Annotated in this window: 106 protein-coding genes, 1 tRNA gene, 1 pseudogene and 3 riboswitches (2 of these 111 cut by a window edge); of the genes and pseudogenes, 70 read left to right on the top strand and 38 right to left on the bottom strand. The window is 63.6% G+C overall.

Annotation, left to right across the window (positions count from 1 at the left end; genetic code table 11):
* The 21 genes from NCR93_RS13635 to NCR93_RS13535 form a co-directional block, all read left to right on the top strand.
* A protein-coding gene (locus NCR93_RS13635; RefSeq protein WP_250532248.1) for an ABC transporter substrate-binding protein crosses the window boundary here: on the top strand, window positions 1-503 show its 3' end. Its footprint begins 664 nt before the window's first position; 503 of the gene's 1,167 nt are visible here — the last part of the coding sequence; its start codon lies off the left edge, out of view; its stop codon occupies window positions 501-503.
* A 237-nt stretch (window positions 504-740) separates the two neighbouring features.
* Complete coding sequence (locus tag NCR93_RS13630) at window positions 741-1,913, top strand: ABC transporter substrate-binding protein (RefSeq protein ID WP_008352435.1); 1,173 nt, start codon at window positions 741-743, stop codon at window positions 1,911-1,913.
* Window positions 1,914-2,040: 127 nt separating this feature from the next.
* Window positions 2,041-3,096, top strand: coding sequence for a branched-chain amino acid ABC transporter permease (locus NCR93_RS13625; protein WP_250457084.1), 1,056 nt, complete (start codon window positions 2,041-2,043; stop codon window positions 3,094-3,096).
* A gap of 4 nt (window positions 3,097-3,100) precedes the next feature.
* Entirely contained in the window at window positions 3,101-4,873 is a 1,773-nt protein-coding gene (locus NCR93_RS13620; protein ID WP_008352439.1) for a branched-chain amino acid ABC transporter ATP-binding protein/permease, read from the top strand.
* A complete protein-coding gene (locus NCR93_RS13615) occupies window positions 4,873-5,619 on the top strand; it encodes an ABC transporter ATP-binding protein (RefSeq protein ID WP_175979665.1) in 747 nt (248 codons plus the stop codon). The genes NCR93_RS13620 and NCR93_RS13615 overlap by 1 nt, the downstream gene beginning before the upstream one ends.
* A 157-nt stretch (window positions 5,620-5,776) precedes the next feature.
* Window positions 5,777-7,741 (top strand): tRNA uridine-5-carboxymethylaminomethyl(34) synthesis enzyme MnmG, encoded by a 1,965-nt coding sequence (gene mnmG, locus NCR93_RS13610; RefSeq protein WP_250519815.1) that lies wholly within the window; start codon window positions 5,777-5,779, stop codon window positions 7,739-7,741.
* The gene (gene rsmG, locus NCR93_RS13605) at window positions 7,738-8,403 is read left to right on the top strand and encodes a 16S rRNA (guanine(527)-N(7))-methyltransferase RsmG (RefSeq protein ID WP_250480760.1); all 666 of its coding nucleotides are present in this window, start codon (window positions 7,738-7,740) and stop codon (window positions 8,401-8,403) included. Before mnmG ends, rsmG begins: the two co-directional genes overlap by 4 nt.
* A gap of 76 nt (window positions 8,404-8,479) precedes the next feature.
* Window positions 8,480-9,259 (top strand): ParA family protein, encoded by a 780-nt coding sequence (locus NCR93_RS13600; protein WP_008352447.1) that lies wholly within the window; start codon window positions 8,480-8,482, stop codon window positions 9,257-9,259.
* A 44-nt stretch (window positions 9,260-9,303) separates the two neighbouring features.
* Window positions 9,304-10,206 carry a ParB/RepB/Spo0J family partition protein gene (locus NCR93_RS13595; protein ID WP_008352449.1) on the top strand — a complete coding sequence of 301 codons (903 nt, stop codon included), beginning with the start codon at window positions 9,304-9,306 and terminating at the stop codon, window positions 10,204-10,206.
* A gap of 12 nt (window positions 10,207-10,218) precedes the next feature.
* Window positions 10,219-11,355, top strand: a complete 1,137-nt coding sequence (locus tag NCR93_RS13590; protein WP_250440312.1) for an SLC13 family permease — start codon at window positions 10,219-10,221, stop codon at window positions 11,353-11,355.
* A 211-nt stretch (window positions 11,356-11,566) separates the two neighbouring features.
* Window positions 11,567-12,112, top strand: a complete 546-nt coding sequence (locus NCR93_RS13585) for an ATP synthase subunit I (RefSeq protein ID WP_081851863.1) — start codon at window positions 11,567-11,569, stop codon at window positions 12,110-12,112.
* Window positions 12,113-12,289: 177 nt separating this feature from the next.
* On the top strand, window positions 12,290-13,141 hold the full coding sequence (atpB, locus tag NCR93_RS13580; protein WP_008352455.1) for a F0F1 ATP synthase subunit A: 852 nt from the start codon (window positions 12,290-12,292) through the stop codon (window positions 13,139-13,141).
* 89 nt (window positions 13,142-13,230) lie between these two features.
* On the top strand, window positions 13,231-13,500 hold the full coding sequence (atpE, locus tag NCR93_RS13575; protein WP_007180033.1) for a F0F1 ATP synthase subunit C: 270 nt from the start codon (window positions 13,231-13,233) through the stop codon (window positions 13,498-13,500).
* Between the two features lie 133 nt (window positions 13,501-13,633).
* Window positions 13,634-14,104 (top strand): F0F1 ATP synthase subunit B, encoded by a 471-nt coding sequence (locus tag NCR93_RS13570; RefSeq protein ID WP_008352476.1) that lies wholly within the window; start codon window positions 13,634-13,636, stop codon window positions 14,102-14,104.
* Window positions 14,105-14,106: 2 nt separating this feature from the next.
* Complete coding sequence (locus NCR93_RS13565) at window positions 14,107-14,649, top strand: F0F1 ATP synthase subunit delta (protein ID WP_034472325.1); 543 nt, start codon at window positions 14,107-14,109, stop codon at window positions 14,647-14,649.
* Between the two features lie 70 nt (window positions 14,650-14,719).
* A complete protein-coding gene (gene atpA / locus NCR93_RS13560; protein ID WP_008352478.1) occupies window positions 14,720-16,261 on the top strand; it encodes a F0F1 ATP synthase subunit alpha in 1,542 nt (513 codons plus the stop codon).
* A 64-nt stretch (window positions 16,262-16,325) separates the two neighbouring features.
* Window positions 16,326-17,210, top strand: a complete 885-nt coding sequence (atpG, locus tag NCR93_RS13555; RefSeq protein ID WP_175979661.1) for a F0F1 ATP synthase subunit gamma — start codon at window positions 16,326-16,328, stop codon at window positions 17,208-17,210.
* 38 nt (window positions 17,211-17,248) lie between these two features.
* Entirely contained in the window at window positions 17,249-18,643 is a 1,395-nt protein-coding gene (atpD, locus tag NCR93_RS13550) for a F0F1 ATP synthase subunit beta (protein ID WP_033536458.1), read from the top strand.
* A gap of 77 nt (window positions 18,644-18,720) precedes the next feature.
* Window positions 18,721-19,146 carry a F0F1 ATP synthase subunit epsilon gene (locus tag NCR93_RS13545; protein ID WP_008352481.1) on the top strand — a complete coding sequence of 142 codons (426 nt, stop codon included), beginning with the start codon at window positions 18,721-18,723 and terminating at the stop codon, window positions 19,144-19,146.
* Between the two features lie 279 nt (window positions 19,147-19,425).
* Window positions 19,426-21,156 (top strand): AMP-binding protein, encoded by a 1,731-nt coding sequence (locus tag NCR93_RS13540; protein ID WP_008352482.1) that lies wholly within the window; start codon window positions 19,426-19,428, stop codon window positions 21,154-21,156.
* Window positions 21,157-21,772: 616 nt separating this feature from the next.
* Window positions 21,773-22,720, top strand: coding sequence for an alpha/beta hydrolase (locus tag NCR93_RS13535; RefSeq protein WP_250480758.1), 948 nt, complete (start codon window positions 21,773-21,775; stop codon window positions 22,718-22,720).
* Between the two features lie 3 nt (window positions 22,721-22,723).
* Here the strand turns inward: NCR93_RS13535 and NCR93_RS13530 are convergent, their stop codons facing one another.
* On the bottom strand, window positions 22,724-23,569 hold the full coding sequence (locus NCR93_RS13530; protein ID WP_250532247.1) for a transporter substrate-binding domain-containing protein: 846 nt from the start codon (window positions 23,567-23,569) through the stop codon (window positions 22,724-22,726).
* Between the two features lie 182 nt (window positions 23,570-23,751).
* Between NCR93_RS13530 and hemE the strand changes: the two genes are divergently transcribed.
* Both hemE and NCR93_RS13520 read left to right on the top strand, forming a co-directional pair.
* Window positions 23,752-24,849: a uroporphyrinogen decarboxylase gene (gene hemE / locus NCR93_RS13525; protein ID WP_175979658.1), complete on the top strand. Its 1,098-nt coding sequence runs from the start codon at window positions 23,752-23,754 to the stop codon at window positions 24,847-24,849.
* A gap of 461 nt (window positions 24,850-25,310) precedes the next feature.
* On the top strand, window positions 25,311-27,557 hold the full coding sequence (locus tag NCR93_RS13520; RefSeq protein ID WP_250532246.1) for a primosomal protein N': 2,247 nt from the start codon (window positions 25,311-25,313) through the stop codon (window positions 27,555-27,557).
* Window position 27,558: 1 nt separating this feature from the next.
* Here NCR93_RS13520 and NCR93_RS13515 read toward each other — a convergent pair whose 3' ends face one another.
* The gene (locus tag NCR93_RS13515) at window positions 27,559-27,714 is read right to left on the bottom strand and encodes a hypothetical protein (protein ID WP_160172900.1); all 156 of its coding nucleotides are present in this window, start codon (window positions 27,712-27,714) and stop codon (window positions 27,559-27,561) included.
* 314 nt (window positions 27,715-28,028) lie between these two features.
* Here NCR93_RS13515 and putA point away from each other — a divergent pair, with 314 nt between their 5' ends.
* Window positions 28,029-31,955 (top strand): trifunctional transcriptional regulator/proline dehydrogenase/L-glutamate gamma-semialdehyde dehydrogenase, encoded by a 3,927-nt coding sequence (gene putA / locus NCR93_RS13510; RefSeq protein WP_250532245.1) that lies wholly within the window; start codon window positions 28,029-28,031, stop codon window positions 31,953-31,955.
* Between the two features lie 112 nt (window positions 31,956-32,067).
* On the top strand, window positions 32,068-33,213 hold the full coding sequence (locus NCR93_RS13505) for a branched-chain amino acid ABC transporter substrate-binding protein (protein ID WP_008352495.1): 1,146 nt from the start codon (window positions 32,068-32,070) through the stop codon (window positions 33,211-33,213).
* 61 nt (window positions 33,214-33,274) lie between these two features.
* On the opposite strand, the gene NCR93_RS13500 is transcribed toward NCR93_RS13505, so the two are convergent.
* The 4 genes from NCR93_RS13500 to NCR93_RS13485 form a co-directional block, all read right to left on the bottom strand.
* On the bottom strand, window positions 33,275-34,177 hold the full coding sequence (locus NCR93_RS13500) for an NYN domain-containing protein (RefSeq protein WP_250532244.1): 903 nt from the start codon (window positions 34,175-34,177) through the stop codon (window positions 33,275-33,277).
* Window positions 34,178-34,304: 127 nt separating this feature from the next.
* The gene (locus tag NCR93_RS13495; RefSeq protein WP_250457094.1) at window positions 34,305-34,820 is read right to left on the bottom strand and encodes a cytochrome b/b6 domain-containing protein; all 516 of its coding nucleotides are present in this window, start codon (window positions 34,818-34,820) and stop codon (window positions 34,305-34,307) included.
* A 10-nt stretch (window positions 34,821-34,830) separates the two neighbouring features.
* Complete coding sequence (locus NCR93_RS13490; protein ID WP_008352500.1) at window positions 34,831-35,094, bottom strand: PepSY domain-containing protein; 264 nt, start codon at window positions 35,092-35,094, stop codon at window positions 34,831-34,833.
* A 78-nt stretch (window positions 35,095-35,172) separates the two neighbouring features.
* Window positions 35,173-36,864, bottom strand: coding sequence for a thiamine pyrophosphate-binding protein (locus NCR93_RS13485; protein ID WP_250532243.1), 1,692 nt, complete (start codon window positions 36,862-36,864; stop codon window positions 35,173-35,175).
* 296 nt (window positions 36,865-37,160) lie between these two features.
* Between NCR93_RS13485 and flhF the strand changes: the two genes are divergently transcribed.
* The 3 genes from flhF to NCR93_RS13470 are packed head-to-tail and all read left to right on the top strand — an operon-like array spanning window position 37,161 to window position 40,593.
* A complete protein-coding gene (gene flhF / locus NCR93_RS13480) occupies window positions 37,161-38,933 on the top strand; it encodes a flagellar biosynthesis GTPase FlhF (protein ID WP_250532242.1) in 1,773 nt (590 codons plus the stop codon).
* Window positions 38,926-39,843, top strand: a complete 918-nt coding sequence (locus NCR93_RS13475; RefSeq protein ID WP_008352506.1) for a MinD/ParA family ATP-binding protein — start codon at window positions 38,926-38,928, stop codon at window positions 39,841-39,843. The genes flhF and NCR93_RS13475 overlap by 8 nt, the downstream gene beginning before the upstream one ends.
* 18 nt (window positions 39,844-39,861) lie before the next feature.
* Window positions 39,862-40,593, top strand: coding sequence for an RNA polymerase sigma factor FliA (locus tag NCR93_RS13470; protein WP_008352509.1), 732 nt, complete (start codon window positions 39,862-39,864; stop codon window positions 40,591-40,593).
* A 6-nt stretch (window positions 40,594-40,599) separates the two neighbouring features.
* Here NCR93_RS13470 and NCR93_RS13465 read toward each other — a convergent pair whose 3' ends face one another.
* Window positions 40,600-41,694, bottom strand: a complete 1,095-nt coding sequence (locus NCR93_RS13465) for a GGDEF domain-containing protein (RefSeq protein WP_008352510.1) — start codon at window positions 41,692-41,694, stop codon at window positions 40,600-40,602.
* 212 nt (window positions 41,695-41,906) lie between these two features.
* Here NCR93_RS13465 and NCR93_RS13460 point away from each other — a divergent pair, with 212 nt between their 5' ends.
* A complete protein-coding gene (locus tag NCR93_RS13460) occupies window positions 41,907-42,896 on the top strand; it encodes a Rieske 2Fe-2S domain-containing protein (RefSeq protein ID WP_239295431.1) in 990 nt (329 codons plus the stop codon).
* A 33-nt stretch (window positions 42,897-42,929) separates the two neighbouring features.
* Here NCR93_RS13460 and NCR93_RS13455 read toward each other — a convergent pair.
* Window positions 42,930-43,005 (bottom strand) — tRNA-Arg (locus NCR93_RS13455).
* A gap of 312 nt (window positions 43,006-43,317) precedes the next feature.
* Between NCR93_RS13455 and NCR93_RS13450 the strand changes: the two genes are divergently transcribed.
* Window positions 43,318-44,205 (top strand): c-type cytochrome, encoded by an 888-nt coding sequence (locus tag NCR93_RS13450; protein ID WP_239295432.1) that lies wholly within the window; start codon window positions 43,318-43,320, stop codon window positions 44,203-44,205.
* Window positions 44,206-44,271: 66 nt separating this feature from the next.
* Here NCR93_RS13450 and NCR93_RS13445 read toward each other — a convergent pair whose 3' ends face one another.
* Window positions 44,272-46,359, bottom strand: coding sequence for a UvrD-helicase domain-containing protein (locus tag NCR93_RS13445; RefSeq protein WP_008352515.1), 2,088 nt, complete (start codon window positions 46,357-46,359; stop codon window positions 44,272-44,274).
* A 144-nt stretch (window positions 46,360-46,503) separates the two neighbouring features.
* Here NCR93_RS13445 and NCR93_RS13440 point away from each other — a divergent pair, with 144 nt between their 5' ends.
* Window positions 46,504-47,547, top strand: coding sequence for an oxidoreductase (locus tag NCR93_RS13440; RefSeq protein ID WP_175979653.1), 1,044 nt, complete (start codon window positions 46,504-46,506; stop codon window positions 47,545-47,547).
* Window positions 47,548-47,550: 3 nt separating this feature from the next.
* On the opposite strand, the gene NCR93_RS13435 is transcribed toward NCR93_RS13440, so the two are convergent.
* A complete protein-coding gene (locus NCR93_RS13435; protein ID WP_008352517.1) occupies window positions 47,551-47,877 on the bottom strand; it encodes a hypothetical protein in 327 nt (108 codons plus the stop codon).
* 197 nt (window positions 47,878-48,074) lie between these two features.
* Window positions 48,075-48,180: riboswitch (glycine riboswitch) on the top strand.
* Between the two features lie 9 nt (window positions 48,181-48,189).
* Window positions 48,190-48,321: riboswitch (glycine riboswitch) on the top strand.
* A 116-nt stretch (window positions 48,322-48,437) separates the two neighbouring features.
* Here NCR93_RS13435 and gcvT point away from each other — a divergent pair.
* The 7 genes from gcvT (at window position 48,438) to NCR93_RS13400 (ending at window position 57,019) form a co-directional block, all read left to right on the top strand.
* Window positions 48,438-49,562 (top strand): glycine cleavage system aminomethyltransferase GcvT, encoded by a 1,125-nt coding sequence (gcvT, locus tag NCR93_RS13430; RefSeq protein WP_250532241.1) that lies wholly within the window; start codon window positions 48,438-48,440, stop codon window positions 49,560-49,562.
* A 62-nt stretch (window positions 49,563-49,624) separates the two neighbouring features.
* Window positions 49,625-50,005 (top strand): glycine cleavage system protein GcvH, encoded by a 381-nt coding sequence (gcvH, locus tag NCR93_RS13425; protein WP_250440302.1) that lies wholly within the window; start codon window positions 49,625-49,627, stop codon window positions 50,003-50,005.
* Between the two features lie 62 nt (window positions 50,006-50,067).
* The gene (gene gcvP, locus NCR93_RS13420; RefSeq protein ID WP_175979651.1) at window positions 50,068-52,998 is read left to right on the top strand and encodes an aminomethyl-transferring glycine dehydrogenase; all 2,931 of its coding nucleotides are present in this window, start codon (window positions 50,068-50,070) and stop codon (window positions 52,996-52,998) included.
* 124 nt (window positions 52,999-53,122) lie between these two features.
* A complete protein-coding gene (locus NCR93_RS13415) occupies window positions 53,123-54,226 on the top strand; it encodes an alginate lyase family protein (protein ID WP_502799852.1) in 1,104 nt (367 codons plus the stop codon).
* A 21-nt stretch (window positions 54,227-54,247) separates the two neighbouring features.
* A complete protein-coding gene (locus tag NCR93_RS13410) occupies window positions 54,248-55,636 on the top strand; it encodes an L-serine ammonia-lyase (protein ID WP_034472306.1) in 1,389 nt (462 codons plus the stop codon).
* 139 nt (window positions 55,637-55,775) lie between these two features.
* Window positions 55,776-56,273, top strand: coding sequence for a hypothetical protein (locus NCR93_RS13405; RefSeq protein WP_034472304.1), 498 nt, complete (start codon window positions 55,776-55,778; stop codon window positions 56,271-56,273).
* Window positions 56,267-57,019 carry a hypothetical protein gene (locus NCR93_RS13400; protein WP_034472301.1) on the top strand — a complete coding sequence of 251 codons (753 nt, stop codon included), beginning with the start codon at window positions 56,267-56,269 and terminating at the stop codon, window positions 57,017-57,019. Before NCR93_RS13405 ends, NCR93_RS13400 begins: the two co-directional genes overlap by 7 nt.
* A gap of 9 nt (window positions 57,020-57,028) precedes the next feature.
* Here the strand turns inward: NCR93_RS13400 and flhA are convergent, their stop codons facing one another.
* From flhA to flgA, 5 genes are all read right to left on the bottom strand, one after another.
* Window positions 57,029-59,134, bottom strand: coding sequence for a flagellar biosynthesis protein FlhA (flhA, locus tag NCR93_RS13395; protein ID WP_250478916.1), 2,106 nt, complete (start codon window positions 59,132-59,134; stop codon window positions 57,029-57,031).
* Window positions 59,131-60,339: a flagellar biosynthesis protein FlhB gene (gene flhB, locus NCR93_RS13390; protein WP_034474481.1), complete on the bottom strand. Its 1,209-nt coding sequence runs from the start codon at window positions 60,337-60,339 to the stop codon at window positions 59,131-59,133. Before flhB ends, flhA begins: the two co-directional genes overlap by 4 nt.
* A gap of 219 nt (window positions 60,340-60,558) precedes the next feature.
* Window positions 60,559-60,993, bottom strand: coding sequence for a flagella synthesis protein FlgN (locus NCR93_RS13385; protein WP_008352534.1), 435 nt, complete (start codon window positions 60,991-60,993; stop codon window positions 60,559-60,561).
* A gap of 80 nt (window positions 60,994-61,073) precedes the next feature.
* Window positions 61,074-61,415 (bottom strand): flagellar biosynthesis anti-sigma factor FlgM, encoded by a 342-nt coding sequence (gene flgM, locus NCR93_RS13380; protein WP_081851935.1) that lies wholly within the window; start codon window positions 61,413-61,415, stop codon window positions 61,074-61,076.
* Window positions 61,416-61,585: 170 nt separating this feature from the next.
* Entirely contained in the window at window positions 61,586-62,872 is a 1,287-nt protein-coding gene (gene flgA, locus NCR93_RS13375) for a flagellar basal body P-ring formation chaperone FlgA (RefSeq protein WP_034474487.1), read from the bottom strand.
* Window positions 62,873-63,112: 240 nt separating this feature from the next.
* On the opposite strand from flgA, the gene flgB reads away from it, so the two are divergent.
* From flgB to NCR93_RS13325, 10 genes are all read left to right on the top strand, one after another.
* Complete coding sequence (gene flgB, locus NCR93_RS13370; protein WP_008352539.1) at window positions 63,113-63,592, top strand: flagellar basal body rod protein FlgB; 480 nt, start codon at window positions 63,113-63,115, stop codon at window positions 63,590-63,592.
* 18 nt (window positions 63,593-63,610) lie between these two features.
* Complete coding sequence (gene flgC, locus NCR93_RS13365; RefSeq protein ID WP_008352540.1) at window positions 63,611-64,036, top strand: flagellar basal body rod protein FlgC; 426 nt, start codon at window positions 63,611-63,613, stop codon at window positions 64,034-64,036.
* 23 nt (window positions 64,037-64,059) lie between these two features.
* Window positions 64,060-64,782 carry a flagellar hook assembly protein FlgD gene (locus NCR93_RS13360; protein ID WP_008352541.1) on the top strand — a complete coding sequence of 241 codons (723 nt, stop codon included), beginning with the start codon at window positions 64,060-64,062 and terminating at the stop codon, window positions 64,780-64,782.
* Window positions 64,783-64,827: 45 nt separating this feature from the next.
* The gene (gene flgE / locus NCR93_RS13355; RefSeq protein ID WP_008352542.1) at window positions 64,828-66,075 is read left to right on the top strand and encodes a flagellar hook protein FlgE; all 1,248 of its coding nucleotides are present in this window, start codon (window positions 64,828-64,830) and stop codon (window positions 66,073-66,075) included.
* A 49-nt stretch (window positions 66,076-66,124) separates the two neighbouring features.
* Window positions 66,125-66,877 (top strand): flagellar basal-body rod protein FlgF, encoded by a 753-nt coding sequence (gene flgF, locus NCR93_RS13350; protein ID WP_008352543.1) that lies wholly within the window; start codon window positions 66,125-66,127, stop codon window positions 66,875-66,877.
* 57 nt (window positions 66,878-66,934) lie between these two features.
* Window positions 66,935-67,723 carry a flagellar basal-body rod protein FlgG gene (gene flgG / locus NCR93_RS13345; protein ID WP_008352544.1) on the top strand — a complete coding sequence of 263 codons (789 nt, stop codon included), beginning with the start codon at window positions 66,935-66,937 and terminating at the stop codon, window positions 67,721-67,723.
* A 78-nt stretch (window positions 67,724-67,801) separates the two neighbouring features.
* Entirely contained in the window at window positions 67,802-68,485 is a 684-nt protein-coding gene (locus NCR93_RS13340) for a flagellar basal body L-ring protein FlgH (RefSeq protein ID WP_008352545.1), read from the top strand.
* Between the two features lie 2 nt (window positions 68,486-68,487).
* Window positions 68,488-69,615, top strand: coding sequence for a flagellar basal body P-ring protein FlgI (locus tag NCR93_RS13335; RefSeq protein WP_008352546.1), 1,128 nt, complete (start codon window positions 68,488-68,490; stop codon window positions 69,613-69,615).
* A 15-nt stretch (window positions 69,616-69,630) separates the two neighbouring features.
* A complete protein-coding gene (flgJ, locus tag NCR93_RS13330) occupies window positions 69,631-70,692 on the top strand; it encodes a flagellar assembly peptidoglycan hydrolase FlgJ (protein ID WP_051996850.1) in 1,062 nt (353 codons plus the stop codon).
* 269 nt (window positions 70,693-70,961) lie between these two features.
* A complete protein-coding gene (locus NCR93_RS13325) occupies window positions 70,962-71,714 on the top strand; it encodes a flagellar brake protein (RefSeq protein WP_008352549.1) in 753 nt (250 codons plus the stop codon).
* A 632-nt stretch (window positions 71,715-72,346) separates the two neighbouring features.
* On the opposite strand, the gene NCR93_RS13320 is transcribed toward NCR93_RS13325, so the two are convergent.
* A complete protein-coding gene (locus tag NCR93_RS13320) occupies window positions 72,347-72,604 on the bottom strand; it encodes a hypothetical protein (protein WP_034473279.1) in 258 nt (85 codons plus the stop codon).
* Window positions 72,605-72,646: 42 nt separating this feature from the next.
* Here NCR93_RS13320 and flgK point away from each other — a divergent pair, with 42 nt between their 5' ends.
* The 3 genes and pseudogenes from flgK to NCR93_RS32125 form a co-directional block, all read left to right on the top strand.
* Complete coding sequence (flgK, locus tag NCR93_RS13315; RefSeq protein WP_008352554.1) at window positions 72,647-74,590, top strand: flagellar hook-associated protein FlgK; 1,944 nt, start codon at window positions 72,647-72,649, stop codon at window positions 74,588-74,590.
* A gap of 11 nt (window positions 74,591-74,601) precedes the next feature.
* Window positions 74,602-75,837, top strand: coding sequence for a flagellar hook-associated protein FlgL (gene flgL, locus NCR93_RS13310; protein ID WP_034473278.1), 1,236 nt, complete (start codon window positions 74,602-74,604; stop codon window positions 75,835-75,837).
* A gap of 357 nt (window positions 75,838-76,194) precedes the next feature.
* Window positions 76,195-76,413, top strand: a pseudogene (locus tag NCR93_RS32125) (LAPAL motif-containing putative phage structural protein); the annotation flags it as partial.
* A 3-nt stretch (window positions 76,414-76,416) separates the two neighbouring features.
* Here the strand turns inward: NCR93_RS32125 and fliR are convergent.
* The 9 genes from fliR to NCR93_RS13260 all read right to left on the bottom strand — a co-directional run bounded on the left by fliR (window position 76,417) and on the right by NCR93_RS13260 (window position 83,621).
* Window positions 76,417-77,208 carry a flagellar biosynthetic protein FliR gene (gene fliR / locus NCR93_RS13305; protein WP_008352560.1) on the bottom strand — a complete coding sequence of 264 codons (792 nt, stop codon included), beginning with the start codon at window positions 77,206-77,208 and terminating at the stop codon, window positions 76,417-76,419.
* Window positions 77,209-77,218: 10 nt separating this feature from the next.
* The gene (fliQ, locus tag NCR93_RS13300; RefSeq protein ID WP_008352562.1) at window positions 77,219-77,488 is read right to left on the bottom strand and encodes a flagellar biosynthesis protein FliQ; all 270 of its coding nucleotides are present in this window, start codon (window positions 77,486-77,488) and stop codon (window positions 77,219-77,221) included.
* 17 nt (window positions 77,489-77,505) lie between these two features.
* The gene (gene fliP / locus NCR93_RS13295) at window positions 77,506-78,276 is read right to left on the bottom strand and encodes a flagellar type III secretion system pore protein FliP (RefSeq protein WP_034473277.1); all 771 of its coding nucleotides are present in this window, start codon (window positions 78,274-78,276) and stop codon (window positions 77,506-77,508) included.
* Window positions 78,277-78,521: 245 nt separating this feature from the next.
* Window positions 78,522-79,031, bottom strand: a complete 510-nt coding sequence (gene fliO / locus NCR93_RS13290) for a flagellar biosynthetic protein FliO (RefSeq protein WP_008352567.1) — start codon at window positions 79,029-79,031, stop codon at window positions 78,522-78,524.
* Window positions 79,028-79,459 (bottom strand): flagellar motor switch protein FliN, encoded by a 432-nt coding sequence (gene fliN / locus NCR93_RS13285; protein WP_008352569.1) that lies wholly within the window; start codon window positions 79,457-79,459, stop codon window positions 79,028-79,030. The genes fliO and fliN overlap by 4 nt, the downstream gene beginning before the upstream one ends.
* A complete protein-coding gene (gene fliM / locus NCR93_RS13280) occupies window positions 79,452-80,450 on the bottom strand; it encodes a flagellar motor switch protein FliM (RefSeq protein ID WP_008352571.1) in 999 nt (332 codons plus the stop codon). The genes fliN and fliM overlap by 8 nt, the downstream gene beginning before the upstream one ends.
* A 24-nt stretch (window positions 80,451-80,474) precedes the next feature.
* Window positions 80,475-80,963 (bottom strand): flagellar basal body-associated protein FliL, encoded by a 489-nt coding sequence (fliL, locus tag NCR93_RS13275; protein ID WP_034473275.1) that lies wholly within the window; start codon window positions 80,961-80,963, stop codon window positions 80,475-80,477.
* Between the two features lie 439 nt (window positions 80,964-81,402).
* The gene (locus NCR93_RS32035; protein ID WP_338152089.1) at window positions 81,403-83,283 is read right to left on the bottom strand and encodes an AMP-binding protein; all 1,881 of its coding nucleotides are present in this window, start codon (window positions 83,281-83,283) and stop codon (window positions 81,403-81,405) included.
* Window positions 83,280-83,621, bottom strand: a complete 342-nt coding sequence (locus NCR93_RS13260) for a patatin-like phospholipase family protein (protein WP_034473270.1) — start codon at window positions 83,619-83,621, stop codon at window positions 83,280-83,282. Before NCR93_RS13260 ends, NCR93_RS32035 begins: the two co-directional genes overlap by 4 nt.
* A gap of 191 nt (window positions 83,622-83,812) precedes the next feature.
* Between NCR93_RS13260 and NCR93_RS13255 the strand changes: the two genes are divergently transcribed.
* Window positions 83,813-84,373: a hypothetical protein gene (locus tag NCR93_RS13255; RefSeq protein ID WP_250478908.1), complete on the top strand. Its 561-nt coding sequence runs from the start codon at window positions 83,813-83,815 to the stop codon at window positions 84,371-84,373.
* Here the strand turns inward: NCR93_RS13255 and NCR93_RS13250 are convergent.
* The 6 genes from NCR93_RS13250 to fliF form a co-directional block, all read right to left on the bottom strand.
* The gene (locus NCR93_RS13250; protein ID WP_250478907.1) at window positions 84,324-85,685 is read right to left on the bottom strand and encodes a flagellar hook-length control protein FliK; all 1,362 of its coding nucleotides are present in this window, start codon (window positions 85,683-85,685) and stop codon (window positions 84,324-84,326) included. The two genes, NCR93_RS13255 and NCR93_RS13250, sit on opposite strands and share 50 nt — an antisense overlap.
* A 30-nt stretch (window positions 85,686-85,715) precedes the next feature.
* Window positions 85,716-86,171, bottom strand: coding sequence for a flagellar export protein FliJ (fliJ, locus tag NCR93_RS13245; RefSeq protein WP_034473263.1), 456 nt, complete (start codon window positions 86,169-86,171; stop codon window positions 85,716-85,718).
* A 65-nt stretch (window positions 86,172-86,236) separates the two neighbouring features.
* Window positions 86,237-87,760, bottom strand: coding sequence for a flagellar protein export ATPase FliI (gene fliI, locus NCR93_RS13240; RefSeq protein WP_250532240.1), 1,524 nt, complete (start codon window positions 87,758-87,760; stop codon window positions 86,237-86,239).
* Window positions 87,754-88,428 carry a flagellar assembly protein FliH gene (gene fliH, locus NCR93_RS13235; protein WP_008352582.1) on the bottom strand — a complete coding sequence of 225 codons (675 nt, stop codon included), beginning with the start codon at window positions 88,426-88,428 and terminating at the stop codon, window positions 87,754-87,756. The genes fliI and fliH overlap by 7 nt, the downstream gene beginning before the upstream one ends.
* Complete coding sequence (gene fliG / locus NCR93_RS13230) at window positions 88,421-89,416, bottom strand: flagellar motor switch protein FliG (protein ID WP_008352584.1); 996 nt, start codon at window positions 89,414-89,416, stop codon at window positions 88,421-88,423. The genes fliH and fliG overlap by 8 nt, the downstream gene beginning before the upstream one ends.
* Window positions 89,406-91,202, bottom strand: coding sequence for a flagellar basal-body MS-ring/collar protein FliF (gene fliF, locus NCR93_RS13225; RefSeq protein ID WP_008352586.1), 1,797 nt, complete (start codon window positions 91,200-91,202; stop codon window positions 89,406-89,408). The genes fliG and fliF overlap by 11 nt, the downstream gene beginning before the upstream one ends.
* 271 nt (window positions 91,203-91,473) lie before the next feature.
* Between fliF and fliE the strand changes: the two genes are divergently transcribed.
* The 5 genes from fliE (at window position 91,474) to NCR93_RS13200 (ending at window position 94,550) form a co-directional block, all read left to right on the top strand.
* Entirely contained in the window at window positions 91,474-91,848 is a 375-nt protein-coding gene (fliE, locus tag NCR93_RS13220) for a flagellar hook-basal body complex protein FliE (protein ID WP_008352588.1), read from the top strand.
* A gap of 242 nt (window positions 91,849-92,090) precedes the next feature.
* Complete coding sequence (gene fliS / locus NCR93_RS13215; RefSeq protein ID WP_033536660.1) at window positions 92,091-92,510, top strand: flagellar export chaperone FliS; 420 nt, start codon at window positions 92,091-92,093, stop codon at window positions 92,508-92,510.
* 29 nt (window positions 92,511-92,539) lie between these two features.
* On the top strand, window positions 92,540-92,869 hold the full coding sequence (locus NCR93_RS13210) for a flagellar protein FliT (protein WP_033536661.1): 330 nt from the start codon (window positions 92,540-92,542) through the stop codon (window positions 92,867-92,869).
* Window positions 92,870-92,922: 53 nt separating this feature from the next.
* The gene (fliK, locus tag NCR93_RS13205) at window positions 92,923-94,239 is read left to right on the top strand and encodes a flagellar hook-length control protein FliK (RefSeq protein ID WP_008352594.1); all 1,317 of its coding nucleotides are present in this window, start codon (window positions 92,923-92,925) and stop codon (window positions 94,237-94,239) included.
* Window positions 94,236-94,550, top strand: a complete 315-nt coding sequence (locus NCR93_RS13200) for an EscU/YscU/HrcU family type III secretion system export apparatus switch protein (RefSeq protein WP_008352596.1) — start codon at window positions 94,236-94,238, stop codon at window positions 94,548-94,550. The genes fliK and NCR93_RS13200 overlap by 4 nt, the downstream gene beginning before the upstream one ends.
* Window positions 94,551-94,557: 7 nt before the next feature.
* On the opposite strand, the gene NCR93_RS13195 is transcribed toward NCR93_RS13200, so the two are convergent.
* Window positions 94,558-96,264 carry an isovaleryl-CoA dehydrogenase gene (locus NCR93_RS13195; protein WP_008352599.1) on the bottom strand — a complete coding sequence of 569 codons (1,707 nt, stop codon included), beginning with the start codon at window positions 96,262-96,264 and terminating at the stop codon, window positions 94,558-94,560.
* Window positions 96,265-96,564: 300 nt separating this feature from the next.
* Between NCR93_RS13195 and NCR93_RS32120 the strand changes: the two genes are divergently transcribed.
* Window positions 96,565-98,247, top strand: a complete 1,683-nt coding sequence (locus NCR93_RS32120; RefSeq protein ID WP_008352601.1) for a DUF937 domain-containing protein — start codon at window positions 96,565-96,567, stop codon at window positions 98,245-98,247.
* A 51-nt stretch (window positions 98,248-98,298) separates the two neighbouring features.
* Here the strand turns inward: NCR93_RS32120 and NCR93_RS13185 are convergent, their stop codons facing one another.
* Window positions 98,299-99,225 (bottom strand): LysR family transcriptional regulator, encoded by a 927-nt coding sequence (locus tag NCR93_RS13185; RefSeq protein WP_008352602.1) that lies wholly within the window; start codon window positions 99,223-99,225, stop codon window positions 98,299-98,301.
* Between the two features lie 128 nt (window positions 99,226-99,353).
* On the opposite strand from NCR93_RS13185, the gene NCR93_RS13180 reads away from it, so the two are divergent.
* The 11 genes from NCR93_RS13180 (at window position 99,354) to NCR93_RS13130 (ending at window position 110,745) form a co-directional block, all read left to right on the top strand.
* Entirely contained in the window at window positions 99,354-99,797 is a 444-nt protein-coding gene (locus tag NCR93_RS13180; protein WP_008352603.1) for a CidA/LrgA family protein, read from the top strand.
* A gap of 10 nt (window positions 99,798-99,807) precedes the next feature.
* Window positions 99,808-100,530, top strand: a complete 723-nt coding sequence (locus NCR93_RS13175) for an LrgB family protein (RefSeq protein ID WP_008352604.1) — start codon at window positions 99,808-99,810, stop codon at window positions 100,528-100,530.
* Between the two features lie 82 nt (window positions 100,531-100,612).
* Window positions 100,613-100,748, top strand: a riboswitch (S-adenosyl-L-homocysteine riboswitch).
* A 32-nt stretch (window positions 100,749-100,780) separates the two neighbouring features.
* The gene (gene ahcY / locus NCR93_RS13170) at window positions 100,781-102,202 is read left to right on the top strand and encodes an adenosylhomocysteinase (RefSeq protein ID WP_008352605.1); all 1,422 of its coding nucleotides are present in this window, start codon (window positions 100,781-100,783) and stop codon (window positions 102,200-102,202) included.
* A 78-nt stretch (window positions 102,203-102,280) separates the two neighbouring features.
* Window positions 102,281-102,634, top strand: coding sequence for a phage holin family protein (locus tag NCR93_RS13165; protein WP_008352606.1), 354 nt, complete (start codon window positions 102,281-102,283; stop codon window positions 102,632-102,634).
* A gap of 36 nt (window positions 102,635-102,670) precedes the next feature.
* Complete coding sequence (gene metF / locus NCR93_RS13160) at window positions 102,671-103,510, top strand: methylenetetrahydrofolate reductase [NAD(P)H] (protein ID WP_250478906.1); 840 nt, start codon at window positions 102,671-102,673, stop codon at window positions 103,508-103,510.
* 324 nt (window positions 103,511-103,834) lie between these two features.
* Window positions 103,835-105,469 carry an ABC transporter substrate-binding protein gene (locus NCR93_RS13155; protein WP_008352609.1) on the top strand — a complete coding sequence of 545 codons (1,635 nt, stop codon included), beginning with the start codon at window positions 103,835-103,837 and terminating at the stop codon, window positions 105,467-105,469.
* Window positions 105,470-105,594: 125 nt separating this feature from the next.
* A complete protein-coding gene (locus NCR93_RS13150; RefSeq protein ID WP_008352611.1) occupies window positions 105,595-106,605 on the top strand; it encodes an ABC transporter permease subunit in 1,011 nt (336 codons plus the stop codon).
* Between the two features lie 91 nt (window positions 106,606-106,696).
* Complete coding sequence (locus tag NCR93_RS13145) at window positions 106,697-107,614, top strand: ABC transporter permease subunit (protein ID WP_008352613.1); 918 nt, start codon at window positions 106,697-106,699, stop codon at window positions 107,612-107,614.
* A gap of 1 nt (window position 107,615) precedes the next feature.
* Complete coding sequence (locus NCR93_RS13140) at window positions 107,616-108,608, top strand: ABC transporter ATP-binding protein (RefSeq protein WP_008352615.1); 993 nt, start codon at window positions 107,616-107,618, stop codon at window positions 108,606-108,608.
* Complete coding sequence (locus NCR93_RS13135; RefSeq protein ID WP_008352617.1) at window positions 108,605-109,609, top strand: peptide ABC transporter ATP-binding protein; 1,005 nt, start codon at window positions 108,605-108,607, stop codon at window positions 109,607-109,609. Before NCR93_RS13140 ends, NCR93_RS13135 begins: the two co-directional genes overlap by 4 nt.
* Window positions 109,610-109,653: 44 nt before the next feature.
* Complete coding sequence (locus tag NCR93_RS13130; protein WP_008352620.1) at window positions 109,654-110,745, top strand: TraB/GumN family protein; 1,092 nt, start codon at window positions 109,654-109,656, stop codon at window positions 110,743-110,745.
* A gap of 32 nt (window positions 110,746-110,777) precedes the next feature.
* Here NCR93_RS13130 and NCR93_RS13125 read toward each other — a convergent pair whose 3' ends face one another.
* The 5 genes from NCR93_RS13125 to pxpB form a co-directional block, all read right to left on the bottom strand.
* On the bottom strand, window positions 110,778-111,734 hold the full coding sequence (locus NCR93_RS13125; protein WP_008352621.1) for a DUF979 domain-containing protein: 957 nt from the start codon (window positions 111,732-111,734) through the stop codon (window positions 110,778-110,780).
* On the bottom strand, window positions 111,731-112,450 hold the full coding sequence (locus NCR93_RS13120) for a DUF969 domain-containing protein (RefSeq protein ID WP_008352624.1): 720 nt from the start codon (window positions 112,448-112,450) through the stop codon (window positions 111,731-111,733). The genes NCR93_RS13125 and NCR93_RS13120 overlap by 4 nt, the downstream gene beginning before the upstream one ends.
* Window positions 112,451-112,560: 110 nt before the next feature.
* Window positions 112,561-113,310 carry a 5-oxoprolinase subunit PxpA gene (gene pxpA / locus NCR93_RS13115; protein ID WP_008352625.1) on the bottom strand — a complete coding sequence of 250 codons (750 nt, stop codon included), beginning with the start codon at window positions 113,308-113,310 and terminating at the stop codon, window positions 112,561-112,563.
* A 72-nt stretch (window positions 113,311-113,382) separates the two neighbouring features.
* Window positions 113,383-114,423: a 5-oxoprolinase subunit C family protein gene (locus NCR93_RS13110; protein ID WP_008352628.1), complete on the bottom strand. Its 1,041-nt coding sequence runs from the start codon at window positions 114,421-114,423 to the stop codon at window positions 113,383-113,385.
* Window positions 114,420-115,073 carry a 5-oxoprolinase subunit PxpB gene (pxpB, locus tag NCR93_RS13105; RefSeq protein ID WP_008352630.1) on the bottom strand — a complete coding sequence of 218 codons (654 nt, stop codon included), beginning with the start codon at window positions 115,071-115,073 and terminating at the stop codon, window positions 114,420-114,422. Before pxpB ends, NCR93_RS13110 begins: the two co-directional genes overlap by 4 nt.
* Window positions 115,074-115,255: 182 nt before the next feature.
* Between pxpB and NCR93_RS13100 the strand changes: the two genes are divergently transcribed.
* A protein-coding gene (locus tag NCR93_RS13100; RefSeq protein ID WP_008352632.1) for a winged helix DNA-binding protein crosses the window boundary here: on the top strand, window positions 115,256-115,343 show its beginning. Its footprint extends 425 nt past the window's final position; only the first 88 of its 513 coding nucleotides appear in the window; it begins with the start codon at window positions 115,256-115,258; the stop codon falls past the right edge of the window.

Here is a 115,343-nt window from a genome sequence, read left to right as displayed (position 1 = left end):
CGGGCGCGGGCACGCCGGCCGCGCTGCCGCAGAAGACGCTCAAGGAGCGCGGCTACAAGGGCAAGATCTATCAGACGCACGGCGTCGCCAATAACGACTTCCTGCGCGTGTGCGGCAAGGATTGCGAAGGCACGTTCCTGCCCGCCGGACCGCTGCTCGTCGCGGAGCAGTTGCCCGACAGCAATCCCGTGAAGCAGGCCGCGCTCACGTACAAGAAAGCGTATGAAGGCGCCTACGGCGCGGGTTCGGTGTCGACCTTCGGCGGTCACGCGTGGGACGCGGGCCTCATTCTGCAGCGCGCGATTCCCATTGCGCTGAAGAAGGGCCAGCCCGGCACGCCGGCGTTCCGCGAAGCGCTGCGCGCGGCCATCGAAGAGACGAAGAATCTGCCTGCATCGCACGGCATCTTCAACATGAGCCCCAACGATCACTCCGGACTGGACCAGCGCGCCCGCGTGATGGTGGAGATCGTAGGCGGCAAGTGGAAGCTCTCGGGCAACTGACGCAATCGCATGTGAACTGATTCGAGGAAAAAAGGCGCGTCGTTTCGAACGCGCCTTTTTTCTGCGCTGTGCAACGAAAGCCCCGACGAAGAAGAGGGCGCAACGGTCAGGGAAAACGAGCCTTGGCACGCAGTATCGCGGTAAATAGATTGGGGCGGCTCTTTGATTGGCCTCGAAAGTCGCATCGATAACAACTCGCAGCAACGCACCGCCAGTGTGCGCGTTTGGAGACAAGCAATGAAAACGAAGAAGGCATGGATCAAGACCGGCATCGCGCTCGCCATCGCGGGCAGCGTGTTCGCGGGCGCGGGCGCGGCGCTCGCGCAAGTGAAGATCGGCGTGACGCTCTCGGCGACGGGACCGGCGGCATCGCTCGGGATTCCCGAGAAAAATACCGTCGCGCTGTTGCCCAAGGAAATCGGCGGGAAGTCGGTCGAATGGATCGTGCTCGACGACGGTTCCGACACGAGCCGAGCCGTGCAGAACACGCGCAAGCTGATCGACGAAGATCACGTCGATGCGATCGTCGGCTCGACCGTGACGCCAAACTCGCTCGCGATGATCGACCCGGCCGCCGCGGGCAAGACGCCGATGATCTCGATGGCCGCCTCGGCCGCGATCATCTCGCCGATGGACGCGAAGAAAGCGTGGGTCTTCAAGACGCCGCAGAACGACGCGCTCATGGCCGACGCGATCGCGAGCTACATGGAGAAGCACGGCGTGAAGACCGTGGGCTTCATCGGCTTCGCCGATGCCTACGGCGACGGCTGGTACAACGTGTTCAACACGGCGGCCACGGCGCACAAGCTGAAGATCGTCACGAACGAGCGCTTCAACCGCACGGACACGTCCGTGACCGGCCAGGTGCTGAAGACGATGGGCGCGAACCCCGACGCGGTGCTGATCGCGGGTGCGGGCACGCCGTCCGCGCTGCCGGCGAAGGCGCTGAAGGAGCGCGGCTACAAGGGCAAGGTCTATCAGACGCACGGCGTCGCCAACAACGACTTCCTGCGCGTGTGCGGCAAGGATTGCGAGGGCGAGATCCTGCCCGCCGGTCCGGTGCTCGTCACCGAGCAATTGCCGGAGAGCAATCCGGTTAAGAAGTCGTCGGCGGCGTACAAGGACGCGTACGAGAAGGCCTACGGCGCGGGTTCGCTGTCGACGTTCGGCGGCCACGCTTGGGACGCCGGGCAGATGCTTCAGCGCGCGATTCCCGAAGCGCTGAAGAAGGGCCAGCCGGGCACGCCGGAGTTCCGCGAAGCGCTGCGCGCGGCGCTCGAAAACCTCAAGGATCTGCCGGTGTCGCACGGCATCATGAACATGACGCCGACCGATCACAACGGCTTCGACAATCGCGCGCGCGTGATGGTGCAGATCGTCGACGGCAAGTGGAAGCTGCTGAACGACTGATGTCGTGGAACGCGCCTTACCCGCGCGTTCCTGTTTCTTAAATTCGAGATGATCTCGTAGAACAAGCGGCGCACCGGCAACGGCGCGCCGCTTGACCATGTTTCACAAGAAGCTCCAAAGAGGAAGTATGGACTTATCGATTGCGGCGATCCTCGCGCAGGACGGGATCACCACGGGCGCGATCTACGCGTTGCTCGCGCTCGCGCTGGTGCTCGTGTTCTCCGTGACACGCGTCATTTTCATTCCGCAGGGCGAGTTCGTCGCGTATGGCGCGCTCACGCTGGCCGCGCTGCAGACGCAGAAGCTGCCCGCCACCTGCTATTTGCTCATCGCGATGGGCGTCGGGTGCTTTATCGCCGAACTCGCTGGCATCGTTCGGCATCCTTCGCGATATCACCAGATCGGACGCTTGCTCGCCGTCCTGGCCGGCAAGTATCTGCTGTTTCCCGTTGCGGTTTGGGGCATTACGCAAGCCGCTTTTGCGCAGCCTTTGCCGATGTTGGCCCAGATCGCGCTGACGCTTCTCATCGTCGTGCCGATGGGGCCGTTCGTCTATCGCCTCGCCTATGAGCCGATCGCGGAGGCGAGCACGCTGTTGCTGCTGATCGTCGCGGTCGCCGTGCACTTCGCGATGGTCGGCCTCGGGCTCGTGATGTTCGGCGCCGAAGGATCGCGCACGACGGCATTCTCCGACGCCAACTTCAATCTCGGCAGCGTATCGATCTCCGGGCAAAGCCTGTGGGTCGTGGGGACGGCTGTCGTGTTGATCGTCGCGCTGTACTTCTACTTCGATCGCTCGATTTCCGGCAAGGCGTTGCGCGCGACGTCGGTGAATCGTCTGGGCGCGCGGCTCGTGGGCATCGGCACGACACAGGCGGGTCGCCTCGCGTTCACGCTCGCGGCCGGGCTCGGCGCGCTCTGCGGCGTGCTCGTCGCGCCCATCACGACGATCTACTACGACTCGGGCTTTCTGATCGGCCTGAAGGGTTTCGTGGGCGCGATCGTCGGCGGTCTGGTGAGCTATCCGCTCGCGGCGGCGGGGTCGCTGCTCGTGGGTCTGCTCGAATCGTATTCGTCGTTCTGGGCGAGCGCGTACAAGGAGGTGATCGTCTTCACGCTGATTATTCCGGTGCTGCTGTGGCGAAGCCTGGCGAGCCCGCATTCGGATGAGGACGAGGAGTGAGCCGATGAAATTCCGTTCTTTCTGGATCTTTCTGCTGATCGTTTTCGCGTTGCCGATTCTGCCCGGGCCGGTCGCCGTGCCCGAGTACTGGATCACGCTGCTGAACTACATCGGCCTCTATTCGATCGTCGCGATCGGCCTCGTTCTGCTGACGGGCATCGGCGGGATGACGAGCTTCGGCCAGGCTGCGTTTGTCGGCGTGGGCGCATACGCGACGGCCTTCCTGACGACGCGCTATGGCGTCTCGCCGTGGCTCGCGCTCATCGCAGGCGTCGTGCTGACGGCATTTATCGCGCTGCTGCTCGGTCTTATCACCATGCGTCTGTCCGGGCACTTTCTGCCGCTCGGGACGATCGCGTGGGGCCTCTCGCTGTTCTATCTGTTCGGCAACATGGAACTGCTCGGCAAGTACGACGGCATCAATGGGATTCCGGTGCTCAACGTGTTCGGCTGGCAGCTCGAATCGGGGCGCAGCATCTACTACCTGATCTGGGTCGTCGTGCTGCTCGCGGTGATATCTGTTCAGAATCTGCTTAATAGTCGGCCCGGCCGCGCGATTCGCGCATTGCGCGGAGGCGGCACGATGGCCGAGGCGATGGGCGTCAATACTGCGTGGATGCGCGTGGTCATCTTCATTTATGCAGCAGTTCTGGCGGCCATTTCCGGCTTCCTGTACGCGCACTTGCAGCGTGCGGTGAATCCGACGCCGTTCGGGCTGAATCACGGCATCGAGTTCCTGTTCATGGCGGTGGTCGGCGGCGTGTCGCACGTCTGGGGTGCGATTCTCGGTGCGACGATCCTCACCGTTCTGCAGGATTATCTGCAGACGCTTCTGCCCAAGCTGATCGGCGCCAACGGCAATTTTGAGATCATCGTTTTCGGCGTCGTGATGGTTCTGCTGTTGCAATACGCGAGACAGGGCGTATGGCCGTTCGTCGCGCGCATCTTTCCTCGTGGTCCTCGCGCTCAGGTTCCAGATCACGGCGACGCCCTGCCGCAGCGCAGCAAACCCACGGCGGGCGAGCGCTTGCTGGTTGTCGACAAGGCGCGCAAGCAGTTCGGTGGGCTCGTCGCGGTGAATGATGTCAGTTTCGAGGTGAAGGCCGGCGAGATCATCGGTTTGATCGGACCAAACGGCGCAGGCAAATCCACGACGTTCAATCTCGTCACAGGCGTGCTTCAAGCGACGAGCGGCGCGATCAGTTTTCACGGCGAACGCATCGAGAAGCTGACTTCGCGCGAGATCGTCAAACGTGGCATCGGGCGGACGTTTCAACACGTCAAGATGCTGCCGGGGATGACCGTTCTGGAGAACGTCGCGATCGGAGCGCATCTGCGTGGCAATACGGGCGTCTGGCGCAGCGTCGTCCGTCTGAATGCGGCGGAGGAAGCGCGGCTGATGGCGGAGGCCGCGAAGCAGATCAAGCGCGTCGGGCTGGAGAAGCATATTTATAGCGAAGCGGGGAGTCTCGCGCTGGGTCAGCAGCGGATTCTGGAAATCGCTCGCGCGCTGTGCTGCGATCCGACTCTGTTGCTCTTGGACGAACCTGCCGCCGGCTTGCGGTATCAGGAAAAGCTACAACTGGCTGACTTGCTGCGAAAACTTCGCGCCGAAGGGATGAGCATTCTTCTGGTCGAACACGACATGGACTTCGTGATGAATCTGACGGATCGGCTTGTGGTGATGGAGTTCGGCACCAAGATCGCCGAAGGATTGCCGACAGAAGTCCAGAAGGATCCTGCGGTGCTCGAAGCATATTTGGGTGGGGTGGAGTGATGGCAGATCCGATTCTTCAAGTGGACGGCTTGTCGGTACGCTACGGCAAGGTCGAGGCGTTGCACGACGGCAAGCTCACCGTCGGCGCGGGGCAGATCGTTTCCGTCATCGGGCCGAACGGCGCGGGAAAGTCGACGCTGCTTAACGCGATCATGGGTGCGCTGCCGCAGACGGGGCATTCGAAGGGCGTTGTGCGGTATCTTGGAGAAGATATCTCTGCGTTACCGATCGAGCGTCGTGTCGCACGTGGAATGTGCCTGGTGCCGGAAAAACGCGAGCTATTCGCGACGATGGCGGTAGAGGACAACCTCGTGCTCGGCGCTTATCGGCGTAAGAAGGCAGGCGAACGGAATTACCTTGATCAGCTCGATCATGTATTTCAGCTTTTCCCGCGACTGAAGGAACGGCGGAAGCAAGCGGCCGGAACCTTGTCGGGTGGAGAGCGGCAGATGCTAGCGGTGGGTCGCGCGCTGATGGGTAAGCCGCAACTTCTCATGCTCGACGAGCCGAGCCTCGGGCTGGCGCCGCTGATCGTCAAGGAGATTTTCCATATCATCAGCGCTCTGCGTCAGACGGGCGTTGCCACGCTGCTGATTGAACAAAATGCACGCGCGGCGCTGCAAATCTCCGACTACGGCTATGTTCTCGAAACGGGTGAGTTTGCCCTCGAAGGGAACGCCGATGCGCTTCAACACAATCCCCAAGTTATCGAGACTTATCTTGGCCTGACGAAAAAAGTGGCTTAGACGCCACAACGGCGGTGCCCACCGATGGCGTGTTTCACGTGAAACACGCCATTTTTTTCGTCTCTGCCCGTTTGACCGAATTCGAGGGCGGGAAGAAACCGTTATAATTCAAAGCTATTCTCTCTTCAGGTTCGTGTCGTTCGCACACGATATCCCAATGCTTTATCCCACAGAATTTGATGTGATCGTCGTCGGAGGCGGTCACGCGGGCACTGAGGCGGCGCTCGCCTCCGCGCGTATGGGCTGCAAAACGCTGCTTTTGACCCATAACATCGAGACCCTCGGTCAGATGAGCTGTAATCCGTCCATCGGCGGGATTGGCAAAGGCCATCTCGTCAAGGAGGTCGACGCGCTCGGTGGCGCCATGGCTGCGGCGACGGACGAGTCCGGCATTCAGTTCCGCATTCTCAATTCGTCGAAGGGGCCGGCGGTGCGGGCGACGCGCGCCCAAGCTGATCGCCTTCTGTACAAGCAGGCGATCCGCCACCGGCTGGAAAATCAACCGAATCTCTGGCTGTTCCAGCAAGCGGTCGATGATTTGATGGTCGAGGGCGATCGCGTCGTCGGTGCTGTGACCCAGGTGGGTCTGCGTTTTCGCGCGCGCGCCGTCGTACTGACCGCAGGGACGTTCCTCAATGGGAAGATCCACGTTGGTCTGAATAACTATGTCGGCGGTCGCGCGGGCGATCCCGCTGCGGTGTCGCTTTCCGCGCGTCTGAAGGAATTGAAGCTGCCTCAGGGCCGTCTCAAAACGGGCACGCCGCCGCGCATCGATGGCCGCACGATAGATTTCTCTCAGCTCGAAGAGCAACCGGGCGACCTCGATCCGATCCCGGTGTTCTCGTTTCTGGGTCGAGTAGAGCAGCATCCGCGTCAATTGCCGTGCTGGGTCACGCACACGAATGCGCGGACGCATGACATCATCCGCTCCGGACTCGATCGATCGCCGATGTATACGGGCGTTATTGAAGGCGTCGGACCGCGCTATTGCCCGTCGATCGAGGACAAGATCCACCGCTTCGCTTCGAAAGAAGCGCACCAGATCTTCTTGGAGCCGGAAGGACTGACCACGAACGAGTTCTATCCAAACGGCATCTCCACGAGTCTGCCGTTCGACGTGCAACTCGAGCTCGTGCGCTCGATGCGGGGCCTGGAGCACGCGCACATCCTTCGTCCTGGCTATGCGATCGAATACGACTACTTCGATCCGCGGGCGCTGAAGGCGTCGTTGGAAACGAAGGCGATCAACGGCTTGTTCTTCGCCGGACAGATCAACGGTACGACCGGCTACGAAGAGGCAGCTGCGCAAGGCTTGCTTGCGGGAATCAACGCCGGACGCCAAGTCCAAGGTAAAGAGGCGTGGTCGCCGCGTCGAGATCAGGCGTATCTGGGCGTGCTCGTAGACGATCTCGTGACGCGGGGCGTATCTGAGCCGTACCGCATGTTCACGAGCCGCGCGGAGTACCGTCTGTCGCTCCGCGAGGACAACGCGGATATGCGTCTCACGGAAATTGGCCGCGAGCTCGGTGTCATCGACGATATTCGCTGGGACGCGTTCAGCCGCAAGCGCGACGCTGTTTCACGTGAAACACAGCGTCTTCGCTCGACATGGGTCAACCCGAAGACGCTGCCGGCCGAAGAGGCGACCGCGTTCCTCGGCAAGCCGATCGACCATGAGTACAGCTTGGCGGATCTGCTGCGCCGGCCGGGTGTTTCGTACGACGGCATCTGCGCGCTGCGCGACGGAGCGTGTGGCCCGGACGCGCCGTTAGCGGAGGATTCGGTTCTTCTCAGCCAGATCAAGGAGCAAATCGAAATCGGCGTGAAGTACCAAGGTTACATCGACAGGCAAGCGGACGAAATCGTGCGGAACGGCGCGCAGGAAAATACGCGCCTGCCCGAAGGTCTCGACTACAACGAAGTCCGCGGCCTGTCGTTTGAAGCTCGCCAGAAACTGATTCAGCACCGGCCCGAGACCATCGGTCAGGCATCGCGAATCTCGGGCATTACGCCGGCCGCGATCTCGCTGCTGATGGTGCATCTGAAGCGCGGCGCGGGACGTCGCGGCCGCAACTCGCCTAGCGACGATTCGGCAAGCGGTAATACGACGGCGGTTCAATGACGGAGCGCAACCAAACTCTGGCGACGACGCTCGAAAAGGGCGTCGCCGCGCTCGGCCTCGCGCTGTCGTCTTCGCAAAGCCAGAAATTACTCGATTATGTCGCGCTGCTCGCCAAGTGGAACTCCGTCTATAACTTGACGGCAATCCGCGACCCGCAGCAGATGCTGATCCAGCACATTCTGGATTCGCTCGCGATCGTCCCGGCTGTATCCGCGCGAAATCCGTCGACTCTGCTGGACGTCGGTTCGGGCGGCGGTTTGCCCGGCGTCGTGCTGGCGATCGCGCAGCCAGATGTGCGTGTGACGTTGAATGACATCGTCCACAAGAAAACAGCTTTTCAGTCGCAGGCGAAGGCCCAGTTAGGTCTGAACAATCTGTCTGTCGTAACCGGGCGCGTCGAAAGTTTACGTCCAGGCATCGAAGTACCGGAAAAATTCGATGTAATCGTGTCGCGCGCATTCGCAGAGCTCTCCGATTTCGTTACACTTTCGCGTCATCTGGTTGCGGACAACGGGCGGATTCTGGCGATGAAAGGGGTGAAGCCAGATGCCGAAGCCGCGCGAGTGCCGGCGGGCGCCACGGTGCTCGGCATCGAGCGCTTGAATGTGCCGATGCTCGACGCCGAACGGCATCTCGTCGAGATTGCCGTCGAGCCGGTATGACGGTTCGTTGAAGGTTTTCATCCGCCATTCCAGGCACGCTGATCTTCTGACAGCGAAGAAACGAGGACACTAAACGATGGCAAAAATCTTCTGCGTCGCAAATCAGAAGGGCGGCGTTGGAAAGACCACGACAGCGGTCAATCTCGCGGCGAGCCTCGCGGGGCTGGGTCAGCGCGTGTTGCTGATCGACCTGGACCCGCAGGGCAACGCGACCATGGGTAGCGGCATCGACAAGGCCGCGTGCGAGAACACGGTTTACGAAGTGCTCGTCGATGGCGTCACGCTGCGCGAAGCGCGTACCCGTCCGGAGGCCGTTGGTTACGACGTGCTGCCGGCCAATCGCGAACTCGCTGGCGCGGAAGTCGAACTCGTGGACATGGAAAACCGCGAGCGCATTCTTCGCGTCGCGATCGAAGAAGTAGTCGATGACTATGACTTCGTGCTGATCGATTGCCCCCCGGCGCTTTCGCTGCTGACGCTCAACGCGTTGTGCGCGGCGCACGGCGTCGTGATTCCGATGCAGTGCGAATACTTCGCGCTGGAAGGGCTGTCCGACCTCGTGAACACGATCAAGCAGGTTCACGCCAATCTGAACCGCGACCTGAAGGTCATCGGCTTGCTGCGCGTGATGTTCGATCCCCGGATCACGCTGCAACAACAAGTGTCGGATCAATTGAAAGAGCATTTCGGCAGCAAGCTGTTCGACGTCGTGATCCCGCGCAATGTGCGTCTTGCCGAGGCGCCGAGCTACGGGCTGCCGGGTGTCGTGTTCGACAAATCGTCGCGCGGCGCGCAGGCGTACATCCAGTTCGGCACGGAAATGATCGAGCGCGTGCGTGCGCTCGACCTCAACTAAGCAAACCCATTCGATGCGGCAGTCACGCCGATGGAGGAACCGAAATGAGCGCTGTGATGAAAAAGAAGGGTTTGGGCCGAGGCCTGGATGCATTGCTCGGCGGCAGCGTCGACATTACGGAAGCCGTGCGCGGTGAAGGCACGCCGTCGGTGTTGCCGCTCGACAAGCTGCAGGCCGGGAAGTATCAGCCGCGCACGCGCATGGACGAGGGCGCGCTTCAGGAGCTCGCGGCGAGTATCCGCGCGCAAGGGCTGATGCAACCGATCCTCGTGCGCTCCGTCGGCGACGATCACTATGAAATCATCGCGGGCGAGCGGCGTTTTCGCGCCGCGCGCCTGGCGGGGCTCGATGAAGTACCCGTGTTGGTAAAAAACGTGCCAGATCAGGCTGCCGCAGCGATGGCGCTGATCGAAAACATCCAGCGCGAGGATTTGAATCCGCTGGAAGAGGCGCAGGGCATCCAGCGCCTGCTCGATGAGTTCAGCTTCACGCACGAACAGGCTGCCGAGTCGGTCGGCCGCTCGCGCAGCGCCGTCTCTAATCTGTTGCGTCTTTTGAACCTGGCGACGCCCGTTCAGACGATGCTCCTCGCCGGCGACCTCGACATGGGCCACGCGCGCGCGCTGCTCGCCGTCGACGCAGCGACGCAAATTCAACTTGCCAATCACGTCGTCAATCGCCGCTTGTCGGTGCGTGAAACGGAGCGCCTCGTCGCGGCGACGACCAAGGAAGCGCCTGCGACAAAAGCACGCGCCGCAAACGACGGCGGACGTGATACGCGTCGGCTCGAAGAAGAGTTGTCGGATCTGCTATCGGCCAACGTGAAGATCAAGCTGGGCGGAAGAGGGCGCGGAAAAGTCACGATCGATTTCGGCACGCTCGACTCGCTCGAAGGCATTCTGACGAAGCTGCGCGGCAGCATCGAAGCGACGACTCCCACAGCCTGACCCGCGCACATCTTGTCCGAATTCGACGTCAACCGTACACGTTCCGACTTTCTTGCGCGCATCTGGCGGGCCGTCTCGAAAGAGCCGGTTCTCGCCATTTTGGTATTCGCGCTCGTCGTGTTGCAGATCGCCCACCCACGTCCGTGGATGTCCCTGCCGGGTCTCGTCGACTGGCAGACGGTGCTTACACTCGCGGGCCTGCTGGTGCTGACCAAGGCCATCGAATTATCAGGATTCCTGATGTGGGCCGCGCATCGCCTCGTGCATCACATTCATGGCGAGCGTACATTGGCGCTGCTGCTCGTGGCGCTCGCCGCGGGCCTGTCCACGGTGCTGACCAACGACGTTGCGCTCTTCGCCGTCGTGCCGCTCGCCTTGTCGTTGCACAAGCTCGCGCCGCTGCCGATCAAACGGCTCGTCATCGTCATTGCGCTGTCGGTCAACGCAGGCTCGATTCTCACGCCGCTCGGCAATCCCCAGAACCTTTTCCTGTGGCAGACGAGCGGCGTCGGCTTCCCGGCGTTCGTCTGGGCGATGCTGCCGCTGTGCGCCGCGTTGATGGCGCTGCTCGGCATCGTCACGTTCGCGATGTTCCGCGCGGAGCCGCTGGATCTTTCCGGCGATGTCGAGGAACATCGCGTCGATCGCGTGCTGTGCGGTGTCAGCGTGCTCGCGTTTGCGGCGTTCGTCGCGCTCGCCGATGCGCATCACGCCGGCCCGGCGCTGGCCGTTCTGGCGGCCGTCTTCCTGTTGTGGCGACGTGAAGTCGTGTTGAAGATCGACTGGCTGCTGCTCCTCATCTTCGTGATGATGTTCATCGTGCTGCGCAGCGCGGCCGCCTTGCCGTCGATTCACGCAGGCATCGGCCATATAGGCATCGATACGCCGATGCGAGCGTATGCGGCGGGCGCGGTGCTGTCGCAGGCCATCAGCAACGTGCCGGCGGCCATCGTGCTCGCGGAGTTCTCGAAGGACTGGCGCGCGCTCGCATTTGGCGTGAGCGTCGGTGGATTCGGTATCGCAATCGGTTCGCTCGCGAATCTCATCGCCGTGCGCTTGTCGGGTGAAAAAGGCATGTGGATGCCATTTCACATGGTGTCGATCCCGTTCTGGATCGTGGCAATCGTCATCGGCTGGGCGCTCGTTTGATGCTCGGCGCAGGCTCCTCCATCGAATGAAAATCTCCTTGCAATTGCAAGGAAAGTCTCGCTTTTGAGACCGTTTTTTAAGGTTCGTCTGCTTGGTTTTTGACGCGCCTAAACTATTGAATCCGTGACAACAATCGCTTACAATCGCCCGGATTTATCAGCTAGGCCACCTCGAAAGCGCAGCGAAAGCGCAGGGTGATTTTCCCGGACTTTTGGTTGAAGGTTGGAAGACGGTGCGAGAGGAAAATCGAGCGCCGGACGCTCACGCAACCGGCGATGAAAACGCCTCCGGAAATCAGCCGCGCAGTTCGTCGAGCGACTCGTGGGATGCCGAAGCGCAAGAAAATAATATCGTTCCGCTCACGCGGGATCAGGCACAGAAGCTGTTTGGGCCCGAGGTGAGTCGTCCATCGCGTGTCACGCCGTTTAAGGTCGTGGCAGCGCAAATGGTTTTGTCCCTGGGTGCGACGCTGTTGTGGTGGCTGTTCTACAAGCCGCCGGGCGATGCTGCGCTGTCCGCATTTCTGGGGGGAGCGATCTGCTGGGTGCCGAGCGCTCTGTTCGCCGCGCGCCTGCGGGCGAAGAGCGGCGCGGAGACGATCATGAGCTGGATGATCGGCGAAGCGCTCAAGATGGGAGCGACGATCGCCATGTTCGTGGCGGTCGCGTACTGGTACAAGAGCGCGTTGTGGTTGCCGCTGCTCGTTACGTACATCGTCGCTCTGAAGACTTACTGGGTTGCAATGGCGCTTCGGTGACGATTCTTGACGTCCCAGGTAAGTGCCCGCAGCACGGATTGTAAGTAGCATCACGTATGAACAAGTGCGGACGTTGTGCCGCACTCGGGCCTCTCGACCCGGAGCCGCGCCGCGAAGCGGCGGCTCGGAAGCGACAGGCGGCGAAAGATTTTTGACAATTTGGGTGGCTTTAACGATATGGCAGCTAGCGAAGGAACGCACGCTCTGGATCCGTCCGAGTACATTGCGCACCACTTGCAGAATCTTTCCACGCACGCACAGACGTCGATCTTCGACATCCACGTCTGGAATCTCGACACGCTGTTCTGGTCGATCGTGTGCGGTGTCATCACCATCGTCATTCTCGGTCTTGCTGCACGCAAGGCGACGTCCGGTGTTCCCGGCCGTTTCCAGTGCGCCATCGAGATGCTGGTCGAAATGGTCGAAGACCAGTCGAAGTCGATGATCCACGGCAGCCGCCGCTTCATCGCTCCGCTCGCGCTGACCGTATTCGTCTGGGTCGCCCTGATGAACTCGCTCGACTTCATCCCCGTGGATCTGCCGCCGCGCATCATCGGCTGGCTCGGTCTCGAAAACGTCCTTCCGCATCATCGCATCGTTCCGACGGCTGACCTCAACGGCACCATCGGTATCGCGCTCGGCGTGTTCGTGCTGATGATCTACTACAACTTCAAGATCAAGGGCGCTGGCGGCTTCGTGCACGAACTGCTGTCGGCTCCGTTCGGCGCGCATCCGCTGCTGTGGATTCCGAACCTCGCGCTGAACATCATCGAGTTCGTCGCCAAGACGGTGTCGCTCGGCATGCGGCTGTTCGGCAACATGTACGCCGGCGAACTGCTGTTCCTGCTGATCGCCCTTCTGGGCAGCATGTGGACGTTCGGTGCGGACGCTTCCGTGCTCGGCTTCATCGGCCACGTGGTCGCGGGCACGGTTTGGGCGATCTTCCACATTCTGATCGTGCTGTTGCAGGCGTTCATTTTCATGATGCTGACGCTGGTGTACATCGGCCAGGCGCATGACTCACACTGACGCGTTGCGGCACGTTCCGGAATCGTTCAGGTTTTAGGTTTTCGTTTTTTATAAATCCAGTTCCAAAGTCTTTAATCAAAGGAGTGATCATGCAAGCTTTCATCGCCAACATCCAAGGTCTGACCGCCATCGGTATCGGCATCATCATCGGCCTGGGTGCAATCGGCGCCTGTATCGGTATCGGTCTGATGGGCGGCAAGTACATCGAAGCATGCGCCCGCCAGCCGGAACTGATGAACCCGCTGCAGACCAAGATGTTCCTGCTGGCTGGTCTGATCGACGCGGCGTTCCTGATCGGCGTTGGTGTGGCAATGCTGTTTGCGTTCGCGAACCCGCTGCTCTCGAAGCTCGCAGGCTGAGGTTCCTCGGAAGTGTGCGTCTGACTTTTTAAAGACGCTGAACGGAACGGGTGAGGCGCTGATCGAGCTCAACAAGCCGATGAGCGCCTTTTAACCGTTTCACCTCCGATCAAGCAACGTTTAAGGAAACACCGTGAATCTCAACGCAACCCTGTTTGCGCAAATGGTCGTGTTTCTGATCCTCGCGTGGTTCACGATGAAGTTCGTGTGGCCGCCGTTGATCAACGCCCTCGACGAGCGCTCGAAGAAGATTGCCGACGGCCTCGCCGCCGCCGACAAGGGCAAAGCGGAACTCGAAGCTGCGCACAAGCGCGTCGACCAGGAACTCGCGCAAGCGCGCAACGACGGCCAGCAACGCATCGCCGACGCTGAAAAGCGCGCTGCCGCAGTCGCAGAAGAAATCAAGGCCAACGCTCAAGCCGAAGCCGCGCGTATCGTTGCGCAAGCCAAGGCCGACGCCGACCAGCAAATCGTGAAGGCTCGCGAAGCGCTGCGTGGCGAAGTCGCTGCGCTGGCTGTGAAAGGCGCTGAGCAGATTCTGAAGCGCGAAGTCGATCAGAAGGCACACGCCGATCTGCTGAATCAACTCAAAACCGAGCTCTGATCATGGCCGAACTTGCAACCATCGCTCGTCCTTACGCAGAAGCGCTGTTCCGCGTGGCCGAAACCGGCGATCTCGCGGGCTGGTCCACCTTCGTTGAGGAGCTGGCACAGGTTGCGCGTCTGCCCGAAGTGGAGACGGTCGCTTCGAGCCCGAAGGTGAGCCGCCAGCAAATCGTCGATCTCCTGCTCGCCGCAGTGAAGTCGCCGTTGGCCCAAAGCCAGCCTCAAGCGAAGAACTTCGTCGGCATGCTGGTCGAGAACCATCGCCTGCCGCTGCTGCCGGAAATCGCCGTCCAGTTCGACGAGCTGAAGAACGCCCGTGAAGGTGCTGCCGATGCTCACATCGTGAGCGCGTTCCCCCTCGAAGGCGAACAGTTGAACGACCTCGTTGCAAGCCTCGAACGCAAGTTCCAGCGCAAGCTGAAACCGACCGTCGAAATCGATCAGTCGCTGATCGGCGGCGTTCGCGTGACGGTTGGCGACGAAGTGCTCGATACCTCGGTCCGCGCGCGCCTCGCCAGCATGCAGACGGCTCTGACCGCTTAATTTGCGAATTAATGCGATCAACCGAGTCTGATGACTGGCACGCAACAGAATTGACTATCAGGAGCGAATAATGCAACTCAATCCCTCTGAGATCAGCGAGCTGATCAAGAGCCGGATCCAGGGCCTTGAAGCGAGCGCGGACGTTCGCAACCAGGGCACCGTGATCTCCGTGACCGACGGTATCGTGCGTATCCACGGCCTGTCGGACGTGATGCAGGGCGAAATGCTCGAATTCCCGGGCAACACCTTCGGCCTCGCGCTGAACCTCGAACGTGACTCGGTCGGCGCCGTTATTCTCGGCGAGTACGAGCACATCTCGGAAGGCGACATCGTCAAGACGACGGGCCGCATTCTCGAAGTGCCGGTCGGTCCGGAACTCGTCGGCCGTGTGGTCGACGCGCTCGGCAACCCGATCGACGGTAAAGGCCCGATCAACGCGAAGGCAACGGACGCAATCGAAAAGATCGCCCCGGGCGTGATTTGGCGTAAGTCGGTGTCGCAGCCGGTGCAGACGGGTCTGAAGTCGATCGACTCGATGGTGCCGATCGGCCGTGGCCAGCGCGAGCTGATCATCGGCGACCGTCAGTGCGGCAAGACCGCGGTGGCCGTCGACGCGATCATCAACCAGAAGGGCAAGGATCTCATCTGTATCTACGTCGCGATCGGCCAGAAGGCTTCGTCGATCATGAACGTGGTGCGCAAGCTCGAGGAAACCGGCGCGATGGCTTACACCATCGTCGTGGCGGCTTCGGCTTCGGAATCGGCCGCGATGCAGTACCTCGCGCCGTACGCCGGCTGCACGATGGGCGAATACTTCCGCGATCGCGGCCAAGATGCGCTGATCGTCTATGACGACTTGACCAAGCAGGCGTGGGCGTATCGCCAGATTTCGCTGCTGCTGCGCCGCCCGCCGGGCCGCGAAGCGTATCCGGGCGATGTGTTCTATCTGCACTCGCGTCTGCTCGAGCGTGCGGCTCGGGTCTCGGAAGAGTACGTCGAGAAGTTCACGAACGGCGAAGTGAAAGGCAAGAGCGGTTCGCTGACGGCACTGCCGGTCATCGAAACGCAAGCCGGCGACGTGACCGCATTCGTTCCGACGAACGTGATCTCGATTACCGACGGCCAGATCTTCCTGGAAACCGACCTGTTCAACGCCGGTATCCGCCCTGCTATCAACGCGGGCGTGTCGGTGTCGCGCGTCGGCGGTGCGGCTCAGACGAAGGTCATCAAGAAGCTGTCGGGCGGTATCCGTACCGACCTCGCGCAGTATCGTGAGCTCGCCGCGTTCGCGCAGTTCGCATCGGACCTCGACGAAGCCACCCGCAAGCAGCTCGAGCGCGGCCGCCGCGTGACGGAACTGCTGAAGCAGCCGCAGTATCAGCCGCTGCAAGTGTGGGAACTGGCCGTCGCGCTGTTCGCAGCCAACAACGGCTATCTGGACGATCTCGAAGTTTCGCAAGTGCTCGCATTCGAAAAGGGCATGCGCGAATTCCTGAAGACCAGCCACGGCGATCTGATTAAGCGCATCGAAGACAATAAAGACTTGTCGAAGGACGACGAAGGCGCACTGCATGCCGCGCTGAAGGACTTCAAGAAGTCGGGCGCTTATTGATCGGGATAGAGGAGCAACGCGCGATGTCACCGGACGTCGCGCGGCTTCGATCAAGGAGTAAGCAATGGCTGGAATGAAGGAAATTCGCGGCAAGATCAAGAGCGTGCAGAACACGCGCAAGATCACGAAAGCGATGGAAATGGTCGCCGCATCGAAGATGCGCCGCGCCCAGGAGCGCATGCGTTCCGCCCGTCCGTATGCCGACAAGGTCCGTTCGATCGCATCGCACATGAGCCGTGCGAACCCCGAGTATCGCCATCCGTTCATGGTCGAGAACAAGGGCGCAAAGACGGCCGGCCTGATCCTCGTCACGACCGACAAGGGTCTGTGCGGCGGCATGAACACGAACATCCTGCGTGCGTCGCTGAACAAGATCAAGGAACTCGATCAAAGCGGTGTCCAGATCGAAGCTTCGGCGATCGGCGGCAAGGGACTCGGCTTCCTGAATCGCCTGAAGGCGAAGGTCGTGTCGCAAGTCACGCAACTGGGCGACACGCCGCATCTGGAAAAGCTGATCGGCGCGATCAAGGTGCAGCTCGACCTGTATTCGGAAGGCAAGATCAACGCGGTGTACCTCGCGTACACGCGCTTCATCAACACGATGAAGCAGGAAGCGGTGATCGAGCAACTGCTGCCGTTGTCGGTGGACGACCTGGACGCGAAGGACGAAGACGGCGTCACGCCGAAGACCTCGTGGGACTACATCTACGAGCCGGACGCGCAAACCGTGGTGGACGAGCTTCTCGTGCGCTACGTCGAAGCGCTCGTCTATCAGGCGGTCGCGGAAAACATGGCGTCGGAGCAATCCGCGCGCATGGTCGCGATGAAGGCCGCGTCGGACAACGCGAAGACCGTGATCAACGAACTGCAGCTCGTCTACAACAAGAGCCGCCAGGCCGCGATTACGAAAGAATTGTCGGAAATCGTCGGCGGCGCCGCAGCGGTCTGACGGCCGCGTGAAAGAACACAGTATCTAAAGGAAATGCGATGAGTACTACTGCTTTGGTAGAAGGCAAGATCGTACAGTGCATCGGCGCCGTTATCGACGTGGAATTTCCGCGTGCGCAAATGCCGAAGATTTACGACGCGCTCATTCTGGAAGGCACCGAACTGACGCTCGAAGTCCAGCAGCAGCTGGGCGACGGCGTGGTTCGCACCATCTGTCTGGGTGCATCCGACGGCCTGCGCCGCGGCACGATGGTCAAGAACACGGGCAAGCCCATCAGCGTGCCGGTCGGCAAGCCGACGCTCGGCCGCATCATGGACGTGCTCGGCCGTCCGATCGACGAAGCGGGTCCGATCGAATCGGAAACGACGCGTTCGATCCACCAGAACGCACCTTCGTTCGACGAGCTGTCGCCGTCGACGGAACTGCTCGAAACCGGCATCAAGGTTATCGACCTGATCTGCCCGTTCGCGAAGGGCGGCAAGGTCGGTCTGTTCGGCGGTGCAGGCGTGGGCAAGACCGTGAACATGATGGAACTCATCAACAACATCGCGAAGGAGCACGGCGGTTACTCCGTGTTCGCGGGCGTTGGCGAGCGTACCCGTGAAGGGAACGACTTCTATCACGAAATGAAGGACTCGAACGTTCTCGACAAGGTCGCGCTGGTCTACGGCCAGATGAACGAGCCGCCGGGCAACCGTCTGCGCGTCGCGCTGACCGGTCTGACGATGGCCGAGCACTTCCGTGACGAAGGCCTCGACGTGCTGTTCTTCGTCGACAACATCTATCGTTTCACGCTGGCGGGTACGGAAGTGTCCGCACTGCTCGGCCGTATGCCTTCGGCAGTGGGCTATCAGCCGACGCTGGCTGAAGAAATGGGCAAGCTGCAAGAGCGCATCACGTCGACGAAGACCGGCTCGATCACGTCCGTTCAGGCCGTGTATGTCCCTGCGGATGACTTGACCGACCCGTCGCCGGCTACGACCTTCGGCCACCTGGATGCAACCGTCGTGTTGTCGCGTGACATCGCTTCGCTGGGTATCTATCCGGCAGTGGACCCGCTCGATTCGACCTCGCGTCAGATCGACCCGAACGTGATTGGCGAAGAGCACTACACGATCACGCGCGGCGTGCAGCAGACGCTGCAGCGCTACAAGGAACTGCGCGACATCATCGCGATTCTGGGCATGGACGAACTGTCGCCGGAAGACAAGCTGTCGGTTGCGCGCGCTCGTAAGATCCAGCGTTTCCTGTCGCAGCCGTTCCACGTTGCTGAAGTGTTCACGGGCTCGCCGGGCAAGTACGTGCCGCTGAAGGAAACCATCCGCGGCTTCAAGATGATCGTCGAAGGTGAGTGCGATCATCTGCCGGAGCAGGCGTTCTACATGGTCGGCACGATCGACGAAGCCTTCGAAAAGGCCAAGAAGATCCAGTAAGAGTCGGGTGTTTTTCAGGCGGACGTCCGCGCAGCGCGGGCGTCCACTCATGACACCGACGACAGGAGTCGACATACATGGCAACCATCAAGGTAGACGTCGTCAGCGCGGAAGAGCAGATCTTCTCGGGCCAGGCGAAGTTCGTCGCGCTGCCGGGCGAAGCGGGTGAACTCGGCATTCTGCCGGGTCATACGCCGCTCATCACGCGCATTCGTCCCGGTGCGGTGCGTATCGAGGCGGAAGACGGTACGGAAGAGTTCGTGTTCGTTGCCGGCGGGATTCTCGAAATCCAGCCGGGCATCGTGACCGTGCTCGCCGATACGGCCATCCGCGGCGCGGATCTCGACGAAGCGAAGGCAGAGCAGGCGAAGAAGCGCGCCGAGGAAGCGATTCAAAACAACACCTCGGAGCTCGAGTACGCGACCGCGCAAGCGGAACTCGCTTACGCGACGGCTCAACTCGCGGCGATTCAACGTCTGCGCAAGGCGCACGCAAAGCACTAAGCGCACGACGCATCGAGCAGCAGCGATCAGCAGGTCAAGAAAGCAGCCTTCGGGCTGCTTTTTTTATGCTCCTAATCGGCAAATCGCGCACGCAAATCTGCATAACGGTTATGTGGCGCTCACTCCGATTCACGTAAGCGATTGATTCAGCGCATCTTTCGCCGATCGCACGAAAGCGGCATTGCGGGAAACACTCAATGCCCGCGCTCGTCCTCGCGATGCACAATGGCCTCCAATTAGCCTTCACCGGGCGGCGATTCACATTGGCGGAGACCATCGATGACAACTGAACCGACCCACGCCGGCGCGCAGATCGAACCGCGCGACGGCATTTCCTATGTTCGCGGCGCGACCGACATCCCATTGAGCGACGCGACCGTTGCGCGCTTCCTTCTCGAAACCGCTGGGAGATTCCCCGATCGCCCGGCCGTCGTGTTCCGCGAGCAGAACATCCGCTGGACGTGGCGCGAGTTCGCAAATCAGATCGACGTGCTCGCGAGCGGACTGCTCGCGCTCGGCATCGAGGCGGGTGATCGCGTCGGCATCTGGTCGCCCAACCGCATCGAATGGCTGCTCACGCAGTTCGCCACCGCGCGCATGGGCGCCACGCTCGTCAACATCAATCCGGCGTACCGGCTGGCCGAGCTCGAATATGCGCTGAACAAGGTCGGCTGCAAGGCGATCATCGCGGCCGAGCAGTTCAAGTCATCGAAATATCTGGAGATGCTGCAGACGCTCGCGCCCGAACTCGCGCATGCCGAGCCGAACGCGCTTCACGCCGCGAATCTGCCGGAATTGCGCGCCGTGATCCGCATGGGCGAGAGCAAGACGCCCGGCATGCTCAATTTCGAGGACGTGATGCGTACCGGTCGCGAACGGCTCGACGCGACGCCGCTCGACGCAGTCGAGGCGAAGCTGAAGCCGGACGATCCGATCAACATCCAGTTCACGAGCGGCACCACGGGCAATCCGAAGGGCGCGACGCTCACACATCGGAACATCGTCAACAACGCGCGCTATATCGCAATGGCGATGCGCCTGACCGAGCAGGATTCGCTGTGCATTCCGGTGCCGCTGTATCACTGCTTCGGCATGGTCCTGGCCGTGCTCGCGTGCGTATCGACGGGCTGCACGATGGTGTTTCCCGGCGAAGCCTTCGACCCCGCCGCGACGCTCGCTGCCGTGCACGAAGAAAAATGCACGGCGCTGCATGGCGTGCCGACGATGTTCATCGCCGAACTCGATCACCCGGACTTCGGGAAGTACGATCTGAGCCGGCTGCGCACGGGCATCATGGCGGGTTCGCCGTGTCCGATCGAGACGATGAAGCGCGTCGTGTCGAAGATGCATCTCAGCGAGATCACGATCGCGTACGGCATGACTGAGACAAGCCCCGTGTCCTTCCAGAGCTCGACGACCGATCCGCTCGACAAGCGCACGACGACCGTCGGACGCATTCAGCCGCATCTGGAAGTGAAGATCGTCGATCCGCTGGGCAATATCGTGCCGGTCGGCGAAACCGGCGAGCTGTGCACGCGCGGCTATTCGGTGATGAAAGGCTACTGGGGCGACGACGCCAAGACGCGCGAGGCGATCGTCGACGGATGGATGCACACCGGCGACCTCGCGACCATCGACGCGGAAGGTTACTGCAACATCGTCGGCCGCCTGAAGGACATGCTGATTCGGGGCGGCGAGAACGTCTATCCGCGCGAAATCGAGGAATTCCTGTTCCGTCATCCGAAGGTGCAGTCGGTGCAGGTCTTCGGCGTGCCCGATCAGAAATACGGTGAGGAAGTATGCGCGTGGATCGTCGTGCGTCCCGGCGAGCAGGCGAGCGAGGAGGAAATTCGCGAGTTTTGCCAAGGACAGATCGCGCACTACAAGATTCCGCGCTACATCCGCTTCGTCGACGAACTGCCGATGACCGTCACCGGCAAGGCGCAGAAATTCGTGATGCGCGCCCGCATGATCGACGAACTGAAAATCGCCGAGGCCAAAACGGCCTGAACTTCGGCGCTGCTTCGCGGTGAAAAGACAAAGGGAGCGCTGCGGCGCTCCCTTCTGTCATTGGACGAAACGTTCGGGTGTTGAAATCCCAAAACGCAAACGTTTGTCCGGGCGAAAAAAAAGCGGGCCTGGAGCCCGCTAAAAACCACACGCTACGGGGTTAGCGCGAGGAGACCAAACGTGGGATGTGTCGAATGCCTTGCATTCGAATAACGATCCCAACACCGATGCCCCAAATGTGAGTGCTTCGGCCACAGCCTGCCATCGGATCACGTTGTTTTCGCACGACGCGACCCAATACATCCGTGTTGAAACCGTTTCAACAGATTGTGGGCGAATTGAATCCGAGTCGCCGTAACAAAGTGTTTCAGGTTGTAACCCGCGCCCGATAAGGCTCGGAGGAAATTTTCGAGCGCGATTGTCCAGATTTCGACCGATATATTGTCTGTTATTCGGACGATTAATCCGTTCGGGATGACTTGACGCGCGATTGCAGATTTTCAAACTCGTGCGATTATTCTATTTTTTTCGCGGAAATCGAACGCCCGGACGCATGAAATCGATGCGCAAAGCAGGCCGCGCGCGCATAACGACGCGAAAACCTATGGAGATACGCATGAGCATTGATGCAGCCCTGCTTCGCTATTACGGCGCCGTCGAGGACGCTTTTCCGGCTTTGCCGCCCGACGCGGACGCGCTGGCGATCCGTGAGCGCTTCAGCAAGGTCGCTCGAGCCTACGCCGGAGAGCGCGACGATGCCGTAACGGCGGAAAATATTCAGCTCGATCTCGAAGGCCGCACGCTCGCCGCCCGCATCTACAAGCCGAAAGAGGCCCGCGGCCCGCTGCCGCTGATCGTGTACTTTCACGGCGGCGGCTGGGTCGTCGGCGATATCGACACGCACGATGGCCTCGTCGCACGGCTCTCGCGCGACTCGCAATGCGCGGTGGCGAGCGTCGACTACCGGCTCGCGCCCGAGCATCCGTTTCCCGCGCCGTGCGAAGACGCGCTCGACGCGCTGCTCTGGCTCGCGGAGCACCGGTCGCGGCTCGGCTTCGCGACCGACCGGCTGGCCGTCGGCGGCGACAGCGCGGGCGCGCATCTGGCGGTTGTCGCGGCCCGCGGCGCGAACGAGCGCGTCGCGGGCATCGTCGGCTTGCAACTGCTGCTTTACCCGGTCATGCGTCGTCAGTTCGAGAGCCCGAGTTGCATCGCCAATGCGAACGGTCCGGGTCTCACGAACGATGAGATGAAGTGGTACTGGACCCAGTTCCTTTCGGGTGAAACACCGCAGGCGCACGATGTGCGCGCCTTTCCGCTCTCCGAGCCGTTCGAGCGCACGCCGGCGCCCGCGATCGTCGTCGCGGCGGCGTACGATCCGCTCTATGACGACGCCGTCGAACTCGAACGCTTCCTGCAAGCGAACGGCGGCCGTGTCGAGCTGATCGACGCGCGCGACATGACGCACGGATTCGGCCGCATGCATTCACAGTCCGACGCGGCGCTCGGCTGGCTGCGCAAGATCGGCGAGCGCACCGGCGAACTCTTGCGCGCCGCGCGCTGACCGCTACTTCAGCCACTTGTCATAGACAGCCTGGAACTCGCCCGACGAACGGGCGAGATGCAGCCACTGATCGACATACTGCTGGAACGGCACGTCGCCGCGCGGCAGCAGATACGCCTTTTCGCCAAACTGGAACGGCTTGTCCGGATGCACCGAGCACAGCCCCGGATTGAGCTTCTGCTGAAGCAGCGTTTCGGATGCGTCCGTGACCATGACGTCGGCCTTGCCGTCGAGAATCTGCTTGAAGATGGTCACGTTGTCCGGATACTCGATCAGTTGCGAGTGCGCAAAGAACTGCTTCGCGAAGCGTTCGTTCGTACCGCCCGGATTCACGATCGTCCGCACGTTCGGCTGATCGATCTGCGCGACGGTCTGATACTTCTCGACATCGTCGCAACGCACGATCGGCGTCTTGCCGTCTTCCATGTACGGCGCGGTGAAAAACGCGCGCTTCTGCCGTTCGAGCGTCGTCGAGACGCCGCCCACGGCGATATCGCATTTCGCGATGAAGTCGTTCATCAGATTCGACCACGACGTCTTCACATACTCGGCCTTCGCGCCGAGCGACTTCGCGAGACTTTCCGCGAGATCGATGTCGATGCCCTCGAACTGCCCGTCCGGACGCAGGAACGAGTACGGTTTGTAATCGCCGGTCGTGCAGACGCGCAGCGTGTGGCGTGCGAGGATGTCGTCGAGGCGAGAGGGCGCGGCAACCGACGAAGGCGCGGGCGCGGCGGACTTTGCTCCGGCGACGGTGCCGGCCTGAATCGTCTGCGCGTGCACGGCGTTCAAAAGCGAGAGCGACACCGCGAAGGCAGCGGCTGCGAGACTGACGGACGTGCGTTGCATCGATTCTCCTGGTTCTAGTTGTGTAAGCACACTGATCATAACGAGGGCTTCGCTTGCCCGAAATCCGGCCAAACGACATAGGCCGCGCGGCATGAGCCGTTCCGAATTGCCGGGCTCAGCCGGCGTAAACGTTCGACCGCTCCGGTAGAATGGACGATTCTCTGCCTTGAGCATCGAGCGACGTGGCACACACTCTTCTGAACGACACCTTCCTGCGCGCGCTCTTGCGCCAGCCGACCGACTACACGCCGATCTGGCTGATGCGCCAGGCAGGGCGCTATCTGCCGGAATACAACGCGACGCGTGCTCGCGCGGGCAGTTTTCTCGGTCTCGCGAAGAATCCGGATTACGCGACCGAAGTCACGCTTCAGCCGCTCGAACGCTTTCCGCTCGACGCCGCGATTCTCTTCTCGGACATCCTGACCGTCCCCGACGCAATGGGGCTCGGTCTGAACTTCGTGCAGGGCGAGGGGCCGCGTTTCGAGCGCACGGTGCGTACCGAAGACGATGTGAAGCGCCTTGCCGTGCCGGACATCGGCGCGACGCTTTCCTACGTCACCGACGCCGTAAGCCAGATTCGCCGCGCGCTCACCGACGCGCAAGGCCGCCAGAAGGTCCCGCTGATCGGCTTCTCCGGTAGTCCGTGGACGCTCGCGTGCTACATGGTCGAAGGCGGTGGCTCGGACGACCATCGCACGGTCAAGTCGATGGCGTATTCGCGGCCGGACCTGATGCATCGCATTCTCGAGGTCAACGCGCAAGCCGTCACCGCTTACCTGAACGCGCAGATCGAAGCGGGCGCGCAGGCCGTGATGATCTTCGATACATGGGGCGGCGCACTCGCGGATGGCGCGTATCAGCGCTTCTCGCTCGAATACATCGCGAAGGTGGTTGCCGGCCTGAAGCGCGAGCACGATGGCGCGCGCGTCCCGGTCATCACGTTCACGAAGGGCGGCGGACTCTGGATCGAGGAAATCGCGGCGACGGGCGTCGATGCGGTCGGTCTCGACTGGACCATGAATCTCGGCCGGGCGCGCGAAAAGGTCGGCTCGCGTGTGGCGCTGCAGGGGAACATCGATCCGAGCGTGTTGTTCGCGCCGCCCGCGTCGATCCGCACCGAAGCGCGCGCCGTGCTCGAAAGCTTCGGCAATTTTCCGGGCCACGTCTTCAACCTGGGCCACGGCATCTCGCAGTTCACGCCGCCGGAAAATGTCGCGGAGCTGGTCGACGAGGTTCATCGACATAGCCGCGCCATGCGCGCCGGCCAAGCCGCCCGGTAAAAGGCGTACGAAAGCCTGCGTTGCGGACGCGTGCTGCAGTGCAATATCGGTGATTCGGGGCAAGTGATCAGGAGCTGGAGGGTTCTGTCCGGATCGCCCGCCTCAGGCGGCGCTCCCCGATGTCAAGACTGAACTTATGCACAATTTGTTCGCTGCGGCGCGCCATCAGACGTATGGCTTACAGCAACCAATAAGATGTCGCTATATGTGCTTCAAGCCAATGATTTTTAACGCATTTCGACGGCTTCGCCCGAAATGTGGGTTAGCGCACATAAGGGATTCGTGACATTGTTTGCGGCGATCAGGGACGCACTTCTCAACAAAGTTATCCACAGGGCTGTGGAAAGCATCGGAAATCCAAAAATAATCGGCGGTTTACAGACGATTCTGATGTTTCACTTTAACTTCTGCCGCCTCGGGCGCTTGGTTCTGTCGAACCGTCTTGCGCGGGGTCCCGCGCGGTGACTGATCTATTCGTCCGCGTCGCCGTCGATCAGCCCATGCCCGTGCTGTTCGACTACCGCTATGCGCTGCCGGCCGAGCCTGTCGTCGGCATGCTGGTGCAGGTGCCGTTCGGGCGACGCGAAGTCGTCGGGTTGATCTGCGAAATCGCCCATTCAAGCGACGTGCCCGCTGCCAAACTGCGCGACATCACTTCGATTTGCGAAGGCTGCGCGCCGCTGTCGGAAAAGTGGATCGCGCTTGTCAGCTTCGCCGCCGACTACTATCAGCGCGGGCTGGGCGAAGTCGCGCTGCCGGCGCTTCCGCAGGCGTTGCGCGACGCCTCGCGCTGGGATCGCCTTTTTGCCGTCGAGCCGCGCTTTCGCATTCTCCCCGAAGGGCGCGCGCAACTCCCCGATGCTTTGCCCGCCCGCGCCAGCGCCCTCCGGCGTCTCGCCGATGCGCTCGCGGAACAGCCGTCGCTGACGTTGTCCGACGCGCGTGCGTTGCATCCGAAAGCGGGCGCGACCTTCGACGACTGGATCGCGCGCGGATGGATCGAAACGGTGACAGCGCAGATCGCCGAACCCGACGCGAGCGCGCCGATGCTGCCGACCGGCGCGGTGCCGCTGCCCTTGCTGACCGATGAACAACGCGAAGCCGTCGATGCAATTTCCGGCGCGCAAGGGTTCGCCCCGCTCCTGCTGCACGGCGTGACGGGCAGTGGCAAGACCGAGGTGTATCTGCACGCGCTCGCCGCGTTGCTCGCCGACCGGCCTGACGCGCAGGCGCTCGTCCTCGTTCCCGAAATCAATCTGACGCCGCAGTTCGAAGCGGCGTTTCGCGCGCGTTTCGCGGCGCTCGCGGACGGCTCGATCGTCACGATGCACAGCGGACTCGCCGAAGGCGAACGCGCGCGCAACTGGCTCGCGGCGCATACGGGCAGCGCGCGCATCGTGCTCGGCACGCGCCTCGCGATTCTCGCGTCGATGCCGAAGCTCGCGATCATCGTCGTCGATGAGGAACACGATCCCGCGTACAAGCAACAGGAAGGCTTGCGCTACTCCGCGCGCGATCTCGCCATCTACCGCGCGAAGCAACTGGATATTCCCGTCGTGCTCGGATCGGCGACGCCATCGCTCGAAACCTGGTGGCAGGCCGAGCAGGGCCGCTACACGCGACTCACGCTCACGCGCCGCGCCGTCGCCGAAGCGGTGCTGCCGAGCGTCCGGCTCATCGATCTGGAAGAGGAAAGACGGCGAGGCCGCGCCTCGGTCGAGGGGCTCGCGGGGCCGCTGATCGCGGCGCTGAAGACACGCGTCGAGCGCGGCGAGCAAAGCCTCGTATTCCTGAACCGGCGCGGCTATGCGCCGATCCTGTCCTGCGATGCCTGCGGCTGGGTCGCCGGTTGTCCGCGTTGCAGCGCGTATGCCGTGCTGCATAAGCCTGAGCGCGCGCTGCGTTGTCATCACTGCGGCTGGGAATCGCGCATTCCGAAGTCGTGTCCGGAATGCGGCAACATCGATATCGCGCCGATGGGCCGCGGCACGCAGCGCGTCGAGGAAACGCTCGCGAGCGTGGTGCCGGGTGCTCGCGTGCTGCGCATCGACGCCGACAGCACGCGCCGCAAAGGCAGCGCGCAGGCGCTTTTCTCCGATGTCCACGCGGGCGAAGTCGACATTCTCGTTGGCACGCAGATGATCGCGAAGGGCCATGATTTCCGGCGCGTGACGCTCGTCGGCGTGCTGAACGCGGACACCGCGCTTTTCTCCCACGACTTTCGCGCGAGCGAGCGGCTCTTCGCGCAACTGACGCAGGTGAGCGGGCGCGCCGGACGCGCGGGCTTGCCCGGCGAAGTGATGATCCAGACGCGCTATCCGCGTCACGCGCTGTATCAGGCGCTTTCGCGACAAGACTACGTGGGTTTCGCCAATTCGACGCTCGCCGAACGCCGCGACGCGCGTCTGCCGCCGTTCGTCTACCAGGCGATGCTGCGCGCCGAAGGCCGCACGCTCGATGCGGCGCTGAAATTCCTCGAAGAAGCGGCGGCGGCGTTCGGACCTCTGCCCGGCGCTGAGCGCGTGACGGTCTACGACGCGGTTCCGCTCACCATCGTGAAAGTGTTCAATGTCCACCGTGCGCAACTGCTGCTCGAAAGCGCGTCGCGGGCCGCGCTGCAGGCGTCGCTGCGCGCGTGGCAGCCGGTGCTGCGCTCCCTCAAGGGCGTGCTGCGCTGGAACGTGGAAGTCGATCCGCTGGACGTCTGATTCAGATTTCGGCGCGTGGAACGTCGCTGACCGCGCGGTCGCCTTGGCCGGAAGCGTCATCGGACCGATGAACGTGCGGCGACGCGCCCCGCACGAACAACACGACGCAGACCGCGAACATCGCCCAAACGCCGGCCACCACCATCCAAGTGCTCATGCTCGTTGCTCTCCCCGAAATCGCGGAATATCGACCGCTGAAGGCGTCGCCATCGACGGCGCATGGCGTTTATAACGGCGGTGTCCGAGGATTTACTTAGGGGCCGTCTCAAAAATTCCGGATTAGGGAAACTACTAGGCACCGAGCGCCGCGCGCCATCCGGCGGTGCACCGCTCAAAGCCTTGTGCCACAAGGGTTTCATTGTGGTGCAACCCTAGCAAAAATCTCGGTTGCACCTTTTAAATCAGCGGGGTACGATTCGCCAACTTTTCAGGTCTCTGGCCGGCTGAGCACGACCGGCAAACGAAGGAAATATGGCGAGCACAACCCTAGGCGTCAAAGTCGACGATCTGCTGCGTTCCCGGCTCAAAGATGCCGCGACGCGCCTCGAACGCACTCCCCACTGGCTTATCAAGCAGGCGATCTTCGCTTATCTGGAGCGCATCGAGCATGGCCAGCTTCCGCCCGAACTGACGGGTGCGAACGGCTCGTCGGAAATGGCGGATGCACCTTCCGTCGATGGCGACGAAGACGGCGCGCCGCATCCGTTCCTCGATTTCGCGCAGAACGTGCAGCCGCAATCGGTGCTGCGCGCGGCGATCACGGCGGCGTATCGCCGGCCGGAGCCGGAGTGCGTGCCGTTCCTGATCGGTCAGGCGCGACTGCCTTCGAACGTCGCGGCCGAAACCGAAAAGCTCGCGACGAAGCTCGTCGAAGCGCTGCGCGCGAAAAGCTCGGGCGGCGGCGTCGAAGGTTTGATCCACGAATTCTCGCTGTCGAGCCAGGAAGGCGTCGCGCTGATGTGCCTCGCCGAAGCGCTCCTGCGCATTCCCGACCGCGCCACGCGCGACGCGCTGATTCGCGACAAGATCAGCAAGGGCGACTGGAAATCGCACATGGGCCAGGCGCCGTCGCTGTTCGTGAACGCGGCGACGTGGGGTTTGATGATCACCGGCAAGCTCGTCACGACGAACAGCGAAGCGGGCTTGTCGTCGGCGCTGACGCGTCTGATCGGCAAGGGCGGCGAGCCGCTGATCCGCAAGGGCGTCGACATGGCGATGCGCCTGATGGGCGAGCAGTTCGTCACCGGCGAGACGATTTCCGAAGCGCTCGCGAACAGCCGCAAGTACGAAGCGCGCGGGTTCCGCTACTCGTACGACATGCTCGGCGAGGCCGCGACGACGGAAGAAGACGCGCAGCGCTACTACGCGTCCTACGAGCAGGCGATCCACGCGATCGGCAAGGCGGCGGGCGGGCGAGGCATCTACGAAGGCCCGGGCATTTCGATCAAGCTCTCCGCGCTGCATCCGCGTTATTCGCGCTCGCAGCAGGAACGCACGATGAACGAGCTGCTGCCGCGCGTGCGCTCGCTCGCGCAACTGGCGCGCCGTTATGACATCGGCCTGAACATCGACGCCGAGGAAGCCGATCGTCTCGAAATCTCGCTCGATCTGCTCGAAGCGCTCTGTTTCGATCCGGAGCTCGCGGGCTGGAACGGCATCGGTTTCGTGGTGCAGGGTTATCAGAAGCGCTGCCCGTTCGTGATCGACTATCTGATCGATCTCGCGCGCCGCAGCCGTCATCGCCTGATGATTCGCCTCGTGAAGGGCGCGTACTGGGACACGGAAATCAAGCGCGCGCAAGTCGATGGACTCGAGGGCTATCCGGTCTATACGCGCAAGATCTACACGGACATCTCGTATCTCGCGTGCGCGAAGAAGCTGCTCGGCGCGCCGGATGCCGTCTATCCGCAATTCGCGACGCACAACGCGTTCACGCTCTCCGCGATCTATCACCTCGCCGGACAGAACTACTATCCCGGCCAGTACGAGTTCCAGTGCCTGCACGGCATGGGCGAGCCGCTCTACGAAGAAGTCACGGGCCGCGACAAGCTGAACCGTCCGTGCCGCGTGTATGCGCCGGTCGGCACGCACGAAACGCTGCTCGCGTATCTCGTGCGCCGTCTGCTGGAAAACGGCGCGAACACGTCGTTCGTGAACCGCATCGCCGATGAATCGATTCCGGTGAAGGAACTCGTGCGCGATCCGATCGACGAAGCGCAGGCGATCACGCCCCTCGGCGCGCCGCACGCGAAGATTCCGCTGCCGCGTCAGCTTTACGGCAACGAGCGCTCCAATTCGATGGGCCTCGATCTGTCGAACGAGCATCGGCTGGCTTCGCTGTCGTCGGCGTTGCTGGCGAGCGCGCATCATCCGTGGCGCGCGGAACCGATGCTCGAAGGCGGTGACATCGGCAACGGCGTCGCGCGCGATGTGCGCAATCCGTCGGATTTGCGCGATCTCGTCGGCACGGTCGTGGAAGCGTCGCCGGAACAGGTGAGCGCCGCGATCGCCAACGCGGTCGCCGCCGCGCCGATCTGGCAGGCGACGCCCGTCGAAGACCGCGCCGATTGCCTCGCGCGCGCCGCCGATCTGCTCGAAGCGCAAATGCACACGCTGATGGGCCTCGTCGTGCGCGAAGCGGGCAAGTCGCTGCCGAACGCGATCGCGGAGATTCGCGAAGCCATCGATTTCCTGCGCTACTACGCGTCGCAGATTCGCGCCGAGTTTTCGAACGATACGCATCGCCCGCTCGGTCCGGTCGTGTGTATCAGCCCGTGGAACTTCCCGCTCGCGATCTTCATGGGCCAGGTCGCCGCTGCGTTGGCCGCGGGCAACCCGGTGCTCGCGAAGCCCGCTGAACAGACGCCGCTGATCGCCGCGCAAGCCGTTCGCCTCCTGCGCGAAGCGGGCGTGCCGGCGGGCGCGGTGCAACTGCTGCCGGGCAATGGCGAGACGGTCGGCGCGGCGCTCGTCGCCGATCCGCGCACGCGCGCCGTCATGTTCACCGGTTCGACGGAAGTCGCGCGCCTCATCAACAAGACGCTGTCCGAGCGCCTCGATCCGGATGGCCGCCCAATTCCGCTGATCGCCGAAACCGGCGGCCAGAACGCGATGATCGTCGATTCGTCGGCGCTCGCGGAGCAGGTCGTCGCGGACGTGCTGCAGTCGTCGTTCGATTCGGCTGGCCAGCGCTGCTCGGCGCTGCGCGTGCTGTGCCTGCAGGACGACGTCGCGGATCGCACGCTCGAGATGCTGACCGGCGCGATGAGCCAGCTCGCGGTCGGCAATCCGGATCGTCTGTCGACGGATGTCGGTCCCGTCATCGACGCCGACGCGAAACGCGGCATCGACGCGCATATCGCCGGGATGCGCGACAAGGGCCGCAACGTCACGCAACTGCCGCTGCCCGACACCTGCGCGCAAGGCACGTTCGTGCCGCCGACGCTGATCGAGCTCGATAGCATCGACGAACTCAAGCGCGAAGTATTCGGCCCGGTGCTGCATGTGGTGCGTTATCGCCGTTCGAACCTTGATAAACTCCTCGACCAAATTCGCTCGACGGGTTATGGCCTCACGCTCGGCATCCATACGCGTATCGACGAAACCATCGCGCACGTGATCTCGCGGGCGCATGTCGGCAACATCTATGTGAACCGCAATGTGATCGGCGCCGTGGTCGGCGTGCAGCCGTTCGGCGGCGAAGGGCTGTCGGGCACGGGTCCGAAGGCGGGCGGCGCGCTGTATCTGCAGCGTCTGCTCGCGAAGCGCCCGACCGGTCTGCCGAAATCGCTGGCGAGCACGCTCGTCGTCGATCAGGTGGCGTCGAAGGACACGCCGACGGCCGCGCTCACCGCATTGCGCGACTGGGCGATCGGCGAACGCGATCCGCAGACGGCCGCGCGTTGCGACGGTTATCTGCAGCATGTGATGGCGGGCGCGACGGCCGTGTTGAGCGGACCGACCGGCGAACGCAACACGTACACGCTCGGCGCGCGCGGCACGGTGCTGTGCGTGGCGGCGACGGCGAGCGGCGCGCGCGCGCAACTGGCCGCCGTGCTGGCGACGGGCAACAAGGCGTTGTTCTCCGGCTCGGCGGGCGAGCAACTGGCGGCGTCGTTGCCTTCTGCGCTCAAGCCGTTCGCGATGGTCAGGAAAGCGGCGGAAGACTTCGACGCCGTCTTGTTCGAAGGCGACAGCGATGAACTGCTGTCGCTCGTGAAGGAAGTCGCGAAGCGTCCGGGACCGATCGTATCGGTGCAGGGCGTGGCTGCGGGAGCGTTCGCCGACGCTGGCCACGACGGTGAAGACTACGCGCTCGAACGTCTGCTGACGGAACGCTCGGTGAGCGTGAACACGGCGGCGGCGGGTGGCAATGCGAATTTGATGACGATCGGTTGAGACACCCCTCGAACGCTCGGTTCAAACGAATTCAAACAATCGGCAGCAGGCACGGCGTAACGGAGACACGCGCGGCACAGGCTGCCATCCACACTGGAACACAGGAGAAGCTATGAAGCACACGATGACCAAGCTGGCGGCAGCCATGACGCTCGCCGGCCTGTTCGCGGGGACCGCAGCTGCACAGCAGGCAGAAGACGTGAAGGTTGGCTACGCCGGCCCGCTGACAGGTGCGCAGGCGCACTACGGCAAGGACATGCAGAACGGCATCACGCTCGCCGTCGAAGACTTCAACGCCACGAAGCCGGTGATCGGCGGCAAGCCGGTTCGCATCGTGCTGAACTCGGCGGACGACCAGGCCGACCCGCGCACGGGCACGACCGTGGCGCAACGCCTCGTCGACGATGGCATCAAGGGCATGCTCGGCCACTTCAATTCGGGCACGACGATCCCGGCATCGCGCATCTACGCGAACGCGGGCATCCCCGAAATCGCGATGGCGACGGCGCCCGAGTACACGACGCAAGGCTTCAAGACCGCCTTCCGCATGATGACCTCCGACACGCAGCAAGGCTCGGTCGCGGGCGAGTTCGCGGTGAAGACGCTGAAGGTCAAGAAGATCGCGATCGTCGATGACCGCACGGCGTACGGCCAGGGTCTTGCCGACCAGTTCGAGAAGGCGGCGAAGGCGGCGGGCGGCACGATCGTCGACCGTGAATTCACGAACGACAAGGCTGTCGACTTCAAGGCGATTCTGACGAAGATCAAGTCGACGAATCCGGACCTCGTGTACTACGGCGGCGCGGATTCGCAAGCCGGCCCGATGGTCAAGCAGATGAAGACGCTCGGCTTCCGCGCGCCGCTGATGGCGGGCGAAATGGTGAAGACCGACACGTTCCTGAAGATCGCGGGCGACGCGGCTGACGGCACGGTGGCATCGCTCGCCGGCCTGCCGATGGACGAAATGCCGGGCGGCGCGGACTACTCGGCGAAGTACAAGAAGCGCTTCAACGAAGACGTGCAGACGTACTCGCCGTATGCCTACGACGGGGCGATGGCCATGTTCACCGCGATGAAGGCTGCGAACTCGACGGATCCGGCAAAGTACCTGCCGTTCCTCGCGAAGACCGACATGCAGGGCGTGACGGCGAAGCACCTGTCGTACGACTCGAAGGGCGATTTGAAGAACGGCGGGATTACGCTCTATAAGGTCGTCGGCGGGAAGTGGACGACGTTGCAGAGCGTGGGCGGGAAGTAAGGGCTTGTCGCAGTGTTCGAACGGCCCGGTCGCGAAAGCGGCTGGGCCGTTTTGTTTTCTTCTAGCTGCTGACCGTTCGAACCTTTCTCGCGAACAGACCTTTCTGTCCCATGCCCTCGAGATAGCTCACTTCCATGCCTACCTCGAGTTCATCGGAATCCGCGTCGGACAGTGCGGAGTAGTAAAAGTAGAGTCTCTTGAGGCCGTGTTCCGGCCTGATGTAGCCATATTTTTCCGTCAGACTTTCAATTGTTCCCATCTTCCGGTCGGCCTTTGGCGTACCGGAATTAGGTTGTCGGTCGCGGCGTCGTTGGAACAGGTCGCTCAAGACATCGCGCTCGTCTCCTCGCGTCTCATCCATCTTGTCGATGACTTCGGACATCGAGATGCGATAGCTCACTTCCTTTAGCAACATTGTGCTTGGTCGTTCAGGCTTGGCGTCGCCATTACTGACTGACTGCGTGAAGGTCCAGGTGACGATCATGACGCGGATTCCCAGAGTCTTGAGTTTGCGGACCAGTGGGACATAGTCGCTGTCGCTTGCAATCAACACGACGACGTCAAAGTGCTTGTGGATCGAAAGGTCGAAGGCTTCGAGCGCAAGCCATACGTCGATCCCTTTTTCCTTTCCGGCGAAGTTCATCGGCAGATAATGCGCAGTGACATTCTCGCGCATCAACATGTCATCAACGACGCGATCGTAGTAGAACGCATCACCGCCTTTCTCTTTGCTCTTTTGCGCCGAGAAGCGTCCCCTGAAATAATGAGCGTCGATTACTTGACAGTTGCCAATGTCGACAGCTTCCTCGTCGGCAACCTTATAGCGGATGTACTCATGCAGCCCGGGAATCGAAATCCAGGCCTTCTTCTCATGCTGATGGTTGTAGTACTTGCTGACGCGATCGAAATAATTGCCATCGTAAAAAACGCCGATCTTGGTCAGTTGCCTCGCTGCGTGAGACATCGTGCAGTCGCTCCTTTATCGTTTATCGAGGTCGGCTCTCTGAATCGAGAACGTGGATCCGATTATCCGAAGCTGCCAGATGTCTTCGATAGTGCAGGATGCTGAATTTAAGTTGCCCAGAAGCAGTTCAGTCGGACGCTTTCTTGATTCGCTTATTCCCCGTCACCATCGCCCGAACCAAATTCTCCCGCGTCCACACGCTCATCAGCACGGCCGCGGCGACGTGCACGCAGACACAAACCTCGACCGCGATGGCGAGCCACGCATGAATCTCCTGCGGCCAGTCCTCGCCCCAGAACGCATCGAGCCGCATGATCCACCCGGACAGCGCGAGCGCGAGAATCAGGAACCAAAGAAAGAGCGCCATCAACCCGCCAAGCGGATTGTGCGAAACGTGATGGATCGGCCTGGCCCTGGCAAGCGACCTCAGATAGTCGACGAGATGCGAGCGCGTCGGCCACCACGCCGAAAACCGCGCATGACGCGAGCCGACGAAACCCCAAACGATACGCGCAACGACAAGCCCGGCCGCGACATACCCGAGCACGCGATGCGTGGAATCCGTCGGTCCGAACAGATTCCACAAGACGATGCCCGCGACGGCCCAATGCGTCAGCCGGACGAAGCCGTCCCAGACTTTCACGGCGCGAGCGTCACTCGACTTCCGACTTCACGACCGCCAGCGTCTTCGTGTCGTAATAGATCTCTACCTTCTTGCCGTTCTTGTCGTGACCGTAGATTTCGTAGCAGTTGCCATCGACCTTGAACTTGCGGATCTTGTAGCCTTGCGCTTCAAGCTGCGCCTTGGCATCCGATTCCTTCATCCATTCGCTCTTCGGATGCGCCGTGCAATCCGCCTTCGCGAATGCCGCACCCGAAAAGCCCAACGCCAACGACAAAGCCAGAACCTTAAGCATCGCTAACTCCCGGTGTTTTCGAACTGGCTACTCTACTGCCACCGGAAGCGCGCTGCAAGCAGCTTGAAAGTTTGTCCGCTAGCGCTTGCCTTGCTGGCGAATTTGTTCGAGTGTCGCGCCCGGCGTGCTCTGGTCCCGCGGAATGCGAATCTCGATCACCGCGGGCAAGCCGGATTCCCGCGCGCGCTCGAACGCGGGCATGAACTGCTCCGTCGATTCGACCAGCTCGCCATGCGCGCCGAACGCGCGCGCATACGCCGCGAAATCCGGATTCGTGAGCTCCGTCCCGTGCACGCGATTCGGATAATGCCGCTCCTGATGCATGCGGATCGTGCCGTACTGCGCGTTGTTCACGACGATGAAAATCACCGGCAGCCGATACTGCATCGCCGTCGCGAGTTCGTTGCTCGACATCATGAAGCAGCCGTCGCCCGCAAACGCGATCACCGTGCGGTCCGGATACAGCGACTTCGCGGCGATCGCGGCGGGCACGCCGTAGCCCATCGCACCGCTCGTCGGCGCGCACTGCGACCGGAAATGCCGATACGAATAATGCCGATGCAGCCACGTCGCGTAATTGCCCGCGCCGTTCGTCAGGATCGAATCGGCGGGAATCGTCTCGGCGAGCTGACGCATGATTTCGCCGAGCTGCACATCGCCCAACATCGGGCGCGGCTTGCGCCACTCGAGATACGCGGCGTGCGCGGCTTCGGCGCTGCCATCCCATGCAACGCTGGCGGGCGCTTCCAGCGAAGCCAGAAGAGACGCGATCTCCGGCATGCCCGACACGATGGGCAATTCCGCGCTATACACGCGCCCGAGTTCCTCCGCGCCCTGATGCACGTGGATGAGCGTCTGCTTCGTCTTCGGGATATCGAGCAGCGTGTAGCCGCCCGTCGTCGATTCGCCCATGCGCGGGCCGAGCACGAAGAGCACGTCGGCATCGCGCACGCGCGCGGCGAGCGCCGGATTGATCCCGAGGCCGACATCGCCCGCGTAGTTCGGATGGTCGTTGGAGAGCGTGTCCTGAAAGCGGAACGCGCAGCCGACCGGCAGTTTCCACGCTTCCACGAAGCGCGCGAAGTCCTGCGTCGCCTCGGCGGTCCAGCCGCTTCCGCCCGCGATCACGAACGGCTTCTTCGCGTTCGCGAGCAGTTCGCGCAGGCGCTCCATCTGCGCCTTCGACGGCGACGCCGCCACGCGCTGATATCGCGGCGCGGGCGGCACGGCATCGACGGTTTCGGTCAGCATGTCTTCCGGCAGCGCGAGCACGACCGGACCCGGACGGCCGGACATCGCCGTGTGAAACGCGTGGCTCATGTATTCAGGCACGCGGCGCGGATCGTCGATCTGCGCGACCCACTTCGCCATCTGCCCGAACATCCGCCGATAGTCGATTTCCTGAAACGCCTCGCGATCCATGTGATCGCGAGCGCATTGGCCGATGAGCAGGATCATCGGCGTCGAGTCCTGAAACGCGGTGTGCACGCCGATCGACGCGTGCGTCGCGCCCGGCCCGCGCGTCACGATCGCGACGCCCGGCTTGCCGGTGAGCTTGCCGACCGCCTCGGCCATGTTCGCCGCGCCCGCCTCGTGGCGGCAGACGATCGTCTGAATCTGCTCGGTCTCGTCGTGCAGGGAATCGAGCACGGCGAGAAAGCTCTCGCCGGGCACGCAGAACACGCGCTCGACGCCGTGATGGACGAGCGCATCGACGAGCATTCGCGCGCCGGTGGTTTGATCCTGTGAGGAAGGGACAGCGGACGTCATGCGAAGAAGTCTCCTTTGATTGTCCGGCGCGGCTTCGATGCGCGCGGAGCCTAAAGCTTACGCCGCCGCGCCCGCGCGCGGAAACGGGCGAAGCGGAATCTTTTTCCGGGCAAACGCCCGCCCTTGCGATGCACGGCGCGCTTCCATCAGCCGAAATACCCCTTTTTCTCACCCCTTATCCAGCGATGGACAAAGACTCAAGTTCGCAATAATGGCTTCACTGAAAAGCGGACACGCCAACGAGCCAAGTGGGTCCGCTTGCTAAAGATCGCAGTTTCACCTCATCGGGGGCAAGTTTGAACATTCGTAAATTCATCGGCGCGAACAGCCGCGACGCACTGCGCCAGGTTCGTGAAGCGCTCGGCCCCGATGCCATCGTGTTGTCCAATCGCACGCTCGATGACGGCTCGGTCGAGATCGTCGGCGTCGCGGACAGCGACATCGCGTCGATCTCGCCCGCCGCGAAGGAACAGGCAGCACGTTCGGCGGGCACGTCGCGCGCCGCGCTGGCCGCCGCTGCAGCCGCGATGCCGGCGAAGCAGCCGGCCGCGAATCCGTACGCGAGCGGCGATGTGTTCTCGTCCGTCTTCGGCGCGAACACCGATGCGGACGATGAATTTCACGCCGAGCCGGAAGCTGGCGCAGAAGACGACACGCCGCCGACGATGGCCGATTCCAATCCGTGGCTGATCGAGCATGCGAAGCGCATCGCGCAGCAGGCGTCGATGCCGTCGAACCGTCCGCTGACCGCGTCGGCTGCGATCGCACGCGGCATGGGCGTGCCGGTCCCGGTGACTGCGCAAGAGACGCGCGTCGAAAAGACGGCGGACTCGGCCCGCTACGCCATGCGTCAGCAAACGAAGCGCGCGGAAGCCGCCGTCGAGCCGAAGGTCCAAACGCCCGACTGGGCACGCGAAGCCGCGCAAATCGCCGCGCGCCGCGCCGCGCAGAAGATCAACGCGAGCGCGCCGCACGCCGAAGCAGCCGAGGCGAACGCCGCGCCGGCATCGAAGGAACACGCATTCGATGGCTTGCCCGCGAACGCGGCGGCCGTCGTCACCGAAGCGATCCGCACGCGCATGGAGCAGGTCGTCAACGAAACGGTGATGAACGAGCTTTCGTCGATGCGCTCGATGATGGAAGAGCACTTCTCCGGTCTCATGTGGGGCGAGCGCCAGCGCCGCAACCCGACGGGCGGCGCGCTCACGAAGCGTTTGTTCGCCGCCGGTTTCTCGGCGCAGCTCGTCCGCATGATGGTGGACAACATGCCGGAACTCGAGAGCGTCGAAGGCGCGCTCGAGTGGGTGCAGCAGGTGCTCGAATCGAACATTCCGGTGATGGACAGCGAAGACGCGCTGATGGAACGCGGCGGCGTGTTCGCACTGATGGGCCCGACTGGCGTCGGCAAGACGACCACGACGGCCAAGCTCGCCGCGCGCTGCGTGATGCGCTTCGGCGCAAGCAAGGTCGCGCTGCTCACGACCGACAGCTACCGTATCGGCGCGCACGAGCAACTGCGCATTTTCGGCAAGATTCTCGGTGTGTCGGTTCACGCGGTGAAAGACGGCGCGGACCTGCAACTCGCGCTTTCGGAACTCCGCAACAAACATATCGTGCTGATCGACACGATCGGCATGAGCCAGCGCGATCGCATGGTCTCGGATCAGATCGCGATGCTGTGCGGCGCGGGTCATCCGGTGCAGCGCATCCTGCTGCTCAACGCGACGAGCCACGGCGACACGCTCAACGAAGTCGTGCAGGCCTACAAGAGCGCGGCGGACCAGCCGCCGCTCGCGGGCTGCATCCTGACCAAGCTCGACGAAGCGACGAATCTCGGCGGCGTGCTCGATACGGTCATCCGCTACAAGCTGCCGGTGCATTACGTGTCGACCGGTCAGAAAGTGCCGGAGAACCTGTACGTCGCGACCAAGCGGTTTCTCATCAAGAGCGCGTTCTGCATCCCGCGCGACAACTCGCCCTTCGTGCCGCAAGACGAAGAAACGCCTGCGCTGCTGTCCGCGTTGTCCGCGCGCGCCACGACCGAACTGCATGAGGTGCACTTTGGATAAGTTCGTGCTCGACCAGGCGGAAGGCCTGCGACGGCTCCTTACGCGCGCCGGTTCGCGCGTGGTGGCGGTCGCGGGCGGACCGGCGGGCATCGGATGCACGTCGGCGGTGGTGAATCTCGGCGCGGCGCTTTCCATCCACGGCAAGGACGTGCTCGTGATCGACGAGCACCGCAACGCGGGATCGGTGAGCCGTCTCGTGGGCACCGAAGACGCGGGCGCGCTCGCCTCGGTGATGTCGGGCCGGCGCATGCTCGGCGATGCCGTCGAGCGCACGCCGTTCGGCTTCTCGCTGATGGCCGCGCCGCGCGACGAACGCATCGTTCACGATGCCGCGCAATGCCGCGCGCTGCTCGACGGTCCGGCGGACATCGTGCTGATCGATGCGCAACTCGATCGCCACGGCGCGCTGTCGACGCTCGCGGCGCAGGCGCATGACTTTCTTATTGTGACGCGGGTAGCCGCGTCGGCGATCACCGAGGCGTATGCGTGCATGAAACGACTGCACTACGCCCATGCGATCGGCCAGTTCCGCGTGCTCGTCAATCACGTGCAGAACCCGGCCGACGCGGCGGTCGCGTTCGACAACCTGTCGGGCGTCGCGAGCCGGTATCTGGCCGTGTCGCTCGTGCAGGCGGGATATGTGTCCGAGGATGCGCGCGTCGCTCGGGCGATGGAACTCTCACGCTGCGCAGTCGAAGCGTTCCCGGCCACGGCCGCGGCGCGCGACTACCGCGCAATCGCGGCGGAGCTCCTGCACTGGCCGATGCGCCCCGCGCCTTATATGCGCGATGCGGGCGGCCAGGCCGACGCGCGAAATCCGGTTAGCGACTCTGTACAGGGCGCGCGGGAGGCGTCGCATCGTGCGGCTGCGCTTCACGACTTTGCATTGAGCAGCACGGCGTCGATGTGATCAAGATAGGTGACCAAGATGTATAACGCCCAAGGCAAACTCTCACAGTCGGAAGTGCTGACGAAATACGCACCGCTCGTTCGACGGCTGGGGCTTCAACTCGTCGCCAAGATGCCGGCGAGCGTCGATCTCGACGATCTCATTCAGGCCGGCATGATCGGCCTGCTGGACGCGGCGAGCCGCTACAAGGAAGATCAGGGCGCGCAGTTCGAAACATATGCGAGCCAGCGCATCCGCGGCGCGATGCTGGATGAGCTCCGCGCGAACGACTGGCTGCCGCGCAGCATGCGCAAGACGTCGCGCGAAGTGGAATCGGCGGTGCACAAGGTCGAGCAGAACCTCGGCCGCGCGGCGAGCGAGCAGGAAATCGCCGAGCACATGAAGATGCCGCTCGACGAATATCAGTCGATGCTTCAGGACTTGCACGGCAGCCAGCTGATCTATTACGAAGACTTCGATCGCTCCGCCGACGACGAGCCGTTCCTCGACCGCTATTGCGTCGATCGTTCGGATCCGCTGTCCGCGCTGCTCGACGACAGCCTTCGCGGCGCGCTGATCGAAGCCATCGACAAGCTGCCCGAGCGCGAGAAGCTCCTGATGAGCCTCTATTACGAACGCGGCCTGAACCTGCGCGAAATCGGCGCGGTGATGGAAGTGAGCGAGTCGCGCGTGTGTCAGTTGCACAGCCAAGCGGTCGCGCGTCTGCGCACGAAGCTGCGCGAGCAGGCGTGGACGAGCGTCGAGGCCTGACGTTCCCTAGCTGATCTCGAAGTCCCGCGTCTCGGCGAAGACCGTTTTCCCTTCGCCGAGACTTTTCGCGCGGTACATCGCGCGGTCGGCGGCGCGCAGCACGGCGGTCATGCCGGTTTGATGCGCGGACGCCGCGCTCGAAAGCAGGCATGCGCCGATGCTCGCCGATACCGACACCGGCCGCTCCTGCACCGACGTAATTTCGCCGAGCGCCGAATGGATGTTGTCGGCCACCGACAACACGGCGTCGCGGTCGCGCATCTGATGCGCGAGCACGACGAACTCGTCGCCGCCCAGACGCGCGATGGTGTCCGACTTGCGCATGCGCTTCGCGAGCGAGTCCGCGAAGGCTTGCAGCAGCAGATCGCCGACGGCGTGACCGTAGGTATCGTTCACTTCCTTGAAGCCGTCGAGATCGATCAGAAGGAGCGCGGTGGCGTGATCGCCATTGGCTTCGGGCGCGTTCATCGCGCGATCGACGACTCTTTCCAGCGCGTACCGGTTCGACAGACCCGTGAGCGGATCGGTCGATGCCTGACGCGCTAGATCGCGATTCGCGTTGCCGAGCCGATCGACGAGCACGCTCAGATACACCGATGCGCCGAGTACGCTCAGCGCGAGCCCGATCGCGGCGGGAAGATTCTCGTGCCACCACGGCTGCCAGACGGCCATCGCCGTGACGATGATGAGCGCCGTCGCGCACGATACGGCGAGCGTGCGCTTGCCGTATCGGCATCCCGAACCGATCAGAAACCAGAACATCACCCAGAGAAGCGGCAGCGCCGTTGCGCCGCCCGCGGCGAGCGCGAGCCCGAGGATCGTCTGATCGGCGATGGTCGTGACGGTCAGGCGCGCAACAGAAGGCGCGCTCATGCGGCTGACGATCAGAAGCGTGATCGCCCCATAAGACACATAGAGCGCGACGAGGCGCGTGGTCAGGAAGGCATCGTGTGAAGGGCGGAGCCACGCGAAAACGCCGTAAGCCAGAAGAACCACCGCTCCCATCCAGACCCGCAGCGTGGCCTGCTCGCGTTCCGGATTCCGGTGTTCGGACCATGCGAAGGCATAAGTCCGGCGTGCCGGTTGATGCGCCTGCTCCATACTGAACCCCTGGATGGTGATTTCTTTCTTTTATCTTGCTGCCAAGTACTGCGGCCCCGTCGCATGGCATCGGCTGAATGGAGTGGTATCGAGTTGCACCGAGCGAGCGATCCGCTATTTTGCAACGTTTTGCGAAGACGCTGTGTTTCGTGTAAGAACAGCTTAAGAACGTCCATTTCTCATTCACGGCGATGCGCGACGAATCCATTTCTTTGGCTGCCGAATGGCTGCCCGTTTGCAATAGCGAAGACGTACCGGAAGGCGGCGCGCGCGGATTCATCGTGGCCGATGAGCGGATCGTCGTGTGGCGGGACAGCATCGGCGCGGCGCATGCGTGGCGCGATTACTGTCCGCATCGGGGCGCGCAGTTGTCGCTCGGGCATGTGATGCGCGATCAGATCGTGTGTCCGTATCACGGCTGGAGTTACGACATCGAAGGACAGTGTTTGCGGATTCCGTCGAATCCTTCATTGCGTCCGTCGAAGCGCGCGTGCGCGACGACTTTCGTTTGCGAAGAGAAGTACGGCCTTATCTGGATGTGTTTCGGCGAGCCTGCGTATGCGCTCGATTTCTTTCCCGAAGCCGCGATTCCCGGTGGCCGGCGCATCAATCTCGCGCCGCAGACGGTGAGGTCGTCGGCGCCGCGCGTCGTCGAGAATTTTCTGGACATGGCGCATTTCTCGTTCGTGCATGCGGGGATTCTGGGCGAGGACACGCATACGGAAGTGCCCGATTACGAAGTCGTCGCGAGCGATGAAGGTCTGGAAGCGCGGCAATGCCGATACTGGCAACCGGCGGGAATGCCGGGGCAGGGCGGCGGCGCGATGATCGATTATGTGTATCGCGTGAAGCGGCCTTTGATCGCGAAGCTGACGAAGATGGCGTCGGGCGGGCAGGGCGCGCTGCATATCATGCTGGCGGCGTCGCCGGTGACGCAGACAGAGACGCGCGCGTGGCTCGTCTCGATTCACGAGGATGATTCGACGCATTCCGATCGCGAGCTATACGACTTCAATATGGAGATTTTGATGCAGGACACGCCGGTGGTGGAGTCGCAATGGCCGCAGCGCTTGCCGCTCGATCTCGATGCGGAGTTGCATCAGAAGTGCGATCGGATGGCGGTGGCTTATAGGAGGTGGTTGGCGGGGATGGGGTTTGGTTGGGGGACGACGACGGCGAATCGCGACGGCGGACTCGAGTAGTTTCGACTGCGACGGCTGTCGAGTGGAAACGCTTGGCGCGCCCGGCTGGGATCGAACCAGCAACCCCTGCCTTCGGAGGGCAGTACTCTATCCATTGAGCTACGGGCGCATCGGAGAAGGGCTTGCGGAAGAACTACACACGCCGTAAGACGGCTGCAAGGCCCATGCGAATCCGAGAGGATACCTGTTTTCCGTGACGCCGTCCATTGTGCGGGACCGGACGCCCTGCGCGGAACGAGTCACAAAGCATCACACGATTCGGGTAAACGCCCGCTTCGCCGCCCCGGCCACCCCGCGCCGACAGTTAAGCGTTCCGTCTATAATCGACCGTGCCTTTCCCCAAGGCGCGCCTAGCGCACTGCCGTAGCTGTCACGCTGTCACTGAACCGACTCACACCAAAAAACGGGAGACGAGACAAGCATGAGCGAAGCACCCCACGGAGCCCCGATCAAGACACCCGGCCAACTCATCGCCGCGGTCATCGCGGGATTCGGCATCCCGGTCGCCATCATCATCCTGCTCGCGGTGTACGTGAACAATTCCACGCGCACCGGCGCCGGCACGGACATCGAGCAGTCGGTCAACGCGCGCATCGCGCCCGCCGCACAAGTCGATGTCCGCGACGCCAACGCGCCGCGCGTCTACAAGTCCGGCGAGGAAGTCTTCAAGGCCGTGTGCTCGGCCTGTCACGCGACAGGCACCGCCGGCGCGCCCAAGTTCGGCGATGCCGGCGCATGGGCCCCGCGCATCGGCGAAGGTTACGACACGCTGCTGCACAACGCGCTCAACGGCAAGGGCGGCATGCCCGCGCGCGGCGGCACCAGCCCCGACGATTACTCCGACTTCGAAATCGCGCGCGCGGTCGTCTATATGGCGAACGGCAGCGGCGGCAAGCTCGCGGAACCGGCGCAACCGGCATCGGGCGCCGCGGCTGCATCGAGCGCGGCAGCGCCCACCGCAGCCAGTTCGAACGAAAATGCTCAGGCCGCCGCAGCGGTCGCGGCGCTCGCATCGGTGCCGGCGGTTGCATCGGCGGCGCCGGCCGCGGGCGCGCAAAGCGCCGACGCCGCTCAGGCGGGCAAGGCGCTCTACGAGCAGGTCTGTCAGGCGTGTCACGCGGCGGGCGTGCTCGGTGCGCCGAAGTTCGGCGACAAGGCCGCGTGGGCGCCGCGCCTGAAAGAGCCGATGGACACCGTCTACAACTACGCGCTGCACGGCAAGGGCGCGATGCCGCCAAAGGGCGGATCGAACGCATCGGATGCAGATGTGAAAGCCGCCGTCGATTACATGGCGAACGCGGCGAAGTAAGCGAAAAAAACCCCGCGCGAGCGCTCGGCGCGAGCGGGGTTTTTCATCAGCAAGACGGCAAACCGTTCACGTCTTCTGCAACATCGCCTTGAGCATCGCCATGCGATCTTTCGGCGACAAAGGCGCTTCTTCGGCCGTCGGCGGCGGCGCATCGTCGAGCAGCATCTCGGGGATGAACCGCGACGGCTCGCACACCACCGTCTCCCGCGCGCGCTTTCTCTTCTTGCACCAGTTCAGATGCAGACTGCGCTGCGCCCGCGTGATCGCGACATACATCAGCCGGCGCTCTTCCTCGATGCGCGAATCGTCGACGGGCGCGTCGTCGTCCGAACTGCCGCGATGCGGCATGATGCCTTCCTCGACGCCCACCAGAAAGACGTGTGGATACTCCAGCCCCTTCGACGCATGCACCGTCGACAGGCGCACTGCATCCGGGTCTTCTTCCTTGCCTTCGAGCATCGACATCAGCGCGACGGTCTGGATCAGGCCGAGCAGGTTCTTGCCTTCATCGGCGAAACCGTCGGCGGTGTCGAAACCGGTCTGCTCCGCGCCCGGCGCGGCTTCCGGCTTCGTGCCCTTGCGCTTCAGCCATTCGAGAAATTCGAGCACGTTCTGCCATTTCGACTGCGCCTGGCGCTCGTCGTACGCGTCATAGAGATACGACTCGTAGTGGATGGCTTCCATCATGTCGTCGAGAACTTCGGTCGCGGGATCGCGCGCGGCGCGGTCCGACAGACGCCGGATCCATTCGCAGAACGTGCGCAGCGGCTCGACCTGCCGCGCCGACAGACGCGCCTCGATGCCGCCCATGAACACCGCCTCGAACAGCGACACCTTCGCCGCGCCCGCGAATGCGCCGAGCGCTTCGAGCGTCGTGTTGCCGACACCGCGTCGCGGCGTGGTGATCGCGCGGATGAAAGCGGGATCGTCGTCGGGATTGGCGATCAGCCGCAGATACGCGATCAGATCCTTGATCTCGGCCTTGTCGAAGAACGATTGCCCGCCCGAGAGCACATAAGGAATGCGCTCGCGCCGCAACACCTGTTCGAAGATGCGCGCCTGAAAGTTGCCGCGATAGAGAATCGCGTAATCGCGAAACTGCGTGCGCCGCTCGAACTTGTGCGCCGACAAGCGAAACACGACGGATTCCGCCTCGTGCTCTTCGTCGTTGCAGCCGGTGACGGTGATCGTGTCGCCCATGCCGTGCTCGGACCAGAGCTTCTTCTCGAACAGCTTCGGATTGTTCGCGATGACGTTGTTCGCCGCCGTCAGAATGCGCACCGTCGAGCGATAGTTCTGCTCCAGCTTGATGACATGCAGCTTCGGGAAATCCTTGCCGAGCTGCGCGAGATTTTCGATGGTCGCGCCGCGCCAGCCGTAGATCGCCTGGTCATCGTCGCCGACGGCCGTGAATGCGGCGCGCGGACCGGCCAGCAGCTTCACGAGTTCATACTGGCACGCGTTCGTGTCCTGATATTCGTCGATCAGCAGATAGCGCAGGCGGTTCTGCCACTTGTCGCGCACCTGCTCGTTCTCCGCGAAAAGCTGCGCGGGACGCAGGATCAGATCGTCGAAATCGAGCGCCTGATACGCGTGCAGCGTCGCGGCGTAACTCCGATAGACGATCGCCGCCTGATGCTCGTCCTCGTTGCTCGCGAGCACGGACGCCTGATCGGGCGAAACCATCGCGTTCTTCCACAGCGAGATGATCGACTGGATCTTGCGGATCAAGCCTTTGTCCGTCGTGCCGAGCTGTTCCTGAACCATGCCGAAGCAATCGTCGGAATCCATGATCGAGAACTGCGGCTTGAGTCCGACGTGTTCCGCTTCCTGCCGCATGATCTGCACGCCGAGCGAGTGGAACGTGCAAATCGTCAACTGATTGACGGGAATCTTGCGGCCTTCCTTGCCGGGCGTCGTGAGCGTCTTGCCTTCGAGGAGCTTGGCCGTGCGCTCCCGCATTTCGAGCGCGGCCTTGTTCGTGAAGGTGAGCGCGGCGATGTGCTTCGGCTCGAAGCCGCGCCCTTCGATCAGATGCGCGATTTTCTGCGTGATGACGCGCGTCTTGCCGCTGCCCGCGCCGGCGAGCACGAGACAGGGACCATCGAGATAGCGCACGGCTTCGCTTTGCGCGGCGTTCAGACCAGCGGACATCGTTTTGGCTTTGGAGTTTGGGCGCGCCTGGCTGTGACTTGCGCGCGAAAGGAGAGCGCGATGTTAACACGATAGAGGCGGCGCGGTTCCGGCCCCTGTTCGTGCCACAATATCCGGTCAATTCAACGACAGGACGATGCCCGTATGGACACAGCACTCAAAGTCGGCGTAATGGGCTACGGCCTCGCCGGCGCGACGTTTCACGCGCCCGTCATCGAGCACTGCGGCCGCGCCGAAGTCACGGCCATCGCCACGTCGCAGGCCGAGCGCGCGCAGGCCGATTATCCGAACGCGCGGATCGTCGCGGATTTCGACGCGCTGCTCGCCATCGACGAACTCCAGTGCGTCGTCGTCGCGACGCCGAACGACACGCACTTCGATCTCGCGCATCGGGCGCTGTCGGCGGGCAAACACGTGGTCGTCGACAAACCGGTGACGCTTTCGTCGCGCGACGCCCGCACGCTCGCCGATCTCGCGCAGCAGAAAGGGCTCGTGTTCGCGCCGTTTCACAACCGTCGCTGGGACGGCGATTTCATGACGGTGCGCGCGCTCATCGAAAGCGGACGGCTCGGGCGCATCACGCATTACGAATCGCATTTCGACCGTTTCCGCCCGAAAGTGCCGCAGCGCTGGCGCGAGGAAGCGGAGCGCGGCGGCGGCCTGCTGTTCGATCTGGGGCCGCATCTGATCGATCAGGCGCTGACGCTCTTCGGCGCGCCGCAAACGGTGACGGCGTTCGTGAAGGCGCATCGCGACCACGCGCACGCGCCGGACTACGTGCATCTCGTGCTCGGTTACGCCGACAAGGAAGTGATCCTGCACGCGAGCGCGCTCGCGGCGCTGGAGCCGCCGCGTTTCGCGATCCACGGCACGCGCGGCAGTTACGTGAAGAACGGGCTCGATACGCAGGAAGATCAGTTGCGTTCGGGGATGCGCCCGGGCAACCCGGAGTTCGCGAAGAATCCGCCGGGCACGTTGCGCGAGGTCGATGGCGATCTCGATCTGCGTCACGAATTCGCCACGAAAGATGGCGCGTACGTCGAGTTTTATCGTGCGTTGGCGGCGGCGATTCTGGATGGCAAGCCGTTTCCGGTTTCGCCGCAGGACGCAGTCGACACGATGACGATCATCGAACTCGCGATGCAGAGCGAGCAAGAAGGGCGGCGCGTGCCCTTCGCGCGCGGCTGACGCCTAGCGGCGGCTGACGCTGCCGCACGTCGTCCGCACTTCGCCGGCGATGTCGCCGCAGTTCACGTTGCCCGACACCGTCGACACCGCGCCACCGACATCGCCGCAAGTCACGTTGCCCGATACGGTCGACACGACGCCGACCGCGCCGTGAACCGCGACCGTATCGCAGTTGTCCGCCTGAAACGCCTGAAGGTCGCCGTGCACTTCGAGCGTGATGCGCGTCGCTTCGCCGGCGCTCACGTTCTTGCCGTCGACGAGCACGCGGCCGCCGCGAACCGACACATGGTTGCCTGTATAAGTAACGCCGTTGATGGTGATCGTGGCCATGTTCGTCGAAGAGGAATCCACGCGATCCGAACAGTGTACGCGTGATTTCATTGCGAAAAAGCGCTGCTTCTGAAACAAACTACGACGGATTTGTCGATACACGCTCGCGCGTTTGCATCGGTTTCGAATCTGCGGAAAAGCGCAATCGCGCAAGTCCGAATCCGTTTGACAACCCTAATCCGGTCGCGTAAATTCTGCCGCACGCGTCGGGAGAGCGCGTGGCCTTTCATCGCAACGAGAAAGACCGCGCCGCCGAAGGGGCATACCCGCAAACTCTCAGGCAAAAGGACCGACCGCGTCGAGGAACGAGTTTCCTCGCACTCTGGAGAGCGGCAGCGGCTTCGTCATTGAGCCAGTTGCCCACCGAAGGGGCGCGCGATGGACCGCGGCACAGCCGTGCACGGTTCGCGCAATCTCTCAGGTACCGAGGACAGAGGGGTCACGCATCGCAACCGCTCGCGGCATGGGCCTTGCGCGCTGCTTCCCGCAGCACGAAAGGCGCATCCGGCAGGCGAATAGTGCGCTGCGTGGCCTTTTTTGTATCGCGAACCGAGGCCCCGATGACTTCTCTTCAACACACGCCGCTGCACGCCGCTCACCTCGCGCTCAACGCGCGCATGGTCGATTTCGGCGGCTGGGACATGCCCGTCAACTACGGTTCGCAGATCGACGAGCACCGCGCGGTGCGTACCGACGCCGGCATGTTCGACGTCTCGCACATGCGCGTCGTCGATTTCGAAGGCGAGGCCGTCCGCGAATTCTTCAAGTACGCGATCGCCAATAACGTCGACAAGCTGACGACGCCCGGAAAAGCGCTCTATTCCTGCCTGCTCGACGGCGACGGCGGCGTCATCGACGATCTGATCGTCTACTACTTCTCCGAAACGAGTTTTCGCGTCGTCGTGAATGCGGGCACGGCGGAGAAGGACATCGCCTGGTTCGGTCAATTGAATGCCGAAGGCGAATTCAACCTTTCCATCACGCCGCGTCGCGACCTCGCGATCATCGCCGTGCAAGGTCCGAACGCGCGCGAAAAAGCCTGGCAAGTGCTGCCGGACACGCGCGCGCAGACGCAGGACACCAAGCCGTTCAACGCGGTCGTTTTCCCGTCGACGCAATTCGGCGAACTGATGCTCGCGCGCACCGGCTACACCGGCGAGGACGGTTTCGAGATCGTCGTGCCAGCGACGCATGTGGAAGCGCTCTGGAACGCTTTGCGCGACGCAGGCGTGAAGCCCGCCGGCCTCGGCGCGCGCGACACGCTGCGCCTCGAAGCCGGCATGAACCTCTACGGCCAGGACATGGACGAGAACGTCTCGCCCCTCGACGCCGGCCTCGCGTGGACCGTCGATCTGAAGACGCCGCGCGATTTCGTCGGCCGCAGCGCGCTCGAAGCGCACGGCTCGAAGGCGAACTTCGTCGGGCTCGTGCTCATCAAGGAAAACGGCAAGGCGGGCGGCGTGCTGCGCGCGCATCAGAAAGTCGTCACGGAACGCGGCGACGGCGAAATCACGAGCGGCACGTTTTCGCCGTCGATGCAGGAGTCGATCGCGTTCGCGCGCGTGCCCACGGGTGTTGCCGTCGGCGACACGGTGCAGGTCGTCATCCGCGACAAGCAACTGCCGGCGCGCGTGGTAAAACTTCCGTTCGTGCGCAACGGCAAGGTTCTGGTTGAGCTTTCCTGAAGCCGTCGCGCCCGTTTCCTCCGATCAAGAACCTCACGAAAGAACCACGCAAGGAGCATCCAATGAGCATCCCGGCCGATCTGAAATACACCGAATCGCACGAATGGGTCCGCACCGAATCCGATGGCACGCTGACCGTCGGCATCACCGATCACGCGCAGGAAGCGCTCGGTGACATCGTGTTCGTCGAACTGCCCGCGGCGGGCAAGGCCGTTGCGGCGGGCGACGCGATCGCGGTGATCGAATCGGTGAAGGCCGCTTCCGATATTTACGCGCCGGTGTCGGGCGAGATCGTCGCATCGAACGACGCGCTGACCTCGGCGCCCGATCAGGTCAACGGCGCGCCGTACGAAAGCTGGCTCTTCAAGATCAAGCCGGCCGGCGACGCCACGCTCGACAAGCTGCTCGACGCCGAAGGCTACGGCAAGTCGATCGGCGAATAACCCATCTCAATGACGATGGCGGCTCGCGCAGACCAAGAGCGAGCCGCGTCGCAGGAATTCACATGAAGCTCGAACACCCGGATCGCCTGATGAACCGCACATCCCTGTCACTCGCCGCGCTCGAATGCCACGACGCATTCGCCGAGCGGCACATCGGCCCCGATGATGCCGACCAGCGCGCGATGCTCGACGCGCTCGGTTTCGCGTCGCGCGCGGCGTTCATCGACGCGGTGATTCCTGAATCGATCCGCCGCAAGGACACGCTGCCGCTCGGCGCGTTCACGCAGCCGAAAAGCGAGGCGGAAGCGCTCGCGTATCTGCGCAAGCTGGCGGACGAGAATCTGGTGTTCCGGACTTACATCGGCCAGGGTTACTACGGCACGCACACGCCGGCGGTGATCCTGCGCAACGTGCTCGAAAATCCGGCGTGGTACACGGCATACACGCCCTATCAGCCGGAAATTTCGCAAGGGCGCCTCGAAGCGCTGCTCAATTTCCAGCAGATGGTCATGGACCTGACTGGCCTCGCGATGGCCAACGCCTCGCTGCTCGACGAATCCACCGCCGCCGCCGAAGCGATGACGCTGCTGCAACGCATCGGCAAGCCGAAGTCGAACGTGTTCTACGTTGCCGACGACGTGCTGCCGCAGACGATCGAAGTCGTGAAGACGCGCGCGAAGCCGGCGGGCATCGACGTGAAAGTCGGTCCCGCCGCCGATGCCGCCAGCGCGAATGCATTCGGCGTGCTGCTGCAATATCCGGGCGCGAACGGCGATGTGCGCGACTATCGCGCGCTCGCCGAAGCGATCCACGCGGCGGGCGGCCATGTCGTCGCCGCGGCGGATCTGCTCGCGCTGACGCTCATCACGCCGCCGGGCGAATGGGGCGCGGATGTCGCGATCGGCAATACGCAGCGTTTCGGCGTGCCGGTCGGCTTCGGCGGGCCGCACGCGGCATACATGGCCGTGCGCGATGAATTCAAGCGCCAGATGCCGGGCCGTCTCGTTGGCGTGACCGTCGATGCGCAGGGCAATCCGGCGCTGCGTCTCGCGCTCCAGACGCGCGAGCAGCACATCCGTCGCGAGAAGGCGACGTCGAATGTCTGCACGGCGCAGGCGCTGCTCGCGATCATGGCGAGCATGTACGCGGTCTATCACGGCCCGCGCGGTCTCAAGACGATCGCGCTGCGCGTGAATCGCGTGGCGTCGATCTTTGCGGCGGGCGTAAAGAAGCTCGGCTACACGATCGCGAACGACACGTTCTTCGATACCGTCACGATCGAAAGCGGCGCGAGCACGACCGCGCTGCATCAGGCCGCGTACGCCGCGCACATCAATCTGCGTCATGTGAGCGCGAGCCAGGTCGGCGTTTCGCTCGATGAAACCACCACGCGCGACGACTTGCAGAAGCTCTTCGCGCTCTTTGCGGAAGTCGCGGGCAAGACCGAAACGTTCGATATCGACGCGCTCGATCAATCGGTGACGGATTCGCTGCCGCAGGCACTGCATCGCACGAGCGAGTATCTGACGCATCCGGTTTTCAATCGCCACCACTCCGAGCACGAAATGCTGCGCTATCTGCGCAGTCTCGCGGATAAAGACCTCGCGCTCGACCGCACGATGATCCCGCTCGGTTCCTGCACGATGAAGCTCAACGCGACCTCGGAAATGCTGCCGGTCACGTGGCCCGAGTTCGCGGCGATTCATCCGTTCGCGCCCGCCGAGCAGACGGTCGGCTATCGGACGATGATCGATCAGCTCGAACAGATGCTCGTCGCGTGCACGGGTTACGCGGCGGTGTCGTTGCAGCCGAACGCCGGTTCGCAAGGCGAGTACGCGGGCTTGCTCATCATTCACGCGTATCACGAGTCGCGCGGCGAAGGGCATCGCAACGTGTGTCTGATTCCGGCGTCCGCGCACGGCACGAATCCGGCGTCGGCGCAGATGGCGGGCATGCAGGTCGTCGTCGTCGCGTGCGATGCGAACGGCAACGTCGATATCGACGATCTGAAGGCGAAGGCCGAAAAGCATTCGGCGAATCTCGCGGCGATCATGATCACGTATCCGTCGACGCACGGCGTGTTCGAGCGCAACGTCCGCGAAATCTGCGACATCGTGCACGCGCACGGCGGCCAGGTGTATGTCGACGGCGCGAACATGAACGCGATGGTCGGTCTCTGCGCGCCCGGCCAGTTCGGCGGCGACGTATCGCACTTGAATCTGCACAAGACGTTCTGCATTCCGCACGGCGGCGGCGGACCGGGCGTCGGTCCGGTCGCGGTCGGCGCGCATCTGGCGAAGTTCCTGCCGAATCAGACGTCCACTGGCTACAAGCGCGATGAAGCAGGCATCGGCGCGGTGTCGTCGGCGCCGTACGGCTCGGCCGCGATTCTGCCGATCTCGTGGATGTACATCGCGATGATGGGCGCGAGCGGCCTCACCGCCGCCACCGAAAGCGCGATTCTCGCGGCGAACTATGTCGCGAAGCGTCTCGCGCCGCACTATCCGGTGCTGTACAGCGGCGCGGGCGGACTGGTCGCGCACGAATGCATTCTCGATGTGCGTCCGATCAAGGAATCGAGCGGCATCTCGGTGGAAGACGTCGCGAAGCGCCTGATCGACTACGGCTTCCACGCGCCGACGATGAGCTTCCCGGTTCCGGGCACGCTGATGGTCGAGCCGACGGAATCGGAATCGAAGGAGGAACTCGACCGCTTCATCGACGCGATGATCGCGATCCGCGAGGAAATCCGCGCGGTCGAAGAAGGCCGCGCCGATCGCGAGGACAACGTGCTGAAGAACGCGCCGCACACGGCGGCGGTCGTCGCATCGGATGCGTGGGAGCACAAGTACACGCGCGAAGCGGCCTCGTATCCGCTGAAGTCGCTGATCGCGCGCAAGTACTGGTCGCCGGTCGGCCGTGCGGACAACGCTTATGGCGACCGCAATCTGATGTGCTCGTGCGTGCCGGTATCGGAATACGCGGACGAGTAAGGCTACGCGCACGAACCTGAGAGAGCGCCGCCCGAAAGCGTAAAGCTTCGTCGGGCGGTTTTGCGGCGCGTTCCAGAACGGCTAACATCTCACCCCGGACCAAAAGCCAAAACAGGGAGTTCACATGGCGCTCAAGGTGCGAGAGGTGAAAGGGACGACCCGCGCGTGCGCGGCGCTGGCGATGCTCGGGGTGATGTTGCTTGCCGCATCGTCCGCGCACGCCGCGATGAATTTCTGCGCCGCGCCCGCGATGCAGACGAGCGAGCGCACCAACGCCGATCCCGGTGTGAAGGCCCTCGTGAAAATGGTGCAGTCGCGCGTGAACGATCAGCCGAAGCCGCGCGCGAAGCTGCATACGGAAGGCACGCTGCCGCACGAAGGCATCTACGACGAAAGCGTCGAAGCGGAAAAAGACCTCGGCCTGATGCGCGACGCCGCGCTCGCGTGGCGCGCGACCGGCGACGAACGTTACCTGCGTCTCGTCGACCGCTTCCTGTTCGCGTGGACGACCACGTATCAGCCGAGCTTCAATCCGATCGACGAAACGAATTTCGAATCGCTGATTCTCGCGTACGACCTCACGGCGAGCGCGCTGCCGGTCAAGACGCGCAACGCGGCGAACGCGTTCATCACGAAGATGGTGAGCGGTTATATCGACGATATGGACAAGCAGCCGCGCCCGCTGACCGGCAGCTATCGCAACAACTGGCAGAGCCATCGCGTGAAGCTGGTGGCGATGGGCGCGTTCACCATCGACGACCGCAAGCTCATCAACGCGGCGCAGCGGCTTTTTATCGAACATATCGGCGACAACATCGCGCCGGACGGATCCACGGTCGATTTCGCCGAACGCGATGCGCTGCGCTACGTCACCCACGATCTTCAGCCGCTCGTGACGGCGGCGCTCGCCGCGCGCAGGCACAACCGCAACTGGCTGCCGGAGCGCGCGCAGTCGGGTGCGACACTGGCCGTGGCGCTCAACTGGCTCACGCCGTATGCGCTCGGCACGAAGACGCACGACGAATTCGTGAAGTCGTCCGTGCCTTTCGACGCCAAGCGGCGCGAAGCAGGATTGCCGGGTTACTCGGGTCAGTGGGATCCGAGGAACGCGGCGGAACTCTTTCATCTCGCGGCGCGTCTCGACGGCCGCTACGCGCCGGTGGCGCTGCGGCTCGCGCCCGCGCCGCCCGCGTGGCTCGCGGTGTGTCTGCCGCTGCCGGCGCGTTAATTCTTTCAGTCAGGTGATGTCATGGCAGTCAGCGTATTCGACCTCTTCAAGATCGGCATCGGACCTTCGAGCTCGCACACCGTCGGACCGATGCGCGCCGCGTTGATGTTCGCGCAGGGGCTCGAGCGCGACGAACTGCTGGAGTCGACGGCATCGGTGAAATGCGAGCTGTACGGCTCCCTCGGCGCGACGGGCAAGGGCCACGGCACCGATCGCGGCGTGATGCTCGGCCTGATGGGCGACGCGCCCGATACCGTCGATGCTTCGAGCATCGTGCCGCGCCTGGAGCAAGTGCGAACATCGAAAACGCTCGCGCTGCTCGGCGCGCGCCAGATTCCGTTCACGATCAAGGAGAACATCGCGTTCTACCGGCAGGCGCTGCCGGAGCATCCGAACGGCATGAAGCTCTACGCGTTCGATGCGAACGGCGCGTTGCTGCGCGAGGCGACGTATCTGTCTGTTGGCGGCGGATTCGTCGTGACGGCGGGCGCGGCGAATACGGCGGTGCTGACGGCGCACGAGCAGTTGCCGTATCCGTTCCAGACCGGCGACGAGCTGATGAAGATGTGCGCGGACTCGGGCAAATCGATCGCGCAACTGATGTGGGAAAACGAGCGCGTGTGGCGTTCGGAAGACGAGATTCGCAGCGGGCTGCTGCGCATCTGGGACGTGATGCAGGATTGCGTCGCGCGCGGGTGCGGCATCGGCAATCCGGAAGCGGAAGGGCATCTGCCGGGGCCGTTTCAGGTGAAGCGGCGCGCGCCGCAGCTTTATCGCGCGCTGGCTGAAAAGCCCGAGCAGGCGTTGCGCGATCCGTTGTCGATGATCGACTGGATCAATCTCTACGCGATTGCCGTGAACGAGGAGAACGCGATCGGCGGACGCGTCGTGACGGCGCCGACCAACGGCGCGGCGGGCATCATTCCGGCGGTGTTGCATTACTACGATCGCTTCGTGCCGGGATCGAATACGCAAGGCGTGATCGATTTTTTGCTGACGGCTGCGGCCATCGGCATTCTGTACAAGATGAATGCGTCGATTTCCGGCGCGGAAGTCGGATGTCAGGGCGAAGTCGGCGTCGCGTGTTCGATGGCGGCGGGCGCGCTGGCCGCGGTGCTCGGCGGCACGCCGGCGCAAGTCGAGAATGCGGCGGAAATCGGCATGGAGCATAACCTCGGGCTGACGTGCGATCCGGTCGGCGGAATGGTGCAGATTCCGTGCATCGAGCGTAACGCGATGGGTTCGGTCAAGGCGGTCAACGCGGCGCGCATGGCGATGCGCGGGGACGGATCGCACTACGTTTCGCTCGATTCGGTAATCAAGACCATGAGGGAGACGGGCGCGGATATGAAGACCAAATATAAAGAGACTTCGCGCGGCGGATTGGCGGTGAATATCGTGGAGTGTTGAGCGCTAGGGGTTGCCTGCGGACAAGCCGCTTTATCGATGACTGAAACATTCGTTGTACGAGATAATTTGCGGTGCGGACGCGGTTAGCATCAGCGGAATCCAAGACAGATTTTGCCGATTGCAGACCGAGAGAGCAGCATTGGAATCCGATCAATTGCTTGCCCACAAGCAGGCGTTCAAGACGCTGACTGCGTCGCCCAAGTTCAGGCAGATGAACAAGAGCAAGTGGCCGAAGCCATTCAGCAGAATGGCGCGTCCGCGTGTCCAGGCCACCGATCTGATTCCCGTTTCGGATGCGCACTGCGTGCTGTTCATGTGGCGCGATGGCGAAGAGCTAATGGATCGATCGTTCTACGGACACCTGCTCTGGACTTTGCCTCAAGGCGATTTGTATCCGCTGTTGGAGTTTCACTATCATCCGAGCCATAGAGGCGTGCATTGCAAGATGCCCTCCGAAACGACCATCGATTATCGGAATCGCTTGCTGCCGGGCGCGCCGGAGCTTAACCTCAAGTCATCTCGAATTTTCGATCCGCGCGTCACAGATGATCGCTCGGCGCTCATCGTCCTATTTTGCCGAGCGACAGGCATCACGATCTCTAACGAGCAAAACGGTCAAGGCGATTTATTGTGTTAGCCGAATTCCTGAAGCGAACGGTATGCGCGCTCTTCGAAGTTCACGAAGATCCGCGTCAGGTGTTTCGCATCGTCACTCCGCTCGAGTATCCGGGCACCGGAGATCGCGTGGTGGTTCGAGTGCGCGTTCGCGATGGCGCGTTTTCGATCGACGAGAACGGTGAGGCTTGCCTTTGCGCAAGCATGATCGGCGGGGACGTCGAGTCCGGCGCCGTCGAGCAGTGGTCGCAGAGCCTTTTGCAGTACAGTCCGGCGCGTCTTTGCAACGACGAAGTCATTCGCGCCACGACAATGGACGAGCGGCTGGTGGTCCCCTACGTGTTTCGCGTGGCCGAGGCGGCGCAGCAGCTTTACGGTGTGGCGACGTCGCGCGTCGAACGCCGATCGGGAAGTGATTTCAAGGGACGCTTGTCACGCACGATTGCCGACATAGCCCAAGAATTCGACTTGAAGCACTATGCCGAGGTCGAACTGCCCATCTCAGGGAAATTCATCGCGGACCACGTGATCGAGACGCCGACGCCGTCGATCGTCATTGCAGCCATGAGCGACACGCGACTCCTGGAAGGGGAATTGATTCACATGCAGTATCGCGAGGCAAAGAAGTCAGGGCACATACTGGCGATCGCCGAGAGTCAGTTGGCCGTCGGCAAGGCACAGTTCGAACGCGCCAACTACTACACCTGGAAGACCGTCGTCTTCGATGCGCGAAACCTTCGAAGTCTGATCGGTTCGGTCCTTCATTGAAGCGGAACATCACGCCCCAATCAAATTCACCACCTTCACATTCCTCGTATCCGGCACTTCGGCATACGAGATCACCTTCAACTGCGGCAAGCTCCGGCGCAGGAACCGCGCCAGCATCGCGCGCAGCGAATGCTGCACGAGCAGCACCGGCGGCAAGCCCAGGTTCTGCTGACGCATGATCGCGTTTTGCGTCGAGTTCATCAGCGTCTGCGCGAGTCCCGGTTCCAGTCCCGGATTCGGACCCGTCGACAATGCCTGCGACAGCACGCGCTCCAGCGTCGGATCGAGGCCCATCACCTGCAGATCGTCGTTGCCCGGATACCACTGCTGCGTGATCGCGCGGCCCAGCGCGAGACGTACCGCCGCCGTGAGATCGTGTGCATCCGAAACACGCGGCGCGTGTTCCTGCAACGCGTCGAGAATCGTACGCATGTCGCGGATCGGCACGCTTTCGTCCAGCAGGTTCTGCAACACCTTCTGCAGCGTCGTAAGCGAAATGACCTTCGGCACGAGATCTTCCGTCAGCGAAGGCGTGTCCTTGCCGATGCGCTCCAGCAGCGCCTGCACTTCCTGACGGCCGAGCAATTCGGCAGCATGCGTCACGACGAGGTGATTCAAATGCGTCGCGACCACCGTGCTCGCATCGACGACCGTGTAGCCGTAGACCTGAGCCTGTTCGCGCAGATTCGTATCGATCCACACCGCCGGCAGACCGAACGCCGGATCCTGCGTCTGCGCGCCCGGCAGCGCGGCCGAGACCTGTCCCGGATTGATCGCGAGCCACTGACCCGGAAACGCTTCGCCGACGCCCACTTCCACGCCCTTCAGCGCAATGCGATAACCGTTCGGCCGCAGTTCGAGATTGTCGCGAATATGGATGACCGGCGGCAAAAAGCCGATTTCCTGCGCGAATTTCTTGCGGATGCCCTTGATCCGCTTGAGCAATTCGCCGTCGCTGTTGCGATCGACGAGCGGAATCAGGCGATAACCCACCTCGAGCCCGAGCGGATCGATGAGCGACACGTCCTCCCAACTGGCCTCGGCATTTTCGGCGGAAGCCGCAGCCGCGCTCGCCTGGAGCGGCGTGACATCGGTGACGGCGCTTTTCTTCTTCGCTTCGGCGCGCTTGTTCATCGTGCGCGCGGCGTAGATGAGGCCGCCGCCGAGCAGCATGAACGCGAAGTGCGGCATGCCCGGAATCAGGCCCATCACGCCGATGATCACGCCTGTAATCATCAAGACGCGCGGGTTCTGGAACAACTGGCCGGTCAGCTGCGTGCCGATGTCTTCCTCGGTCGCGACGCGCGACACGATCACGCCCGCCGCCGTCGAGATGATGAGCGACGGAATCTGCGCGACGAGGCCGTCGCCGATCGTGAGCAGCGTGTAGTTGGTCGCCGCGTGCCCGAAGTCCATGTCGTGCTGGAGCATGCCGACGATCAGCCCGCCCACCACGTTGATGACCATGATGAGCAAGCCCGCGATCGCGTCGCCGCGCACGAACTTCGACGCACCGTCCATCGAACCGTAGAACTCGGCTTCCTGCGCGACCGCCTGACGGCGCTTCTTCGCCGTTTCCTCGTTGATGAGACCGGCGTTCAGATCGGCGTCGATGGCCATCTGCTTGCCGGGCATCGCATCGAGCGTGAAGCGCGCGCCGACTTCGGCGATACGTCCCGCGCCCTTCGTGATCACCATGAAGTTGATGATCATCAGAATCACGAACACGACGATACCGACCGCGAAATTCCCGCCGACGAGAAAGTGCCCGAACGATTCGATCACCTGACCGGCCGCGTCCGGGCCGGTGTGACCCTCGAGCAGCACGATACGCGTCGACGCGACGTTCAGCGACAGGCGCAGCAGCGTCGAGAACAGCAGCACGCTCGGGAACGCCGCGAAATCGAGCGGCTTTTGCGTGTACATGCTGACGAGCAGCACCATCACCGACAGCGCGATGTTGAAGGTGAACAACAGATCCAGCAGGAACGCCGGCAAGGGCAGAATCATCATGCCCAAGATCATGCAGATCAGGATCGGGCCGGCTAAGGCGCGAAGGTTCTGCGCGCCCAGCGCGTCGGGCCGTTTGGCGAAAAATCCAGCGCGCGCGTTCATGCTGCGGCTCCATTGTCAGTGTTGTCGCCAGCCAGGGCTTCGGCAGCTTCCTGATCGGCGTCGGCGTCGGAAACGCCGCCTTTGTCCAGGTCCTTCGGCACCTCGAGATCGGACGGTTCGTCCGGCTTGATGCCGCCATCTTCCTTGTAGCGCTTGAGCTGGTAGACCCACGCCAGCACTTGCGCGACCGCGCCGTACAACGCGCCCGGAATCTCGCGGTTGATCTCGACGTTGTGATACAGCGCACGCGCGAGCGGCGGCGCTTCGAGCAGCGGCACGTTGTGCTCGCGGCCCAGTTCGCGGATGCGCGCCGCGACCAGATTCACGCCCTTCGCGACCACCTTCGGCGCGCGCATCTCGCCGTCGGCGTACTTCAGCGCGACGGCGAAGTGCGTCGGGTTCGTGACGATGACATCGGCGGTCGGAATCGCCTGCATCATCCGGCGACGCGCGGCCGCGCGCTGCTGCTGGCGGATCTTGCCCTTGATGTGCGGATCGCCTTCGTTTTCCTTGTGCTCGCGCTTCACTTCTTCCTTGCTCATGCGCAGCTTCTTCGCGTGCGAGTAAAGCTGATACGGCACGTCGACGGCCGCGACGAGAAACAGTCCGCCGATCGCCATCGCGCAGCACACGAAGATCATGTGCATCGCGTCGGCGAGCGCGAGATCGAGCGGCTTCGTCAAAAGGCCGAGCACTTCGGCCTTGCGGCTCCACATCGCCCAGCCCGCCATGCCGCCGACCACCGCCGTCTTCAAGAGCGACATGCCGAGCTGCACCGGGCCTTGCATCGAGAAAATCTTGCCGAGACCGCTGATCGGATTCAGACGCCCGAAGTTCGGCGCGAGCGGTTTCGTCGTGATGAGCCAGCCGCCGAGAGCCATCGGCGCGACGAGCGCGGCGAATCCGGTCAGCAGCAGCACGGGCAAAACGGCGAAGAGACCTTCCCGGCCCGCGTTCGCCGCGCCGATCATCATCTGGTGCGTGTCCAGCACCGTCGCGTGATCGAACGTGAACGCGCCGCGAAGAATCGTCTGCAAATGCTGGTTGATCGGCCCCGACAACGCCCACACGCCGAAAAAACCCGCCGCCAGCAGCGCGAACGACGCGAGCTCGCGCGAACGCGCAACCTGACCGTCCTCCCGCGCCTTTTCCAGGCGCTTGGGAGTCGCTGATTCGGTTTTTTCGAGATCGCTTTCTTCTGCCACCGGGCCTTACTCCATCGCTTCCATCGGTTTCACATGCGAGCGGCACGAAGCCGCTTTTTGATGAAAGCGATTATTGCGGAAGGCGTCGAGCAGCCATCGGCGGATAAAGCCGGGGAAAAGGGGGTTATTCGGCCGATGAAAGCGCGGGAAACAAAAGCGGCGCGCGCCTCGCGAGAAGCGCGCGCCGTTCGAGAGGCGAGAAACGGCAATGACAGGCGATCAGGCGCCGGGCACGCGGCCGTCCGGACCGTAGAAGCCGCCCTTCGACGGAGCGACCTGCAACGCGGCGAGCGCCTTGCGGTTGTATTCCATGCGGGTGCGGATCAGCACGCCGTTGTTGTTGTTGCCCTGTTTCGCGCGGCGGGCCGCGGCGGTGAGCAGCGCCCATTGCTCGGCGATCTTGCTGTCGCCCGCAGCGGCCGCTTCCATGCCGACGAAGCCGCCGGGAAAACCGAGCGCGTTCAATTGTTCGTCGCGCGCCTTTTCGAGAGCGGAGATGCGTTCGGTGAGCGCGGTCTTGTTCTCGATGATCGTCGGCAGCGCCGGAAGCGGCTGCGCGGCGATCAGCGCTTTTTCCTCGACCTCGAGGAGGGATTCGAAGGCCAGAACAGCGGCGACTTCTTCGGTGACAGTGGCAAGCAGGGCGTCTCTCATTGCATCGCTCGAAAAGCGGTTTGAAAAGCCGCCCGGTGTCGCCAACGCTCGCCGTCACGCGCAAGGCGCTACGGAAGCGTTCAGCCGCCGGTCGGCGGGGTTCTCGTTTGCAGCAGGTCGCGAGCGGTGCTCAAAATGCCGTCGGCGATCTTGCTGGTGTCCATCTTCAGGCTGCCGTCGCGGATTGCGGCCTTGATCGACTCGACTTTCGCCGTGTCGATGTCCGAGCCGCTCGATGCGCGCAAGTCGCTCGAAACCGACGACAGACTCACCGTCGAATTCTTCGCCGGGCTCGCGCCCGCTTGCGATTGCTGCACGGTGCCCGCGGCACCTTTCGCGTCGTTTTGCGACGCGCGCGGCAGATTGTCTTGAAGGCCAGCCAGATTGGTGTTGCTATTCGATTCGATCTTCACGATTTCCATTCCCGAACGTGTTGAGTCCTTTAACGGCGACGGGTCTTGAAAACTTTACCCTGACGCCGGACTGCCAACTGCCGTTCGCTCTGCCTATCGCGCTCTGAGCCTTATTTGGCGGGCATCGAGCGCATTTGCAACAAAATGAAACAAGTGTGGGGGACCGAACACATCCCGTTTTACAGGGCCACTTCCACCGTCTGACTGTCCTTCACGATGCCGGTGATGATCTGGCCACCGGCGGTTTTGACGCGTACTTGCTGGCCGGGCGCCGCGTTGTTCATCACGGTGCCGTCGGCGGAAATCGAGAATCCGGAGCCGCCGGCGACGACGTGCACGGTCTGGCCGATCGACACCGACGTCGACGCGCGCAGCATGTCGGTGCGCAGCGGCAGGCCGGCCGGCACGCGCGACAGTGCGACTGCGCCGACGGCCTGAGCCGGATCGGTGACGATGGCCTGCGGCATCACGGTGAGATCGCCGTCGCGGGCGACGAGATCGGCGTTGTTCAGCACTTCGCCCGGCGCGATTGCGCGCGCGGCGGTGTAGTAAGTGGCGTTGATCGATACGCGCGCCTGCACGTAAAGCGTCCACGGACGCTCGCCGACGCAGCGCACGCCGACCGTCAGTCGACCCCAGAGGCGCGCGCCCGTCGGCATGAACGGATCGAGCGCCGAGCACGCCGCGAGACCGCGCGGAAAGACCGGCGTCACGGTGATGTCGACCTTGCCCGGCAAGCCGGCGGCCTGCTGCTGAAGAAAGTTGAGCGCGGTGAGGCGGATCGATTCGCCGTCTTGCATGGTGGCGGCTGCCGCTGCGGCCGGCGTTGCTGCTGCCGCCGACGGATTGAAGCTCACGCGCTTCATCGGCGAAGCGGTGGCGGCGACGGGCGTCGCGGGGCTGGCCGCGACGGGCTTGACGCTCGCGCCGCGGACGACGCCATCGTCGCGCGTCACGACGACGGGCATCACCTCGCGCGAAGCGGATGCGGCCGGCGCTTTCTGAAGCGCAGGCGCCGCAACCGCAACCGCGCGCGCAGGCTTCGCTTCGCCCGGTCCGGGAATCACGATCATGCCGCTCGCGTCGTTCATCGCGCTGTTCATCGAATCGTCGGCGGCGTCGGCGCGGGCGTCGAGTTCGAGCGCGGCGTTGCGCATCGCGGCGTCGGCGGCTTTGGTCGCGGCGCGATAGCCGCTCGGGCCCGGACGCGTTGTTTCAGGCGCGGGCGCCGCGGCAACGGGCGTCGCGGCGCGTGCCGTCAGCTTTTGGGCCATGTCGGCGGCGGCGGCCGGATTGGTTTCGGCGTTGCCCGGAATGACGATCGGGCCGTCGGCCTGCTGCGCCTGTGCGAGCGCAGCCACGCCCATCCATAGAGACACGCCGGCCAGACCGCGCAGCGTGCGGCGCGCGAACGTCGCTGCGGCGCGAGCCGTAGGGTTCGATGCACGTTTCGCGGACCTGCTCATCGACTTTCTCCGTACCTGATCCGATCGGGCCGCAAACGATGCGGCGACTGCATTGATCCGTTTGCGGCGGGAAAAAGACCCGCAATCGGCAACGAGACGAATTCTAGATATCGGCCGGATAACGCAAGCGTCGAATAGAGGCCCCGTTTCCCGGTTATTCGTCGGATTAGTTATTGCGCGCCGCTCCTAAGATGCGTGTCATGCAAAAAGGCCCCGGCGCTGCCGACAGGAGAAACCGCAATGCTTGACAGACTCGACAAGGAATTCGCATTTGGCCGCGAGGCGCTCGACGTGCGCGCGTATCGGCAGGAATTGCTGTCGTCGAATATCGCCAACGCCGACACCCCCGGCTACAAGGCGCGCGACGTCGACTTTTCGAGCGCGCTCGCGGGCGCGCTCAAGCAGGGCGGCAGCGCATCGAACGGCTCGACGCTGAAGATGGCGCAACCCGTCCGCGTCAGCACGAGCGGCGGCATGGCGACGACGGCCAAGGGCCACATGAGCGGCACGTCGACGCTGTCCGCGTCGGGCGGCCCGAGCGACGACTACGGCAAGCTCGCCTATCGCGTGCCGAGCCAGCCGTCGCTCGACGGCAACACGGTCGATCTCGACTCGGAACGCGTGCAGTTCGCGGACAACGCGCTGCACTTCGAGGCGGGCATGACGGTGCTGTCGTCGCAAATCAAATCGATGTTGTCGGCGATTACGTCGAACAGTTGAGCGCAGTAGGAGAAACACATGCCTTCCTTGATGAACATCTTCAACGTCGCCGGCTCGGCGATGTCAGCCCAGGCGCAGCGCCTGAACGTCACCGCGTCCAACCTCGCGAACGCGGACAGCACGACCGGCCCCGACGGCAAGCCGTACAAGGCCAAGCAGGTCGTGTTCGCGGTCGATCCGCTCGGCGGCGCGAAGACCGCGTCGGGCCAGCAGGTCGGCGGCGTGCAGGTGACGGGCGTCGTCGACGATCCGAGCCCGATGAAGACCAGCTACGACCCGAGCAACCCGGCGGCGAACGCGGACGGCTATGTGACGCTGCCCAACGTCGATCCGGTGCAGGAGATGGTCAACATGATTTCCGCGTCGCGTTCCTATCAGGCGAACGTCGAGACGCTCAACACCGCCAAGCAACTGATGCTCAAGACCCTGACCATCGGAACCTGATAGAGACACTCAAGGAACACAACGTGACGACCAGCACAACCATCGGCAGCAACGGCACCACGGTGTCGCAGACGCTGCTCGACACCATGAACGGCGCATCGTCGAGCTCGTCGACGTCGTCGACCTCGGCGACCGGCGCGCAATCGGCGTCGGATCTGCAGAACACATTCCTGACGCTGCTCGTGACGCAGCTCAAGAACCAGGATCCGACGAATCCCGCCGACAGCTCGCAGATGACCTCGCAGCTCGCGCAGATCAACACGGTGACGGGCATCGGCCAGCTGAACACGTCGCTGTCCTCGCTCGCGACTCAGCTTTCCGCCGGCCAGCAGACGCAGGCGGCGCTGCTCATCGGCTCGAACGTGCTCGCCGCAGGCAACAACATGACGGTGTCGAGCGGCAAGTCGTCGAGCTTCGGCGTGCAACTGGCCAACGACGTGAGCGACCTGCAGATCGTCGTGAAGAACTCGTCGGGCCAGATCGTCAACACGCTCGACCTCGGCGCGCAAGGCGCGGGCGTCGTGCCGGTGACGGGCTGGACGCCGGTCGATTCGAAGGGCGCCACGCTCGCCGACGGCACGTACACGATCACCGCGCAAGGCACGATCAACGGCCAGCAGGCGACCGCGACGACGCTGTCGGCTTCGCAAGTGCAAAGCGTCGTGCAGATGTCCGGCGGTGCGCCGGGCCTCAAGCTGTCGAACGGCTCCACGGTCGCGCTGTCGGGCGTCGCGTCGATCCTCTAAATCCAATTTCAGGACGGGCGCGGGCTCGTTACGGAGAAACATCAAATGAGTTACCAACAAGCACTGAGCGGTCTGGGCGCTGCATCGAGCGATCTCGACGTCATCGGCAACAACATCGCCAACGCGAACACGGTCGGCTTCAAGCAGGGCTCCGCGCAATTCGCCGACATGTACGCGAATTCGATGGCCACGGCCGTGAACAACCAGATCGGCATCGGCACGAAGCTCGCCGAAGTGCAGCAGCAGTTCTCGCAAGGCACGATCACGACGACCAACCAGGCGCTCGATGTCGCGATCAACGGCAACGGTTTCTATCAGTTGTCGAACAACGGCTCGATCGTGTATTCGCGCAACGGCGTGTTCCATCTCGACAACCAGGGCCGCATCGTCAACTCGGCGGGCCTGCAACTGATGGGTTACGCCGCGAACTCGGACGGCGTCGTCAACAGCGCGAGCACCGTGCCGCTGACCGTGCCGACGTCGAACGTCGCGCCGACCGCGACCAAGAACATCACGGCCGCGTTCAACCTGAACTCGCAGGACACCGCGCCGACCGGCGCCTTCGATCCGACCGATTCGACGACCTTCAACCAGTCGACGTCCGTCGATGTATACGACTCGCTCGGCGGCACGCAGAAAGTGTCCGTGTACTTCCAGAAGAGCGCGACGACGAATACGTGGCAAGCCTACGCGACCTACGGCGACCCGGTCAGCGCGCCGATTTCGCTCGGCACGATGGCGTTCAATTCGTCGGGCACGCTGACCTCGACGACCGATTCGAGCGGCGCGGCGACGGCGGCAACCGGCAAGTTCACGTTCTCGATTCCGAACGGCGGGGACGGCGGCGCGACGCAGCAAGCGCTGACGATCGACCTCAACGGCACCACGCAGTACGGCGCGAAAGACGGCGTGACCAACATCGCGCAGGACGGCAACAGCACGGGCGAGCTGACGGGCTTCACGGTCAGCACCGACGGCACGCTGACGGGCAACTACTCGAACGGCCAAACGAAAGCGCTCGGGCAGATCGCCATCGCCAACTTCAACAACCAGAACGGCCTGCAGGATCTCGGCGGCAACGTCTACGCGCAGACCTCGGCGTCGGGCGCACCGCAAGTCGGCGTGCCGGGCTCGACCAACCACGGCACGCTGCAGGGCGGCGCGGTGGAGAACTCCAACGTCGACCTGACGAGCGAGCTCGTGAATCTGATCACCGCGCAGCGCAACTATCAGGCGAACGCGCAGACGATCAAGACGCAGCAGACCGTCGATCAGACGCTGATCAATCTGTAACCGTCGTCTGCACGCTAATTTGACGCATTAGGAAGAAGGAAAGCGATTCATGGACCGTCTGATCTACACCGCGATGACCGGCGCGAGCCAGGCGCTCGAGCAGCAGGCCGTCGTGGCGAACAACCTCGCGAACACGTCGACCACGGGTTTCAAGGCGCAGCTCGCGGCGTTCCGCCAGGTGCCGATGTCGTTCGAAGACCAGTCCGCCGATGGCACGACGCGCACTTTCGTGCTTTCGTCGACGCCGAACGCGGACTACTCGGCAGGCCCGATCCAGCAGACGGGCAATCCGCTCGATGTCGCCGTTCAGGGACAGGGCTGGTTGTCCGTGCAGGCCGCCGACGGCAGCGAGGCTTACACGCGCGCCGGCAATCTGCATGTGGATCAGAACGGCCAGCTCGTCACGGCGAACAATCTGCCGGTGCTGGGCAACAGCGGTCCGCTGTCGATTCCGCCGGGCGCGGAAGTCACCATCGGCAAGGACGGCACGATCTCCGCGCTGATTCCCGGCGACCCGCCGACGGCGATCGCGGTCGTCGATCAGCTCAAGCTCGTGAATCCCGATCCTGCGACGCTCACGCGCGGCGATGACGGGCTCTTTCGCACCGCCGGCGGCGACCCCGCCGACGCGGATCCGAACGTGGTCGTGGCCGGCGGCGCGCTCGAAGGCAGCAACGTGAATCCGGTCGCCGCGATGGTCTCGATGATCACCAACGCGCGGCAATTCCAGATGCAGACGAAGCTGATGGAATCGGCGGACCAGAACGAACAGTCGGCCAACAAGCTGCTCAACTTCTCTTAAGCGGCAAACAGGCTGCAAACACGCGGCAAACGCCGGCTACACAGGATACGAAACAAGATGAATCGCTCTCTCTACATCGCCGCGACCGGCATGAATGCGCAGCAAGCGCAGATGGACACCATCTCGAACAACCTCGCCAACGTGAGCACGAACGGCTTCAAGGGCTCGCGCGCGGTGTTCGAGGATCTGCTGTATCAGACGACGCGCCAGCCGGGCGCGAATTCGACGCAGCAGACCGAACTCGCATCGGGCGTGCAGCTCGGCACCGGCGTGCAACAGGTCGCGACCGAGCGCCTCTACACGCAGGGCAACCTGCAGCAGACCGGCAATTCGAAGGACGTCGCGATCAACGGCCAGGGCTTCTTCCAGGTGACGATGCCCGACGGCTCGACCGCCTACACCCGCGACGGCTCGTTCCAGACGAACTCACAAGGCCAGCTCGTCACGTCGAGCGGGTATCAGCTGAATCCGGCGATCACGATTCCGCAGAACGCGACGGGGATCACCATCGGTTCGGACGGCACGGTGTCGGTGACGACCGCGAACACGTCGACCAGCACGACGGTCGGCCAGGTCACGCTCGCGACCTTCATCAACCCGGCCGGCCTCGATGCGCGCGGCGAAAACCTGTTCTCGGAAACGAGCAGCTCGGGCGCGCCGAACGTGTCGCAGCCGGGACTGAACGGCGCGGGCTCGCTGCAACAGGGTTATGTGGAAGCGTCGAACGTCAACGTGGTGCAGGAATTGGTCAACATGATCCAGACCCAGCGCGCATACGAAATCAACAGCAAGGCCGTGACCACGTCCGACCAGATGTTGCAGACGCTTTCGCAAATGCAGGTTTAATCCCCTCTATTCGACGGATGGGAATCGCGGCGATGGCGTCACACTGATGCCTGAATCCGCTTCAGAAGAGTTATCACGATGTCGCTCACTCACATTCTTTCGCGCGCGTCGATCGGCGCGCTCATCGCATCGCTGGCCGCGTGCGGCCTCGTGCCGAAAGAGCCGATCATCCAGCAGCCGATGACCGCGCGTCCGCCGCAGCCGCCCGTCGGCACGCGTTCGCCCGGCGCGATCTACAACGCGGGCTACGCGGGCCGGCCGCTGTTCGAAGACCAGCGTCCGCGCAACGTGGGCGACATCCTGACCATCGTGATCTCGGAAAACGTCAACGCGACGAAGTCGTCGGCGGCGAACACCAACCGCGGCGGCAACGCGTCGTTCGCCGTGCCGACCACGCCGGGCCTCTTCGGCGGCCTCTTCAACAACACGAACCTTTCGGCCACCGGCGCGAACAAGTTCACCGCGACGGGCGGCGCGAGCGCGGCCAACACGTTCAGCGGCACGCTGACCGTGACCGTCACGGACGTTTTGCCCAACGGCAACCTGCAGGTGAGCGGCGAAAAGCAGATGCTCATCAACCAGGGCAACGAGTACGTGCGCTTCTCGGGCGTCGTCAACCCGACGACCATCTCGGGTAGCAACACCGTCTATTCCACGCAGGTCGCCGACGCGAAGATCGAATACTCGGCGAAGGGTTACATCGACGAAGCGCAGAACATGGGCTGGCTCCAGCGCTTCTTCCTCAACGTCGCGCCGTTCTGATCATGAATCCGTTTCTCCGTTTCGTTTCGTTCTCGCTCGCAGCCGCGCTCGTCGCCATCGGTTCGGCGCATCAGGCGCACGCCGAGCGTCTCAAGGATCTCGTGCAGTTTCAGGGCGTGCGTGACAATCCGCTGATCGGCTACGGTCTCGTCGTCGGTCTCGACGGCACCGGCGACCAGACGATGCAGACGCCGTTCACGACGCAATCGCTCACCAACATGCTCGGCAACCTCGGCATCACGGTGAACCCGTCGACGTCGTCGAACATGCAATTGAAGAACGTGGCCGCCGTGATGGTGACGGCCACGCTGCCGCCGTTCGCGCGTCCCGGCGAGGCGATCGACGTGACGGTTTCGTCGCTCGGCAACGCGAAGAGCCTGCGCGGCGGCACGCTCCTGATGGCGCCGCTGAAAGGCGCCGATGGCCAGGTGTACGCGATGGCGCAGGGCAATCTCGTCGTCGGCGGCGCGGGCGCGAGCGCGAACGGCAGCAAGGTGCAGGTGAACCAGCTCGCGGTCGGCCGCATCTCGGCGGGCGCGATCGTCGAACGCGCGGTGCCGTCGGCGTTGCAGCAGCAGGGCGGCGTCATGCAGATGGAACTGCGCGAAATGGATTTCGACACGACGCAGCGCATCGTCGCGGCCGTGAACAATCAGTTCGGCATGGGCACCGCGCTCGCGCTCGACGGCCGCACGATCCAGTTGCGCGCGCCGCAGGAGCCGAGCGAGCAGGTGTCGTTCATGGCGCAGCTGCAGAACATCGACGTGCGTCCGGCGCAGGCCGCCGCGAAGGTGATCCTGAACGCGCGCACGGGTTCCATCGTGATGAATCAGATGGTCACGCTGCAGAACTGCGCGGTCGCGCACGGGAATCTGTCGGTCGTCATCAACACGAAGACGGCGGTGAGCCAGCCGAACGCGTTCTCGAACGGCCAGACGGTTGCGGCGAAGGAATCGTCGATTCAGCTGAAGCAGGACAGCGGCGCGCTCAAGATGCTGTCGGCGGGCGCGAATCTCGCGGATGTCGTGAAGGCGCTCAATGCGCTCGGCGCGACGCCGGCCGATCTCATCTCGATCCTTCAGTCGATGAAGGCCGCGGGCGCGCTGCGCGCAGACCTCGAAATCATCTAAAACGAATAAGAACCTATGAACTCGAACACGAACGGCATCGCCGGCACCGCGCTGGCATCGACCGATACGAGCAGCGGATTCTCGAATCTCTCGAACCGTTTCGCGCTCGACACGCAGGGCTTCGACGCATTGCGCGCGCAGGCCGGCGCGAACCCGCAGCAGGGCCTGAAGGAAGCGGCCAAGCAGTTCGACGCCGTCTTCACGCAGATGATGCTGAAGAGCATGCGCGACGCGACGCCTTCGGACAGCCCGTTCGAATCGAACGATTCGAAGACCTTCACGTCGATGCTCGATCAGCAATTGTCGCAGCAGATGTCGTCGAAGGGCATCGGCGTCGCGGACATGATGCTCAAGCAGCTCATGCGCAACTCGGGCGCGCAGACCGGCGCGGACGGCAAGGGCGGCGCCATGAACACGATGAGCACGATGAACGCGATGCAGACGCTCGGCGGCATGTCGGGCGGCGGCGGCGATCTCGACGCGAACGCGGGCAATCTCGCCGCGATGAACGCGATGGCGAAGGCTTACGCGGCGGCGCAGGGCAACAGGAACAACGCGTCGCTCGCCGGCAAGGGCTACACGGCGGCGGATTCGGTGGAAGCGCCGGCGCGCGGCAACGGGTCTGACAAGGTGAACGCGTTCGTCGACCGGCTCGCCGTGCCGGCGCAGGCCGCGAGCGCGGCGACGGGCATTCCGGCGCGCTTCATCATCGGTCAGGCGGCGCTCGAATCGGGCTGGGGCAAGCGCGAGATCAAGCATCCGAACGGCGCGACGAGCCACAACATCTTCGGCGTCAAGGCGACGAAAGACTGGAACGGCAAGACTGTCAGCTCGGTGACGACGGAATACATCAACGGCCGTCCGCAGAAGGTCGTCGAGAAATTCCGCGCTTACGATTCGTACGAGGACGCGCTTACCGATTACGCGAGCGTCATCAAGAACAATCCGCGTTATGCGCCGGTGATTCAGGCTTCGCGCGACGTCGCGGGCTTCGCGCACGGCATGCAGAAGGCGGGCTACGCGACCGATCCGCAGTACGCGAAGAAGCTCATCTCGATCATGCGTCAGATCGTCTGACGCCCGTTCGACCGCGTAGTTCGATATTGAAGCGCGGGCCACGCCGCGCATTCAGCCGATGTATGCGGCCGCTTTATTGCTTCGGGGAAGCAAACGTTTTACGTCCGTAGGGACGGCGCACCACATACATTTTTCGGCGGGCGACCCTAAACTTTTGAAGAGGTATGCCGCTAACCTGAATAATCGAAGTGCCGGACCTATTCGGTTCGGATCGTCGCGCGATGTTCGGGGGTCGGGCAGCGCGCGAGCACAATGAACAGGCTAGCACCATGAACACCAATCAAAAGCATGACGTTGCCGACGAGGATATCGCGCCGATCGTGGATTTCGGCAGGCGTAATCCGCTGGAAATCGGCGTGGCGCTGCGCAATCTCGCCAATCGCGGGGACTTTCTGACGGCGCAATACGGCGACGGTCAGATCGTCACGCGCGTGCTCGACGTCGATGTGACCGCGCATCGCTTCACGTTCGACTGGGGCGGTCTCGACGAGCAGAATCGCGGCGTGCTTGCGTCGCAGAAGCTGATTTTCAGTGCGGCGCCGGATGGCGTGCGCGTCGAGTTCACGACGCCGGGTGCGCGCGAAACGATGTTCGACGGGCGTCCGGCGTTCGAAGTCGATTTTCCGACGGTGCTGTACTACATGCAGCGGCGCGAGTATTTCCGTGTCGATACGCCGGTTCTCGATCCTTACATCTGCACGGGTTCGTTGCCGGATGGCGAGCGATTCCGCTTCGAGGTGCATGATCTGTCGCTGGGCGGCGTGGCGCTGCGCACGACGGATGATCGCATCGCGGATCTGGAGATGGGCATCGTGTTTCAGGATGCCGAGCTGCATTTCAGCGCGAATGGACGTGTGACGGTGGATATGATGCTGGTTTCGCATCGGGAATCGACGACGGCGAAAGGGGATCGGCGATATACCATCGGGTTCAAGTTTGTTTCGATGCCGGGGTCGGCGGAGAATACTCTTCAGCGGCTGATCACTCAGCTTGAGATGAAGCGACGGTCTTTGGCGAAGTAGGGGTTTTGCTTTTGCTTTTGCTTTCGTTTTCGCCGGATCCCGTTTTCGTGTCGGTCTATTAGCACTGCCCCTGTGCGGGGCGGCAGTCACTTTCTTTGCTGCTGCAAAGAAAGTAACCAAAGAAAGCAGCTTCCGATACGCCCGCGGTCACACGCAATTTGGGTAGTCCTCTCGTCCATCGTGGGCTGCCTAACGAGTGCCCTCATAGGCCCCATCGGGCTTGGCTCGCGCACGGTCCGCCATCACTCGCCACACAACAAACCGGTTCAGCACGAAATGGCTCCGGCCCGCTTCGCGGCCGACCGGCCAATCGGGGAAGCATGCGCTTCTTCACTAACGCCTCCATCTCACTGCAACCGCCGCACGTTGGTTTCCCTCGCATACCCGGCGGCAGCGCGTAGCGCTGTGCCGAAGCTCTTTCGTGCTGAACCAGCGCGCTCAACGTTTTCGGGCGGCGGACCGTGCGCGAGCCAAGCCCCGTTATTGTGATGAGGGCACTCTTTAGGCGAGTGCCATCTGCGACGAGAGAACTACCCAAATTGCGTGTGACCGCGGGCCTGAAAAGCTGCTTTCTTTGCTTACTTTCTTTGCAGCAGCAAAGAAAGTGAGTGCCGCCCCGCACAGGGGCAACGCTAATAGACCGACACGAACACGGGATCCGGCGAAACCGGAAGCAAAAGCAAAAGCAAAAGCAAAAGCGAAAAACCAAGGCCAACGAAACAAAATCGAAGAATTAGCCCCAAAAAGGCATGCTCTTCGCGCAATAGCCATTGCGCCACCTCTCCGATAATGGCCCCATCGCAAAAACCGCCCGGGCTTCGGTAAAAGCCAAAACCCAACCCGCAAACGCTCAACTTCCCCGGCAATCGGCCGATATACAAATCAGCCATGCGGCAGCGCTCGATCCAACGCCGCTTCACCAGGATTCACGCATGTCCAATAACATCTTCAGCATTGGTCTTTCCGGTTTGAACGCGGCCCAATGGGGCCTCACGACGACGGGACAGAACATCAGCAACGCCGCGACGCCGGGCTATACGCTCGAGAAAGTCCAGTACCAGGAGTCGCCCGGTCAGTTCACGGGCTCGGGCTATCTCGGCAGCGGCGTTCAGGCCGTCACCGTCACGCGCCAGTACAGCCAGTACCTGACGACGCAAGTCAACAACACGCAAGCGTCCAGCAGCGCCGCCAGCACGTATTACTCGCTGATCTCGCAGCTGAACAACCTCGTCGGCGATCCGACTTCCGGCATCTCGAAAGGCATCTCGAATTACTTCTCCGGCCTGCAGTCGGTGGCGAATTCGGCGAACAGTTCCTCCGCGCGCCAGTCGCTGATGAGCAGCGCGCAAACGCTCGCCGATCAGATCAACACGGCAGGCCAGCAATACGACCAACTGCGTCAGAGCGTCAACACGCAACTGACGAGCGCGGTCTCGCAGATCAACAGCTACTCGCAACAGATCGCCGATCTCAACAAGCAGATCAACATCGCCAGCGCGGGCGGCCAGCAGCCGAACCAGTTGCTCGATCAGCGCGATCAGCTCGTCACGAACCTGTCGTCGATGATCGGCGTGCAGGTCGTGCAGTCCGACGGCAACTACAACGTGTTCATCGGCAACGGGCAGCCGCTCGTCGTCGGAGGTACGCAGTACGGGCTGCAAGCCGTGCCGTCGCCGTCCGATCCGAGCGAGCTCACGATCGCCTACCAGAGCAGCAACGGCGCGACGCAGACGGCCGCGAACATGCAGTATCTCGACAACTCGGCGCTGACAGGCGGCACGGTCGGCGGTCTCATCGACTTCCGCACGCAGACGCTCGATCCGGCGCAGGCGCAACTCGGCGCGATCGCGACGAGCTTCGCCAATCAGTTGAACGATCAGAACGCGCTCGGTCTCGACCTCAACGGCCAGGCCGGCGGCAAGCTGTTTTCGACGAGCGATCCGACCGTCATCTCGAACGCGCGCAACAAGGGCACCGGCGTGCCGACGGCGACGATCGCCGATGGCGCACAGCCGCCGACGAACGACTTCACGGTCACGTACGACGGCAGCAAGTACACGGTGACGGACCCGGCAAGCGGCAATACACTCGGCACGATCGATCCGGCGACGGAGACGAACAAGACGATCAACGGCCTGAACATCGACGTGTCGACGCTCAGCGGCGTGCAGAAGGGCGACTCGTTCACGATCCAGCCGACGCGCGGCGCGCTCGACAACTTCAAGCTCACGACGAGCAACGGCGCGGCGATCGCGGCGGCGTCGCCCGCGGTGACGTCGGCGGCGACCACGAACACCGGCACGGCATCGATTTCGTCGGCAACGGTGACGAGCAACACGATGACGTCGGGCATCAACCTGACGTACAGCGCGTCGGCGAACGGCTTTACATCGGATGTCGATGTCACCGTCGGCACGACGACGTACACCGCGGGCACGACGATTCCGTACGACGCGAACAACGGTCTCACGGTCTCGGCGATGGGCGTTTCGGCGACCATCAGCGGCACGCCGAAGGACGGCGACGCGTTCGCGATCGCGCAGAACAAGGGCGGCACGAGCGACGGCAGCAATGCGCTCGCGATGTCGAACCTGGTGTCGGCGAAGTCGCTCAACGGCGGCACGGACACGCTGACGAGTTCGTACTCGAGCTATATCAACAACATCGGCAACCAGACGAATCAGCTCAAGGCGACGAGCACGGCGCAGACCTCGCTCCTCAACCAGGCGACGTCGGCGCAGCAATCGGTGCAGGGCGTGAACCTGAACGAAGAGGCGGCCAACCTGATTCAGTACCAGCAGCTTTATCAAGCGAACAGCAAGGTGATTCAGACCGCCGCGACGCTGTTCCAGTCGCTGCTCGGCATGTTCAACTGAGGCTAAACGCGATGCGTATTTCCAGTTCCCAGTACTTCAACCTGAACGTCGCTTCGATGAGCGACCAGCAAAGTACGCTTTCGTCGATGTATCAGCAGATCTCGTCGGGCAAGCGCCTTCTCACCGCGTCGGACGATCCGCTCGGCGCGGCGCAGGCGGTGCAGCTCACGATGAAAAGCGGCGCGCTCACGCAGTACGGCACGAATCAGACGACGGCGTTGTCCGCGCTGCAGCAGGAAGACGCGACGCTGAGCAGCGTGAGCAGCGCGCTGACGAGCGTGCAGACGCAGATCGTGCATGCGGGCGACGGTTCGCTCACCGATTCGGACCGCACGGCCATCGCGAACACGATTCAGGGTTTGCGCGATCAGCTCTTCAGCCTCGCGAACACCACGGACAGCAACGGCAACTATATTTTCTCGGGACTCAAGGGCGGCACGCAGCCGTACACGAACGACCCGTCGGGCGTCGGCGCGCAGTATTCGGGCGATTACGGCCAGCGCACGGTGCAGATCAGCGAAGGACGGACGATCCCGGTGGGTGACACGGGCGCGTCGATCTTCGGCAGCGTATTGCCGACGGAAAGCGATCCGGTGTCGAGCGCGGCCAGCACGAACACGGGCACCGGGACGATCAGCGGCGTGAGCGTCAACGATACGAGCAACGCGGCCAATGCGAGCACGTACACGATCAAGTTCTCGGTCTCGGCGACGGATGGCTCGACGACCTACTCGGTCACGTCGAACCCGGCGGATTCATCGTTGCCGACGAACGTGGCCTACACGGGCAGCACGGACATCGCGCTTGGCGGCCAGAAGGTGACGATCGACGGCACGCCCGCCGATGGCGACACGTTCTCCGTGGAGCCGGCGGCGTCGGGCAACAACGACATCTTCGCGACGCTCGACAGCCTCGTGAACGCGCTCAAGCAGCCGACGGGATCGCCGGGCGCGCAGGCGGCGCTGACCAACACGCTGACGACGATCGGCACGAAGGTGAGCAACACGTTCAACAACGTGCTGGCGGCGCAGACGGTGGTGGGCGGACGCGAGCAGCAAGTGCAGTCGACGCAGAGCGCAATGCAGACGAGTCAGACGCAGACGGCGAGTGACATCGCGAATCTGACGAGCATCGACCTCGTTTCGTCGATCAGTCAGTACGAGTTGACGCAGAGTTCGCTGCAGGCCGCGCAGATGGCGTTTTCGCAGATTCAGAAGATGTCGTTGTTTGATTACATTCAGGGTTGAAGGCGGCTTTTTTTGCTTTCTGCGTTCTCCCTTCTGCTTTCGCCGGATCCCGTATTCGCGTCGGTCTATTAACGTTGCCCCTGTGCGGGGCGGCACCTACTTTCTTTGCTGCTGCAAAGAAAGTAGGAAAAGAAGGCAGCTTTTCAAGCCCGCGGTCACACGCAATTTGGGTAGTCCTCTCGTCCTCGGTGGCACTCGCCTAAAGAGTGCCCTCATAGAACCAATCGGGCTTGGCTCGCGCACGATCCGACAAACCATTCCCTTTAACGCGCTGGTTCAGCACGAAACAGCTTCGGCACAGCGCTACGCGCTGCCGTTGGGTATGCACAGGAAGCCAACTCAGACAAGGACGGAAACAAATGGCGCGTTCACGACGGCCAATATCCTTTTTTCGCCGCATTGGACGACGAAGTATTTCTGAGCAAAGTGAATAGCGGCGAACGCTTTGGAAAAGGCGACGTCCTCGTCGTCGATCTACGCCAAATTCAATCGATCGAAGCTGGCGCGTTGAAAAACGAGTATCGAATCATCAAAGTGCATGAGCATCGGGCGCCCTTGCAGCAGGCGCTTCTTTAGCGACTAAAGCGCCCCCGCAACCCGCCCAATCTGCGCAATCCCCACATCGAAAACCCGCTGAAAAAACGGCATCAGATTCGGCACCATGAGCTGCAACAAAAGCAGCCCGACGAGCATCGTCACCGGAAACCCGACCTGAAATATCCCGATCTGCGGCGCAGCGCGATTCAAAACGCCGAGCGCCAGATTGGCGATAAGCAGCGCCGCCACGATCGGCAACGCCAGCAGCAAGCCCGTCGAAAACACGCTCGCGCCATACCCGACCAACACGCGCCATCCCTGCGCATGCGAGGCCGACGCCACCACATTCGCCTCGATCGGCACGCTCTGAAAAGTCGCCACGAGCGCGCTCATCAACTGCAGATGGCCATCGAAGACGAGAAACGCGAGCATCGCCAGCGTGTTCAGATAGCGCGACACGACCACCGCATTGCCACCCGCGCGCGGATCGTAAAGCGTCGCGAAACCGAGGCCCATCTGCTGCCCGATGAACTCGCCGGCTGCATCCACGGTCGCGAACGCGATCTGCATCACCATGCCGATCGCCGCGCCGATCAGAAACTGATTCACGATGATCCACACGCCCGCCGCCGAAAACACCGTCGCCTGCGGCATCGCGGGCAGCGTCGGCGCGACGATCAGCGAGATGAAGGCCGCAAGCGCGATCTTCACGCGCATCGGAATCGCCATGTGGCTCAGCACGGGCGCGGTGGCGATCAGCGCGAGAATTCGCACGAACGGCCACAGAAACGCCGTGAGCCAGCCGTTCAGCTGCGCATAGGTGACGGAGAACATCGAACGAAACTCAGCCCGTGATCGCAGGCGTGATCGTGAAAACGTGGCGCATGTAGTCGAGCAGCGTCGAGAGCATCCACGGACCGGCGATCACGAGCGTCACCGCCACCGCGATCAGCTTCGGAATGAACGAGAGCGTCGATTCGTTGATCTGGGTGGCCGCCTGGAACAGGCTCACCACGAGACCGACGACGAGCGCGACCAGCAACAAGGGCGCGGCGAGCAACAAGGCGACGTACATCGCCTGATGCGCCATCGTCATGACGGATTCTGGCGTCATTTCAAAGTCTCACGAAATCAGGAAACGAAGCTCTGCGCGAGCGAGCCGATCAGCAACTGCCAGCCATCGACGAGCACGAACAGCATCAGCTTGAACGGCAGCGCGATCGTCGAAGGCGAAACCATCATCATGCCCATCGACATCAGCACGCTCGCCACCACCATGTCGATGATGAGAAACGGAATGAAGATCGTGAAGCCGATCTGGAAACCCGTCTTCAATTCGCTCGTGACGAACGACGGCACGAGCAGCGAAAGCGGCACGTCTTCCGGTCCGTTCATCGGCGCGGCGTGCGAGATGCGCGCAAACAGCGCGAGATCCGATTCGCGCGTCTGCTTCAGCATGAACTGCTTGAAGGGCGCGACGCCGCGCGTCATCGCCTGATCCATCGCGATCTGGCCTTCGGAGAAGGGCTTGTACGCGTCGGTGTAAGCCTTGTCGAGAACCGGCGACATCACGAAGAACGACAGAAACAGCGCGAGGCCGACGAGCACCTGGTTCGGCGGCGTGCTCGTGGTGCCGAGCGCCTGCCGCAACAGCGACAGCACGATGATGATGCGCGTGAAGCTCGTCATCATCAGGACCATCGCGGGCAGGAACGAGAGCATCGTCAGCAGCAGCATCGTCTGCACGCTGAGCGAGTACGTCGTGCCGCCGTTCGGGCCGGGACTCGTGTTGAAGGCGGGCAGCCCCGCCGTGCTTTGCGCGAACGCCAGATACGGCGCGAGGCCGATTGCGAAGGGCAGCGCGAGCTTCACGCCGCGCACGATGTTACGACTCACCTGCATTACTTGCTCCCGCCGACGATGCTTGCGAGGGCATCGAGAATGCGCTGACCTTGATGAACGACGAACGTGATGACCATGGAATCCTGCCTCTTTCGATAGCGTGAATTCTCGGCTATCGCGGCATGGGACGATGGGGCGAAAAGAGGGGGAAACCCGCGCCAACTCGTTCTATTGCGAACGTGCGCCGTAAACGCACATCGGGCGCGGTCCTCGCGAACCGCGCCCGATGCATCGGCAAGACTGACTTATTTGCCGGGAGAAACGAACTTCTGGAGCCGCTTGTTCGCTTCGCCGGCGAGGGCGTCGCGAAAGCGCTGCCCGAAGTTGCCCGCCGGCGGCGACGATTGCGCGGGAACGCCGACGCCTTCCACTTCCGCCGAGCCTGCGGGCATCGTGTGCAACAGACGCACGTTGCCAGGACCGGCGCCGAGCACGAGCCACGTATCGCCCACTTCGACGACCGCGACGCGTTCCTTGTTGCCGAGCGATGCGCCGCCCACGACCTTCACGAGACCGCTGCGCTTGCCGCCCTGATAGCCGAACTTGCGCGCGAGCCATGCGCAGCCGAACACGAAGCCGATCACGATCACGAGTCCGAGCAGCGTCTGCAACACCGCGCCGAAACCGAGCGATGGCACCGCGGTGCCCGCGCCGACGCCCGAGGCGATCTGCGCGGCGTGGTTCACCGCGTTCATGTCGGCGGCATGGGCGAAAAGAGGCGCGGCGAAGAGCAGCGCAACGGCCAGGCGTTTCATCGATTCAACTTCCGGATGCGTTCGGACGGCGTGATGATGTCGGTCAGGCGAATGCCGAACTTGTCGTTGACGACGACCACTTCGCCCTGCGCGATGAGGCAGCCGTTCACGAGCACGTCCATCGGTTCGCCGGCGAGGCCGTCCAGTTCCACGACCGAGCCTTGCGCGAGTTGCAGCAGGTTGCGGATCGCGATCTTCGTGCGCCCGAGTTCCACCGTCATCTGCACGGGGATGTCGAGAATCATGTCGATGTCGTTGCGCGTCGACGGCGCCGCCGCCTTCGACAGCGGCTGGAACACGCCCGCGCTCGCGGCCACCGGCGCTTCGTTGCCGTTCTGCTCGGCGAGCGCGCTCGCCCAGTCGTCCAGCATCAGCTCTTCACCTTTTTCCGGCGCGCCGGGCGCGTCGTTCTGCATCAGGTCACTCATATCCACCTTCCTTCATCGTATCGCTCGCGCTGATCATCTTTTGCACGCGCAGCGCGTATTGACCATTAAACATTCCGTAGCCGCATTCCATCACCGGCACGCCGTCCACCTTCGCGACGACCTGCTCCGGAATGTCGATCGGCAGCACATCGCCTACGCGCATGTTCAGAATCTGCTCGAACGACGAGCGGATCTCGGCGAGATCCACCGTCAGTTCCACTTCCGCCGACTGCACTTGCTGCGACAGCACGCGCACCCAGCGGCGGTCCACTTCGAGCGCTTCGCCCTGAATCGGCGAGGAAAGCACGTCGCGGATCGGCTCGATCATCGAGTACGGCATGCAGATGTGCAGCGTGCCGCCCGTCGAGCCGAACTCGATCGTGAACTGCGTCACGATGACGATTTCGTTCGGCGTCGCCACGTTGGCGAACTGCGTGTGCATTTCCGAGCGCATGTATTCGAACTGCAGCGGCTTCACGCTGCGCCACGACGTCGCGTAATGCTCGAACACGAGATTCAGCAGTTTCGCGATGATGCGCTGCTCGGTTTGCGTGAACTCGCGGCCTTCGACGCGCGTATGAAAACGCCCGTCCCCGCCGAAAAGGTTATCGACCACGAAGAACACGAGATTCGGGTCGAACACGAACAGCGACGTGCCGCGCAAGGGCTTCACATGGACCAGGTTCAGATTGGTCGGGATCGGCAGATTGCGCGTGAATTCGCTGTATTTCTGCACCTTCACCGGACCGACGGAAATTTCCGCCGAGCGCCGCATGAAGTTGAAGATGCCCACGCGCATGAGACGCGCGAAGCGGTCGTTGATGATTTCGAGGCCGGGCATCCGGCCGCGGACGATGCGTTCCTGCGTCGCAATGTTGTACGGACGTACGCCGGCGGGCTTTTTCTCGTCAGCTTCCTGATCGATCTCGCCGGTGACGCCCTTGAGGAGGGCATCGACCTCCTCCTGCGACATGAACTCTTCGTGGCCCATGACTCTTTACTCGCTGATGCGGCGTTACTGAACGACGAATTCGGTGAACAGCACTTCCTCGACGCGCACCGGTTTCTCCGCCGTGCTCGCCGCGGTTTCGACCGACGCGCGCAGTTCGTTGGCAAGCTGCTTCTTGCCGTCGACGGTCGCGAGATCGTCCGGGCGCTTGCCGGAAAGCAGAAGCAGCACATGGCTGCGGACTTCCGGCATGTGCTCGGTGACGAGCAACTGGACCTTTTCGTCCTTCAGCTTGAGCGTGAGGCCGGCGCGGAGATAGTGCATGGCGCCGTCGTCCGACTGGAGATTCACCGTCAGCGATTCGAGCGGGAAAAACACGGGCGGCGGCTCCGGCGCCGGCTTGGCCGGACCATGATTCTTCCCGACGAAGAAGTACGCGCCACCGGCGCCCGCGCCGAGCAGCACGATCGCGCCGACGGCGATGATCAGGATCTTTTTGAGCTTCCCGCCTTTCGCGGGAACGATGGGTTGCTGGTTTGCGGTCGTGGTAGCCATGAAAATGCGTGCCTCTTTCGATAGGGTGAATTGTTGGCTATCGCGGTGTAAAGCGATGGGTCGAACAGAGGGGGGTTTTCTGGCTATTCCGTTCGATTGCTCCGGGCCTGCGCGGACCCGCTCTTCGATACCTATCTCGGCTTTTCGGACGGAAAACTTGAGGCCGGCGCGGGCATTGCGCCCGCGCGGGGAAAGAAAAGGGAAGGGAGAGCCCGGCGCAGTGGCGCGCCGGGGAACCGCTCAGAAGCGGAAATTCAGCGCGGCGAAAGCCGATCGAAGCCTTCCACGGCGATTCGGCCGGCGCGCTCGCGCTTCCTGCGTTTGCGGCGTTAGCGGCGGCGCGTCGTCGGCGCGGACATGGCGTGCGAGCGCCAGCATGGCCACCGCCGCAACCTCTTTCATCGAAACGAATTGCTTCACGTCTTTCTTCCTTCCGCGCTCACGCGGTTCCATCGCGCAGTTCCCTGCGCAAAACCTTTCCGATATTGCTCTTGGGCAGACTCTCGCGGAACTCGACTGCCTTGGGCCGCTTGTAGCCCGTCAGGCGCTCCTTGCAATGCGCGATCAGATCGGCCTCGGTGAGGGCCGGGTCGCGCCGCACGACGAAAATCTTCACGGACTCGCCGGAATGACGGTCGGGCACGCCGACCGCCGCCGCCTCGAACACGCCGGGATGCGCGGCGACCACGTCCTCGATCTCGTTCGGATAGACGTTGAAGCCCGAGACCAGGATCATGTCTTTCTTGCGATCGACGATCTTCAGGAAGCCGTGTTCATCCATCACGGCGATATCGCCCGACTTGAAGAAGCCGTCGGCCGTCATGACGTGCGCCGTCTCGTCCGGACGATTCCAGTAGCCCGCCATGACCTGTGGCCCGCGAATGCACAACTCGCCGGGTTCGCCGGGCGCGGCTTCGTTGCCTGCGTCATCGCGGATCGAAACTTCCGTCGACGGCAGCGGCAAGCCGATCGTGCCGCCACGCTGCGTCGAGTCCGCCGGGTTGCAAGTCACGCACGCGGTCGTCTCGGTCAGGCCGTAGCCTTCGATGATCGGCACGCCCGTCTTTTCGAGCCAGCGCTGCGCCACGGCCTGCTGCACCGGCGCACCGCCGCCGACAGCCGCGAAGAGCCGCGAGCAATCGAGCTGCGCGAAATCCGGGTGATCGAGCATCGCGTTGTAGAGCGTGTTCACCGCCGGGAACATCGTGATGCGATAGCGCCGCAGCGTCCGGATCATGCCGCCGATGTCGCGCGGATTCGGGATCAGCACGCCCAATGCGCCGGTCTGGATCGTCAGCAGTCCGCACGCCGTCAGCGCGAAGACGTGATAGAGCGGCAACGCGATGGCCGTCGTGAGTTGTCCGGACGTGGGCCGCTGCGCGCGGGCCGGTTCGAGCCACGCCTGCGTCTGCAGCATGGTTGTTGTTGTAAGAAATGCGCGCGCGGGCCACGTCGGCCTCAGAACTTCGCGCCGAACTGGAGATAGACGCTTTGAATGCCGCCCGGCGCGATCGCGTAGCCGAGATACGCCGGGCCGAGCGGTCGTCGCGCCGACGAACACGCTGAGGCTCTTCTTCAGATCGCCCATGCGAAGTGCGCTGCGCTCGAACGTTGCGTTGCCGGCTTCGGCCATCGTGCCGAGATACACGTCGTTCACCGCCGTTCCTTTCGGCGACGCCACGCGAAACTGGTACGTCTGCTGGCTGTAGAACAGGTAATTCCCGGAGAACTGATTGACGCCATACGCCGCCAGATGTCGGAGGCCGCCGAGCGAGAACAGCAGGAAGTTGGATCCCCAGCTCTTTTCCGCCGGGTTCACGCGCGGGCGGTTCACGCCGTCTTCGTGGACGAATTCGTGCGAGACGCTCTTGAAGTAGCCGCTCGTTTCGAGGCGCGCGAGGCGTTCGTTGATTTCGTGCGCGTCGTAGGCATCGCCTTCGTTGAGATCCAGCGCCCGCCGGACATAGTCGGTCGGAATGCGCGGCGACGTCACGATGTCGATCGTGTCGATGCGCGCGGCGGTGGGCCGCGATGCGGTGCGATGCGCGGCCTGATACGCCGCGTAGTCTTCGACCGATAGCGACAGCGCGCCGGCCGCGGCCTTTTCGCCGTCATCGATCGCCTCGTGCGCGCGCGCGAAGTCGGTGAACTTGATGTCGCCGAGATCCGGGCTGATCAGGATGTCCCTCGGGCCGAGCGAGTCTTTCGCCGCCGTCACGTTCTGGCCGATCAGGATGCCGATCATCTGCTGGGCGACGTCGGCGGGCAACTTGATGTTCTCGCGCTTCCTGAGCGGCGTGCCGGTTTGCACCGCGATCACGTATCGGCGCCGAGTTCGCGCGCGACATCGACAGGCAGGTTGTCGACGATACCGCCGTCGATCCGCACGCGGCCGTCGACTTCGATCGGCGAGAAGAGGCCGGGCGCGGCCATGCTCGCGCCGACGATGAAATCGACCGGAACGCGCATGCGTTCCAGCACTTTCAGCACGCCGATATGCGAATAACCGCGCGCGCCGCCGCCGGACAAAACCAGCGCGATCCGCGGCCGGGACTTGGGCGCGGCGTCAATTACGGGCGATGACGAACCTTGGGCGAAGGCGTCGGAAAAAGGGACGTGCAGGCAGAAAGCCAGCAGCAGTGAAACGAATGCGCGCATGACAAAGCGTCGCGCATGTTGCTGCGCGGCGGCAAAGGAGACGAGTCGCGCAGATTCTAGGAGCGCCCTTCAGACCGCCATCAGAGGAATACTAAATGTTGCATTCATGCTGTGTTCTGTCTCAGGACGATGCCGAGACTTTGAGAAAAGTCCGCCAATTGGGAGAACGCTGATCGTCGTTTGAGTCGCGATTGACTGGCCTCGGCCGGTTTCCATCTGGCGAGCGCCGCGTCGATCTGGCCGCCTTCGGGCGTCGCGATGGCGGCTCTCATGCTGACGCGCCGTGCGGCTGGCCTGCGGTCATCGGCGGACTCGCCGGCGCGCAGACGCTCGTCGGCGTGCTGCATCGGAGGAGCGTGCTGCACGCGCTTTTCGCCGCGCTTCTGCTCATCGCCGCACCCGCGATCGCGCTCGGCATCGTCGTGCGTTTCACGCACGTCCCGCTGCGCGGCCTCTATCTCCTGCGCGCGCTGCTTTTTGCGGCGCTCGTCTCCAGCGTGCTCGCGTGCGGCATCGACATCACGTCGGCGTCGTCGCATGTGCTCGACTTCCCGATGAACGGGCCGCTGCGCGGCGTCGCGCATTTCGTCGGCATGTTCGTCACCACGCCGGTGGGCTTTCAACGGACGATGCCCCCCGGCATTACATCGTCGTCGCCGAGCGCCTGCGCGCCGAATGTGCGGCGTGAGGCGCTGAGAAGGATCAGGCGAACGTATCGACGAGTCCGACCGTGCGTCGCACGGGCACGTTGATACTCGCCGCAACGGAATCGTCGGCGCTCACGCCGCCCAGACCACCGATTCCGCCCGACGCACGGCCGCCGCCGCCCGATCCCGAGCGGCCGTCACCGCTTTGTTGCTGCGACTGGCGCGTGAAGCCATCGGCGACGGACGCGCTTCCGAGACTGATGCCGTTCGCTTCCATCGCTTCGCGCAGCTTCGGCATCGCGGCTTCGATCGCTTCGCGCACCTGCGCATGCTGCGACACGAACAGCGCGTGCGCGTGGTTATCGGAGACCTGCAGCGTCACCTGCAACGGCCCGAGATCTTTCGGATTCAGCGTCAATTCCGCGCTTTGCTGATCCGCCTTCGACAGAAACACGACCTTCTGACTGAACGCGTCGTCCCAGCCGGAGCCGCCAACGTGCGGTGCGATCGCGGCGCTGGTCGCCGATGCCATCGCGCCCTGCGGACTCGACACCGCCGAACCCGCCGATGCCGTCTGCATCGCGACCGCGTGCGCGGCCGCGTCGGCGGCTTGCTTGTAGGCGGCGGTCGCGGCGTCGGCGGATATCGCCGGCGCGGTTTGCGCGGATGCGAGCGCGGCTGCGTCGACAGCCTTGTCGCCGGCCTTCGCATTCGCCGTCAGCCCGGGCAGGCTCGCGCCCTTTCCGCCTTTCGCGAAGAGGCCGCCCTGATCGTCGCCTTTCCCGCCCTCGCGCGCCGTTCCGACCGAACCGTTCGCCGCGGCATTCGCGGGCTGCGTGTTGTTCATCGAGGCGAGCGCGGCGGCCAGCGCGTCCTGCGCCGACTTCGCATCGCTGCTCTTGTGCGTCGTGTCCGTCGCTTTGTTGTCGCCGGTCGATGCGGTCGTCGTGACGAGCGATGCAGCGTCGGCCGCATCGGCGAGCGCGGACTCGGTATCGTCCGAGTCGGCGTCGGCTTCGTTCGCGGCGTCCGCGCGGGCTTTCGCTTGCGCAGCGGCGGCCGCATCCGATGACGATCCCGACGCCGGCTTCGACGCGTCGGCCGTATTCGCCTTGTCCGCAGGCTTCGATGCCTCTTTCGGCGCGTCCGTCTCGTCGGGCTTCGCGGCGGCCTGAGCATCGGATGCGTCGTCGCTCTTCGATGCGTCGTCGGAAGGCTTCGGCGCGTCGTGCACGCTCGATGTGTCGGCGGACGAATCCGCGAACGCCTGAGCCGCTTGTGCGTCGGCGTTGGCGCGGTCGGTGATGCCCTGGAGCGTCTTGCCGAACGACGCGCCGGCGCTCGCCGCGCGCTGCGCCGCGGAGTTGCCCGATGACGTGGCGCCGGAAAGCGCGCCGAGAAGAGAAACGGAGGACATGCTGAGCCTCTGGAAATATCGATGAATGGGTTACGACGAAGCCCGCTCGGCGCGCATGCGCAGCACCTTGGCGGCGTGTTCGTCGGATTCGCGCTGCTCGACGCGCGCGGCCTTCTTCGCGAGGATCGCCTCGCCGCGTGCGGCCAGCACTTCATAGCTGCCGAGCTTCTGTTTCTTGAGACGCCAGTCGGGTTTCGCCGCCTCGATGCGCTGATCGGCCATCAGGAGCAGCGTGCGCTGCTGCGCGATGGCGCTGTCGAGCGTATCGACGAAAGCCTGGAAATTGCGCAGCGTCTGCGCCGTCGTGCCTTGCTGCGCCGACGCCGTGAAACGCGCGTGATACTCGTCGCGATACGTCACGAGCGCGTTCAGTTGCGTTTCGATCTCGTTGTGTTCCTGCTGAAGCTTGCCGAGCTTCTTCGTGGCGTTATCGAGTTCCTCTTCGGCGAGTTCGATGAGGGTGTTGATCGGCAGATTCTTCGACATGGCGTGGCGGTCCCGTAAGGTCTTTGTGCTTTCTTGTGACGAATGCTTCGGATACTAGTCGAAAACTATCCGAACAGTTGATTCAACATCGCGATGCTCGGCTCGAACGGCGCCTCTTCGCGAAAGCCTTGCTGCAAAAACGACTCCATGCGCGGATACAGCGCGATGGCGCGGTCGAGCAACTGGTCGCGTCCGCTCGAATACGCGCCCACGTTGATGAGATCCTTGTTGCGCTGATAGCGCGACAGCATCTGCTTGAAGAGACGCACGCGTTCGAGGTGCTTGTCGTCGATGATCGACGTCATCACGCGGCTGATCGACTGCTCGATGTCGATCGCCGGATAGTGCCCGGCTTCCGCGAGCGAGCGGTTCAGCACGATATGGCCGTCCAGAATCGCGCGCGCCGAGTCGGCGATCGGATCCTGCTGATCGTCGCCTTCGGTGAGCACGGTGTAGAACGCCGTGATCGAGCCGCCGCCTTCGGGACCATTGCCGGTGCGCTCGACGAGCGCCGGCAGCTTCGCGAACACCGACGGCGGATAGCCTTTGGTCGCGGGCGGCTCGCCGATGGCGAGCGCGATCTCGCGCTGGGCCATCGCGTAACGCGTGAGCGAATCCATCAGCATCAGGACGTGCTTGCCCTGATCGCGGAAATATTCGGCGAGCGAGGTCGTGTACGCGGCGGCCTGCATCCGCAGCACCGGCGACACGTCCGCAGGCGCGGCCACGACGACCGAGCGCGCGAGACCGTCCTCGCCCAGAATCTGCTCGATGAATTCCTTCACTTCGCGGCCACGTTCGCCGATCAGCCCGATCACGATGACTTCCGCGCTCGTGTAGCGCGCCATCGTGCCGAGCAGAACCGACTTGCCGACGCCCGAACCCGCGAACAGGCCCATGCGCTGGCCGCGTCCGACCGTCAGCAGCGAGTTGATCGCGCGCACGCCGACGTCGAGCACCTTGTGGATCGGCTCGCGATTCAGCGGATTGATGACCGGACCCGCCAGCGGCGCATCGACCTTGGCGCCGAGCGGGCCGAGCCCGTCGAGCGGACGGCCGGACGCGTCGACCACGCGGCCGAGCATTTCCCAGCCGACCGGCAGACGCTTCGCGCCCGCCATCGGATCGTTGATCGGCGCGCTTTCCAACGGATAGACGCGCGCGCCCGGCAACAGGCCGGCGACTTCGGTCGTCGGCATGAGAAAGAGCTTGTCGCCCGCGAAACCGACGACTTCGGCTTCGGCGGTCGGAATCGCGCTGCCCGGCGGCAGCTCGATGATGCATTCGGAGCCGACGCCCATCTTCAGGCCGACCGCTTCGAGCACGAGACCGGCGGCCCGCGTGAGACGTCCGCACGGACGCAGCGGCTTCGCGATCGCATTGCGCGAGCGCAGCGCGTCGAGCTTGTCGCGCCACGTGTCGATGTGCGGATTGCCCGCGATACCGGCCAGTTCGGCGATGGTGCGCGCGGCGAGTTCGTCGGGCGATTCGTCTTCCGCGCGCTCTTCGGCGAGCGGGCCGAACGACGCGCGCGCGAGTTCCTGTTCGAGTTCGCTCAGACCATCCTGCGTGATCCGTTGATTTACCACGGCTTGCTTCTCCCCAACGCGGCCACCACGCGCTCCCAGCGCGACACGTTGGTCGCATCGATTTCACCGGTTGCGGCGTGCGCCTTGCAGCCGCCGCGCTCGACTTCCGGATCGGGCCGCACGGTCCAGCCGGCGGCTTCGAGTTCGTCCTTGAGATACGCATCGACGATAGCCATGTCGGCCGGATTGACGATGAGCGTCGGCGCGCCGCACAGCTCCGGCTCGGACGCGATGACTTCGCGCGCCACGGCGACGAGCGCCGTCGGATCGAGTGCGAGATGCTGGCGCACGACCTGCTGCGCGATATCGACCGCGAGTTCCGCGAGCGATTCCGCGATGGCCGCATCGGCGGCTTGCAGGGCGGTCTTGAACGCATCGGCGATCTCGGCGAGACGCGCGGCCTGCGCGAGCGCTTCCTTGCGGCCGTCCTCGAAACCCTTCGCCTGACCTTGCTCGTAACCCGCCTGATACCCAAGCGCCTGCCCCGCGACGTGCCCCTTCGCGAGACCTTGCTGATACGCGTCGTCCTCGACGCGGCGCAGGTGCGCTTCGAGCGCGGCCTGTTCCGCCGCGCTGTTGTCGACCTTGATCTCGACGGGATCGAACGACGCCATTTCCCAGCGCTGATACGCCGAGACCGGAGCCTTTTGCGCGCGGGTGTTAGACATATGCGTCCTCGGCCTTGCCGCCTAACTGGATCTGACCGTTTTCCGCGAGATTGCGGACGATCTGCAGAATCTTGCGCTGCTGCTGCTCGACTTCCGACACGCGCACCGGACCGCGCGAATCGAGGTCTTCGGCGAGCAGTTCGGCCGCGCGCTGCGACATGTTCGACAGGAACTTCTGGCGCAGCGCCGGCTGCGCGCCCTTGAGCGACACGATCAGCGTTTCCGATTCCACTTCCTTCAGCAGAAGCTGGATCGCGCGGTCTTCCAGATCGAGCAGGTTCTCGAACACGAACATCTGGTCGATGATCTTCTGCGCGAGCTCGGCGTCGTATTCGCGCACGTTCGCGATGACGCCTTCTTCGTGATTGCTCGACATGAAGTTGAGAATCTCGGCCGCCGTGCGGATGCCGCCCATCGGCGCGCGCTTCAGGTTGTCGCTGCCGGAGAGCAGCGTCGTCAGCACGTCGTCGAGTTCGCGCAGCGCGGCGGGCTGGATGCCGTCGAGCGTCGCGATGCGCAGGAGCACGTCGTTGCGCAGGCGGTCGGACAACAACGACACGATTTCCGACGCCTGATCGCGGTCCAGGTGAACGAGGATCGTCGCGATGATCTGCGGATGCTCGTTCTTGATGAGTTCCGCGACCGCGCCCGAGTCCATCCACTTCAGGCCTTCGATGCCGCTCGTATCGCTGCCCTGCAGGATACGGTCGATCAGCGCGCCGGCCTTGGTTTCGCCGAGCGCCTTCGTCAGCACGGAGCGGATGTACTCGCTCGAATCCAGCGAAAGCGCCGTGTGCTGCTCGGCTTCGCTCACGAATTCGGTCAGCACGTTGTCGAGCTGCTCGCGCGTCACGTTTTTCAGGGCCGCCATCGTCGCGCCGATCTTCTGCACCTCGCGCGGGGCGAGATACTTGAAAACTTCGGCGGCTTCTTCCTCGCCGATCGACATCAGGAGGAGAGCGGCTTTATTCAGGCCTTCAGCGTTCATCGGACACCCAGTTCTTTACGACCGTCGCAACGATTCTCGGATCCTGACGCGCGACCATGCGCGCGTAGTCGAGATTGCGGTCGAATTTGGCTTTCTTGCTTTCATGACCGAGGAGACTCACCTCGGCATCCTTGTCTTCGTCTTCCAGCTTCGCCGTGCCGCCGCCGTCGAGCGACGGGCCGTCGAGCAGCGAGAGTTCGTCCGGTACGGCGAGCGTCGGCGCGGCTTCGGGCGGCGGCGGGAAGGCGCGCTTCATCGCCGGCTTCACCATGCTGAAGTACAGGAACAGACCGACGATGCCGATGCCCAGATACTTCGCCGCCTGAATGCCCATGCCGATCGATTCCGGCGTCTTCCACCACGGCACGTCGGGCGTCGCGTTCAGATCGGCGGAGAACGCGCTGTTCACGACGTTCACCGAGTCGCCGCGCTTGTCGTCGAAGCCCATCGCGTCCTTCACGAGCTGCTGGACCTGCGCGAGCTTGTCGGCGGCAAGCGGCGTCATCGTGACGTTGCCCTTCGCATCGACCTTCTTCTCGTAGTTCACGACCACCGCCACCGACAGACGCTTGATGCCGCCCGTCGCCTGCTCGTAGTGACGCACGGTGCGATCGACTTCGTAGTTCGTCGTCGTGTCCTTGCGCTGATTCTGCGGACCCGTTTTCGCCGATGCGCCCGCCGCGCCCGATGCCGCTGCGTCGACCGGCGCGGATGCCGGCTGCGGCGGCTGGTTCGACAGCGCGCCCGGCACGCCGCCGATGCTGCTGCCGCCGGATTCGCTCGACTCGCTCGACTGCTGGCTGCGGATCGCCGTGTTCTGCGGGTTGCCGTTCGGGCCGTAGCTTTCGGCGGTTTGCTCGAGCTTCGAGAAGTCGATGTCGGCGCTGACCTGCGAACGCGCGTTACCGGCGCCGAAGAGCGGCGCGAGGATCGCGTCGATGCGCTTTTGCGTGTTGTGCTCGATCTGCTGCACGTACTTCAGTTGCGATGCGTCGAGGCCGTTCGCGGCGTTCTGGCTCGTCAGCAGGTTGCCGTCCTGATCGACGATGTTCACGTTCTTGACCGGCATGTCCGCGACGCCGGACGCCACCATGTGCGTGATCGCCACCACCTGGCCTTCGTCGAGCACGCGGCCGGGGTACAGATTGACCATCACGGAGGCGGTCGGCAGTTCCTTGTCGCGCACGAAGACGGAAGGCTTCGGAATCGCCAGATGCACGCGCGCCGACTTCACCGACGAAATCGAGCCGATCGTGCGCTCCAGCTCGCCTTCCAGCGCGCGCTGATAGTTGACCTGCTCGGCGAACTGGCTGATGCCGAACTTCTGGTTGTCCATCAGCTCGAAGCCGACCGAGCCGGCCTTCGGCAAGCCCTGGCTCGCGAGACGCAGACGCGTTTCGTGCACCTGCTCGGCCGGCACGAGAATGGCGCCGCCGCCGTCGGAGAGCTTGTACGGAATGTTGCCCTGCTGGAGCGCGGCAACGATTGCGCCGCCGTCCCGGTCGGACAGATTGGAAAAGAGCACGCGATAGTCCGGCTGGCGCGACCACATGACGAGGCCCGCGACCACCATCACCAGAATCGCGACGGCCACGATGAGCGGCACGCGCGGATTCGAGCGGAACTGGTTGAGCATCGGCATGCGCTGCGCGAAGCCGCCGAAGTCGGCTCCCGCGCCGCCCGCGAGGCTCGCGCCGGCGGTGGCCGTTCCGGCTGCGCCCGGCTGTGCGCCCGCCAGGCCCATTCTGGCGTCGGGCGTGATGAGTGAGTTGTTGGGCGTTTCCATTTAGCGTCGAAGCTCCGAATCCTGAGGTTCCCCTCCGCCGCTTCCCGCTTCCATGTAAGCGGCGGTGGAGGACTTTTCACGATGGGGATTATCCGCAGAAGATTGCAAGTCGATTCGGCGAATAGAGCGGGGTTTTCCCCGTTCTTCCCGCGCTTTGAAAAGCCGCCGGCTGCTAATCTTTTTCGTACTCGGCGAACCTCCGCAAATGCGGGCCGGGCATCGGGTCTCCGCCACGAGCGGCACCCGTTATTTCCTGTCATCCGGAGTCAACATGAACTTTCCGATCAATCCGCTTTCCTCGGCTATGTCGGCCATTCAGTCGATGGCGTCGCAAGCCGCCGGCGGCACCGGCGCCGCAAACGCCGCGTCCGTCGCGTCGGGCGCCGTCATGGGGCAGAGCGGGACATCGGGCGCGGCGAGCGCCGGCAGCTTCGCCGACGCGCTGAAATCGTCCATCGACAAGATCAGCGACAACCAGAACAAGGCACTCGGCGAGGCGCACGCATTCGAAATCGGCGCGCCGAACGTGTCGCTCAACGACGTGATGGTCGACATGCAGAAGGCGAACGTCGGCCTGCAGTTCGGCCTGCAGGTGCGCAACAAGCTCGTGTCGGCCTACAACGACATCATGCAGATCTCCGTCTGACGGTCTTCACACGATCCGTCCCTCGATCCTCGCGATTGCTCTAGAGCCTTGAGTCCTAAAGCTTTGCCGCGTTTTTCCGATAACCCCGGTAACGGCACGGCGAACGATGGTTCGCCCGCTTGAGGCGGGCGGCACGCTCGTCTCTCACCGGTTTTACCGGACCCACACGGATCAGGACGAGCGGCACGGCGTCCGCTTGAAGCCCGCGCACGCTGCGGCATCGCATAAGGAGAACCCGAGAGATGTATTCCCCAGGACACGCAGGAGCCAGCGCCTACGCACGCGTGGGCGTTCAGACAGGGGTGATCGGAGCGAGCCCGCACAGGCTGATCGTGATGCTGTATCAAGGCGCACGTCAGGCGATCGCGCAGGCGCGCATGCATCTGCAGCAGAACAACGTCGGCGCGCGCGGCGCGGCGATCGGCAAGGCCATCAGCATCATCGAGAGCGGATTGCAGCAGGCGCTCAACAAGGATGCGGGCGGCGAGATCGCGCAACGGCTGGACGCGCTGTACACGTATATGACGCGCCGGCTGCTCGAGGCGAACATCAAGCAGAACGAGTCGATGCTCGTCGAAGTCGACGGCCTGCTCGCGACGCTGGAAGAAGCCTGGGTCGGAATTGGACAGGAAGTGGCGCAAATGACCGCCGTGCCCGCATGACGGGTATGAGCGTCGACTGCCTCGAAAGAATGAAGACGACACAAGAATATTTCGCCCACTACGAGGCCATTGCGGCGGTTTCCGGTCAGATGCTGGTGGCCGCGCGCGGTGGCGAATGGAGCGAGCTGAAGGCGTTGCAGGGCACCTATCGCGAGCTGGTCGACCGCCTGAAGGAAGTCGATACCGGTTCGGATCTCGACGAAACCGCCCGCGCACGCAAGCTGGACCTCGTGAAGAAGATTCTCGCCGACGACGCCGCGATCCGCGATCTGACCTCGCCGAGTCTCGCGCGCCTGTCCGCGCTCTTCACGGTCAACAGCCCGGCCCGCGTACTGAAGAAAATGATCGGACTGCGCTAGCCGCAGTTCCGCGCCAGCCGGACGATCCGGCCGGCGCTTACGAGGATGTGGGCATGACTGGACTCGATTCTGCGATCGCATCGTTGCTCGCCAGCCGCACCGAGCTCCTGATGTCCGCGATTCGCGCGCCGGGCGGCGTGAGCGGCAGCGGCGTGACGGGCACGAGCGTCGGGCAGACGACGCAGCCGGACATGCCGCAGACCGTCGGCGCGCCCGCCGTGGCGGCGGGACCGGCGGCGTCGGCGCAAACCGAGCTTTCCAGCGTCGCGCGCACGCTCGACGTGATTTCGCGCTTCGGCGGCGCGACGCCCGCGCTGACCGGCGACGCCCCGCTCTGGCCGACGCCGCCGCGCCCCGCGAGCGCCTTCGCCGCGCTCACGACCGGCCTCTTCGATACCGCTTTCTCCTCCAATGCCGCCGCCGTGGCGGCCGCGCGCGCCGCGACGCAGAATCTGCCGCCGCTGCCCGCCGCCGCGCTGGCGACGGCGCTCGCAAGGACCGTCGGCGAAAGCGGGCTTTTCTACGAATCGCATCTGGTGCAATGGCTCGCGGGCCAGCGCAGCGCGGCGTCGCTCGGCAACGAACCGCAGGCGCGCGTCGATGCCCGTTCGATGTCCCTGCCGTTCGAGCTCGCCAACGCCGTCACGCCGGCCGACACCGGCCTCGACGATGCCCGCGCGCCGCAGCTCGCGCCCGATCTGCCCGATTTCCACGGCCGCCCGATCGCGACGCCGCAGACGCCGCAGCAGGCGGCCGCGCTCGCGGCGTCGGTGCGGGATGCGTCGCCGTCCGAGCTCTCGAATTCGCAGAACGGAACCGCGAACGGCGCCAACGCGCAGACGGCGCAACCGAGCCGGCACGAATCGGCGCTGCAGGCGTCGCTCGCGGCGGGCATCCATCCGGCGACGCTCAATGTCGTGCGTCAGCAACTCGACGTGCTCGCGAACGAGCAATTCCGCTGGCAGGGCGAGGCGTGGCCCGGCACGCGCTTCGAGTGGGAAGTCGCCCGCGAACCGCGCGATCAGCGCGCTTCCGACGACGCGGCCGACGAACGCGCCTGGCGCACGCGCATCACGCTGTCGCTGCCCGCGCTCGGCACCGTCGACGCCGAACTGGTGCTGTCGGGCGACAAGCTCGTCACGCGCATCAAGGCGGGCGACGCGGGCGCGCGCCGTCTCGCCGCCGACGGCGCCGCGTTCGCGCGTCAGCTTGAAGCGGCGGGCATTGCGCTCGCGTCGCTGTCCGTGCGTTCGATGGACGGCACGACCGATCTCGCGCTTTCCGGCGACAAGACCGCCGCGAAAAAGCCGGTGCGCTCGCCGCTCGAACATCTGTTCCACCCGCCGCACGGCGATGGGAGTGAAACGTGAGCGGCCAGGATCATCCGCCGTACACGCGCAGGCAGGCGACGGCGCTCGCCTACGACGCGGGCAATCGCGAGGCGACGCCGCGCGTCGTCGCGAAGGGCTACGGCATCGTCGCGGACATGATCGTGCAGCGCGCGAAGGAAGCGGGGCTGTACGTGCACGAATCGCCGGAAATGGTGTCGCTGCTGATGCAGGTCGATCTCGACGCGCACATTCCGCCCGCCTTGTATCAGGCGGTCGCGGAATTGCTGTCGTGGGTGTATCGGCTGGAGAACGAGGAGCCGTTGAGGGAAGCGGGGCGGGCGATCCGCTGACGCTTTCTCAGGCGGCGAACGCCCGCGTGACGATCGCCGCGTGATCGAAGCGTCCGGGCAGCGTGCCGTACACGCGCCCGTTTTCGCCGCGCGCGTCGCCAAGACGCGATTCGACGAACGCATCGGCGACATCCTGCGGCGCGTGCCGCGCGAGCAGCACGCCCTGCGCGCACAACGTCAATTGCTGCGCGATGCGCCGGGCCGACGCTTCCCGGATCGACGGATCGTCCGTCAGCATCGCAATCAGCGACGACAGCGCGCCCGCCAGCGCCGGATGCGCGCCCGCCGTCGTCTTCCAGTCGTCGATGAGCGCGTGCGCGGCGTCCTGCTCGCGCTCGAACGCGCGCAGGACGTCGAGGCACATCACGTTGCCCGAGCCTTCCCAGATCGAATTGACCGGCGCCTCGCGATAGAAACGCGCCATCGGCCCGGTTTCGACATAGCCGTTGCCGCCCCAGACTTCCATCGCTTCGCCGGTGAATTCGAGCGCACGCTTGCAGACCCAGAATTTCGCGGCGGGCGTGACGATGCGCCGCCACGCGCGTTCGGCGAGCGCTCCGCCTGGCGCGGCGCTCTGCTCGAACGCGCCCGCGAGCCGCATGAACAGCACCGTCGCGGCTTCGGATTCGAGCGCGAGATCGGCGAGCACGTTGCGCATCAGCGGCTGATCGACGAGATGCGCGCCGAACGCGCTGCGCTGCCGCGCGTGATGAATCGCCTGGACGAGCGCCGCGCGCATCAGCGCCGCACTGCCGATCACGCAATCGAGCCGCGTGAAATTCGCCATCTCGATGATGGTCGGCACGCCGCGTCCCTCGTCGCCGATCATCACGCCGTAAGCATCGAGAAACTCCACTTCGCTGCTCGCGTTCGAGCGGTTGCCGAGCTTGTCCTTCAGGCGCTGGATCTGGACCGCGTTCTTGCGGCCGTCCGGCGCGAAACGCGGCACGTAGAAGCACGACAGGCCGCCTTCGTCGGCGGTGCGCGCGAGCACGAGATGCGCGTCGCATTGCGGCGCGGAGAAGAACCACTTGTGACCGACCAGCCGATAAGCGCCTCCGCGTCCCATCGCGCCGTTTCTGTCGATGGCGTGCGCGCGCGTGCGGTTGCTGCGCACGTCGGAGCCGCCCTGTTTCTCGGTCATGCCCATGCCGATCATCATCGAATGCTTGCCCGCTTCGAGCGGAATGTCGCGCGGATCGTGTTCGCGCGAAAGCAGCGCATGCGAAACGCGCGCGAACAGGTCGGGTTCGTTGCGCAGAACGGGGATGCTCGCGAAGGTCATCGTGATCGGGCACAGCGAGCCCGATTCGAGCTGGCCGTGCAGATAGTAGCCGGCGCAGCGCGCGGCCATCGATCCGGCGCGCGCGGACGGCTCGAACGGCATCGCGTGCAATCCCTCATGGCGCAGTCGCCGCAGCAGTTCATGCCACGCCGGATGAAACTCGATGGCGTCGATGCGCTCGCCGCGCGGACTGTGCGTCGCGAGTTCGGGCTCGTGGCGGTTGGCGAGCTCGGCCAGCGCGACGACGTCCGGCTGCGTCAGCGCCATCCCGTCGCGCGAAAGCGTCTGCACATGCCAATGCGCGCCTTCGCGTCCGACGGCGGCGACGAGCGCCGGATCGAAGGCGAACGCGTCATAGCCGACGAGCGGCGACGCCTGATTCGTGACGTCGTGGGTTTGCCCGAACGGGCGATCGGCGGGATCGGACATCGTCGCTCTCCTTCTGCGGTGATTCGTCGCTGTCGGACGCGCGCAACAGCGCTTTCGGCGGATCGGCCGTCCGGGCGTCATCTCGAATTCAGGAATCATAGGCCGCGCACGGATCGGCCGTGTAGAGGCACCGTTCTTTTCGGGATCGATCGGGAACTTTTGATGCGCGCTCCTAAAGCGCCGCTCACTGAGATAAATCCGATTGTTAATCCCGCCCCGATGACGCGCCGGAACCCGAACCTATAATCGGCACGCCTGATTCCGGCGATTGCAGTAACGCCTTTCACGGAAGCATTCTCAATGAGCATCAACCTCAATCAACTTGTCCAGGGCGCTTTGACCGAAAGCGTGTTGCAGCATGTCGCCGGGCGCATCGGCTGCGCGCCGGAATCCGCGCGGCGCGTCGTGTCGCTGTGCGGGCCGGCGCTGATCGGCGCGATGATGAACAAGGCGTCGTCGCTCGAAGGCGCGCGTCATCTGTTCGCGGCGATCATGTCGCCGGCGACCAACGCGCTGATCGCCGAAGAACTGCCGCACTTCGTCGTGCAGGACGAGGGTTTCAAGACGCTCGTCGACAGCAGCGAAAAAGCCGATGCCGAAATCGCCTCGCGCGACAATCTCAATCTGCTCGCCGAGCGCATCGCCGAATACACGGGCGTCGCGGCGAGCGCCACGCGCACGCTGACCGGCGTGGTCGGCGCGACGCTCTTCGGCGTGCTCAAGCGCTATCTCACGCAGCACAACGGCAATCCCAGCCAGCTTCCGACGCTGCTCGGCCATCAGTTGCCGGTCGTGCGCGCGAACATGACCGACGCGTTTGCCAACGCGCTCGGTCTCGGTTCGGTCGGCGCGTTTCTCGCGGGTGTCGCATCGCGGCTGAAGGCGGTGTCGGCGCATCTGGAACATCCGGCGACGCAGGAAGCCGCCGTGTTCGCGCAGCCGCAGGAAGCGCCCGCCGCCGCCGATCACGCCGTGAAGGAAGACGCGGGCCGGAAGAAATGGTGGTGGATCGCATCCGCTGCCGCGCTCGCGATGTTCGCGGTTCTGGCCGGTCGCGGCTGCTCGACGGACAACAAGCCGGAAGACGCCGCGCCCGTCGCGAAGCCGGACGCCGCTTCCGACGCGAGCGCCGAGACGGCAACGGGCGCGACGGCCGCCGCGGCCGATCAAGCGTCTGCGCCGGCCGCGCTGCCTTCCAAGGACGCAACGATGTCCTTCGTCGTCGACGCATCCGGCGTTCCGACGCTGACCGCTACCGTCCACGACGAGCACGAACGCCGCGAACTGCTCGACACGCTCGCCGCGAAGCTCGGCGCGGACAAGTTCAAGGCGGACATCGCGGTCGATCCGGACACGAAGCCCGCCGCGTGGATCGCGAAACTCGACGGCCTGCTCCCGGTCATGACGCTGCCGGGCGCGCAAGTGCGCGTGGTTGGCGACAAGATCGACCTGAGCGGCCGCGCGGGCGATTCGAAGCTCGGCTGGCTGGACAAGCTGAAGGCGTTCTTCGGCGACGGCTGGACGATCGGCGCAACCGACACGACCGCCGCCGCAAAAACGCTCGCCGCGTCGGACGCTGTCGCGAATTGCAGTGCCGCCGACGTCGCGAAGAATCTGAATCTGCGTCCGATCAAGTTCGGCTTCGCGTCAAACGAGTTGCCGCGCGGCGCTGAACGAACTCGCCGAATCCGCGAAGGGGCTGAAGGATTGCGACGCGAACGGCAAGCCGATCAAGCTGCAGATCGGCGGCTACACGGACAGTTCGGGCAATCCGGCGGTGAATCTCCACTTGTCGGAAAAGCGCGCGCGGTCCGTGCGTTCGTATCTGATCCAGCGTGGCGTGCCGGCCGACACGCTGACGGCGGAAGGTTTCGGCGACGCGCATCCGATCGGCGACAACGCCACGCGCGAAGGCCGCGCGGCGAATCGGCGAATCGAATTCAAGGAACTGAACTGATTCGGGAATCGCGCGAGCCGCTGTAAATGACGCGCCGGTCCGCTCATCGCGGGCCGGCGCGTTTTTTTGCGTGGATGTCATCGGTTTCGCGGAAAGCCATCGGCCATGAAATCCTGATCCAGATTCGCGGGCAGCATTTCCCGCGCGACCTCGATCCACGCGCGCGCCGCGTGCGACAGATAACCGTTGCGCCGCCAGCCGAGCGCCATGTCCCAGTGAATCTCGGGCGCGACGACCGGACGGCAGGTGAACGCGTTCGCGTCGAGACGCCGGCAGTACGGCGCGGGCAGCAGCGCGATGCCGATGCCTGCCTGCACGAGCGCCGCCATGAAATCCCAATGCCCGCTGCGGCCGACGATCGTCGGCGCGAAACCCGCCTCACGGCACGCGTTGAGCACGACGTCGTTGAGCGCGAGGCTCTCGCCGTAGAACACGAACGGTTCGGCGGCGAGATCGGTGAGCGCGACTTCGCGGGCGTCGTCCCAGCGCGAACCCTTCGGCGCGACGAGCCAGAGAATCTGCCGGCTCACGGGTAGGACGTCGAACATCGCGGTGTCGACCGGCTGCAAGACGCCGCCCAATTCGAGCTCCCCGTCTATGAGCGCCGCCTCGATCGCCTTCGAGCCGCGCTCGAACAGCTTCAGCTCAACTTTCGGATAACGGCGACGGAACGCGGCGATGGCCGGCGTGAAGAGCGATCCGCCCATCGGCGGAATGCCGATCGTCAGCGTGCCGCGCCCGAACGTGCCGAGATCGTTCAGCTCCGCTTCCAGACGCGCGTGCGCCGCCAGCACCTCGACGCCGCGCTGATAGACGATCTGGCCGGCGTCGGTCAGCACCATCTGACGCCCCTCGCGCAGAAGCAGCGGCGAGCCGACCTCGTCCTCCAGCGCCTTCACCATCTTGCTGATGGTCGGCTGCGTCACGAACATGTGTTCGGCGGCAGCGGTGAAGCTCTTCTGTTTCACCACTTCGATGAAGTACCGCAAGGCGCGCAATTCCATCGTCGGCTCCGAATTCCAGTTTGGAATGATTCGAATAAGGTTAAGTCATTTTTATTATGCAAGGTGCGCCCATATACTCAGCCTACGGGATAACCCTAATCAGTCGCCTTCAGCCCACGAGAGCCGCCATGTCCACCGCCCTGCCGATCAAAACGCCGTCCGCCTTCGCCCGCTTCCTGCGCGTCGCGGTGCAGTCCGCCGCGCTCGCGGGGATCTGGGTCGCAGCGGATTTCGTCGCGCGCAAGCTGTCGCTGCCCGTGCCGGGCGGCGTGATCGGCCTCGTCGCGCTGCTCGCGCTGCTGTTCTGCGGCGGCGTCGCGCCGCGCTGGGTCAAGGCGGGCGCGGACTGGCTGCTGTCCGACATGCTGCTCTTCTTCATCCCGGCGGCGGTCGCGGCGGTCCAGTACGGCGGCCTGTTCATGGAAGACGGCTGGCGGCTCGCGCTCGTGGTCGTCGGCGGAACGTTGATGGTGATGGTGGCCGTGGCGTTCGCCGTCGACCGTGCGGCGCGCCTGGAACGCCGTCTCGCCCTGCGCCGTGTGCTCGTCGCGCGACACGCGGCCCGCGCCTGAGCGAGCGGACATGAACCACTTCTTTGCCTCGCTTCTCGAAGACGACGCCGCGCGCCTCATCGCGGCCGGTTGCTTCGTGCTGACCGTCGCGCTGTACTTCGCGGCCAAGCATCTGTACGCGCGCTTCCGGCGGCCGTGGCTCACGCCGCTTCTGGCCGTGCCGGCGGTGCTCGCGGTCATCGTCGTGATTGCGCGCATTCCGTACTCGGTCTATTACACCGACACGCGCTGGCTCATGTGGCTGCTCGGACCGGCGACGGTCGCGTTCGCGGTGCCGATCTATGAGTACCGCGAACTCATCAAGCGGCACTGGATTTCGCTGACCGTCGGCGTGACGGTCGGCATTCTGGTGGCGGTCGGCGGTTCGCTCGCGCTCGCGAAGCTGCTGCATCTGTCTCCGGAATTGCAGCGCAGCCTCGCGACGCGTTCCGTGTCGACGCCGTTCGCGCTCGCCGTCTCCGACAAGATCCACGCGCCCAAAGACCTCACCGCGCTCTTCGTGATCGCGACGGGCGTCTGCGGCATGCTCTTCGGCGAAATCGTGCTCGCGCTCGTGCCGCTGCGCACGCGGCTCGCGCGCGGCGCGTTGTTCGGCGCGGCGGCGCACGGCGTCGGCACGGCGAAGGCGCGCGAACTGGGGAGCGAAGAGGGCGTCGTCGCGAGTCTCACGATGATGATCGCCGGTGTCGTGATGGTGCTGCTCGCGCCAGTGCTTTCCGTACTGCCTTTCTGAGCGCTTGCGCGCGCCGCGAAAGTCCCTCTTCGGCGTCTCGAAAACGCATTCGCCACACGAGACTTTGCTACAATCGACGCTCGTTTCCGAGGAGCGTTGCGACGGGCGATTCATCGAATCCGCCCGCCAGGCTCGGAAGCATTCAATCCGGACGGTTCGAAAGCGCCAGGCAGTCAAGGCGCCCGCTGAGCCACCGCATCGAACGGCGCTCACGTCAACATTTCTAGTCTTTTTAGAAAAGGAGGGCGTGATGAACGCCGCAGTTCTCGATTCCAACGGTTCCAAGGATTACATCGTTGCCGACATGTCGCTTGCCGCATGGGGCCGCAAAGAGCTCGACATCGCCGAAACGGAAATGCCGGGTCTCATCCAGACGCGCGAAGAGTACAAGGCGCAGCAACCGCTGAAGGGCGCGCGCATCGCCGGCTCGCTGCACATGACGATTCAAACGGGCGTGCTGATCGAAACGCTCACGGCGCTGGGCGCGGACGTGCGCTGGGCATCGTGCAACATCTTCTCGACGCAGGATCACGCAGCTGCAGCGATCGCCGCGGGCGGCACGCCGGTGTTCGCGTTCAAGGGCGAATCGCTCGACGAATACTGGGAATTCTCGCATCGCATTTTCGAATGGCCGAACGGCGAATTCGCCAACATGATTCTCGATGACGGCGGCGATGCAACGCTGCTGCTCATCCTCGGCGCGAAGGCGGAAAAGGACCGTTCGGTCATCGCCAAGCCGACGAACGAAGAAGAAATCGCGCTCTACAAGTCGATCGCGAAGCACCTCGACGCCGATCCGACGTGGTACTCCACGCGCCTTTCGCACATTCAGGGCGTGACGGAAGAAACCACGACGGGCGTGCATCGCCTGTATCAGATGGAAAAGGAAGGACGCCTGCCGTTCCCCGCCATCAACGTGAACGATTCGGTCACGAAGTCGAAGTTCGACAATCTGTACGGCTGCCGCGAATCGCTCGTCGACGGCATCAAGCGCGCGACCGACGTGATGATCGCCGGCAAGATCGCGGTCGTCGCGGGTTACGGCGACGTGGGCAAGGGCTGCGCGCAATCGCTGCGCGGTCTGGGCGCGACGGTGTGGGTCACGGAAATCGATCCGATCTGCGCGCTGCAAGCCGCAATGGAAGGCTACCGCGTCGTGACGATGGAATACGCCGCGAGCCGCGCCGACATCTTCGTCACCGCGACGGGCAACTATCACGTCATCAACCACGATCACATGAAGGCGATGCGCAACAACGCGATCGTCTGCAACATCGGCCACTTCGATTCGGAAATCGATATCGCGTCGACGCGTCAATACACTTGGGACAACATCAAGCCGCAGGTGGATCACATCGTCTTCCCGGACGGCAAGAAGATCATCATTCTGGCTGAAGGGCGTCTCGTGAACCTCGGCTGCGCGACGGGCCATCCGTCCTTCGTGATGTCGAACTCGTTCACGAACCAGACGCTCGCGCAGATCGAACTGTTCACGCAGGGCAAGAAGTACGAGAACAAAGTCTACGTGCTGCCGAAGCATCTCGACGAAAAGGTCGCGCGCCTGCACCTCGGCCGTATCGGCGCGGAACTGACCGTGCTGTCGGACGAGCAGGCCGGCTACATCGGCGTCGACAAGAACGGCCCGTTCAAGCCGAACCACTACCGCTATTAAACGCTGACGGCAGCCGTAACAGGCGCGGGCGTGACGACCACGCCCGCGCGATTCAACGCATCAACCGGAGATTTCTCGATGACCGTGCTGCTGACATGGCTGATCAACGCGCTCGCGCTGCTGATCATCACCTACCTCGTGCCTTCGATTCATATCCGCAGTTTCGGCACGGCGCTCATCATCGCGGTGGTGCTGGGTCTCATCAACGCGATCATCCGGCCTGTTCTCATCATCCTCACGTTGCCGGTGACCATCGTCACGCTCGGGTTCTTCATACTCGTCGTGAATGCGCTGTGCTTCTGGCTGTGCTCGTCGCTGTTGAAGGGCTTCGAAGTATCGGGCTTCTGGTCCGCGTTCTTCGGCTCGATTCTCTACAGCATCGTGTCGTGGCTGCTGTCGGCGCTGATCTTCGGGAATCGCAACTTCGGTTGACGTTGGACCGCGCGCTGCCGTGCGTCAAAAAACATCATGAAACCGATCGAACTCTCATTCGAGTTTTTCCCGCCGAAGACGCAGGAAGGCGTGGAAAAGCTGCGCGCGTCCCGCGCCGAGTTGAAGAAGCTCTCGCCCAAGTTCGTCTCCGTGACGTTCGGCGCGGGCGGCTCCACGCAGCAAGGCACGCTCGACACCGTGCTCGAAATGGCCGCGGAAGGCTTCGAGGCCGCGCCGCATCTCTCGTGCATCGGCTCGTCGAAGGACAGTCTGCGCGCCATTCTCTTGCAGTACCGCGAGCACGGTATTCGCCACATCGTCGCGCTGCGCGGCGATCTGCCTTCGGGCATGGGCGAAGTCGGCGAGTTGCGCTATGCGTCGGAACTGGTGGCGTTCATCCGTCAGGAGCACGGCGACTGGTTCAACATCGAAGTGGCCGCGTATCCGGAGTTTCATCCGCAATCGAGGTCGCCGAAAGCCGATCTCGAAAACTTCGCGCGCAAGGTGAAGGCGGGTGCGAACTCGGCGATCACGCAGTACTTCTTCAACGCCGATTCCTACTTCAAGTTCGTCGAGGAAGCGCGCAAGCTCGGCGTCGACGTGCCGATCGTGCCGGGCATCATGCCGATCACGAACTTCTCGCAACTGATGCGCTTCTCCGACATGTGCGGCGCCGAAGTGCCGAAGTGGATCGCGCGCCGGCTTGAAAGCTTCGGCGACGATCGCGAGTCGATCCGCGCGTTCGGCGTCGACGTGGTGACGGGCCTGTGCCGCCGTCTCATCGATGATGGCGCGCCGGGTCTGCACTTCTACACGCTTAACGGCGCGTGGGCGTCGAAGACGGTTTGCGAACGTCTCGGCTTCAAGAGCGTCTGATCAGCATCAATGTTTCACCCGCGCGGCGCTCGCCGCGCGGTTCTTTCTCTGAATCCCCTTACCGTCGTCTTTTTTGCGTTAGCGCGCGCCTGTTCGAGCAATATTTCGTCGCCCGATGTATCAGGTGCGGACATGCCCGATAACCTACCCTTATCGGAGCGCCACCGACGACAAACTCTAGTGGGGAAAACCAAGTACACGTGTCACTTTTGTTCGTGCTAGGGTAGCGCCCACTTTGCGCGTGTGCTTCGAAAAAAGCGGGGCGGCGCGATCAAGTACACTCGCGCTACGTCGGCCAGAAGCCGGCATCGACTTGGAGGAAACATGAACAAAAACAGCCTGTTGCGAGCCATCCGCGGATCGGCGCTCGCAGGCGCCGTCGCCACCGCGACGCTCTTTGCAGCAACCGCGGCACACGCCGCGGGAATCCCGAACAAGACGCTCGTGTATTGCTCGGAAGGCAGCCCGGCCGGCTTCGATCCGGCGCAATACACCACCGGCACGGATTTCACCGCGAATACCTTCACCGTCTATAACCGTCTTGTCGAATTCGAGCGCGGCGGTACGAAGGTCGAGCCGGGTCTCGCCGAAAAGTGGGACGTGTCGTCGGATGGCCTCAGCTACACGTTCCATCTGCGTCACGGCGTGAAGTTCCAGACGACGTCGTTCTTCAAGCCGACGCGCGAATTCAACGCGGATGACGTGATCTTCACGTTCAACCGCATGCTCGATCCGAACAATCCGTTCCGCAAGGCGTACAACGTCCAGTTTCCGTACTTCACGGACCTCGGCATGGACAAGCTGATCTCGAAGATCGAGAAGGTCGATCCGTACACCGTGAAGTTCACGCTGAAGGAAGTGAGCGCGCCGTTCATCCAGAACATGGCGATGGAATACGCGTCGATCCTGTCCGCCGAGTACACGGACAAGCTGCTGAAAGACGGCAAGGCCGCCGACATCAACCAGCAGCCGGTCGGCACGGGTCCGTTCATCTTCCGCAGCTACACGAAGGACGCGACCATCCGCTTCGACGGCAATCCTGATTACTGGAAGCCGAACGCCGTGCAGATCAGCAAGCTGATCTTCTCGATCACGCCGGACGCGGCCGTGCGCGTGCAGAAGCTGAAGAACAACGAATGCCAGGTGATGAGCTATCCGCGTCCGGGCGATATCGCCGCGCTGAAGTCGGCATCGAATGTCGATACGCCGTCACAGGCGGGCTTCAACGAAGGCTATGTCGCGTACAACGTGACGAAGAAGGGCCTCGACAACACCGACGTGCGCCGCGCGCTCGACATGGCGATCAACAAGAAGGCGATCATCGATTCCGTGTATCAGGGCGCGGGCCAGCCGGCCACCGCACCGATGCCGCCGACGCAGTGGTCCTACGACAAGAATCTGAAGGGCCAGACATACGACACCGCGAAGGCGAAGGAACTGCTCTCGAAGGCGGGCTTCCCGAACGGCTTCGAAATCACGCTCTGGGCGATGCCGGTTCAACGCGCGTACAACCCTAACGCGCGGCTGATGGCGGAAATGATCCAGGCCGACTGGGCGAAGATCGGCGTGAAGGCGAACATCGTTTCGTACGAGTGGGGCGAGTATCTGAAGCGCGCGCACGCGGGCGAACACGATGCGCTCCTGATCGGCTGGACCGGCGACAACGGCGACCCCGACAACTGGCTCGGCACGCTGCTCGGCTGCGACGCCGTGAAGGGCAGCAACTTCTCGAAGTGGTGCTACAAGCCGTTCGACGAACTCGTCGTGAAGGGCCGTTCGACGACCGATGTCGCCGCGCGCACGAAGGCTTACACCGATGCGCAGCAGATCTTCGCGCAGCAACTGCCGTTCTCGCCGATCGCGCACTCGACGGTGTATCAGCCGGTGAGCAAGAAGGTGACGAACATGAAGATCGAGCCGCTCGGCTACGTTCGCTTCGATGGCGTCGGCATGCAATAAAGTTTGTCTACGGAACGCTTTTTGCACTAAACCATAGTTAATCGAACAGGTCCGGCGGCGCGGGTCCACAAGATCCAAGCCGCCGGTCACGTTTTGAGTCCTCCCAATACCGAAAAGGACGATCCATGTTCCGATTCGTTTTGCGACGCATAGGAATGGTGATACCGACGTTCATCGGCATTACGATTCTCGCGTTCGCGCTCATCCACCTGATTCCCGGCGACCCCATCGAAGTGATGATGGGCGAGCGTGGCGTCGATCCCGCGATGCACGCCGAAGCCATGAAGCGCCTCGGTCTCGACCAGCCGCTGCCGGTCCAATACCTCACCTACGTCGGGCACGCGCTGAAAGGCGATCTCGGCACGTCGATCATCACGAATACCAGCGTGATGGGCGAGTTCCTCGCGCGCTTTCCGGCGACCGTCGAACTCTCCATCTGCGCGATGATCTTCGCGCTCGTCGTCGGCTTGCCGGCGGGCGTCGCGGCGGCGCTCAGGCGCGGCACGGTCGTCGATCATGGCGTGATGGGCACCGCGCTCACGGGCTATTCGATGCCGATTTTCTGGTGGGGCTTGATCCTCATCATGTTCTTCTCGGCGAAGCTCGGTTGGACGCCGGTGTCGGGCCGCATCGCGGTCGAATACGACATTCCGCACGTCACCGGCTTCATGTTGATCGACGCGCTCTTCTCCAGCGACGAAGGCGCGTTCACGTCGGCGGTGTCGCATCTGATTCTGCCGACCATCGTGCTCGGCACGATTCCGCTCGCGGTCGTCGCGCGCATGACGCGCTCGTCGATGCTCGAAGTGCTGCGCGAGGACTACATCCGCACGGCGCGCGCGAAGGGTTTGTCGCCGCTGCGCGTGGTCGTCGTGCATGCGCTGCGCAACGCGCTGATTCCTGTCGTGACCGTGATCGGCCTGCAGGTCGGCACGCTGCTCGCGGGCGCGGTGCTGACCGAGACGCTGTTCTCGTGGCCGGGTGTCGGCAAGTGGCTCATCGACGCCATTTCGCGCCGCGATTATCCGGTCGTGCAAGGCGGCATTCTGATGATCGCGACGCTCGTGATCGTCGTGAACCTGGTCGTCGATTTGTTGTACGGCGTGTTGAATCCGCGCATTCGCCATACTCGCTGAGGAAAACATGTACCCCCACGCTCACACTTGTTCGCTGCCCCCCAAGGGGGCGCATGCCTCGCTTGAGGCCGCTCGGCGCGAGGCATAACGAATGGCTGACGTTCAAAACAATCTCCCGCCGGGCGCGCTCACGCCGCCGTCCGGGCGCATGGTCGCGGCGCGCGAATTCTGGGCGAATTTCTCGCGCAATCGCGGCGCCGTCGTCGCGGGCGTGATCGTGCTCGTGCTGATTCTCGTCGCGCTGCTCGCGCCGCTGATCGCACCGCATAGCCCGATCGAGCAATATCGCGATTACGTGAAAATTCCGCCCGCGTGGCTCGAAGGCGGCAACCGCATGTTCCTGCTCGGCACCGATGAAGCCGGCCGCGACATTCTCTCGCGTCTCATGTACGGCGCGCGGCTGTCGTTCTGGATCGGCTTCGTGTCGGTCGTGCTCGCGCTGATTCCGGGCGTCGTGCTCGGTCTGATGGCCGCGTTCTTCCACTGGCTCGATACGCCGATCATGCGCGTGATGGACGTGCTGCTCGCGTTGCCTTCGCTGCTGCTCGCGGTCGCGGTCGTCGCGATCATCGGGCCGGGGCTCGTCAACACGATGCTCGCCATCGCCATCGTCGCGCTGCCCGGTTACGTGCGTCTCACGCGCGCGTCGGCGCTCGGCGAATTGCAGAAGGAATACGTGACGGCATCGCGCGTCGCGGGCGCGGGCACCGTGCGCCTGATGTTCTCGCAAGTGCTGCCGAACTGCGCCGCGCCGCTGATCGTGCAGGCGACGCTCGGTTTCTCGTCCGCGATTCTCGATGCTGCCGCGCTCGGCTTTCTCGGCCTCGGCGTGCAGCCGCCGGCGGCGGAGTGGGGCGCGATGCTCGCATCGGCGCGCGATTACATCGAAAGCGCATGGTGGATCGTGACGATGCCAGGCCTGTCGATCCTGATCTCGGTGCTCGTCATCAATCTGCTCGGCGACGGTCTGCGCGATGCGCTCGATCCGAAACTCAAACGGATGGGCTGACATGAACGATCTTCTGACTATCCGCAATTTGCAGGTGACGTTCGGGGGCACGCAGGCCGTCGATCGCATCGATCTGTCCGTGAAGCCGGGCGAAGTCGTCGGCGTCGTCGGCGAATCCGGCTCGGGCAAGAGCGTCACGATGATGGCGCTGATGGGCCTCATCGACGCACCGGGCAAAGTAACCGCCGATCAGGTCACGTTCGACGGGAAGGACTTGCTGAAGGCGTCGGCGCGCGCGCGTCGCAGGATCATCGGCAAGGACATCGCGATGGTGTTTCAGGACGCGCTGACGAGCCTGAACCCGAGCTACACCGTCGGCTATCAGATCAAGGAAGTACTGAAGCTGCACGAAGGTCTGCGCGGCGATGCGCTCGACAAACGCGCGCTCGAACTGCTCGATCAGGTCGGCATTCCGGACGCGAAGAACCGCATCAATTCGTTTCCGCATCAGTTGTCGGGCGGCATGAATCAGCGCGTGATGATCGCGATGGCGGTCGCATGCAATCCGAAGCTTCTGATCGCCGACGAGCCCACCACCGCGCTCGACGTGACGATCCAGGCGCAGATCATGGAACTGCTCGTGAAGCTGCAGAAGGAACGCGGCATGGCGCTTGTGCTGATTTCGCACGATCTCGCGGTCGTGTCCGAAGTGGCGCAGCGCGTCGCGGTGATGTACGCGGGCGAGATCATCGAAACGAATCATGTGCCGACGATCTTCAGCGAGCCGCATCATCCGTACACGGAAGCGCTGCTCGCGGCGATTCCCGAGCATTCGCGCGGCGCGGAACGTCTCGCGGCGCTGCCGGGCATGGTGCCGGGCAAGGACGATCGCCCGAGCGGATGTCTCTTCGCGCCGCGCTGCAAATATGTCGTCGACGATTGCCGGAAGGCGCGGCCGAATCTGTATCAACTCGACAAGAACGATCCGGCCGTGCGGGCGCGCTGCATCAAGCCGTTGAACATCGATGTGGTCGTGGAAGGAGGCGCGCGATGAACGCCGTACCGAAGGAATCGAATCAGGACATCGTGCTCGCCGCCGACAAGCTCACGAAGCATTACGACGTGAAGCGCAGCGCGTTCAAGCACGGCACGGTGAAGGCGTTGAACGGCGTGTCGTTCGAATTGAAGCGCGGGCGCACGCTTGCGGTCGTCGGCGAATCGGGATGCGGCAAGTCCACGCTCGCGCGTCAATTGACGATGATCGAAGCGCCCACGTCGGGCCGTCTGCTGATCGAAGGCGACGATGTCGCGGGCGCGAACCGTGCGAAGATCGCCGAGTTGCGTCAGCGCGTGCAGATGGTGTTCCAGAATCCGTTCGCGTCGCTGAATCCGCGCAAGACCGTCGAGCAGACGCTCGGCGAACCGCTCGCGATCAACACGAAGCTCTCGTCGACGGAGCGCGCCGAGCGCATTGCGAAGATGATGCGTACCGTGGGCTTGCGGCCGGAGCATGCGTCGCGTTATCCACACATGTTTTCGGGCGGGCAGCGTCAGCGCGTGGCGATCGCGCGGGCGATGATTCTCGATCCGCAGATCGTCGTCGCCGACGAGCCGGTGTCCGCGCTCGACGTGTCGATTCAGGCGCAGATCCTGAATCTGTTCATGGATCTCCAGGCGCAGTTCGGCACGAGCTACGTGTTCATCTCGCACAATTTGTCGGTGGTGGAGCATATCGCCGACGACGTGATGGTGATGTACTTCGGCGGCGTCGCGGAAGTCGGCGACAAGAAGACGATCTTCGCGAAGCCGCGCCATCCGTACACGCGCGCGCTCATGTCCGCGACGCCCGCGATCTTCGAGGAAGACCGGCGCATCAAGATCAAGCTGCAGGGCGAGATGCCGTCGCCGCTCAATCCGCCATCGGGCTGCACGTTCCATCAGCGCTGCCCGTATGCGATCGAGCGATGCCGCGTCGAAGAGCCGAAACTGCGCGTGGTCGATGGACGTCAGGTGTCGTGCCATCGCGCCGAAGAGGTCGGCGAAGCCGAAGTCTGAGTCTCGCCGGAAGGCTGCACGACGCGTCACGCGAATGTTTTAAGATGTCGATCGTGCAGGATTCAACCGTCAAGCCGCGCTTTTCGCGCGCGGCGTTCGCCAAAACGACAGCCCTCGTGCTGTCGTTCTTGCTATTTACGGCGGGTGTCTCGGTGTCGCCTTCGGGCTTCGCGGTGGTCGGATCGCGCACGTCGCAGGCCGCGGGCGATGCGGCGTCCGCCGCCGCGCCCGCCAATCCCGCTCCGCCGCCGCGCACGGACCGCTCGACCGGCACGACCGCGAGCGGCCCGGTGCGCGCGCAGCCGCCGCGCATGCCGTTCTACGTCGCGACCAAGGGCACGACGACCATCTATCTGCTCGGCACGCTCCATGTGGGTTTCGCGAGCGACTATCCGCCCGAGCAACCGTTTCGCAAATCGATACTCGCGGCGCTCGATGCATCGCCTACGCTCGCGCTCGAGATTTCCCCCGACGATCTCCTGCTCTCTCAAGACGATGTGAATCGTTATGGCATGTGCCGCAGCGCGTGTCTGATCGACTATTTGCCTGACTCGATGTGGAAGAAGGTCGAGGCGCGCATGCGCAGCAATCCGGCGGCGCTGAAGGAGATCCGGCATACGCGGCCATGGCTCGCATCGATGCTGATCGAAACCTACGACACGTTGAAGGCCGGGTTTCAAAGCGAGTACGGAACCGAGGCGCAGTTGCAGAACGTGTATCTTCGTGCGCGCGGGAAGATCGTCGGACTGGAAACGCTGAACGAGCAGATTTCGACATTCACGCGGCTTTCGTCGGCGCAGCAACGCGAAATGCTCGCGCAGGATCTCGTGCAGACGCCGGCGGAGAACGTCGCCGATGTGAAGGAATTGCACCGGCTGTGGCGCATCGGCGACGCGGATGCGCTCAAGGCCTGGGACGACGCCAAGTCGAGCAAGCTGGCGCGGAACAAGGCGCTCGCGGCGCAGGTCGACAATCGCGTGGTGTATCAGCGGAATCAGCGGTTCGTGCAGCGGATCGTCGCCATCGCCGCGCCGGATAAACCGGTGTTCGTGGCGATCGGCGCGTTGCATCTCGGCGGGCCGCGGGGCGTGCTCGAGCTTCTGAGAAAGCGAGGGTTCGTGGTGGAAGCGGGGTAGGCGCGGAACTGACGCCACCCGCGCGTTAAATATCAAATAAACATCAGCCAGTTCAACAAGAATATATTCGCGACCAGCAACGTCACCGCCGTCGGCACCTGCACCTTGATGACCGCGTTCTTGTCGGGCAACTCCAGCAGCGCCGCAGGCACGATGTTGAAGTTCGCGGCCATCGGCGTCATTAGCGTGCCGCAGTAGCCGGAGAACATGCCGATCGCGGCCATCGTCGCGGGATTGCCGTGGAATACGCCGACGAGAATCGGTACGCCGACGCCGCCCGTCATGACCGGAAACGCGGCGAAGCCGTTGCCCATGACCATCGTGAAAAGCGCCATGCCGAGGACATACACCGCCACCGCGACGAGCCGGTAATCCATGTTGACGTAAGCCGTCGTCACATGCGCGACCGCCTTGCCTACGCCCGCATCCGAGAACACGAGGCCGAGCATGCCGAGCATCTGCGGCAGCACGGCAGCCCACGACAGCGCATCGATGAGACGGCGCGTTTCGCGCATCGACTGGCCGACCGTGTCGCGCGTCATCACGCAGGCAATGGCCAGCGCGATCACGCAGCCGATGCCGAAGCCGATCAGCGTCACGTTCTTCAGCTCGATCAGCGGCACGCCGCCGAACACGAGGTATTTCGCGCCGAGCGTGAGGATCACGGTGACGACGGGAATCGTCAGCGCGGGCACGAAGAGCTTGTTGCCGAGCCGCGCGGCGCTCCGGCGGCGCGTGTCTTCGGAAAGCATCTTCGGCTTCGCGCCGGTGACGCCGCCGAAACCCGCGATCAGCGCCATCGCCACGACGAGCACGCCGACGACCGTCACCGGAAGCCAGTCGCCGACGAGAAAGATCAGCGCGTAGATCAGCCAGAATCCGCCAGCGGTCAGACGCCGCGGATGCGATCTGTCCGTGAGGATCATCCCGCCGACGACCAGCAGAATGATGCCGACGAGATAGAACAGATAGTTGATCGTGAGCGTCATGCTTTTTCTCCCGCGACGTTGCGCGTGAGCGCGTCGAGTTCGCGCGCGAGCCTGCGGTCCAGCAGCCACAGACGGAAACCGTGAATCAGGAACGCGCAGATTGCCGTCGGAATGCCCCACACGGCGACGTGCATCGGCTCCACGACGATGCCCGCTTCCTTCAGGAACGTGACCATCAGCACGATCGCGCCGAACGCCACGAAAATGTCCTCGCCGAAGAACAGGCCGACGTTGTCGGTCGCCGCCGAGTACGCGCGCAGCTTGAAGCGCGTCGCATCCGAGAGCTTGCCGTAGCGCGCTTCGGTGGCGCCTTCGGCCATCGGCGCGAGCAGCGGGCGCACCATCTGCGGATGGCCGCCGAGCCCCGTCAGGCCGACCGCCGCCGTGAGTTCACGCACGAACAGATAGACGATCAGCAGACGCCCGGCTGTCGCGGCCTTGATGCTCGAAATCCACATTTGCGCGCGCTCGCGCAGGCCGTGCCGTTCGAGCAGACCGATCACCGCCAGCGGCAACAGGATGATGAGCGGAATGTTGCGCGTCTTGAGAAAGCCGGTGCCGATCGCGGTCAGGATTTTCTCGATGGGAAAATGCGCCGCGAAGCCGGTGATGATCGCCGCGGCCGCGACGATCAGCATCGGATTGAAGCGCAGCACGAAGCCCGCGATGATGACGGCCACACCGATGAGCGGCCATAGATTGACAGGGGTTGCCATGAGTTCTCCAAACAATATTGACGTCACGCCTCGTACCGGGCGCGTGGATTCACTACTTCCTTGCTAAAACGCCCCGGCGTTGCGGGGCGTTCGAACCTTCGTTGACCGCGTCAGGCGTCGGCGTGCGCGGCGCGGACTTCGATGCCCGCATCCGCCAGCGCGCCACGAATGCGCCGCGCGAATTCGAGCGCGTGCGCGCCGTCGCCGTGCAGGCAGATCGTCTGCGCGTTGAGCGGCACCCATTCGCCGGACACGGCCTGCACCCGCTGATCGCGCACCATCGCGAGCGTGCGGTCGAGCACGACGTTTTCGTCATCGAGCAGCGCGCCCGGCTCCTTGCGCGGCACGAGCGAGCCGTCCGCGCGATAACCGCGATCGGCGAACACTTCTTCGATGGCGATCAAGCCCGCGCGCCGCGCCGCTTCGATGAACCCGCTGTTCGCGAGACCGAAGACGAGCAGCGACGGATCGAAATCGTGCACGGCGGAGACGATGGCATCGGCGATTTCCGCGCTTCTCGCCGCCTGGTTGTACAGCGCGCCGTGCGGCTTGACGTGCGCGATGCGTCCGCCTTCGGCCTGCGCGATCGCCGAAAGCGCGCCGAGCTGATACAGCACGCCCGCGTAGATTTCCTCCGGCGGCAGGTCCATTTCCTTGCGGCCGAAGTTCTCGGGATCGTTGAAGCTCGGGTGCGCGCCGATGGCGACGCCTTTCTCGACGGCCCAGCGCACGCAATCGCGCATCGCCGTGGCGCCGCCCGCATGCCAGCCGCACGCGATGTTCGCGGAACTCACGAGATCGAGCAGCGCCTCATCGGTGCCGCAACCTTCGCCGAGATCGGCATTGAGATCGATTTCCATGATGTTTTCGCACTCGTTCCGTTGGATGTTGGATGTATGCGCCGCGTCGTTCGCGCGGCTTTCGCCCCGCTGCTAAGAGCCGGCGCGCGCGATGCGTTCCTCGTGCATCGCGATCGCCGTTTCCACCTGGCTTACGTATTGCCGTTCGTCGGCGAGCGCGTGACGCGCCTCTTCCGCCGACGTCTCGATAAAGCGCACGCCGCCGTTCAACCTCACCTGCGCGAGCTTCCACAAATCAGCCTTGATGACCGCGCCGATCTTCGGATAGCCGCCCGTGGTCTGCGCGTCGCCCATCAGGATGATCGGCTGGCCGTTCGGCGGCACCTGGATCGTGCCGGGCAACACCGCGTGCGACAGCAGCTCGATCTTTTCGCGCCGCTCCAGCGCCGTGCCCGCGAGGCGAAAGCCCATGCGATTGCTGTTCGGCGTGATCGTCCATTCCTCGTTCCAGAAAACCTGTTGCGCGGCGTCGCTGAAACTCGCGTATTCCGGGCCGCGCAGCACGCGAATCGGGGCGGCCCACGCGAGGCTCGGCGAATGGCGTCCGCGGCGCACGGGTTCGTCGACGAGCACGAACTTGCACCACGCGGGCGCTTTCACGCCGAACGCGGGTTCTTCCGGCGAAAACGCGATGCCCTTGTGCGGCTGCGGCACGCCGACCGGCAGGCGATCGCCGTCGCGCAGCGCGCGTCCGCCGAGGCCGCCGAAGCACGCGCCGAGATCGGTCGAGCGCGAGCCGAGCATCGGCAGAACGTCGATGCCGCCTGCGATCGCCACATAACAACGCATGCCGCGCTTCGCCGCGCGCAGCGTCAGCTCCTGGCCCGCGCGCACCGGCAGGCTCCACCACGAATACACCGGTTCGTCGTCGAGCGTCGCGCCGAAATCGGTTCCAGTGATGGCAATGCGCGTCGCATGCTTGAAGCGCAGCACGGTCGGCCCGAACGTGATCTCGATGCCCGCCGCATCCGCCTTGTTACCGACGATGCGATTGCCGATTTCCAGCGACAGCGCGTCGAGCGCGCCACCGGAACTCACGCCGAGATGCCGGTAGCCGCGCCGGCCGAGATCCTGGACGGAAGTGAGCACGCCCGCGCGAATCACGTCGATCATGCGCGTACCTCCAGCGCCTTGAAGCGCACGCGGTCGCCGGGCTGCATGAGCGTCGGCGGATTTCTGGCCGGATCGAAGAGCTTCAGCTCGGTGCGCCCGAGCAATTGCCAGCCGCCCGGCGACGCCGCCGGATAGATGCCCGTCTGCGCCCCGCCGATGCCGACCGATCCCGCCGGCACTTCGAGACGCGGTTCGGCGCGGCGCGGCATCGCGAGCGCGGGATCGAGCCCGCCGAGATACGCGAAGCCCGGCTGGAAGCCGAGGAAGAACACGACGTACTCGGTTTGCGTATGACGCTTCACCACGTCATCGACGGACAAGCCCGTGTGCTGCGCGAGCGCGGCGAGATCGGGGCCGTCGGCGCCGCCGTAGCGCACCGGAATCTCGATTTCGGCGCTGTCCATGTCGGGCGTCTCGGCCGCGTCCCAGCCGCTTTCGAGTTGCGCGGCGAGCGTTTCGTAGTCCGCTTCGAGCGGATCGAACACGATCGTCAGATTGTTCATGCCCGGCACCACTTCGACGACGTGCGGCATCAGGCGCGCGTGCTCCGCCAGCGCCCAGATGCGGCGCTGGCAGTCGAGCGTGGCGGGCGGCGCGGCTTCGCACACGAGCGCGGAGTCGCCCAGCGAATGAATACGTGGTCTTGTCATGCCTCAATTTGCCTTTGCGATGCGCGAAATTCGTCGATTCGATGAACGCCGCACCGTCGCAGAATGTTACATTGTCAATAAATTATCAAGAAATTATCAATACAGGTTTTCGCCGAGGCGCGCCGTCGCTCGCAAAATCGACGTTGCGCTACACTCCAACGCACTTCAATTCGGTCACCGCCATGCCGCGCCATCCCACCAAGATCGTTTCGTCCGAGCATCTCGTCTCCGAAGCCAGCGCGGAATTGTCGGAGTTCGAGTACGGCCTCA

The organism is Caballeronia sp. ATUFL_F1_KS39 (assembly GCF_023630985.1).
GTDB classification, from domain to species: Bacteria; Pseudomonadota; Gammaproteobacteria; order Burkholderiales; family Burkholderiaceae; genus Caballeronia; species Caballeronia zhejiangensis.
The sequence above is the reverse complement of the archived record's forward strand: the minus strand, read 5'-3'. Positions and strand labels throughout refer to the sequence as shown.

Bases quoted from the DNA above. Each gene is read 5' to 3' on its own strand.
- NCR93_RS13630 (WP_008352435.1), top strand. From the start codon at position 741: ATGAAAACGAAGAAGGCATGGATCAAGACCGGCATCGCGCTCGCCATC.
- NCR93_RS13625 (WP_250457084.1), top strand. From the start codon at position 2,041: ATGGACTTATCGATTGCGGCGATCCTCGCGCAGGACGGGATCACCACG.
- NCR93_RS13620 (WP_008352439.1), top strand. From the start codon at position 3,101: ATGAAATTCCGTTCTTTCTGGATCTTTCTGCTGATCGTTTTCGCGTTG.
- NCR93_RS13615 (WP_175979665.1), top strand. From the start codon at position 4,873: ATGGCAGATCCGATTCTTCAAGTGGACGGCTTGTCGGTACGCTACGGC.
- mnmG (WP_250519815.1), top strand. From the start codon at position 5,777: ATGCTTTATCCCACAGAATTTGATGTGATCGTCGTCGGAGGCGGTCAC.
- rsmG (WP_250480760.1), top strand. From the start codon at position 7,738: ATGACGGAGCGCAACCAAACTCTGGCGACGACGCTCGAAAAGGGCGTC.
- NCR93_RS13600 (WP_008352447.1), top strand. From the start codon at position 8,480: ATGGCAAAAATCTTCTGCGTCGCAAATCAGAAGGGCGGCGTTGGAAAG.
- NCR93_RS13595 (WP_008352449.1), top strand. From the start codon at position 9,304: ATGAGCGCTGTGATGAAAAAGAAGGGTTTGGGCCGAGGCCTGGATGCA.
- atpB (WP_008352455.1), top strand. From the start codon at position 12,290: ATGGCAGCTAGCGAAGGAACGCACGCTCTGGATCCGTCCGAGTACATT.
- atpE (WP_007180033.1), top strand. From the start codon at position 13,231: ATGCAAGCTTTCATCGCCAACATCCAAGGTCTGACCGCCATCGGTATC.
- NCR93_RS13565 (WP_034472325.1), top strand. From the start codon at position 14,107: ATGGCCGAACTTGCAACCATCGCTCGTCCTTACGCAGAAGCGCTGTTC.
- atpA (WP_008352478.1), top strand. From the start codon at position 14,720: ATGCAACTCAATCCCTCTGAGATCAGCGAGCTGATCAAGAGCCGGATC.
- atpG (WP_175979661.1), top strand. From the start codon at position 16,326: ATGGCTGGAATGAAGGAAATTCGCGGCAAGATCAAGAGCGTGCAGAAC.
- atpD (WP_033536458.1), top strand. From the start codon at position 17,249: ATGAGTACTACTGCTTTGGTAGAAGGCAAGATCGTACAGTGCATCGGC.
- NCR93_RS13545 (WP_008352481.1), top strand. From the start codon at position 18,721: ATGGCAACCATCAAGGTAGACGTCGTCAGCGCGGAAGAGCAGATCTTC.
- NCR93_RS13540 (WP_008352482.1), top strand. From the start codon at position 19,426: ATGACAACTGAACCGACCCACGCCGGCGCGCAGATCGAACCGCGCGAC.
- NCR93_RS13535 (WP_250480758.1), top strand. From the start codon at position 21,773: ATGAGCATTGATGCAGCCCTGCTTCGCTATTACGGCGCCGTCGAGGAC.
- NCR93_RS13530 (WP_250532247.1), bottom strand. From the start codon at position 23,569: ATGCAACGCACGTCCGTCAGTCTCGCAGCCGCTGCCTTCGCGGTGTCG.
- NCR93_RS13515 (WP_160172900.1), bottom strand. From the start codon at position 27,714: ATGAGCACTTGGATGGTGGTGGCCGGCGTTTGGGCGATGTTCGCGGTC.
- putA (WP_250532245.1), top strand. From the start codon at position 28,029: ATGGCGAGCACAACCCTAGGCGTCAAAGTCGACGATCTGCTGCGTTCC.
- NCR93_RS13505 (WP_008352495.1), top strand. From the start codon at position 32,068: ATGAAGCACACGATGACCAAGCTGGCGGCAGCCATGACGCTCGCCGGC.
- NCR93_RS13500 (WP_250532244.1), bottom strand. From the start codon at position 34,177: ATGTCTCACGCAGCGAGGCAACTGACCAAGATCGGCGTTTTTTACGAT.
- NCR93_RS13490 (WP_008352500.1), bottom strand. From the start codon at position 35,094: ATGCTTAAGGTTCTGGCTTTGTCGTTGGCGTTGGGCTTTTCGGGTGCG.
- NCR93_RS13485 (WP_250532243.1), bottom strand. From the start codon at position 36,864: ATGACGTCCGCTGTCCCTTCCTCACAGGATCAAACCACCGGCGCGCGA.
- NCR93_RS13470 (WP_008352509.1), top strand. From the start codon at position 39,862: ATGTATAACGCCCAAGGCAAACTCTCACAGTCGGAAGTGCTGACGAAA.
- NCR93_RS13465 (WP_008352510.1), bottom strand. From the start codon at position 41,694: ATGGAGCAGGCGCATCAACCGGCACGCCGGACTTATGCCTTCGCATGG.
- NCR93_RS13450 (WP_239295432.1), top strand. From the start codon at position 43,318: ATGAGCGAAGCACCCCACGGAGCCCCGATCAAGACACCCGGCCAACTC.
- NCR93_RS13445 (WP_008352515.1), bottom strand. From the start codon at position 46,359: ATGTCCGCTGGTCTGAACGCCGCGCAAAGCGAAGCCGTGCGCTATCTC.
- NCR93_RS13440 (WP_175979653.1), top strand. From the start codon at position 46,504: ATGGACACAGCACTCAAAGTCGGCGTAATGGGCTACGGCCTCGCCGGC.
- NCR93_RS13435 (WP_008352517.1), bottom strand. From the start codon at position 47,877: ATGGCCACGATCACCATCAACGGCGTTACTTATACAGGCAACCATGTG.
- gcvT (WP_250532241.1), top strand. From the start codon at position 48,438: ATGACTTCTCTTCAACACACGCCGCTGCACGCCGCTCACCTCGCGCTC.
- gcvH (WP_250440302.1), top strand. From the start codon at position 49,625: ATGAGCATCCCGGCCGATCTGAAATACACCGAATCGCACGAATGGGTC.
- gcvP (WP_175979651.1), top strand. From the start codon at position 50,068: ATGAAGCTCGAACACCCGGATCGCCTGATGAACCGCACATCCCTGTCA.
- NCR93_RS13415 (WP_502799852.1), top strand. From the start codon at position 53,123: ATGGCGCTCAAGGTGCGAGAGGTGAAAGGGACGACCCGCGCGTGCGCG.
- NCR93_RS13410 (WP_034472306.1), top strand. From the start codon at position 54,248: ATGGCAGTCAGCGTATTCGACCTCTTCAAGATCGGCATCGGACCTTCG.
- flhA (WP_250478916.1), bottom strand. From the start codon at position 59,134: ATGAACGCGCGCGCTGGATTTTTCGCCAAACGGCCCGACGCGCTGGGC.
- NCR93_RS13385 (WP_008352534.1), bottom strand. From the start codon at position 60,993: ATGAGAGACGCCCTGCTTGCCACTGTCACCGAAGAAGTCGCCGCTGTT.
- flgM (WP_081851935.1), bottom strand. From the start codon at position 61,415: ATGGAAATCGTGAAGATCGAATCGAATAGCAACACCAATCTGGCTGGC.
- flgA (WP_034474487.1), bottom strand. From the start codon at position 62,872: ATGAGCAGGTCCGCGAAACGTGCATCGAACCCTACGGCTCGCGCCGCA.
- flgB (WP_008352539.1), top strand. From the start codon at position 63,113: ATGCTTGACAGACTCGACAAGGAATTCGCATTTGGCCGCGAGGCGCTC.
- flgC (WP_008352540.1), top strand. From the start codon at position 63,611: ATGCCTTCCTTGATGAACATCTTCAACGTCGCCGGCTCGGCGATGTCA.
- flgE (WP_008352542.1), top strand. From the start codon at position 64,828: ATGAGTTACCAACAAGCACTGAGCGGTCTGGGCGCTGCATCGAGCGAT.
- flgF (WP_008352543.1), top strand. From the start codon at position 66,125: ATGGACCGTCTGATCTACACCGCGATGACCGGCGCGAGCCAGGCGCTC.
- flgG (WP_008352544.1), top strand. From the start codon at position 66,935: ATGAATCGCTCTCTCTACATCGCCGCGACCGGCATGAATGCGCAGCAA.
- NCR93_RS13340 (WP_008352545.1), top strand. From the start codon at position 67,802: ATGTCGCTCACTCACATTCTTTCGCGCGCGTCGATCGGCGCGCTCATC.
- NCR93_RS13335 (WP_008352546.1), top strand. From the start codon at position 68,488: ATGAATCCGTTTCTCCGTTTCGTTTCGTTCTCGCTCGCAGCCGCGCTC.
- flgJ (WP_051996850.1), top strand. From the start codon at position 69,631: ATGAACTCGAACACGAACGGCATCGCCGGCACCGCGCTGGCATCGACC.
- NCR93_RS13325 (WP_008352549.1), top strand. From the start codon at position 70,962: ATGAACACCAATCAAAAGCATGACGTTGCCGACGAGGATATCGCGCCG.
- NCR93_RS13320 (WP_034473279.1), bottom strand. From the start codon at position 72,604: ATGGCTGATTTGTATATCGGCCGATTGCCGGGGAAGTTGAGCGTTTGC.
- flgK (WP_008352554.1), top strand. From the start codon at position 72,647: ATGTCCAATAACATCTTCAGCATTGGTCTTTCCGGTTTGAACGCGGCC.
- flgL (WP_034473278.1), top strand. From the start codon at position 74,602: ATGCGTATTTCCAGTTCCCAGTACTTCAACCTGAACGTCGCTTCGATG.
- fliR (WP_008352560.1), bottom strand. From the start codon at position 77,208: ATGTTCTCCGTCACCTATGCGCAGCTGAACGGCTGGCTCACGGCGTTT.
- fliQ (WP_008352562.1), bottom strand. From the start codon at position 77,488: ATGACGCCAGAATCCGTCATGACGATGGCGCATCAGGCGATGTACGTC.
- fliP (WP_034473277.1), bottom strand. From the start codon at position 78,276: ATGCAGGTGAGTCGTAACATCGTGCGCGGCGTGAAGCTCGCGCTGCCC.
- fliO (WP_008352567.1), bottom strand. From the start codon at position 79,031: ATGAAACGCCTGGCCGTTGCGCTGCTCTTCGCCGCGCCTCTTTTCGCC.
- fliN (WP_008352569.1), bottom strand. From the start codon at position 79,459: ATGAGTGACCTGATGCAGAACGACGCGCCCGGCGCGCCGGAAAAAGGT.
- fliM (WP_008352571.1), bottom strand. From the start codon at position 80,450: ATGGGCCACGAAGAGTTCATGTCGCAGGAGGAGGTCGATGCCCTCCTC.
- fliL (WP_034473275.1), bottom strand. From the start codon at position 80,963: ATGGCTACCACGACCGCAAACCAGCAACCCATCGTTCCCGCGAAAGGC.
- NCR93_RS13260 (WP_034473270.1), bottom strand. From the start codon at position 83,621: ATGCGCGCATTCGTTTCACTGCTGCTGGCTTTCTGCCTGCACGTCCCT.
- NCR93_RS13250 (WP_250478907.1), bottom strand. From the start codon at position 85,685: ATGTCCTCCGTTTCTCTTCTCGGCGCGCTTTCCGGCGCCACGTCATCG.
- fliJ (WP_034473263.1), bottom strand. From the start codon at position 86,171: ATGTCGAAGAATCTGCCGATCAACACCCTCATCGAACTCGCCGAAGAG.
- fliH (WP_008352582.1), bottom strand. From the start codon at position 88,428: ATGTCTAACACCCGCGCGCAAAAGGCTCCGGTCTCGGCGTATCAGCGC.
- fliG (WP_008352584.1), bottom strand. From the start codon at position 89,416: ATGAACGCTGAAGGCCTGAATAAAGCCGCTCTCCTCCTGATGTCGATC.
- fliF (WP_008352586.1), bottom strand. From the start codon at position 91,202: ATGGAAACGCCCAACAACTCACTCATCACGCCCGACGCCAGAATGGGC.
- fliE (WP_008352588.1), top strand. From the start codon at position 91,474: ATGAACTTTCCGATCAATCCGCTTTCCTCGGCTATGTCGGCCATTCAG.
- fliS (WP_033536660.1), top strand. From the start codon at position 92,091: ATGTATTCCCCAGGACACGCAGGAGCCAGCGCCTACGCACGCGTGGGC.
- NCR93_RS13210 (WP_033536661.1), top strand. From the start codon at position 92,540: ATGAAGACGACACAAGAATATTTCGCCCACTACGAGGCCATTGCGGCG.
- fliK (WP_008352594.1), top strand. From the start codon at position 92,923: ATGACTGGACTCGATTCTGCGATCGCATCGTTGCTCGCCAGCCGCACC.
- NCR93_RS13195 (WP_008352599.1), bottom strand. From the start codon at position 96,264: ATGTCCGATCCCGCCGATCGCCCGTTCGGGCAAACCCACGACGTCACG.
- NCR93_RS32120 (WP_008352601.1), top strand. From the start codon at position 96,565: ATGAGCATCAACCTCAATCAACTTGTCCAGGGCGCTTTGACCGAAAGC.
- NCR93_RS13185 (WP_008352602.1), bottom strand. From the start codon at position 99,225: ATGGAATTGCGCGCCTTGCGGTACTTCATCGAAGTGGTGAAACAGAAG.
- NCR93_RS13180 (WP_008352603.1), top strand. From the start codon at position 99,354: ATGTCCACCGCCCTGCCGATCAAAACGCCGTCCGCCTTCGCCCGCTTC.
- NCR93_RS13175 (WP_008352604.1), top strand. From the start codon at position 99,808: ATGAACCACTTCTTTGCCTCGCTTCTCGAAGACGACGCCGCGCGCCTC.
- ahcY (WP_008352605.1), top strand. From the start codon at position 100,781: ATGAACGCCGCAGTTCTCGATTCCAACGGTTCCAAGGATTACATCGTT.
- NCR93_RS13165 (WP_008352606.1), top strand. From the start codon at position 102,281: ATGACCGTGCTGCTGACATGGCTGATCAACGCGCTCGCGCTGCTGATC.
- metF (WP_250478906.1), top strand. From the start codon at position 102,671: ATGAAACCGATCGAACTCTCATTCGAGTTTTTCCCGCCGAAGACGCAG.
- NCR93_RS13155 (WP_008352609.1), top strand. From the start codon at position 103,835: ATGAACAAAAACAGCCTGTTGCGAGCCATCCGCGGATCGGCGCTCGCA.
- NCR93_RS13150 (WP_008352611.1), top strand. From the start codon at position 105,595: ATGTTCCGATTCGTTTTGCGACGCATAGGAATGGTGATACCGACGTTC.
- NCR93_RS13145 (WP_008352613.1), top strand. From the start codon at position 106,697: ATGGCTGACGTTCAAAACAATCTCCCGCCGGGCGCGCTCACGCCGCCG.
- NCR93_RS13140 (WP_008352615.1), top strand. From the start codon at position 107,616: ATGAACGATCTTCTGACTATCCGCAATTTGCAGGTGACGTTCGGGGGC.
- NCR93_RS13135 (WP_008352617.1), top strand. From the start codon at position 108,605: ATGAACGCCGTACCGAAGGAATCGAATCAGGACATCGTGCTCGCCGCC.
- NCR93_RS13130 (WP_008352620.1), top strand. From the start codon at position 109,654: ATGTCGATCGTGCAGGATTCAACCGTCAAGCCGCGCTTTTCGCGCGCG.
- NCR93_RS13125 (WP_008352621.1), bottom strand. From the start codon at position 111,734: ATGACGCTCACGATCAACTATCTGTTCTATCTCGTCGGCATCATTCTG.
- NCR93_RS13120 (WP_008352624.1), bottom strand. From the start codon at position 112,450: ATGGCAACCCCTGTCAATCTATGGCCGCTCATCGGTGTGGCCGTCATC.
- pxpA (WP_008352625.1), bottom strand. From the start codon at position 113,310: ATGGAAATCGATCTCAATGCCGATCTCGGCGAAGGTTGCGGCACCGAT.
- NCR93_RS13110 (WP_008352628.1), bottom strand. From the start codon at position 114,423: ATGATCGACGTGATTCGCGCGGGCGTGCTCACTTCCGTCCAGGATCTC.
- pxpB (WP_008352630.1), bottom strand. From the start codon at position 115,073: ATGACAAGACCACGTATTCATTCGCTGGGCGACTCCGCGCTCGTGTGC.